Genomic DNA, 115,343 nt, shown 5'->3' on the forward strand with positions numbered 1-115,343 from the left:
TCGCACTAAGATAAATTGCGACCGGCAGTATGCCTGCGGAATTTCTAGGCAATCTGCCGAAAAATCTGACAACGCACCTTACGCACAAGCTTTGTGCGGTGTTGCCTAAAGCGTTTAGAATTCTTTGATCGCTGTTTTTGCTTTGTTGACAATGTTCTTGTCATTCTCATAGGTGAGAATGGTAGAGGCGTATCCGATGTCTACCCAGCGGATCTCTGCAATTTCTTCTTCCTGCGGCACAAAGTCGTAATTCTTTGCCCGTGCGATAAAATAGACCACGGTCTTTTGGGTATCCCGCTTGGGAAAGTAGGAAACCGTTTCCCGAAAGGTGGGATCGATCATGACATTGACAGAGGTTTCTTCTTTGATCTCGCGAATTGCCGTTTCAATTTCCGTTTCGCCGTTTTCCATGTGTCCCTTGGGAAATGACCAGTGCCCGCTGTTGATGTGCTTGATGAGCAGGATCTCCGTGTTCCCGTGGGATTTGCGGTACACAATGGCACCGCAGGATTTTTCATGCTGCATGGGTTTCACCCGACTCCTTTGATAAGATGATTTGTTACATCTAGTATAGCATATTTTTCAGTATTTGTCCATAGGGATTTTGCGAATCGGTGCAGATTCGGTTTTTTGTGTAGGGGACGATGCCTGCATCGTCCCGATACTGTCGGAAAATCTGCCGACACATTTTGGTGATGCGGCAGGTCACTTGTTCCTCCGATACGTCACATACACATACGGGATCTCACCGTCATGGCGTTCTTCTGCGATTCGTGCAAACTGTCCTGCCGGCAGCGGCGGAAAGAACACGTCTCCCTGAAAGAACCCGTCGATCTCCGTGAGATACAGCATTTCCGCCAGCGGCATTGCCTCCGCGTAGAGCCGTGCACCGCCGCCGACAAAGACCCATTCCGTCTTTGCCGCCGCCAGAGCCTCTGCCAGCGTGGGAACGGTTTGCAGATGGGAACCGGAAAACTGCCGGCTGGCGGAAACCACAATGGTTTCCCGACAGGGCAGCGGGTGGCCGATCTCCTCATAGGTACGCCGCCCGAAGATCACCGTCTGTCCGGTGGTAAGCTGCCGGAACCGTTGCTGCTCTCCGGCAATGTTCCACGGGATTTTGCCGTTTTTTCCAATGGCACGGCTCCGGTCGCAGGCGGCGATCAGTGCAATGTGTTTCATGACAGCAGTATCACCAGCATCATAATCAGAGAAAAGATGATAGAGGCTCCCATCTGAATGCCGAGCATTGCCACCAGGAACCAGCCGTTCACGCCGCCCTCCTGCCGCAGTCTGCGGCGTTTCATATCCGGTGAAACATCTTCCTGTACCAGCTTGTGCACTTTTCGCAGCACAAAGCGGTAATAAAGGCGGTTTCCGAAAAGCCCCAGCAGAATGCTGATGATGATCTCCAGATAACTGCTGATCATGGCAGCGTTGTACAGCAGGGTTTCGTGAGCGTCCAGCCTGCTGCTGAATGCCTGAAATGTTTGCAGCAGCTCCGCCGGTGCTCCGGTCTGCCGCAGTGTCGGCAGATAGTCCGGCAGCAGTATCTGCATTTGCTGTAAGGACTGGGGAATTTTCAGCAGGAGCATGATGCCCATGACGATCAGAGCCGCCGCCCACATTTTCCGGTACGCCAGATAATACTGGGGAAAGAGCAGGCAGGGGAAGTTCAGAGAAATTCTGCCGCCCTTGCTGAACCGCAGGAACTTCGGCAGATAGTACAGGTTGTTCTGCTCCACGAAGTTCGCCACATCTTCCAGCCGTTCGCCGTCCAGCTTCTGTTCCTCGTTCAGCCCGCAGGTGGGATCAGCACTGCCCATGCGTTCTGCGGCTTGCTGCAACTGTTCGCGGAGCGTCGGCGTGCCCTCCTGCTGTTCCTCCGGCCGGAGAAACGGCTTGCCGCAGTGGCTGCAGTGGGTGGCATCTTCCGGATTGCCGGTGCCGCAGTCGGGGCAGATCCTGGTGTTCCTGGTTTCTTCTCTGGGCTTGGTGGATTCCCAGCTTTTTCCGGACTCATGAAGCGGCAGGTTGATGCAGGCACCGTTTTTCTGCCAGCAGGCACGGTGATACGGCGTGCCGCATTCCGGACAAACTACAACGTCATCTGCATCTGTGAAGACCTGTCCGCAGACGATGCATTTTTCTCCGGTGTGTATTCCCATAGCGTATCCCTCTTTTCTAAGTGTTTCTTCAACAACTTTTTCCGGTGTGTTGTAACGTTTCAAACTTTAAGTTTCAGCCGTTACAACCCACCAGCAACTTTATTCACGGAAATCAATTTTCAAAAATATGTTGATTTAAATTGTGCCAAATTATGAATTTTGACAAGTGAGGCTCCCCTGAAAGGGGAGCTGGCAGTGCGTAGCACTGACTGAGGGGTTTCCACTTATGCCGAAAACGTCATAAAAAGATTTTACGAAAAAACCTCTCCACCGCCTAACGGCGGTCCCCCTCCCCTTTCAGGGGAGGCTATCATGAAAATTGATTTCCGCGAACTTTACTGGTGTGCGGCAGCACATCTCCTTTATTATAACACAGAAAAAAAATTTTTTCAATATCCGAAGAAAAGATTTGCATCTTTTCCAATTTTGTAGTATAATAAAAGAGATCGTGATTTACCCCATGAAACAAGGAGAGAAGTTATGGTATTATTAGATGAACTGCGTGTCACGATGAGTGATTACCGCAAGGACCTGAAAGAACTGTACGAGGTACTGGGCATTGAAAAGGCACAGGCTCGTTATGATGCACTGCAAAAGCAGGTGGCAGATCCGGATTTCTACAGCGATCTGGAAAATTCCCAGAAGGTATTGCAGGAAGTCAAGTCGCTGGAAAACCGCATTGAAAAGTATCAGAAAATGGAAGAAACGCTGGACGACATTCTCACCCTGATCGAACTCACCATGGAGGAGGGCGAGGAGGAATCCAACGCGGAACTCAACGAGGAAGCGGACAAGTTCGTCAAGGAACTGGAATCCCTGAAACTGGCTTCGCTGCTGACCGGCGAGTATGACAGTTCCAACGCCATTCTGACATTCCACGCCGGAGCAGGCGGCACCGAGGCACAGGACTGGGCAGAGATGCTCTACCGTATGTACAACCGCTGGGCAGAACGCCACAACTTCAAGGCAGAACTGCTGGACTATCTGGACGGCGACGAAGCCGGTCTGAAAAGTGCGTCTATCATGATCTCCGGCGATAACGCCTATGGCTTCCTGAAGTCGGAATCCGGCGTACATCGTCTGGTGCGTGTGTCGCCGTTCGACTCCTCCGGCCGCCGGCATACCTCTTTCGCGGCTCTGGAAGTCATGCCGGAAATCGACGACTCCATGGAAGTGGACATTCGTCCGGAAGACATCAAAATGGACGTGTTCCGTGCCAGCGGTGCCGGCGGACAGCACATCAATAAGACCAGTTCCGCGGTACGTCTGACACACCTGCCCACCGGCATCGTGGTATCCTGCCAGACACAGCGAAGCCAGTACCAGAACAAGGACTACGCGATGAAGATGCTCCGTGCAAAACTGGTGGAGATCAAGGAACGGGAACATCTGGACAAGATCGCCGACATCAAGGGCGTGCAGAAGGAAATCGCATGGGGTGCCCAGATCCGTTCCTACGTGTTCATGCCCTATACATTGGTAAAGGATCACCGCACCGGCTTCGAAAACGGCAACATTCAGGCAGTCATGGACGGCGATCTGGACGGCTTCATCAACGCCTATCTGAAAGCATTGTCCAGCGGCACATTGCAGAAGTGAGGTCTTGCAAACTCTAAGGCAATACCGCACAAAGAGCGTCTGGCGACTTTGCACGCCATCTGCTTGCAAATTTCCCGTCATATTTCACAAAAATGCTCGTGAATACATCAAGTATTCACTCCGCTTTTTGTTTCATCTGACGAAAAATTTGACGACGCATCTGTCGCACAATCTTTGTGCGGTATTGCCCTAAAAAGTCAGGCTTCCCTGAAAGGGCACCCGAAGGGCGTGCCTTGTGCTGAGCTGGCAGCCGCAGGCTGACTGAGGGGTTCTTCCGTGAAACCGAATACACCAAGAAAAAGATTTCGCTCAAAATCCCTTCACCAGCTTTGCTGGTTTCTTTCCCTTTTCGAGGAAAGCTTATCACTACAACTATGTCGCACATCATCAGGCATAAATAACATTCCCCAGCACGGAAATCAATTTTCATGATAGCCTCCCCTGAAAGGGGAGGGGGACCGCCGTTAGGCGGTGGAGAGGTTTTTTCGTAAAATCTTTTTATGACGTTTTCGGCATAAGTGGAAACCCCTCAGTCAGTGCTACGCACTGCCAGCCCCCCTTTCAGGGGAGCCCCATTTGTCAAACTTCATAATTTTGCACAATTTAAATCAACATATTTTTGAAAATTGATTTCTGCGATTCCCCAGCAAATATTCTTGACAAGGCTTCTGATTTTCGCTATAATAATAGTATGGACAGCGGCAACGCTGTGTGCATGGATTAACAGAAAGGAAGAACCAACTGATGACATACAAAGAATCATTCCTGCGTTTTATGGTAGACTGCGGCGTGCTGACGTTCGGGGAATTCACCCTGAAAAGCGGCAGAAAAGCACCGTATTTCATCAACGCCGGCAACTATCACAGCGGTGCCCAGCTGATGGAACTGGGACGCTATTATGCAGCCTGCATTGCCGAGCACAACATTCCGGTGGAAACCGTGTTCGGTCCTGCCTATAAGGGCATTCCGCTGGCAGCAGCTGCGGCAGTGGCTCTGGCGGACAAGTACCAGAAAGATGTCAACTTCTGCTTCGACCGCAAGGAGGTCAAAGACCACGGCGAGGGTGGCATGTTTGTGGGCAAGAAGCTGACAGACGGCGAAAAGGTCGTTATCATCGAGGACGTTATGACTTCCGGCAAGGCAATGGCTGAGGTGTATCCGAAGCTGAAAAGTGCTGCTGATGTGGACATCACCGGCATGGTCATCACTGTAGACCGTATGGAGCGTGCACTGGAGGGCGAAAAGTCCGCAGTACAGGCTGTTTATGAAAAGTACGGCGTTCCGGTATATTCTATCGTCAACATGGAGGACATCATTCAGGGGATCCGCGATGAGGTCATTCCGGGCAAGGAACATCTGGACGCAATGCTGGCATATCGCGAACAGTACGGCGTAAAGGCATAAAGGCAATACCGCACAAAGAGCGTCTGGCGACTTTGTACGCCATCTGCTTGCAAATTTCCCGTCATATTTCACAAAAATGCTCGTGAATACATCAAGTATTCACTCCGCTTTTTGTTTCATCTGACGAAAAATTTGACGACGCATCTGTCGCACAATCTTTGTGCGGTATTGCCTAAACTTTTTTGATCGGAAACGGACACGTTCCAACGAACCGTGCACCGTTTCTGTCATGTTCCAGTAGCTCAGCTGGATAGAGCGACCGCCTCCTAAGCGGTAGGTCGGGTGTTCGAATCACCTCTGGAACGCCAGAAAACGCTGCCGGCGGGGAAAGTCCTGCCGGCAGATTTTTTTCAAAAAAATAGTTGACAAGCCCCGAAAAGTATGGTATAATAAAAAAGCCGCATGCGTGGAGGTTTCGAAACACTTCGGTGTGCCTTCAGCAGCGAGTTTTTGTAAAAGGCAGGTGCCAAGAATTATGTACGCAGTAATTGAAACCGGCGGAAAGCAGTATCAGGTAAAGGCAAACGACACGCTCTTTATCGAAAAGCTGAACGTGGAAGCAGAAGACAGCATTGTTTTTGACAAGGTTGTAGCAGTTGGCGGCGAGGACGGTCTGAAGATCGGTACTCCGTATGTTGACGGTGCTTCTGTACGTGCCAAGGTCATCAAGAATGGCAAGGCAAAGAAGATTACGGTTATGACCTACAAGCCGAAGAAGGGCGAAAAGAAGAAGCAGGGTCACAGACAGCCGTATACACAGGTGCAGATCGAAGCCATCGAGGCATAAATGATTTCCGCACGTTTTTTTCTTGCAGGAGAGCAGTACACCGGCTGTGAGATCAGCGGACACGCCGATTATTCGGAGGAGGGGACAGATGTGATCTGTGCCTATGTTTCCGCGACCGTACAGACTGTGGCAAACCTGATGACGGAAATTTTCCGGCTCCCCGTTTCGGCGGCGGAACAGGAAGAACCGGCATTGGTTTCGATACAGCTGAAAGAACCGGATCCGTCCGGAAATGTTCAGCGGCTGTTTGCCGGTCTGGAACTACAGCTGGGGGAATTGTCCAAGGTCTTTCCTGCGAATATCCAAGTCACACACATGGAGGTGTAAGAAAATGCTGAAGATTAATGTACAGTTTTTTGCACATAAGAAGGGTTCCGGTTCTACCAAGAACGGTCGTGACTCTGAGTCCAAGCGTCTGGGCGTAAAGCGTGCAGATGGTCAGTTCGTAAAGGCTGGCAACATTCTGGTTCGCCAGAGAGGTACTCACATTCATCCGGGTGCAGGTGTTGGCATCGGTTCTGATGACACCCTGTTCGCAACCGTGGATGGTACTGTAAAGTTTGAGCGTGTTGGCCGTGACCGCAAGAAGGTCAGCGTATACGCTGCACAGTAACGAAACGACAATTTTGTCGGATCAGTGAAGAACGACTGGAAATCCCGAGCAGCGTTTGTATGCTTGGGATTTTCTTATTATATGAATGTGCAGAAATGCACCGTGATATGAGAGGAGATGTGAGAGATGTTTGTCGATCAGGCACGGATTTCTATTAAAGCAGGCGACGGCGGCGATGGTGCAGTTTCTTTCCATCGGGAAAAGTACGTGGCGGCAGGCGGACCGGACGGCGGCGACGGCGGAAAAGGCGGCGACGTGGTCTTTCAGGTAGATGACAACTTTTCTACCTTGATCGATTTCCGCTATAAGCGGAAGTATGCGGCACAACGCGGCGAAAACGGCGGTGCCCGCAATTGTACCGGAAAGAGTGCACCGGATCTGGTGATCCGCGTGCCCCGCGGCACCGTGGTGCGGGAAACCAAGACCGGTCGGATCATGGCAGACCTCTCCACCGATGAGCCGCAGATCCTTGCAAAGGGCGGCAGAGGCGGAAAGGGCAATATCCATTTTGCCACATCTACCCGACAGATTCCCCGCTTTGCAAAGCCGGGCTTTCCGGGTGAGGCATTTGATGTCACACTGGAACTGAAGCTGCTGGCAGATGTGGGACTGGTGGGCTTCCCCAATGTGGGCAAGTCTACCCTGATCTCCGTAGTCAGTGCGGCAAAGCCCAAGATCGCCAACTATCACTTCACCACCCTGACACCAGTGCTGGGTATGGTTCGCGTGGCAGAGGAACAGTCCTTTGTCATGGCAGATATTCCGGGACTGATTGAGGGTGCCAGCGACGGTGTCGGTCTGGGACACGACTTCCTGCGGCATGTGGAACGCTGCCGCCTGATTCTCCACGTGGTGGACGTTTCCGGCAGTGAGGGACGTGACCCCATTGCAGATTACGACACCATTCAGGGCGAACTGGAACGGTTCCGCGAAGATCTGGCGGAGCGTCCGCAGATCGTGGTTGCCAATAAGTGCGATATGGCAGAACCGGAACAGATCGCACGGTTCCGGCAGTATATCGAGGAAAAGGGATTGCCGTTCTACGAGATCTCCGCAGCGACCACACAGGGCACTGCGGAACTGGTACAGGCGACAGCAGCCCTGCTGCAAACCCTGCCGCCGATCCTGCAATACGAGGCAGAGGCTCCCTCGCCGGAAGAACTGGCAGAAAATGCCCACGGCAAATTCGAGATCGAAGTGGAAGACGGCGTGTACTATGTCAATGCCCCGTGGCTGGAACCGATTCTGCGGACAGTCAACATGGAGGACTATTCCTCTCTGCAATACTTCCAGCGGGTGCTCCGCAGCAGCGGCATTATCGATGCACTGGAAGAACAGGGCATTCAGGAGGGCGACACCGTAGACATTCTGGGCTTTGCATTCGACTTTGTGCCGTAATGAGGTGAGCAGATGGAACCGTTGACACAGGCACAGGCAAGACAATACAGCCCCATGGCACTGGCATTTCTGGGGGACAGTGTGTACGAGGTCATGGTGCGGGAATACCTGCTGCGGCAGGCGAACCAGCCGGCGGCAAAACTTCACGACCAAAAGGTACAGCTGGTGTGTGCTGCGTTTCAGGCGGCGGCGGCAGAGCGACTGCTGCCCCACCTGACGGAGGACGAAGCTGGTGTCTATAAACGCGGCAGAAATGCCAATAACACTGTTCCCCGCCATACTTCTGCACAGGATTATCATAGGGCGACCGGACTGGAGAGCCTGTTCGGCTATCTGCACCTGACCGGTGCCGGAGAACGGCTGGAAGAACTGTTTGAAATTGTGATGCATACAGGCGAAACGCCTGCGGAAGAATAAGGAGTGTGAATCCAATGTCAGGACATTCGAAGTGGAATAATATCAAGCGGAAAAAAGAAGCAACTGACGCAATCAAGGGCAAAATTTTCACCAAGATCGGCAGAGAAATCACCGTTTGCGTGAAAGAGGGCGGCCCTGATCCCAGCAGCAATGCCAAGCTGCGGGATCTGATCGCAAAGGCAAAGTCCAACAATGTGCCTAACGACAACATCGACCGTGTCATCAAGAAGGCAGCCGGCGAGGGCGACAAGAACAACTACGAATCTATCGTATACGAGGGCTATGGTCCCTGCGGCGTGGCAGTCATTGTGGAGTGCCTGACCGATAACAAGAACCGTACTGCCGGAAACGTCCGCCACTATTTCGATAAGTTCGGCGGCAATCTGGGCACTTCCGGCTGCGTATCCTTTATGTTCAGCGAAAAAGGCGTGCTGGTGCTGGAAAACAACGGTCTGGACGAAGATCAGGTCATGGAGGACTGCTTCGAGTTTGATGCAGACGACTTCTCCATGGACGATGAAGAAGTGATCGAGGTTTCCTGTGCACCGGCGGCTCTGCGTGGTCTGCGGGAAGGTCTGACCGAAAAGGGCTATAACGTGCTGTCCGCAGAAGTCATGCAGATCCCGTCTACCTATACCACACTGGACGACGAAGAAGCAGTCAAGAAGATGAACCTGCTGCTGGAGAATCTGGAAGAAGATGACGACGTGCAGAACGTATTCCACAACTGGAGCATGCCGGAGGAAGACTAAGGCAACGCCGCACAAAGTCCGGCGGATATTTTAAGGCAATACCGCACAAAGAGCGTCTGGCGGCTTTGCACGCCATCTGCTTGCAAATTTCCCGTCATATTTCACAAAAATGCTCGTGAATACATCAAGTATTCACTCCGCTTTTTGTTTCATCTGACGAAAAATTTGACGACGCATCTGTCGCACAATCTTTGTGCGGTATTGCCTTAACAGAAAATTGGCGTATCCGGTTTCGCCTCGGGCGGTGCTGGGTACGCTTTTTTGCGGAAACGAAAAAGAGAGAAAACTGCTGTTCATGGTATGACAGACATCGTATGGGAAAGTTGAATGGTTATTGTGAGTTCGCAGATGCGGCAACAGAGCACAGGCAGGGGAGCAATGCCCTGACAGTACCAGCAGGAACAGCAAAATCGGAAAGGAAAAAGAATGCGATTTGAAGAACTGAATCTATCCACACCGCTGCTGGAAGCTGTGGCACAGCTGGATTTTACCGAAATGACTGAAATTCAGGAAAAGGCGATCCCGCTGCTGCTGGAGGGCAGGGACGTGATCGGCAAGTCCAATACCGGTACCGGAAAAACTGCGGCGTTCAGTATCCCGATTCTGGAGCAAATGGGACAGTTGCCGCAGGAGGAACGCCGCAGTGTCTGTGCCCTGATCCTCTGTCCCACACGGGAACTGGCAATGCAGGCATGCGACGAGATCCGTAAGTTTGCCCGCTTTCAGAAGCAGGTGAAGCCGGTGGCAGTCTACGGCGGTGCCAGCATGGAACGCCAGATCTACCAGCTGAAAAACGGTGCCAATCTGGTGGTCGGCACTCCCGGACGTGTCCTTGACCACCTCCGCCGCCGTACCCTGAAGCTGGACAACCTGAAAACGATCGTGCTGGACGAAGCTGATGAAATGCTGAACATGGGCTTCCGCGAGGACATCGAATCGGTGCTGGCACAGATTCCGGAGGAACGCCAGACTGTGCTGTTCTCCGCCACCATGCCGCCGGCAATTCTGGCAATTACCAAGCAGTATCAAAAAGAGCCGGTGCTGGTGCAGATTCAGAGTGCCCACCGGACAGTAGATGCGATTGCACAGTTTTCTGTCAGCGTGCCCATGGGACGTAAAACCGATGCTCTCCAGCTGCTGCTGCTGTCGAAACAGCCTAAGTCTGCCATGATCTTCTGCAACACCAAGAAAATGGTAGACGAACTGACCGAAGCCCTCTGTCTGCGTGGCTTTTCTGCGGCAGGGCTTCACGGCGACATGAAGCAGCTTCAGCGGACACAGGTGATGAACGGCTTCAAAAGCGGCAGAAGTACCATTCTGATCGCCACCGACGTGGCAGCCCGCGGCATTGATGTCAAGGGCGTGGACGCGGTATTCAACTACGACCTGCCGCAGGATCATGAGTACTATATCCACCGGATCGGCAGAACCGGACGTGCCGGAAAGACCGGTGCGGCGTATAACATTCTCAGCGGCAGAAAGCAGGAAATGGAGATGCGGGAAATCTCCCGCTATACCAAGGCGGACATCACCGAGATTCCGGTGCCCACTTCCAAGGAACTCCGCAGTGCAGCTATAGCGGAAACCCGTGCCAAGCTGCTGGAACTGGCGGCAGCACCGGCTTCGGAAGAAGCACTGGCAGTGGCACAGGAACTGCTGGCACAGACCGAATCACCGGAACAGCTGCTGGCAGCTCTGATTCAGCAGCAGCTGGACGATGCCACCAAGAACCTGCCGGCATTTGACGTGCCGAAGCCCATTCGCAAGGGCAAGCGTGCCGGAGCCAAGACGGTTCGGGTGCACATCAACGCCGGCAGAAAAGACCGCATGGCACCGAATTTCATTCTGGGAGCACTGGTAGAAGCCACCGGCATGGCTGGCAACGAGTTCGGCAAGATCGACATTCACGACCAGTACACCACCGTGGAAGTGCCGGAAACGGAAACCGATTTCGTTATCGACTCCATGCAGAACGAAAAGATCAACGGCAAGTCCGTTGCCGTGCGGCGGTATGAGGAACGGGATAACGACTATCGCGGCGACTCCCGCGGACGCGGCGGCAGAAACGGCGGACAGCACCGCCAGTCCCGCCATGGCTATAACCAGCGTGCCCGCAGCGGCGGCTATAACCGCAAGCGGAGAAAGGGCTAATATCAGTTTTGTCAGTTCCTCTGTAGAACCTGATGTATTTAGAAAAAATCACTCCCTGAACAGACATCGTCACGACGTTTGTTCGGGGATTTTTTTGTCCGAACAGAAAAACACCCTGCTGGAGAAAAGCAGGGTGTCGGGAAGAGTATGCGGACAACACCACGCTTTGCATGGTGCCGCCGATGAAACTGTCAATGGAATGGAATAGTTGTGCCGCCAAATTCAATGGAAACAATGCCTTCTGGGGCGATAGGCTCGTCGAAATCAATGCTATATTCCCAAGGCGTATCACTTTGGTCGGTGAATGATATACTGCTGTTTTTACAATCTGGTGTCATAGTGCTGCCGTCTGCATAGGTGATCGTTACTGGATAAGCGGAATCATAGGAATCAAACAGCTGCATATCTCCTGTGCCGGAAAGCTGCATCGAAAGTGCCTGTATTTCCAGATGTTTCAGATAACCAGTGCCGTTTTTATTGGGAATTGCAATCGGTTCTGTATAGTTCAATGTCACTTCTTGAACAGAGGTATCCAGTGAAACTGTGACATCGATCGTTCCCAGTAGTTCTGTTTGTTCAGATTTTACAAATCCATTTTGTTTTTCTATGAGATCTGTAATATCAGTCAGCCCAATGGTAAAATTAAGATGGTCAAAGGTGATACCGTTTGTAAATTGCAGCTGATAAAATGCGGTGTACGAACCGTCTTCTTCCGGTATGTCTGTCCGTTCGAAAAATTCATATTTCCCCAAGTAATAGGGATCATCTTTATCTGCATCATCGAGTTTGTTTTCCCCGTTGATCATCGGATATACAATGCCTGAACCGGAATTATAGTTTACAATCGCTCTTTTTGCAGGGTTGAAATCAGGATCACTGGGAACAATACGCATCATCAGATAAACATTTTTTGCATCATTGACCACGCCAACAGGGGTAATGTCCAGACCGTCCATGCCGTCTACGGTAAAGGATTCGATCTGTCCGTTGGTGAACACTGCGGTTTCCGGCACGTCTACCGACTCTGCCCACGGGAATAGTTTCTCCAGCAGACTGGTGTTCTGTGCGGCTGCTACAGAAAAGACGCTGACTACTGCCACACAGGCAGCTGCCGCAAGGGCAATGCCGGCTCTTTTTCGCCATGTGATGTGCTTTTTCAGCTGCGGCATTTTCGTCTGGTGCACTGCATTCAGAATCCGCTGCTCGCAGGCATCAGACATCTGAATTTGTTCCATGAGCTGCTTGTATTGCCGTTTGTCCATAGTGAAACCCACCTTTCTGTTCTAAGAGTGCTTTCAGTTTTTTTCGGGCACGTTCCAGTTGTGTCTGTATGGTCGAGGGGTTGCGTTGCAGCATTTCGGAGATCTCTTGCACGGAGTATTCCTCATAGTAGTAGAGCAGGATCACCACCCGATATTTTTCCGGCAGGGAGAACACCGCCGCGTACAGTGCATTGTCCTGCGGCGTTTCAAACGCAGTCGCCAGATTTTCCGGCAGTTCCGCCCGATTCTGAAACCAGACCGACCGCCGGAGGTTGTGGCAGGCGTTCAGCGTCACCCGAATCAGCCACGCCTTTTCGCTGCCGACATCGGGGAACGGTTTTTCCCGCAGATAAAACTTGAGGAATGTTTCCTGTGCGACATCTTCCGCATCTGCCTGATTCCGCAGATAGGTAAAGGCAATGCGGTAAACGGTATCTTTGTATTGTTTCAGCTTGCCGCGGAATACATCTTCGTCCATGTGGTACACCTCCTTGGTTTGTGTTGCCTTTTGAAGTACTTCACCCCTATAACAATCCAGAGGGTCAAAATATCTCACTTTTTGAAAAAAATTTTGCAACAACAAAAGCCGCCCATGTGGACGGCTTCTGGTGAAATCTTTTTCCTATGTTTTCGGTTTTACAGAAAACCCTTTTCAATATGTAGGGGGCGATGCCCACATTTGCCCGAGGGCAGTAATTTTCTGGTGCAGCCATGTCAAAACCGTCCGGCGGAATTCGCTCGTTCCTCGCTGTCCGCCTAGGGCTTGCCAACGCCGATTGTTGCCCTTGCCTGTATTGGTAATGTTGATATTCAGGTGTTTTCTTGTGCAGGTGGGTGACTTTTATTTTTACGGCGTTTGCAAATTTGCACTGTTAAATCAGGCTCCCCTTTAGGGCACCCGAAGGGCGTGCCTTGTGCTGAGCTGGCAAGCCGTAGGCTTGACTGAGGGGTTTCTACATATATCCTCTACAACAGCCAGCCGATTTCACAAGGAGTTACGCTTCTTTTTTTCTTTGCTGAAAAGAAAAAAAGAAGCAAAAAAAGAAAAGAGTTCGCGTTTCACTTGTACTGTAAGATTCAAGTATCACCCGAAGATATAACATTTTTCGACCAACAAAACTCCCCCGGAGGGGCATACAGGCGGCTTGCCCGCCGTAACACTACCCTTTTTACACTTGAAATTGGGGCGTAAGGTCAGCGGCGACTCGCCGCAATCCCCCGGAGGGGCATACAGGCGGCTGCTGCCGCCGTAACATTACCCTTTTCACACTTGAAATTGGGGCGTAAGGTCAGCGGCGACTCGCCGCCCGTCAATCATTACTAGCCATGGATCGCATAATAGATCTAACGGATCACCGCGATAAAGCTGTAAGTCCGCGTCCATGCCTGCGGCAATGCTGCCTACGCGGTTCTCTACACCGAGAATCTCCGCCGCACCGGCAGTAATGGCATATAAGGCATCTTCCCGCTGCATGCCGCCCTTGACTGCCAGAGCCGCCGTGGTGGGCAGATACTGAATGGGAATCACAGGGTGGTCGGTGCACAGTGCCAGCTTGACACCCGCTTTCTGCATTATAGACGGACCGGAAATGGTGAGGTGCTGCATCTCCGGCTTGCATCGGTCGCACAGGATCGGACCGGCAATCACCGGAGCATTCTCCTCCGCCAGAATGTCCGCGATCAGGTGTCCCTCCGTGCCGTGAATGATCACATAGTCCAGATTGAACTCCTTGGCAATGCGAATGGCAGTGCAGATGTCGTCTGCCCGGTGGCAGTGGAAGTGTGCTTTCACATCTCGTTCCAGCAGGGGCAGCAGTGCTTCGGATTTGGCATCGTAGTCCGGCATGTGTTCGTCGGGATCACTCTCCGCAAAGTCCAGTTCCTGCTGATACCGCTGTGCTTTCGCCAGCCCCTCCCGTATCATTGCCGCCGTCGCCATGCGGGTGATCGGCGTTTCGTCCCTGTCGTTGTAGACGCTCTTGGGATTCTCGCCAAGGGCAAATTTCACACCGGTGCCGATCTGCATGCGGTCTGCCATACGTCCTGCTGTTTTCAGGATCGCCATGGTGCCGCCGCAGGCGTTGGCACTGCCGGGAGAAGTCATCACCGTAGTTATGCCGGCTGCACGTGCTTCGGCAAAACAGTGATCCAGCGGGTTTACGCCGTCAATGACACGCAGATGCGGGGTAAAAGGATCGGTGGCTTCGTTGCAGTCGTCCCCCTCGAAAGCAATGCCGTTTTCGATAATGCCGAGGTGGGTGTGTGCATCGATAAAGCCCGGCAGCAGCACCGAACCGCCGGCATCAATATCCTCCGGCGACAGTTCCGCCGGCTTGCCGGACTCCACGGTGGTGATCTTGCCGTTTTCTATGCAGACATAGCCGTTTTCCAGAATGCCGGCATCTGTCATCGTATGTATGGTCGCGTTCCAGATTTTCATGTACGTTCCTCTTTTCGTTTCCGTGGTTTCGGCATGGAAAGACTGTAGCTTTCTTCCAGCAGCCAGAACAGTTCCGGTTCCGGCAGTGTGCCGTCCAGCAGGACTGTGACCCAGTGTGTCTTATTCATGTGGTACGCGGGGAAGATTCCCGCCTTTTGCAGCAGCGAACCGGTTTCCAGCGGACTGCACTTCACATTGAGAATATGCACCGTTCTGCCGGACGGCAGTCCCAGCTTCTCCGCGGGAATATCCGTCAGCAGCCCGTACCATTTGCCGTTTTCTCTGTGCCGCAGAACTGCCGCGTCCGGTGTGCTTTTCCACAGGTATTCCGGCGTGGTGCCGAAATTTTCCGCGGCATAGCGGAGAATGCTTTCCCGTTGATTTGTCATATTGCCGTTACTCCAGTGATACAATGGTCACGCCGTCTTCGCCCTCGCCAAACGTGCCAAGACGGAAATTCTTGACGTATTTCAGCTGTTTCAGCCGCTGGTGAATGGCTTTTCGCAGCAGTCCGGTGCCCTTGCCGTGAATGATCGTCACCGTGGCAATGTGGGACATGACGGCTCTGTCCAGAAAAGCGTCCATCTGATAAACGCCCTCGTCACAGGTACAGCCGCGAATATCCAGTTCCATGGTGCCCCGTCTGGCTGCCTGAGCCGAAACCCGTCCGGCAGTCTGCCGCTGTTTCTGCTGGCTCTTTTTCTTTTCCTCCGCACCGGCAACCAGCCGCAGCTTTTCCTGCGGCACCTTGGTACGCATGGCACCGATCTGCAAAAAGACAGTACCGTTCTTGTCCGGCTTTCCGGCAACTACCGCTTTCTGCTTGGTGTCGGTCAGCATGACGGTGTCGCCTACCTGCAATTCCCGCGGGAGCACATAGTCCTCGTCCGGCACCTCGGTCAGCGGGTTGGCGGTTTCGTACATCTTCCGGAAGCCCCGCTTGACGTTGCCCTTGGCACGGATCACATCGTCCCCGAAAGTCGCCTTTTCCTTGGCTTTCCGCAGCTGATCCAGTTCGGAGATCATCTCGTTGGACTGTGCCTTGGTGGTTTCCACGATTCGCATGGCTTCCAGCCGAGCCTGTTCCATGATGTTTTCGCGGTCGGTGCGGGTACGCTGGACTTCTTCCCGCAGCTTTGCCGCATCTTCTTCCGCCTGCCGCAGGGCTTCCTGCATGGCACTGCGGTCTTGTTCCAGAGCCTTTCGGGTTTCTTCCAGCTTGGAAACCGCTTCTTCAAATCGCAGATTTTCCTGACTGACCAGCGTTTCCGCCGCGGCAATGATCGATTCCGACAGCCCCAGCCCCTTGCAAATGGCAAACGCGTTGGACTTCCCGGGAGAACCCAGAATCAGCCGATAGGTGGGGCGGAGAGTTTCAATGTCAAATTCACAGGAGGCGTTCTGCACGTCCGGCTGCTCGGTGGCATACAGCTTCAGTTCCTGATAGTGGGTAGTGACCATCAGCTTTGCCCCGTTGTCTTTCAGCCGCTGAATGACAGCCTCTGCCAGAGCCGCACCCTCGATGGGGTCTGTACCGGAACCCAATTCGTCCAGCAGCACCAGCGAGTGCCGGTCTGCCTGTTCCAGAATTTCGATGACACTTCGCATGTGTGCAGAGAATGTGGAAAGGTTCTGCTCGATGCTCTGGGTATCGCCGATGTCTGCCAGCACATTGTTGAAAACGGAAATGCGGCTGCCCTCTGCCGCCGGAATCAGCATGCCGCTCATTGCCATTAAGGTCAGCAGTCCGCAGGTCTTCAGAGCAACCGTCTTACCGCCGGTATTCGGACCGGTGATAATGAGAGCCTGATAAGTATCGCCCAGCGTGAAGCTGATCGGTACCGCTTTCTTGTAGGGGATCAGCGGGTGACGTGCCTTTTTCAGCAGAATCACACCATCGTCTGTCAGCGTAGGCGGAAAGGCGTGCATCTGTTCCGCCAGACGTGCCTTGGCGAAATACACGTTCAGATCTGCACAAACGGCAATGTCGCGGATAATGGTATCCGCCCATGTGCCGCACTCGGTACAGAGTTCCTCAATGATGCGTTCGATTTCCTCTGCCTCCTGCAATTCCAGCAGGCGAATGTCGTTGTTGGCATCGACCACAGCAATGGGTTCGATGAAAATGGTCTGACCGGTGGCGGAGGTGTCGTGTACCAGACCGGCAATCTTGCTGCGGTGTTCCGCACGAACCGGCAGTACGAACCGTCCGTCACGGAGCGTGACACGGTTGTCTTGCAGACAGTCCTGCACCTCCTGCCGCCGCATCATGCTGTCCAGTGTGTCCCGCAGCTTCTGGCGGGAGCGTCCGATCTTCCGGCGAATTTCCGCCAGAGCCGGACTGGCTGCATCGGCAATTTCTTCCTCGGAGAGAATGGAACGATCCAGCTTTTCCAGCAAAAAGGGCACCGGTGCCAGCTGGCTGAACAGGTCGTCCAGTGTGGATTCCACACCGGCACAGCGGTCGTACCAGTCACTCAAAGACTGCATCTGCCGCAGGATCGTGGCGATTTCCAGCAGGTCTTTCAGCGAAAGCTTGGCACCGGACTTTGCCCGCCGCAGTCCCATTCGCATATCCTGAAACCGGTGGAACGGCGGGGCACCGAACTGTATGGACAGCTGAAAAGCATCGTTTGTCTTTTCCAGTTCTGCACGGGCTTCCGCGAGGTCGGGATTCGGGGTAATGGCAAGAACTTTTTCCCGTGTGATGTCGTTGGCGGAGAGATTCGCCAGCATGTCTAAGATTTTATGAAATTCCAGAATTTCCAGATTTTTATTCATGGGAGTACTCCTGTGATATTGGTGTTGCAGATGTCAAGGCAATACCGCACAAAGATTGTGCGACAGATGCGTCGTCAAATTTTTCGTCAGATGAAACAAAAAGCGGAGTGAATACTTGATGTATTCACGAGCATTTTTGTGAAATATGACGGGAAATTTGCAAGCAGATGGCGTGCAAAGTCGCCAGACGCTCTTTGTGCGGTATTGCCTATAGGCAAAAATCCGCAGTTACTCTGCGGACGGGTTCACGATCGATCGATAAAAGGTCAGAGCCTTGGGTTTCAGCGACAGGTGATACTGGACGAAACGCTCCGTACAGATGCCCAGCATCTGCAAATTCTCTGCCCCCAGCTGAAAGTGGAACAGCCGGTCATAATCCGCAAAGAGAATGTGCCGCATCGCCTGTAATACCGGTGCACGGAGCAGGAGCGGTTCCTGCGGGGAATCCGGTGCACCGCAGTCGGTACAGAAAAAACAGCCCTTTTCCACGGAGAAATAGAGCCGTTTTGGTAAAAATACCCCACAGCCGCGGCACATGAGCAGGTCGGGCATCATACCCAGCTCTGTCATCAGCCGCAGTTCAAAAATGGGTTTTAATAATGCTTCGCTGCGTTGTCCGCTTTCCAGATAGTGGAGCGTGTTCAGCATCAGCCGCATGACGAAGCAGTTTTCTTCCGGTGTCTGGTGTTCCCGCACACTAAGCCGGATCAACTCGCCGAAATACATGGCGAGGCTCAGACGGGAGAGGGATTCCCGCAGCCGGTAGAAGATGCGGATCGGTTCGGCACTGTCCAGATACCACTGATTCCGGCGTTTCTGTACGCTGAAGGTGGCATAGGAAAACAGCTGTGTCGCAGAAAGTCCCGCAGAACTGTTCTTTTTCGCCCCGCGGACATAGATCTCCTGTACTGTGTTGTGCTCTGTCAGCACATCAATGAACTTCCCCTGTTCTCCGGCACTGCGTTCCGCCAGAACCAGTCCCCGATAGATCTCCATGTGTCTGCTTCTCCTTTGCTGCGGGTGCGTTCTGCGGCTTGGCGTTCATGCCCTGCCGATAGTGCAGATAGTCGTCAATGTGTCCGGTCATGCAAAAAATATCCCATGCGTCCATATCTCAGGTTCCTCCTGTTTCTTCGGATAGAGATAGGATTTCCGGAATCGTGCAATTTATGCGTGAGAGAACGAACAGGCAGGTTACTCCGGATTGTCCAGACCGAAATTGTGGATCAGTCCTTCCTTGTTCCGCCAGTCCTCCTTGACCTTGACCCAGCACTGTAAATTCACCTGAATATAGAAGAACCGTTCCAGATCCTTTCGGGCGAGGGTGGCGATTTTCCGGAGCATGGTGCCGTTTTTGCCGATCAGGATCCCCTTGTGGGATTCTCGTTCGCAGTAGATCGTGGCATCAATGTCCAGCAAGTCCTTGTCGTCCCGTTCCTTCATGCGTTCAATGGAAACCGCAATGCCGTGGGGCACTTCGTCCCGCAGCAGGTTCAGGATCTTTTCCCGAATCATCTCTGCCGCCAGCACCCGTTCCGGCTGGTCGGTGAATTTTTCGTCGGGGAAGTAGTGGGGAGCCGGCTGTGCCAGTGCCATGACTTCCTGTTCCACAAGGTCGATGCCATCGGCTTCTGTGACGCTGACAGGAACAGTCGCCGAAAACGGGTGTGCCGCATTCAGCCTGGCAATGGTGGCCATCAGCTTGGACTTGTCGCTGCAAAGGTCGATCTTGTTCAGCACCAGAATGGTGGGCGTTTTTGCCTTTTCCAGCGAACGGAGCAGTTCCTCCTCCTGCTCGGAGAGAGGCTTGGTGCAGTCCTGTACAAACAGTACCGCGTCAATGTCTGCCACCGCATCTTTCACCGCTTTCAGCATGTGCCCGCTGAGCTTGGTCGTGGGCTTGTGCAGACCGGGGGTGTCCATGAAAACCATTTGCGTTTCCCCGACTGTCTTGATGCCGGTGATGCGGGTGCGTGTCGTCTGGGGCTTCGGGCTGACCGAAGCGATCTTTTCCCCGATAATGGCGTTGAGCAGGGAGGACTTTCCGGCGTTGGTGTGTCCGGCGAGCGTCACAAAAACAGATTTTGTCATGCGTCAGTATCCTCCGGCTGGTTGGTGAAGGTGGCTTCTCTGGAAATGCCCAGTTCGCCCAGTACTTCTTCTTCTTTTTCCCGCATCTTCCGTTCTTCCAGCGGGCTGGTTTCGTGGTCGTATCCCAGCAGGTGCAGCATGGAATGCACTGTCAGGAAGCCAATTTCCCGTTCCAGCGAGTGTCCGTACATGTTTGCCTGCTTGACTGCCATTTCCAGTGAAATGACCACATCGCCCAGCAGTGCACAGCCGGTTTCCTGATTGGTGTCATAGTGCCCGTCCTGTCCCAGCGGGAACGAGAGCACGTCGGTGGCACGGTCTTTTTGCCGATAGATCCGGTTCAGTCTGCGGATCTCTGCATTGCTGACGAAGGAGACACTGACTTCTGCGTCCTGCCCGAAATGTTCTGCCACCAGAACCGCCTGACAGCAGCGACGAATGAGCATACGGATTCCCACAGGCACCCGCACTTCGGTTTGATTATTTTTTACCATGACTTTTACTTTTGGCATGATGAATGATCTCCTTTCGTGAGATTTTATATATAAAATCTTTCTATGCAATGTAAATCAGATCTTTTCTATACGGGCAGGTGTTTCTGCAAAGCAGGGGACAGGCTGTGCCCTGTCCTTTGCCACAGAAGCATACGCTGCCTTAAATTTTCGGCAATACCGCACAAAGATTGTGCGACAGATGCGTCGTCAAATTTTTCGTCAGATGAAACAAAAAGCGGAGTGAATACTGGATGTATTCACGAGCATTTTTGTAAAATATGACGGGAAATTTGCAAGCAGATGGCGTGCAAAGTCGCCAGATGCTCTTTGTGCGGTATTGCCTTTCAAATTCAGTGTTTTCCGGCATCTTTCCGGTCGGTGTGTTCCGGCTTCCGGTGGGCTTGCTTTTGTTCTGCCGCTTCGTAGGCACGGATAATGTCCTGTACCAGCTTGTGGCGGACAACATCGCGGTTGGTGAACTCGCAGATCGCAATGTCATTGACCTTTCGCAGAATGCGGGAGGCAATGACCAGACCGCTTTTCTGCTTGTCCGGCAGGTCGATCTGCGTGGTGTCGCCGGTGATCACCATGCGGCTGCCGTCGCCCAGACGGGTGAGGAACATCTTCATCTGTTCGCCGGTGGTGTTCTGTGCCTCGTCCAGAATGATAAAGGCGTTGTCCAGCGTTCTGCCACGCATGTACGCCAGCGGGGCAACTTCAATAGAGCCCCGTTCCAGATGCCGCTGGAACGCTTCTGCTCCCAGCATTTCAAACAAGCCGTCGTACAGCGGACGCAGATAGGGGTCTACCTTGTCCTGTAGATCGCCGGGGAGAAACCCCAGCTTTTCGCCGGCTTCCACCGCAGGGCGGGTGAGAATGATCCGGTTGACCTCGTGCCGGCGGAATGCCCGCACTGCCATAGCCACTGCCAGATAGGTCTTGCCGGTACCGGCAGGCCCCAGCCCGAATACGATTGTATTTTCGGCAATGGCACGGACATAGCTCCGCTGTCCCACGGTGCGGGTGTGCACCGGTTTTCCGGCGGCAGTCAGACAGACGGTGTCATCATCTGCCAGTTCCGCCAGCTGTCCGGCAGAGCCGGCATCGACCATATCGGAAACATAGTGAATAGACTGGGGCGTGATCGCCTGTCCGTTGGAGATCATTTGCAGCAGAGCCGTGACTGCACCGGCGGCAAGTTCCACCTGTGCACCGTCCCCCTGTACCCGCAGTTCTTCTCCGCGGCAGATCATACGAACGTGATACCGCTGCTCCAGCAGCTTGAGGTTTTCGTCAAAGCTGCCGCATAATGTCTGAAATTGGTTTGTGTCTTGTATTGAGATCAGTCGTTCTGCCATTCCGGAATCCGTTCCTTTCCCCAGTTTGCTACAGCGGCAACATCGCACAAAGCCTGACGGCTTTGCACGCAATCTGCCGACGCATCTTACGCACAAGTTTTGTGCGGTGTTGCCTATCCTTTCCTATTATAGCATAATCTTTGTGAAATGTGAAATGGTATTTTGTTGTTTTAACAAAAAATTCAGGAATCACTGCAAAAAGCAGCAACGCCTGAATTGAAAAGCCTATTTTAGTAGAACCGGTATTCGGAAATATCTGACAAAAAGATCTGGTATAAGGAGAACATTCCGTCGTCCAGTGTGGTGCGGCTGCTCTCCAGGGACAGGAACGATGCATGTTCATACAGTGGAAACCGCAGGGTGTACTGCCACATTTCCTCCGCGGCGGAAAACAGAACGGCGGCATGATACGTGCGGCAGAATTTTTGCACGATCTGTTCCTCCGGAGAGGGAAAGTGTGTGTCATAGAGATGTTCCGTCTGGCTGTGCCGGTGTGCCGGCGGCTCGGTGCCGTCAGAAACTGCCGTGCACCGCAGCACCACCTGATCGCCCTGCTGTTCCGTCTGCCACGTCAGGCGGGAGATCTCCGGACAGTGATCCCGCAGATACAGCACCATGCAGAGCAGACAGATCTGTAACCGCCGCCGATTGGCGAAAATGCAGAGTGGTTTTTCGGCATCGGCTGTCATTTTTAGTGCTTTTCCCAGTACCATACGACACGATTCGACAAAATTCGACAATTCGCGGTCCAGAAAAAGAGCTTCGCCCGAAAGCTCGTTTTTTTGCACATATTTCAGCTGTTCCAGCCAGAGCACAGAAGGACGCATCAGCCGGCAGCAGTTGCCCTGAATGATGTTCAGCTGTTCCATTTGTTCTTCCAGCACCATGCGGGGGATCTGGTCGCCGTTTTCCTCCAGTGTCTGATACAGCCCGCTGACGGCGTTGGAAATGCCGAAGATCTTCTGCCGCATGGCAGCGATCCGGTTTTCCGTTTCATGCTGCTTGTCGGCATCGCTCCAGAAAAGGTCGTCTGCCGGCTGGCTGTGAATCTGCACCAGTATTGCCGGTTTTTCGCCGTACTGCCGCGGCTCCTGCCGGACGCAGTACAGGCTGCCGCCCCGCCGGAGCAGAAACATGCCGTCCTCCGGTGCACCGTTTTTATGATAGCGGGGCAAAGAGCTGTTCTGCGGTTTCTGTCGGACTGCCGCGGCATCGTTCTGCCAGAGCAGCGTGCCGTCCGGGGCATAAAAAAGAATGGCGTCTTCAGACTGCTGACACCATTTCTGGATCTGCTGTAGTTCCTCTTGCTGCATGGGCGTTCTCTCCTCCTCACTGCATGATGCTTTTGTCATTATTCTATGCTATTATTATACTACATATTTCAGAATAGGCAAATAAAAAAAATGATAATTTTGTCCACTTTTTAATTTTTGTGCAGTTTTCACAAAATATGCTTTCCTTTTTTGCGGAAAACGTGGAAAATAAGAGAACTTGCTATCCTTGCCCCTGCTTTTTTTGCGAAAGTGCTTGAATTCTTCTCCGAAATGGTGTAAAATAAGAGTATCAAGGAATCCGCTGGGAGAAAATCGGGCTTCGGTCCGGCAATTCCGCCGGTGTTTTCCTAAAAACTAGGAGGTAATTTCCAATGTCAGTTAAAGTTGCTATTAATGGTTTTGGCCGTATCGGTCGTCTCGCATTCCGCCAGATGTTTGGTGCAGAAGGCTATGAGGTTGTTGCAATCAACGACCTGACTAAGCCGTCCATGCTGGCTCACCTGCTGAAGTATGATACCGCACAGGGCGGTTATGCAGGCAAGATCGGCGAGAACAAGCACACTGTTTCTGCTGATGACGAAGCTGGTACCATCACTGTAGACGGCAAGACCCTGAAGATCTATGCAAAGGCTAACGCTGCAGAGCTGCCGTGGGGCGAGATCGGTGTTGACGTTGTTCTGGAATGCACTGGTTTCTACACTTCTAAGGCTAAGGCACAGGCTCATATCGATGCAGGTGCAAAGAAGGTTGTTATCTCTGCTCCGGCTGGTAACGATCTGCCGACTATCGTTTACAATGTAAACCACAACACTCTGACTGCTGATGACAAGATCATCTCCGCAGCTTCCTGCACCACCAACTGCCTGGCTCCGATGGCTAAGGCTCTGAATGACTATGCTCCGATCCAGAGCGGTATCATGAGCACCATTCACGCTTACACCGGCGACCAGATGATCCTGGACGGTCCGCACAGAAAGGGTGACCTGAGAAGAGCAAGAGCTGGTGCTGCAAACATCGTTCCGAACTCCACCGGTGCTGCTAAGGCAATCGGTCTGGTTATTCCGGAACTGAACGGCAAGCTGATCGGTTCTGCACAGCGTGTGCCGGTTCCGACTGGTTCCACCACTATCCTGACTGCTGTTGTCAAGGGTGCAGACGTAACTGTTGACGGCATCAACGCTGCTATGAAGGCTGCTGCTACTGAGTCCTATGGCTACAACGAAGAACCGATCGTTTCTTCTGACGTTATCGGCATGAAGTACGGTTCTCTGTTCGATGCAACTCAGACCATGGTTTCCAAGATCGCTGATGATCTGTATGAAGTACAGGTTGTTTCTTGGTACGACAACGAGAACAGCTACACCAGCCAGATGGTTCGCACCATCAAGTTCTTCGCTGAACTGGCATAAGTTCGCGTAGCGTTCTGAACGGACAGGTTTCTGTTCGTTACCACATTGCAAAAGAAGCGGCATGGCGGTTTCGTCATGCCGCTTTTTATATGCCCTGTCGGTGTTCCCTGAAAAAATCTGCGAAAAATGGTTGACGTATCTGTTTCCAATATGGTATAATAAAAATGAGAAAATAAAGCTCTGTGCGGTGTTGCCGAAAGCCTGCTGACAGGTTTTTCACAGCGTTGACAAAGCATTGGGACAGAAAGGCAGGTGAGGGATCCTTGCGAAAGATCGGACGGAAAAGTTTGTCCGTTTTGCTGGCGTTGCTGCTGGTGATTGGCTGCTTTTCCGGTATGTGTCCGGTTTCAGCCGCGGGAAGTGCGGATCTGAAGATCTATCAGGACACCATTTATTACACGGTTTCTGCGATGCACGAGGTGACGATCAAAAGTGCCCGTTCAGCAGTGACCGAAGCGGTGATACCGGCGGAACTGGACGGCTGTCCGGTGACAGAGATCGGCGAGTACGCGTTTAAAGACTGCACACGGCTGAAACGGGTGGTTTTGCCGGACACGATTCGCCGGATCGGGGAATTTGCCTTTAAGGACTGTTCCCGCCTGACAGAACTGTCCATTCCGGATACGGTTTCCGAGATCGGCTGGGGTATTGTGCAGGGTACTTCGTGGCTGGAAAACCAGACCAGCGATTTCGTATCAGCCGGACAAGGTATCCTGCTGGCGTACACCGGCACGGAAAAAGATGTGACTGTTCCGGATACCGTGCGTGCGGTCGGCGGCTATGCCTTTGACGGCTGCACCACGGTGGAAACGGTACAGCTGCCGTCTTCGCTGCGTTCGATCGATGCATTTGCATTTTCCAATTGCAGCAACCTGCGGCAGGTGCAAATCGCGGACGGGCTGGAATCCATCGGCGAATATGCATTTCACTGGTGCGTTTCACTGGAACAGATCGAACTGCCGGACAGCGTGAAAAACGTCGGCGGTCATGGATTCAGCTATTGCCGGTCGCTGCGGAAAGTGCGGCTTTCGCAGGCAATGACACAGATCAGCAACACCCTGTTTCAGGGGTGCAGCAGTCTGACGGAGATCGAGCTTCCCGAAAACATCAAAACGATCTACAACTATGCCTTTGACGGCTGTGCCGCATTGCAAAAGATCGTGCTGCCGGCAGCAGTGGAGGAAATCGGAGCCAGTGCCTTTTCCGGCTGCGGCAGTCTGGAACAGCTGGTGATCCTCAATCCGGCGTGCCGTATCTATGACACGGAACAAACGGTAAGTGCAAGCACCTGCATCAATGGCTTTGCGAATTCCACTGCGGAGATCTACGCCCGGAAATACAGCCGGCAGTTCCGGCCGATCGACCGGCAGCGTGGCGATATGGACGGTGACGGCAGTCTGGACACATCGGATCTGTTTTTGCTGCTGTATCTCTGTGCCTGTCGCGGAGCCGGTGTGCAGACGAATCCCACCAGTGTGGAGCTGTACTGTGCGGATTATAATGCAGACGGCAAAATTGACAATCTCGATGTTTACGACCTGATGATGCATCTGGCAAAGGTCGGTGCGGGATTGGCGGAAAAATGATTTTTATGAAAAAGAATGGATCGCCCCTTGCAAGTGTTGGGGGCAAACAGGCTGAAAAGAAAGGAAGTGTTCCGCAATGCGGAAAAATCGTTGGAGAAAGTGGACCGCGTTCCTGCTGGCAATGTGCATGAGTATTTCTCTGGTATTTGGGACAGCACAGGGGATAGGTGCTGCCGCAGAATCCAGCCAATCGCAGGAACAATTATTCAACGGTATCTATTATCAGACAGATGATGCAGGAAACGCTGTGATTACCGGCATGGAAGGGAATTTTTCTGTGTTGGACATTCCGTCCAGTATCGACGGGTATCCGGTGACTGCAATTTCCGAATCGGCATTTCAACAGAAAACCGCCCTGAAAAGCGTGACTATACCGGACAGCGTGACCACCGTAGGCAGCAGTGCGTTTCGCGGCTGTACGGCTTTGAAAACGATAAAGGGTGGCAGCGGAATCACCAGTGCCGGCTCCTACATCATGGAGGGAACCGCATGGTTGCAAGACCAGACAGATGATGTGGCAGTGCTGTCCGGCAGAGTGGCAGTTTCTGTAAAAATCGGACTGAAAACCGCAGTGGTGCCGGACGGTGTGGCAGTGCTCTGCAATACGCTGTTCAGCGATCAGACAGCTCTGACGGAAGTACAGCTTCCCGCCAGTCTGACGCATATCGGCAAAGGTGCATTTATCGGTTGTAACGCTTTGGAAAAGATCTTTTTGCCAAATCAGGTGCAGTCTGTTGGGGCTTCGGCATTTCGCCACTGCACCAGTCTGAAAAGTATCCAGCTGCCGGATGAGCTGCTCTTTGTAGGCTCCAGAGCATTTCAGAGCTGTTCTGCACTGGAAACCGTACAGTTCAACGAAAAATTACAGGTGATCTCCCAGAGTGCCTTTCAGGACTGCACGGCTCTGCGGCTGGCAGTTTTGCCGGAATCGCTGCAGCTGCTGGAAAGCAGTGCGTTTCAGGGCTGTACTTCTTTGAGCATGGCGGTGCTTGCTGGCAGTACGTTGCCGGAGATTCCGGAAAATGCGTTCAGCGGCTGTTCCATGCTGGAATATGTCACAATGAGCAATTCTGTCAAGAAGATCGGGGCAAGTGCGTTCAGCAACTGTATCAATCTGCGGAGCATGACGTTTCCCACTGCACTGACGGAGATCGGGGAATATGCATTTTCCATGTGTACCAATCTGAAAAATCTGACCATACCGGAAACGGTGGAAACTGTGGGAAAAGATGCCTTTTTCAATTCAGGCTGGAGTTTGCAGCAGTCCAGCAGCTGGAAGATCTGTGACGGTGTACTTCTGGAATACTGCGGAGAAGCCAGCGAGATCGTCATTCCGCCTACGGTGCGGCTGATCGCTACAGGATTTTTGTGCAGTGATGCAGCTCCGGTTTCGGTCACACTGCCCTATGGCATGATAAGAGTGGCAGACGGAGCGTTTCAGGGCTGTGAAACCATAGAAAGGGTGACCTTCTCAGACAGCGTGACAGAGATCGGCAATGCCGCCTTTCAGGACTGCACCTCGTTGAAAAACCTAGTGGACATGAACGCCATACAGACGATCGGCGACAATGCCTTTGAGGGCTGCACCAGTCTGGTGAATGTAGTGCTGCCGGATACGCTGACAAAGCTGGGCGTGGCGGCGTTTCGCAGCTGCTCCAGTCTGACTGCTGTGAAATTTCCGGTAAATCTGACGGAACTGCCGGAGGCGGTGTTCTATAAATGCGTTGCACTCAGCACGGAAAACGGCAGCATGGATCTGTCGAATTCGTCCCTGCAAATCGTTGGCGCTGATGCATTCGGCGGCTGTGAGAATCTGGACAATCTGACATTTCCGGCATGCTTCACCACCCTTTCGGCGAATGCGTTTTACGCGTATGTGCACAAGCAGAGAACGGTGACATTCTCCGGCAATGCCTGCACGCTGCCTGACGAAGCAGGTATCTTTCCGCGGGATACGGTTCTGAGAGGGCAGAAGAACTCTCCGGCACAGAACTATGCGGAAAAGTACAGTCTGGAATTTCAGGCACTCCCGGATGAAACTCCCGCTTCGACCACGACAGCCAAGACAACGACAACAATAGTAGAACACACCACCAAGAGAAGCACCAGCAAAATCGTAACAACTACCGAAGCCACCACAAAGACAACGCCTGTGACCACAGTGACCCTGCCGCCGTATATCACGGTGCCCACCACGCTGCCGACCACGACAACGGAAAGCAGCACTACGGAATGGAAAACCATACCGATTCCCACCGGCACGACCGCAGAAGCCTCTGCAAATACGACCACGGAAAATGTTACCACGACAACCACGGTGTCTACTGCTCCGGTACCGGTGCGGTATATCAAGGGTGACGTGGACAGAAACGCCAGCATCGACAGCACCGACCTGTTCCTGATTCTGTACGCCAGTGCCCGCATCGGTGCCGGCTATCCGATCCTGACGGACGGCACGCTGAGCGATTGGGAGATCGAAAGCATGGACGTAAACGGTGACGGTACCATTGCGGCAGACGATGCGTATGCGGTGCTGCTGTACTGCGGACTGGAGTCTGTGGGAAAACACCCCACGTCGCTGGACGATTTCGATTGGGAAAACAACACCATTTATACAGGCTAAAATAGGATATTCCAAAGGAAACAAGAGAAACGCCGCATAAAGTATCAGCTTCATGCGGCATTTTCTCGGAATGGAGAAAAAACATGCAGTATCAAAATCCGATTTTATCCGGATTTCACCCAGACCCCAGCATTTGCCGCGTGGGAAAAGATTTCTATCTGGTGACCAGTTCTTTCGAGTATTTCCCCGGGATTCCGATTTTTCACAGTCGGGATCTGGTGCACTGGGAGCAGATCGGACATTGTCTGACGCGGAACTCGCAGGTGCATCTGGTGACAGGAGCACCCAACTGTCTGAACATCTACGCCCCGACGATCCGGTATCACGAGGGGACGTTCTATGTTGTGGTGACCAATGTCACCGGCGACAATCACGGCAACTTTATCGTTACGGCAACCGATCCCGCAGGCGAATGGTCCGAACCGATTCCGCTGCCCTTTGCCGGAATCGACCCGTCCCTGTTCTTTGACGATGACGGCAAGGTGTACTATCTGGGTACAGACGGCGGCATTTATCTAAGCCAGCTGGACATTGCCACCGGAGAAGCCATTGGCGAAACCCACGCCCTCTGGCAGGGCACCGCCAACAATCCGGAGGGACCGCATTTGTACAAAATCAACGGCATGTATTACTTGCTGCTGGCACAGGGCGGCACGGAACTTTGCCACATGGCAGTTCTGGCACGGAGCAAGTCCATTCTGGGGCCTTATGAGCCGTGCCCGCACAATCCGATCCTGACCAATATCGGCAAAAACCTGCCCATTAAGGCAGCCGGTCACGCCGATCTGGTGGACGATGCCGACGGGAACTGGTGGGCAGTTTGTCTGGGCAATCGTCCGCTGGCGTATCCGTTCCGCCACAATCTGGGACGGGAAACCATGCTGGTGCCGGCTCGTCTGGAAAACGGCTGGTTCTATCTGGGTGAAGATCGTGCGGTGCTGCCGGAATTCACAGTAGAGCACGCCCCCGCAGAGGAGATTTCCGCAGGCTATGCGGCATGCAGTGCGGTGACGGACGATTTCCGCGGTGACAGTCTGCACCTGATGTGGAATTACATTTATAATCCGGTGGAGGGCCTGATACAGCAGACCACATCTGGATTACAGATGCACGGCAACGAGGTTTCCCTCTGGGAAGATGCTCCCAAGGCGTGGCTGGGACGGCGGCAGGAACATTTCTGCTGTACTGTCGAAGCAGACCTGCATTTTATACCGCAGCAGGAGGGGGAAGAAGCCGGTCTGACTGTGTACATGAATCCGGCACATCACTATGAGATTGCCCGCACCATGCGGGACGGCAGGGACTGTGTGATTCTGCGGCGGCGGATCGGCGGACTGTGTGCCGTAGAGCAGGTGCTGCCGTACAGCGATGAAACCATGACCCTGCGGCTGGAATGCGATCGGGATCGTTACCGGTTCTCGTTCCGCACGGCTGACGGCACAGTGCAGCCTGTAGGCTCCGGTGAAACCCAGTACCTGACCACAGAGGCAGGCGGCTGTTTTACCGGCAACTACATTGCCCTGTACGCTTCCGGAAACGGCAAGCCGATGACGACCACTGCGACCTTTACCCGTTTCTCTTACCAGCCGGAAGCAGAATAATCACTTGCTTCTACATCTACAGTACACCATGCAGATATGCTGTATGGTGTATTTTTTTGGCATGAACGCGGCAAAGCGGGGCATACTTTCCTTGGGAGGAAAGTGAGATGCGAAAACTGAAAAATCGTCTGGCAGTGCTGCGGCTGCTGTTGGTGCTGCTGTTTTGTACGGTTGCCGTATACCTGGCGTGGCTGATGCAGAAGCCGGAACTCTTGCAGGCTGCCGCCGGACAGGGCAGCTACACCTGTACCGCCGGAACAGCTGCCGGCACGATCTACGACCGGAACGGTGTGCCGCTGGTCAATACCAAGTCGGTCTGCACCGCAGTCGTCAGCCCTACGCCGGAGGCGGCAGAAGCTCTGTTGCCCCACGTGCTGGACGCAGAAGCGTTTTACGAAAAGCTGGCACAGGGGAAGCCCTTTACCTGCACGGTGGACACAGCGGACATTGCCTGTCCGGACGTGACTGTGCTGGAGATTCCCCAGCGGTACACCACGCCCCAGCCGGCACAGCATGTCATTGGCTATACGCAGGAGGGGAAAGGCGTTGCCGGACTGGAATCCGCCTATGATGCGGTCTTACGCGGCGTGGACTCCCAGTGGAGCGTGACTTTTTCCGTGGACGGCAAAGGAAAGCCGCTTGCCGGCGAAGCAGCTCAGGTTCGCTACGGTGCCAATCCGGTGCAGGGCGTGATGACAACGCTGGACATTCGGATGCAGCGAATCTGTGAAACTGCCGGTGCATCACTGCAAAAGGGCTGTGTGGTAGTCATGGACGTGGAAAGCGGGGACATTCTTGGGCTTGCCAGCTTTCCCGGCTATACGCCCGATGCACTGGGAGAAGCCATGCAGGATCCGGACAGCCCCATGATCCAGCGTGCCCTGTACGCCTATCCGGTGGGGTCGATCTTCAAGCTGGTGACGGCAGCCTGTGCCTATGAAAACGGTGCGGAAACGGCGTTTCAGTGGAACTGCAACGGGGCGATTTCCATTGGCTCCCAGCGGTTTCGCTGCCACGACCCGCAGGGGCACGGACTGCAAAATCTGGCAGATGCCATGCGGAATTCCTGCAATCCCTATTTTATCGCACTGGGGCAGACGTTTTCCGGAAAGGAACTGCTGGAAACGGCAAAGGCTCTGGGCTTCGGAACGGAAACGGTGCTGACCTCCAACATGATCGGCTCCAGCGGGACACTGCCGACATTGCAGCAGCTGAAACTGCCGGCGGAGCAGGCGAACTTTTCGTTCGGACAGGGCATTCTCACGGCGACACCCCTGCAAATCACCCGTATGACCTGTGCCATTGCCGGAAACGGTACCCTGCCGGCTGTGCGGCTGGTGCGTGGCGTAACGGAAAACGGGCGGACAGTGCTGCGGGAGGAAACGGGACTTTCTGAAACCGGCATTTCTGCGGACACGGCACAGTTTCTGCGGCGGCTCATGTGCTACACGGCGGCGGACGAGGACTTTCAGGGCATGCCTGCCCATGTTTCCATGGGAGCGAAAACCTCTACGGCACAGACCGGCAGGGTGGACGAATCCGGCGACGAATACTGCCATGGCTGGGTGACGGCGTTTTTTCCGGCGGACTGCCCACAGTATGCCGTGACGGTGCTGGCAGAGGACGGCGGCTATGGCAACCAGACTGCCGCACCGGTGCTCCGGCAGATCGCGGCGGCGATCATGGGACTTTGAACATTCTCTTGGGCAATACCGCACAAAGATTGTGCGACAGATGCGTGCGGGAAGATACGAAACAGGCTCTGAAGGGAAATTTGCAAGCAGATGGTGTGTAAAGTCGCCAGACGCTCTTTGTGCGGTATTGCCCTGGTGAAATTGTCCGGTTCGTCTATTGACACGCCGTGGAAAATCGTGTATAATAGAAGCAGGGAATTGTTCCCGAAACAAACGCCGCTATGGCAGATTGGAGTTTTACCCATGGCAGATGAAAACATGATGGATATGGATATGCAGGGCATGCTGTATACTCTGGAAGACGAAGAAGGAAACGAGCAGGAATTCGAGGTTCTGGGCGAACTGGAATATGAAGATGCAACATACTGTGCACTGGTTCCATACTATGAGAATGAAGAAGACATGCTGAAAGACGACGGCGAATTTGTCATTCTGAAGCGGGAAACCATTGACGGAGAAGAAATGCTCTGCACCATTGAGGACGATGACGAATATGATGCAGTAGGCAACATGTTCCTCCAGTATCTGAACGACATGTTCGACGAGGAGGACGAAGAGGAAGCGTAAGCACTTCCGGTTGACGGCAGAAAAATTTTCACAAATTTCCTATTGATTTTTGGGAAAGATAGTGCTATAATAAACATAGAACGAAACCGGAAGAAGCATTCCGGTTGGCATTACTGCCCAGTGCGAGACATTGCGGTTTTTATAATCCAACACTCCTTTATAGGGAATCTGACTCCGTCTGTGGATTGCAGACCTCCTGCTTGCGGCAATGACCGTAACGGACGAAGGGAGCGTGAAGCAGAAGGGAAGATACCCACCTTGCTAGATATAGCTTGGTTTTATTCGCTGCAAGACGGCTGGGTGGTTTTTTGAAATCACAAGGCACTCTGTGAGAGATCACGGAGTGCCTTTTCTTTTTCCGCGAGATGTTTCCACATGGAAATCAATTTTCAAAAATATGTTGATTTAAATTGTGCCAAATTATGAGGTTTGACAAGTAAGGCTCCCCTGAAAGGGGAGCTGGCAGTGCGTAGCACTGACTGAGGGGTTTCCATTTATGCCGAAAACGTCATAAAATGATTTTACGAAAAAACCTCTCCACCGCCTAACGGCGGTCCCCCTCCCCTTTCAGGGGAGGCTATCATGAAAATTGATTTCCGCGAGATGTTTCCAAAAAACCAGTTGTAATTTTTCCGGAAATATGCTACAATAAAAAAGATTACGAACTTTTCGGATAAAGGAGAAAACAGTATGCTGCTGCGTATGACAGACATCAATAAATTTTATAACGGCAATCAGGTGCTCTCCCACGTTTCACTGACGGTGGAAGACCACGACCGCATCGGGCTTGTGGGCGTAAATGGCTGCGGCAAGTCCACGCTGCTGCGGATCCTCACGGAACAGGAACTGCCGGATCATCTGGTGGAGGGAGACGGCGAAATTGCCAGATCCGCCAAGACCAGCATCGGCTATCTGGAACAGATGGGCGGACTGGATCGGGAAAGCACCGTCTGGGAGGAAATGCGGAGCGTGTTCCGTCCGCTGCTGGAAACGCAGGAGCGAATGCACCAGCTGGAAGAAGCCATGCAGTCCGGCGACATGACCGGTGCGGAGGAATATCATCGCCTGCAAACATGGTTCGAAAACAACGGCGGCTATCAGATCGACGTGAAGATCCGCACGGTGCTGAACGGTATGGGCTTCACGCAGGAAACCTATTCCCGCATCATCTCCGGTTTCAGCGGCGGCGAAAAAACACGGCTTGCCATTGCACGGCTGCTGCTGGAGGAACCGAATCTGCTGATTCTGGACGAGCCTACCAACCACTTGGATTTCAAGACCGTCATGTGGCTGGAAGATTACCTCAAGGACTATCAGGGAGCACTGCTGCTGGTATCCCATGACCGCTATTTCCTCGACCGGCTGTGCACCAGCGTCTGTGAGATCGAGCGGGGCAGACTGACGCGGTACAAGGGCAACTACACCACTTTCACCCAGCTGAAAGAAGCGGCTGTGGCACGGCAGTGGAAAGAGTACGAGATGCAGCAAAAGGAAATCGCCAAGCTGGAGGACTACGTTGCCCGCAACCTCACCCGTGCTTCGACGGCAAAGTCCGCCCAGAGCCGTGTGAAGCAGCTGGAAAAAATGGAACGCATTGAAAAGCCGCTGGTTTCCCGCAAGCAGGCACGGGTGGAATTTACGTATGAAATGGATCCGCCGCAGGAAGTGCTGAAAGTGCAGGACGTTGATATTTCCGTGGGTGAGGGGACAGAACGGAAAACGCTGCTGCCGGACGTGTCCTTTGAAGTTCGCCGCGGCGAAAAGTGGGGCATTATCGGAGATAACGGCATTGGCAAGTCCACGCTGCTGAAAATCTTGCAGAACAAGCTGCCGCATCAGGGGAAAGTCCGCTGGACCAGCAATGTCAAGATCTCCTACTTCGAACAGGAGAGCACCAACCTGCACCCCACAAAATCGGTGATGCAGGAAATTCATGACCGCGTGCCGTCATGGACAGATCTGGAAGTGCGGAATCTGCTGGGGCAGGTACGCCTGACAGGGGAAAACGTGTTCAAGCCGGTGGGCGTACTCTCCGGCGGCGAGCGTGCAAAGGTCTGCTTCGCGGTGATGATGCTGGAGCATGGCAATGTGCTGATTCTGGACGAACCCACCAACCACCTGGACATTGCCATGAAAGAAGTCATCGAGGAAGCCATGCAGTCCTTTGCGGGGACGCTGCTGTTTGTGTCCCATGACCGGTACCTGCTGGACAAGGTGGCAGACCACATTCTGGAACTGAAAGCCGACGGGGCAACGACCTATCAGGGTGGCTTCAGCAAGTGGCTGGAGGCACAGCAGAAACAGCCGGAACCGGAGGAAATCCCTGCGGAAAGATCGGCTGCTGACAAGGAAAAACCGGCGGAGAAGCCGGCGTACCGTTCCAAGAAACAGCGTGCCCAGCAGGCGAAAATGCGTGCCGACCTGCGGAGTCTGGAACAGCAGCTGGACAAGATGCAGGAGGAACTGGACACCCTGACAGCGGAACTGACCGACGAAGCCGTTTGCAGCGACTATCAGCTGATGCAGGAAAAGTGCCAGCGTATGGAGGAACTGCGGGTGCAGATGGACGAAACCATGGAGCAGATGATCTTGCTGGAGGACGAACTGGGATAACCGAAAGGAACAGAATATAGGAAACACTGCAAGCAGATTGCGTGCAAAGCTGTCAGGCGGGCTTTATGCAGTGTTTCCTATACAAAAAAACGGAGAGAGCATTTCGCCCTCTCCGTTTTCTTTTCGATGATGCTGTAACTGATTACAGCTTTTTCTTTTCGTCTTCGATCATTGCCAGCAGTTCGTCTACAGAAGCACTTGCAATGCGGTCTTCCTTGTTCTTGGAAACAGACGGTGCAGCAGGCTTCGGTGCAGGAGCCGGTGCAGATGCACGGCTGCTGCGGAACGGGGTATCGCCCAGATTCCGTGCTTCCTCCGGAGAGCTTGCTTCGTGGCTGCCGCGGTAAGTGGAAACCGGAGCTTCCGGCTGTGCCGGTGCGACAGGTGTTTCGTCTGTGATCGGCGGTGTGCTGTAGGTGTTGCTGCTGTAGCTGCCGAATGTTGCAGTGTTGGAAGCGCTTGCAGCATGTGTACCCTCATAAGTGGTAGTGTTGCTGCCGGCTGCCGGTGCAGAACCGTCCAGCGGGAGCTGATCTGCCGGATTGGTGTAGATCGGCACATCATGCTGTGCCTTGAACTGCATGGTACGAGCCTTCTGGTACGGCGAGTTGGGGTTTACCTGTTTTCGTTCGAAGTTCTCCGCAATGGAAGAACGCTTCTTCTCAAAGGAACGGCTCTGGGTCGCTTCGGACGGACGGTACAGCGGAGAGCGTCCGCCCAGTTCTTCGTCATCATAAGCAGAATCGCCGTCATCGTAGGAATCTTCACTGTAAACTTCGTCATAGTTTTCTTCAAAAGTGTATTCGTCATCGTGTCCCATGCTTGCCCGTACAATGGTGACGATCAGCATGATGACCAGAATGATGCTGGGGAGAACCATCAGGATCAGGATTCCCGGAACGCCGGTGGCGAATTTTACATATGTATACAGTTCGCCGCTTTCGTAGGAGCACTTGCCGAGAATGCTGTCTACAGTTACAGGCGGCTCAGTTCCCACATCACTTGCTTTCATGGTAGTGGGATAGTACTTCAGAACGCCGGTTTCGTCCTGTTCGATGTTGTAGATGCGGCGGACAGCAACGCGGTCGGAGTCGATGTCCTTGGAAGCGTCGTCCGGAGCCAGTACGCACAGAACAGCGTTGTTCTTGGCAATCGGATCAGTTTCTTTATAGGCGGAAGCGATCACGGCAGTGTGCTGGTGGATCGAAGCCGCAGCACTGGTGTCATCGACTGAGCCGGCAGCCTGTCCGGAAGTGCCGGTGGCAACGGCAGCCCCTGCTGCTGCTTCCATAGTATCATATTCCATCAGATAGATGTAGTGCCCGAAAATCTTCGGTGTGTCTTTTCGGGAAAAAAGAATGTTCGTGGTCAGAGAGATTGCCACCACGATCACGAGGAGGATCGCCAGTACAATGGCAAGAATGGATTTGGATTTCTTTTTCATAATGCTACCTACCTTTTTACGAAGTCATGGGATTTAACCCTATTATAACACATCTTTTCTGCGATTTCAATCGCTTTTTTGCATTTTTGCAGAAAAAGTGCAAAAGTCTGAACCGGAAATTTTTTCCGCCGCATCATTTGTCAGCGAGCACTTTTACAGTACCTCATTATTATAGCACATCTTTTCTGCGATTTCAATCGTTTTTTTGATTTTTCAGAGAATTTTTTTGAAACCTCTTGACAAATCAAGAATTTGTGGTATAATAAATAGGTAATCCTGCGTGAGAGATCTCACGGTATAACCGGTGCTGGAATAGCTCAGTTGGTAGAGCAGTGCATTCGTAATGCACAGGTCGCGTGTTCAAGTCACGTTTCCAGCTCCATTTTTCTGCTCCGCGAAAGTACAGGCACTGCCGCCTGTCGGAACTGCCGAAAGGCAGATGCGAGCGTAGTTTAGTGGCAAAACATCAGCTTCCCAAGCTGAGGTTGCGAGTTCGATTCTCGTCGCTCGCTCCAGAACCAACAGCATGTGTGCACAACACGTGCTGTTTTTTTTGTGTCCGCAGGGATACCTTTTATATAGGGGAAACGCTGTATAAAGCGGATCTGTTTGCAGAATGTCTGGAAATTTGCACAAATTGTGGGGTCTTTTATCAGGCGAAATTTGTGTAAAAAGCATCTTGCATCTTGGTGAAAAATCTAGTATCATAATACTGTGCAGACCTCTGCTTTTGCAGGATCTGTCTGTATTTTGAAGAACATTCGAAAGTGTCTGTGCACTTTCCGACTGAAGGAAATGAGGAAAATTATGATGTTCAAGACCAAAAAGATCCTGGCATTCCTGCTGGCATCTGCAATGATGACTGCTGCGTTCACCGCCTGCGGCGGTTCTTCCGACAGCTCCAAGGACTCCAGCAGCGAAGCAGAGTCCAGTGCTGAAGAATCCAGCGAAGCAGAGGAATCCAGTGAAGAAGCTTCCGCAGACGAAAGCTCTGCTCCGCAGCAGGTACAGACCGGCGACTTCGAAGAAGCTGTCGTTCCGCAGGCTGGCGAGGCTTATCTGAGCATGGCAGACGGTCAGTGGTGGCTCCAGTACACCGGCAGCGATACGGACTATCTGTGCTATGATGCAGGTGTTGCTCCGATCACCGGCAACGGCGAATACACTGTCAGCGTTACCGTAGATACCAACGCGATCCGTTACGATGCGACCGGCGACGTAAACGGCGACCTGATCGCAAACGGCACTGCATTCATGGCTGTACAGATCATGGACGGTGCAACTGCTACCCCGAACGCAGTGATCGATGTAACTGCTGTCAAGGTAGACGGTACTGAAATCCCGCTGACCAAGAAAAGCTTCACCAATACAGAAGAAACCGAGATCAACGGCGTAAAGCACAACAATATTCGTTCCAACATTTTCAACGAGTGGGTACCGGACGACGGCATGCCGGGCGATGCAAGAAGTGCAGAGGGCAACATTGCTGATCTGGCAAACAAGTCCGACTATTCTGCAACCATTCTGGATCCGTCTGCTATTGGCGACTGGACAACCATTGAAGTAACTTTCAATGTAACTGGTATGTAATTGCGGCTTCGCGATTTCATGGAATGATAGACTGCCTGTGCCGGCTCGGTGCAGGCAGTTTTTATTTGTCAGTTTCGAAATGTGAATTTTTTGAAAACCCTGCGAAATCAGCTTGCATGATGCCGAAAGATATGGTATAATAAATTTCGTCGCTGAATCATGGAAGCTTAGCTCAGCTGGGAGAGCATCTGCCTTACAAGCAGAGGGTCATAGGTTCGAGCCCTATAGTTTCCACCAGAGAAAAACCGCCTGTACTTTTTGGAGTGCAGGCGGTTTTGTTGTATTGGTTTCCGTGCTTGAAAAATGGAACAGCATATGCATGTGGGTGTGGTTTTCACGTCTGTGGGTGTTGTTCAAGGCAGGGGAAAACGGGCTGTCCGGCAGCAAATTTTTCTGCAAATCACATATTAACTTTTTGTAAACGATTCAATGAAACAGGAAAAGCGACGCATTTTCGGTGCTTTTTCTGTTTTAAAAACCTCGAAAAAATTTTCGAAAAACCCTTGACAAATCGCTCAGAATGGTGTATAATAATATACGTCGCTGAGAGATGCGACGCTGAGAAAAAAATGATGGAAGCTTAGCTCAGCTGGGAGAGCATCTGCCTTACAAGCAGAGGGTCATAGGTTCGAGCCCTATAGTTTCCACCACATGGTCTGGTAGTTCAGTTGGTTAGAACGCTGCCCTGTCACGGCAGAGGTCGTGGGTTCGAATCCCATCCAGATCGCCAGTGCGGATTTAGCTCATCTGGTAGAGCGCCACCTTGCCAAGGTGGAGGTAGCGAGTTCGAGCCTCGTAATCCGCTCCAATGGCGCTATAGCCAAGTGGTAAGGCAAGGGTCTGCAACACCCTGATTCTCCAGTTCAAATCTGGATGGCGCCTCCAAGAGATGAGAACGCAAGCGGGCGTTCTCTTTTTTTGTATCTCTTGAAGGTCAAGGGCAATACCGCACAAAGATTGTGCGGTATTGCCCAAGCTTTGCGGCTGGAGGATACGTATACCTTAGAGCCTGTCCTGTACCTGTTTTGCAGCGTGCAGGACAGGCTCTTGTAGCACCTGAACCAATCGAAAGGAAAGGAGGAAATGCAATGGCAACGTATCTGATCGACTATGAAAATGTCTATATCGAGGGACTGACCGGTTTGGAGTATCTGACAAAGCGGGACGAGGTAGTGATTTTCTACACACAGAACCGCTGCGGGCTGACGTTTGAACTGCACCAGCGGCTGATCTCCTGTGATGCAAAGCTGCGGCTGATGGAAGTGACAGCACTGTCCACCAGAAAAAATACGGTGAAAAATGCACTGGACTTGCAGCTTTCCATGTATATCGGCTATCTGATCGGCAGCCGTCCGAAAGAACGTCTGTATATCATCAGCAAGGACACCGACTTCGACCTGAACCAGCAGTTCTACGACCGGTACCTGCAAGAGGATGTGCACGCTCTGTCGATTTATTCTACCATTGAGAATGCAATGAAAGGCATTCCCACGAGAGATGTAGTACAGGCTCTGGAAGAAACTGCTGCGGCTGCATCTGCGGATACGACTTCAACAGAAGAAGAAAACGTACCGGCAGCACCGAAAAAGGCAAAGAGCAGTGCGGCAATGCTGTTCCCGAAAGAGTTACAGTCGGAAGTGCGGGAACTGCTGGACACAGACGACAAGCAGGCGGTGAACCGGATCTGTGCGATCATCACCGCTTCGGAAGACCTGCTGACACTGAACAACCTGCTGTCCCGCTATTACCACGACGGCAAGCAGGTGAAAGACATGTATCACAAACTGAAGCCGTCCTATAAGGCACTCCGTAAGCTGGCAAACGGCACGAAGTGACAGACTTTCAAAACCCAAAAGAGCACCCTCCGGTGGAACTGGCCGGAGAGTGCTCTTTTTGTTGTATAAATTGCTACATAAAAAATGAAAAACCGAAAACAAGCGGCAATTGCCTTTGCTTTCGGTCACTTTTCATATTCAACTGTCAAAAACAGAGCTTACGCACGCTCGATCTTGCCGGAGCGCAGGCATCTGGAGCAAACGTACATATGACAAGGAGTTCCCTTCACAATCGCTTTTACACGCTTTACGTTCGGCTTCCATGTTCTGTTCGACCGTCTGTGGGAGTGAGAAACCTTGATACCGAAGGTAACACCCTTTCCGCAAACTTCACATTTAGCCATTCTACTGCACCTCCTTATCCTAACATTGCATGCCGACCGCCGGAAAATAGACTTCTGCGGCAGTCTGCAAACTAACATATCTATTTTATCAAATTTCCCGAAAAAAAGCAACCCTTTTCCTCGGATTCTTTTGAATATTTTTTTTACATTCGAAATACCTTTCGAAAAATACAATTATTTGCGAAAACAGACTGTAAAATCAAATGCAGACTTATTTTCAAAAAGCAATCGAAAAAGAAATCGGCACATTTCCAGCATTCTGTCCTGCGGAAATCTTGTAAATTTTATGTCAAACGGCAAAATAGGCTTGAATTTTTCCGGAAAACCATGTATAATAAAAAGAACACATTATAGGGTATCTGGGCAGAACATTTTCATTTGGAAAGGACTGGAGCAATGGGAATTCTGAGCAATTTTATGAACTTGAACCGTTATGAGATTCTGGCAAGAATCGTGATTATATTGTTGGTGTTGCCGCTGCATGAGTTTGCTCATGGCTGGGTGGCACGGAAATGCGGTGATGACACCGCCGAAGCCGCCGGACGGCTGACGCTGAATCCGCTGGCACACGTAGACCCTTTCGGTGCAGTGCTGCTGCTGTTGACCGGATTCGGCTGGGCAAAGCCGGTGCCGATCAATCCGGCACGAATGAACCACCCCCGCAAGGGCATCATCTGGACATCACTGGCGGGGCCGCTGTCCAATCTGCTGGCGGCACTGGTAGGCGTGGTGCTGATGCAGATCGTCTTTCCGTTTTACTATGCCGACCCCAACGCCGTTTTGACAGGCATCTATACGCTGCTGTACTGGTTCGTGGCGATCAACATTTCGCTGGCAGTGTTCAACCTGATTCCTGTGCCGCCGCTGGACGGCTCCAAGGTGCTGATGATGCTGCTGCCGTACCGCCAGTCCGCGTGGCTTGAGCGAAACCAGCGGTATTTGTCGCTGGCACTGTGGATCCTGATTCTGGTGGGCGTACTGAGCACGCCGCTGAGTTATCTGTCCAACTGGATCATGCACTTCTTCGTCTGGGCGACCCAGTGGATCGGCACGCTGGTGCAGATGGTGATGTGAGTTCATGCAGACGATTTCGTTTAAGCTGGAAGTCTTTGAAGGCCCCATGGATCTGCTGCTGAACCTGATTTCCAAGCACAAGCTGAACATCTATGACATTGAGATCTCCAGCCTGCTGGAACAGTATCTGGCGTATCTGGATCAGTGTCGGGAACAGGACCTGGAGCTGGCAGGGGAATTTCTGGAAATGGCGGCACGGCTGATCTACATCAAAACGGCTTCGCTGCTGCCCCGTCCGGAAGATGCCCAAAAGGAAAAGCAGGCATTACAGGGGGCACTGATCGAGTATGCCCTCTGTAAGCAGGCGGCACAGGCTCTGGCACAGCGTTTTGTGGGCGGACAGATCTTTACCCGTCCGCCGATGCAGGTGGAAGTTTCTCCGGCATACGCCAGAACCCACCTGCCCTGTGTGCTGCTGGAAACATGGAACACCATGGGGCAGAAACGCTTTGCCCCGCAGGAAAACGCCCGCGAACGGTTACAGCGTGTAGTGACGCGTCCGGTGGTGTCGGTGATGTCCAAGGTGGTCTACGTGATGCGAAAGGTGTATCACGATGAACACGTGTATTTCGGGGCACTGTACGCCGATGTGCGGGAGCGTTCTGCACGGGTGGCACTGTTTCTGGCGGTGCTGGAACTGACCAAGCATGGCAGGATCGGCATCAGCGAGGACAGCACTTATCTCTATCGCCGGACAGACTATGTGAAACATTCTGCAAAGGGTTGAGAGAACTTCATTTATGCAGCCGTTCAAGTATGAATCCGAAGAATCGGGGAATGATAATGGAAAGAAACACCAGATCGCCGCTTTGCCTGATGCTGGAGGCGGTGCTGTTTGCCAGCGGAGAGCCGGTGCCGGTGTCCCGTCTGGCACAGGCATGTGAAGTATCAGAATCCGCGGTGCAGACTGCCTTACAGCAGCTGTCGGCGTGGTATGAAAAACAAAAAAGTGCGATCTGCGTGCAGCAGCTGGGGGACAGCTGGCAGATGTGCACCCACCCTGCCTATGCGACTGTGATCCAGCGGGCAGTGGAAACCAAAAAGGCGGCTCCGCTGTCAGCGGCTGCCATGGAGGTGCTGACGATCGTGGCATATAACCAGCCGGTCAGCAAAAGCTTTGTGGAGCATGTCCGCGGCGTGGACAGCAGTTCCGTGGTGAACACCCTTGTGGAAAAGGAACTGCTCACAGAAGCCGGACGGCTGGACGTGCCGGGCAAGCCGGTCGCCTATGCGACAACGCCCCATTTTCTCCGGTGCTTCGGCTTGCAGTCGCTGGACGAGCTGCCGCCGCTGCCGGTGTCGGCTGTGCCGCAGGAAATGGTACCGGAGTCGGAGGAATCTGACGATCTGGCAGAATGATGCAGAGGAGGCGAGTGGTCTATGGTTGGCTGGCTGATCGTGCTGGGGCTTCTGGCACTGCTGCTGGGACTGCTGTTGTCGCCGTTCTCCTTTGCGTGGGACTACGATGCCCCGAAAGACCGCTTCTTCTGGAAGCTTTCGTGGCTGGGGATCTCCTTTGCTGACAGTGCCGGAAAGGGATTGTTTCAGCGGGAAAAAGAGGAATCCCAGAAGCCGGAAAAAGAACCGGAAAAGCAGAAGAAAAAGAAGCGGAAGAAGCCGAAAAAGTCCCGCCGACCGGCAAAAAAGAAGTCGCCGGAATCTTCGGAAAAGACCGAAAAGCAAAAGCTGGAACACGGCTGGGCTCTCATCAAGGGCAGCCTGTCCGTGCTTCCGAAACCGCTGCGGCTGCTGTGGAAAGGCATCTCTCTGAAGCAGCTGACAGTGGGCGTGCAGGTGGGACGGTTCGATGCACAGGAATGTGCCCTCGCCTACGGAGCAGCCAATGCGGCAGTGTACACCGCCGTGGGGCTGCTGGGCAGTGCCATGCGGGTACAGGTGCAGCAGATACAGGTGCAGTGTGCGTTCGGGCAGGAGTGCTCCCGCTGGGTCGTCCGCGGAAAGCTGCACCTTTGTTTCCTGGCAGCTCTGGCGGCACTGTGCAGCTTTGCCGTAGGCTATGCGATGCAGAAAAACCGGCAGGAAACTGACGGGAAAGAGAAAGAAGATACCGCAGAAAAAGAACACGCTGCGGTGAGATAACAGGAGGTAAATGTAATGGCAGAAAAGCGTCCGATTCAGGATCTCATGGGAGTTACAATGGAAAAAATGCGGGAAATGGTAGATGTGCAGACCATTATCGGAGATCCGATCGTGGTTTCTGACAAGGTGACTATTGTGCCCGTGTCAAAAGTGTCATACGGATTTGCCTCCGGCGGCTCTGACCTGCCGGTGAAAACCAATCCGAAAGACCTGTTCGGCGGCGGTGCCGGTGCCGGCGTGTCCATTCAGCCGGTCGCCTTTCTGGTGGTACAGGAGGACGGCGTGCGGCTGCTGCAAATGGACGAGGGCAGCGATGCTCTGTCCAGTGCCATTCGCTCGGTGCCGGAAGTGGTAGACCGTCTGGGCAGCATGTTCAAGAAGGGCGACAAGAAAAACGACAAAAAGACTGAAAATCCGGAAAAACCCGCGGAAACGGATTCCGGCGAAGCAGAATAAACTGCCGCTTCTTTCGCATACATTGTGGTAATTTTACAAGTATGCGGAGGAATCTGAAATGCGAAAACAACATTTTCTGCGGTGGCTCAGCGGGATATGGGCGGTGTGTCTGGCGGTGACTGGTCTGCCGGTGCTGCATGTACAGGGCGAGGCTCTGTCGGTTTCGGCGGAGTCCTGCATTCTGATGGAAGCGGTGACCGGTGAGGTGCTCTATGAAAAGGCGGCAGATCAGCAGCGACCTATGGCAAGCACGACCAAGATCATGACCACGCTGCTCTGTCTGGAAAGCGGCGATCTGGATACGCCCTTTTCGGTGGACAACGATGCGATCCATGTAGAGGGCTCTTCCATGGGGCTGGTAGACGGGGACATTGTGACCAAGCGTGCCCTCTGCTATGGCATGCTGCTGCCCTCCGGCAATGATGCTGCCGGAGCAACTGCTGTGAAGCTTGCCGGCAGCTATGCCGCTTTTGCAGAGCAGATGAACCGGAAGGCTCAGGAACTGGGCATGACCCAGAGTCATTTTGTCACGCCCTCCGGTCTGCACGATGCGGAGCATTACTCAACTGCCCGTGATATGGCACTGCTGACAGCGGCGGCTTTGCAGAACGAAACCTTTCGGGAGATTTGTGGGCAGGCTTCTGCCAAGGTGTGCTTCGGCAATCCGCCCTATGAACGGTGGCTGACCAATTCCAACAAGCTGCTGACCATGGACGAAACGGTGATCGGTGTCAAGACCGGTTTCACAGACGAAGCCGGCCGCTGTCTGGTGTCCGCCAGTGTGCGGAACGGCATCACGCTGATTTGCGTGACCTTGAACGACCGGAACGACTGGCAGGATCATGAAGTCCTGTACGATTACGGCTTCGGGCAGCTTTCCCCGCAGGAGGTGACATTTCCCGCCGACTGGATGCTGCCCGTGACCGGCGGCACCACAGGAACTGCTGCGGTGGCTCCTGCGGAAACGCTGACAGTAGGCGTGAAAGACGGGAACATGCCGGCGTGGTCGTATCAGCTGAACACGCCGCCGTTCCTCTATGCCCCGCTGACCGCCGGACAGGAAGCCGGCACGTGGAAGCTTCTGCTGGACGGCAGAGTTGCCGCACAGGGCAGGCTGCTGGTGCAGTCTGCGGTAACTTATCAGGAAAAAACGACAGAGCCGGAACCCCAAAGCTGGTGGAAACGGCTACTGCAAAAATAGAGCAAAAAAGGAGTCAAACAGGAAGTGGAAAAAATACGAATTCAAAAACTGCTGGCAGATGCCGGATATTGTTCCAGACGACAGGCGGAAAAGCTGATCTCTGACGGAAAAGTCAAGGTGAACGGACACCCTGTCAAGCTGGGCGATAAGGCAACACTGGCAGATCTGATTACCGTAGGCGGCGAACGGGTATATCTGCCGCGAAAGAAACAGTACCGTTATCTGATGCTGTATAAGCCGTGGGGCTATGTGACCACCACCTCTGACGAGCTGAACCGCCGCTGTGTCATGGATCTGCTGGAGGACGTGGAGGAACGCGTTTACCCCGTGGGCAGACTGGACAAGGATTCCGAGGGCTTGCTGCTGCTGACCAATGACGGCAGCTTCGCCAACGGCATCATGCACCCCAGCCGCCATATCAGCAAGACCTATCGTGTTACCGTTCGTCCGGACGTGACCGAGGAACAGCTGATCGCCCTGTCCGGCAGCATGGAACTGGACGGCAAAATGACTCAGCCGGCAACCGTGGTTGTCAAGACCAAGGAACCGGGGCGTGTCGTCCTGCTGATGACCATTCATGAGGGCAAGAACCGACAGATCCGCCGTATGTGCGAATCCGTCGGGCTGGAAGTTGCCCGTCTGCGGCGAATCAGCATCGGACCGCTGAAGCTGGGTATGCTGAAGCCGGGTACTTACCGTGACCTCACCGCTGAGGAACTCCGTGCCATTCGAAATGCCATGGGGACCGGCGAAACCGCTGCTCCGGCAAAGAACAAGGGCAGACGGAGATAATCGGAGTATTCATAGTTCTATCAAAAAACGTTCTGGGAGGAGGAACAGGCAATGCCAATTTGTATTTCACCGGAGCTGCCGGCGTATCACATTCTGTCCGAGGAGAATATTTTTGTCATGGACAGCGACCGTGCGGCTCATCAGGACATTCGCCCGCTGCGAGTGCTGGTGCTGAATCTGATGCCAAAAAAAATTGAAACGGAATGTCAGTTCCTGCGGCTGCTCAGCAACACGCCGTTGCAGGTGAATGTTGAATTTCTGCATGTGTCCAGTCATATCAGCAAGAACACGTCGCAGAATCACCTTGCCACATTTTATCGGACTTTTTCCGAAATTCAGGATCAGTATTACGATGGCTGCATTATTACAGGTGCTCCTGTAGAGCATCTGGCATTTGAAGATGTGGACTACTGGCAGGAGATTTGCACGATCATGGAGTGGACAAAGTCCCACGTCTTTTCCACGCTGCACATCTGCTGGGCGGCTCTTGCGGGGCTGTATTATCATTTTGATGTGCCCAAGTATGACCTGCCGCAGAAGATGTTCGGCGTTTTCCCGCAGCATGTGCTGGAGCCTCACTGTCAGCTGCTCCGCGGCTTCAACGACGTGTTCCACGCACCCCATTCCCGCCACGCGGAAGTGCATCGGGAGGACATTGAAAAGGTGCCGCAGCTGAAAATTCTGACGGAGTCGGAACTCTCCGGCGTGCACATCGTCGCCAACAAAAACGGCAGACAGTACTTCATCACCGGTCATTCCGAGTATGATCGGGACACGCTGAAAGGGGAGTATTTTCGGGACAAGGAAAAGGGAGCGGAGATCGCGGTTCCCTATGGCTATTTTCCAGATGATGATCCCACCAAGGAACCCCATTTCAGCTGGGGGTGCAGTGCGAACCTGCTGTTCTCCAACTGGCTGAATTACTGCGTCTACCAGCAGACGCCTTACGACCTGACTGCACTGGAACTGTACAACTGGGACTGGCAGGCAGGACTGTAAGGCATCATATTGTACAAGCTGTGAAATCATAAAAACCCGTCCGCACCGGAGAGCCATGGTGCGGACGGGTTTTTAGTTTCAAATAAATTTAGATAGTAAAAACAAATTTAGAGATATGTGAGGAACTGCGATGCCAGAACCACCAGTACCAGTGCGATCGGATAGGTTGCAGCGTAAGCACTTGCAACGTTCGGTGTGCCGCTGGTATTGATGAGAGCACCCAGAGCCGGTGTGCTGGTCATACCGCCGGTGATAGAACCGAGGTTGTTGAACAGGCTCAGCTTCAGCACCTTCTTCGCGAGGAAGAAGCCGATAAACAGCGGAATGATCGTCATCAGTGCACCCCACAGGAACAGCAGCGGACCGTACTTTTCCAGTGTCTGTACGAATCCGGCACCGCCGTCTACGCCGGCACCGATGAGGAACAGAACCAGTCCCCATTCCTGAAAGACTTCCAGCAGATGTTTGTTGACTTTCATGCTCAGCTTGCCGATTCTGCCGAAGTGTCCGAAAATCAGACCCATGATCAGCGGGCCGCCGGTGGTGCCCAGATTGAAGGAACCTGCACCCAGCGGAATGTTGATGCAGCCCAGAATGGCACCAGTCAGAACGGTCAGGGCAAATGCACCCAGACCGAATTTGTCCATTTCAAACAGTTTTTTCTGCTTCAGCGGGCTTTCTTCGCCAGTGTCTACAGAAGTCAGCTTGGCACGTTCTTCGTCCATGTTGGCTTTCAGTACCTTCGGTACGATCTGCACGAACAGAACAACGCCGATAACGCCGAACGGATATGCCACGGCATGCCCTACGGCGATTTCCTTGAACACCGGAGAACTTTCCCCGATCGCTTCCTGTGCTGCGGCAAATGCCGGCGTACTGGTCAGTGCACCGGACAGCAGACCAACGCTCATGGCAGAATTCATATCCGGCACCAGCAGTGTGATCAGAGCACAGACACCTGCACCGGCAGCAATGATGATCGCACCCAGCAGAACGTAGGACTTGGCGTTTTTCTTCAGATTCTTGAAGAATGTCGGACCGGCGATCAGACCAACGGAAGTGACGAACAGGATCAGACCAAAGCTCTGGATCAACTTGAAGTAAAAGTTGACAGCGTCCTGTGCCTCTACGTCAGCGATCCATGCGGCAATGCCGTTGTCGCCGAATGCCACGCCCTTGAAGTGGCCAACGGCCAGAGCCACCAGAAAGATGGCAGCGGTTCCCAGCGAAACGCCCTTGATGTTGATCTTGCCCAGCAGATAGCCTACGACGATGATCGCAAAGACAAAGAACAGGACCATGACAATGGCGGACATGCTGAAAATATGCGTGCCTGCCACTTCGAACAGTTTTAGACTCATGAAAAAACCTCTCTCCTTATACATGAAGCTGGGAGAAACCGACAGGCTCTCGTTGGGATGCCGGTTTCTCCGCGATAAACACCTGTGTGCCGTATAAAAACAAGCGGAACACAACATACTTTACTATTATAACTGATTTCAGTTTTTTTGTCAATAATGCCGAACGATTTTCTGAAAATTGTACGTTTCCAATGATTTTCCAACCTAAAAGTGTCGATTGACTGGGAAAAAGCACAAAACCAGATGTAACAGTTTGAAAAAATTAGTGGATTTCCAATTGCACAGCACGAATTCCTCACCGAATTTTTGGAATCGGAGGAAATTTTTGTGAGTGATGTAAATTTGCACAAAGATGCATCTCTGAATTGACAGAAAACTATAAATATGATATAATAAAAGCAGTTGAAAATTCTGCAATTGCAGAAAAAGGAGGTGTCGGCAAATGCGGCACAATTGGATCACCCCCAGGATGGGGCTTTTTTTGGCGGCGGCAATGCTGATGCCATCGCTTTCGGCATTGCCGCCGGTGTCTGCGGCGGAAACTGCCATGACGGATGATCTGCTTTCGGTGCAGGGAATTCCGGTGGAACACACGCCGGAAATTGCCCTTTACGGGGCAGGGAACACGTCCCCGGACGAACAGGCAGCGTATCCGGAGGACATTTACAGTTCCACAATGGGCTATGACGTTCTGAACGATGCACAAAAAAGTCTATACCGCAAGATCAAGGCGGCGGCACATGCATTTTATACCGGAACTGCGGCGGCAGAAGGAGTGTCTTACGGTTCTGATGAGGAAAAGTTACCCTGCTTTGCCATAGTCAGCAATACGGATTCTTCTCTCTCCAACGAGGATACCGTCAAGGTCATTTCCATGTTCCGCAATGACAATCCCATGTATTTTTTTGTGGGGAACAACTACTTGTACAGCATGGACTACGATTTTGAAACGGAAGAAAACTATGTTGGTGCGGTTTATATCGCCTGCGTCGAGGAATACACCAGCGGGACGGCACGACAGGCGGAACGCCGTGCACTGGAAACACAGATCACTGCGGCACGGGAACAGGTGGAAGCACAGGATACTGCATGGGCAAAAGCCAGAGCCGCCAATGACTGGCTCTGCAACAGCCTGACTTACGCCTATGATGCCAACGGTAATCCGGACGATTCTATGGCATCACACAGCATTGTAGGGGCGTTTGATGAACGCTATTGTGCGGCAGTGTGCGAGGGCTATGCCAAGGCGTTCCAGCTGCTGATGAACGCTGCCGGCGTGGCGAATGCCTACATTATCGGGCTGGGAAACGGCGGCGGGCATGCGTGGAACATGGCTCAAATGGACGACGGCTACTATTATTATTTTGATGTGACGTGGAACGACTCCACCAGTTCAGACAAATATTTTGCCGCGGGAGAAACGAGTTTTTCCAAGAATCACACGCCCAACACGGCAGACGGCGAGAGATGGGACTATCTCTATGACCTGCCGGACGTGTCGGAGGACGACGGCACTGATGAAACGGGTACTGTTCTGACAGAGGAAGATTTCACTTACCAGCTGTACACAGACCACGCGGTTCTGACGGCGTACACTGGCGAGGACGTATTTGTTTCCGTGCCGGAGGAGGCAGACGGGCTGCCGGTTACAGCGATCAAAGGAGCATTTGCCGGAAACACTGCCGTACAACTGGTGGACCTGCCGAAAACCGTGACTGCGGTTTCCTACGGCACCGGCGGCATCGGGGCGTTTGAAAACTGTACCGCTTTGCAGGCGGTTTCCATGATTTTGACTTCCCGCGTGGAATACCACTCGTTCCGGAACTGTTCTGCGTTGCAGACTGCCACGCTGCCGCAGACAGTTACCCTTGTGGGAGCAGGTGCTTTTGCGGCGTGTACCAGTTTGAACACGCTGCGTGTTTATTCCAGTGACTGCACCTTTGGGGCAGCATCGGTAGTTCCTGCGGAAACGGTGCTTTACGGCTATGCGGGTTCTACCGCACAGGCTTACGCGAAAAAGTATGACCGGACATTTCTGTCGTTCGGGACTGTGACGACTGCCGCAACCACAGCTGCAACTGAAACGACAACGACCACCACACAGACGACAACCACGACCCGAGCGACAACACAGACTACTTCTGACAGCACCACTGCAACCACGACAGCAACAACTGTCACTGCCGGAGAGATTCTGCTGCCGGAGGTGGGGGACTGTAACAATGACGGCGTGTGCAGGGTAGATGATCTGGTGCTGCTGAATCAGTACCTGTTGGGCAGCGTACAGGGCAGCGAAGTGCAGCGACCCGCGATGGACTGTAACGCAGACGGCACAGTGGACAGCAGGGACAGCCAGCTGCTGGCGATGTTCCTCATGCAGCTGATCCCACGGCTGCCGGCATAACAACGGATATAATGAAAAGGCACAGCTTCCGAAAAAGCTGTGCCTTTTGTCATATCATGAAATGGTTTGCAAATGATTGTGAAGACAGGTTCTGAGATCAGCCGTTGTACGGCAGCGTCTTGACGAGGTTTACAATGAACTGCATCAGAACAGTTGCGTCATCAGAGCTGATTTCGCCGTTGCCGTTGCAGTCTGCATTCTTGTTCGCTGCGGTGTCCAGCTGTACCGAACCGGCAACTGCCTTGTTCAGCAGAACACAGTCGGTAACATCTACACGGCCGTCCAGATTGACATCGCCGTACAGAACGACACCGGCAGGAACCGTTTCAGTTGTACCGCTGTTGCTGCCTTCTGTCGTCTTGGTGGTATCCGTTGCTACCGGAACGGTGGTGTCTGTTGCTACCGGAACGGTGGTATTTGTAGTCGTGATCGGATCCAGCGAATCAAATGTGATGTCGTTTGCGTTTGCGTAGTCCTTTGCGGCAGTGCTCTCATTGCCGGTAATGGTCATATCATTGCCCTTTACAAGCGTATCCTTTTCCACTTTGTAGCCGAATGCATTGCTGCCGATAGAGGAAACGTTTTTCGGAATGGTGATATTTGTGAGAGAATCGCAGTCTACGAATGCACACTTGTCGATCGATTCCAGAGAATCCGGAAGCTGAATGTTGCTCATAGAAGTGCAGCCGCCGAAGGCGTACTGTCCCACCTTTTTAACGCTTTCCGGAACGGTAACATTGTCCAGTTTATTGCAGCGGTAGAACAGGTAGTTATCCAGATTGGTAACGCCGTTGCCGATGGTGACATCGGTCAGGTTGGCATTGTTGTAGAATGTCCACTTGCCGAGATCGGTCACAGAGTCCGGAACAGTGATTTTGGTAACATTGGTGCACTCTGCAAAGGCACTCTGTCCCAGCTTGGTGACGGTATCCGGAATGTTGACTTCTGTCAGACTGGTGCAGCCGTAGAATGCAGAAGCACCGATCGAGTTAACATTTGCCCCGAACTTGACATCATTCAGGCTGGTGCAGCGATAGAACAGGTTGTCACTGATCTTGGTCAGAGAATCCGGCAGGACAATGCTTTCCAGAGAACCGCAGCTGTAGAATACGATCTCGTCCACCTGCTTCAGTGTCTGCGGCAGTGTTACGGATTTCAAGTTGCTGCAATAAGCGAATACGCCGGATTTGATCGTGGTGATGCTGTCCGGAATTTCAATGCTTTCCAGACCGCTGTATGCAAAGGTGTCCTTCCGCAGGGAAGTCATGCCGGAGGACAGCTTGACAGTTTTCAGATTCTGGCAGTGGCTGAATGCTGCTGTTGCAACATTAGTCACACTGTCCGGCAGTTCGATAGAAGACAGACCGGAATAAGTAAAGGCATTTGCGTTGATTCTGGTGCAGGAGCTTTCGGGGAACTGCACAGTGTCCAGACTTGAACAGCCATAGAATGCATTGGAACCGATGCTCTGTACGCCTTCTTCCAGAACGACAGTTTTCAGCTTTGCACAGTTTGCAAACATGGTAGAGCCGATGGAAGTCAGATTTCCGGGGATCGTGATGGATTCCAGAGATGCACAGTAGGAGAATGCATCGTCACCGACAAAGTACAGGCTTGCCGGCAGCTTGATGTCTGTCAGGTTGGAGCAGGAGCAGAACGCACCGCCGTTAATGGAAGCCACGCTGTCCGGCATGCTGACGCTGGTCAGATTGGTACAGCCCAGAAATGCGTTTGCACCGATGCCCACCATACCGTCCGGCATGGTGACGGTCTGCAATTCCTTGTTGCCGTAGAATGCAGCCGCAGCAATAAAGGTTACCGGATAATCTTCTTCGTCCTCTTCGTCATAAATGGTATCCGGAATCACCAGATCAGTGGTGCCCGGCGCACAGCCGGTGATCTGTGCCTTTTTCGATACGATCTTGTAGTACAGCTTGCCGTCCTGTGTCGGTTTGCCGTCCGGAATCACAACGTCGGGATCTTCCGCATAATTCGGTGTGGGAATGGTTTCCAGACCGCCGGCAGTGCCGCTGATCGCTGCTTTCACATCTGCTGCGATCTGTGCATCGACCTGACTGGACGGCATCGGTTCTTCCAGTTCCGGCATCACTGCCGAGATCACCGTGTCGGCGGCACTCTGAGGTGCTGCATAAGCGGTCGTGCCCAGACAGCAGGGAATCAGTGCCGCAATGGCAACGATGCCTGCAATAGTTTTTCTCCAATTTGATCTCATAAGAATAAGCCCCTTTCAGTGCATGAGTATACATACGATATTTCTTACATTATAATCGATTTTATCCCTTTTGTCAATAGCTTTTTTGTAGAATTTGACAACGCTGTTTTTGTGAGGAATGACGGAAACACCGGCTGCCTTACAGAATTTTTCCACAAGTTCTTGCTTCTTTGGCAATTTTGCAACGAAATAGAAATTAGATTTGAAAACCGAAAAATGGAAAAATATGTTTGACTTTTTGTGGCATTTGTGCTATAATATTAATGTATGACTTTAGGGCAATACCGCACAAAGATTGTGCGACAGATGCGTCGTCAAATTTCTCGTCAGATGAAACAAAAAGCGGAGTGAATACTGGATGTATTCACGAGCATTTTTGTGACATATGACGGGAAATTTGCAAGCAGATGGCGTGCAAAGTCGCCAGACGCTCTTTGTGCGGTATTGCCTTAGATAAAAAACGCCTCCGGAAGTGCTTTCCGGAGGCTCTGAAAGCAGCGTCATGTCAGTCTGTCAGGTAGGTTCGGCGTGAGGCTGCCTGCATAGAGAGGAAGCGATGTTTGTGCAGAACCCAAACACGAATCGATACCGTTGCCTTAGCTTTTTACTGGCGGGCATGATGGCTGTGACCAGCCTGCCGCTGCCGGCATTTGCAGCAGATGCGGCGGCGGGGGAGGAGATCGCCATTTCGGCAGAACGATTTCCGGACGAGCAGTTCCGGAACTACATTTCCGAACAGCTGGACAGCGACGGTGACAACATGCTGTCCGCGGCGGAATGCAGCGAAGTCGTTGACCTGAATGTATCCCAGCAGGGCATTGCCGATCTGACGGGGATCGATGTCTTTTCCAAATTGCAGCAGCTGGATTGTTCCGGAAACACGTTGTCGGCATTGGATATTTCCGGTGCTGCACAACTGTTGCAGCTGAATTGCTCTGCGAATCCGGATTTGTCTGCACTGAAACTGCCGGAGAAAAACGGTGCGTTTTCCTTTTTGGTGATGTTGGACTGTAGTGACTGTGCTCTGACAGAGTTGTCGCTGGATTCCTACGCCCTTTTGGGAACGCTGGACTGCTCCGGCAACCAGCTGGCAGCACTGGACGTTTCTGCGAATTCCAATTTGCAGACTGTAAACTGTTCCAATAATCAGCTGGCAGCACTGGACGTTTCTGCAAATTCCAATTTGCAGACTGTAAACTGTTCCAACAACCAGCTGGCAGCACTGGACGTTTCTGCGAATTCCAATTTGCAGACTGTGGACTGCTCCGGCAATCAGCTGGCAGCACTGGACGTTTCTGCGAATTCCAATTTGCAGACTGTAAACTGTTCCAACAATCAGCTGACTACGCTGAACTTTTCCCAGAATGCCAAGCTGGAGGAAGTGGACTGCTCCGGCAACCAGCTGACAGAACTGGACGTATACAATGCCCTTCTTCAGAAACTGGACTGCTCGGAAAATGCCCTGTCGTCCCTGTTCCTGTCGGAGTGTTCTGCTCTCCGCGAACTGGACTGTTCCCAGAACCAGCTGGTGGAACTGGACACCACCGGACTGACGCTGGAAATACTGGAAACTGCCGGCAATCAGCGTGCCATTGTGCCGCAGCCGGAACGGGCGGGAGCGTACAGCTATGACCTGAACAATCTGCCGGAACTGGAACAAGACCGCATCACCGGCTGGGAGAACGCTTCTGTGAAGGAAGATGCCGCCAATGTACTGCAAATTCCGGCAGACACCGAACATGTGGCTTATGGCTACCGGCTGGACAGCCAGCAGGCAGTGCCGGTGGCAACGTTCACCCTGACATTGCAGCCGGACGAAGCGTGTTATTTGCAGCTGAACGAGGAGCATTTTCCGGACGCAGCATTCCGGAGCCTTGTTCGCGACAGCTTTGACACTGACGGAAACAGCTGGCTCTCGCTGGCGGAACTACAGGCAGCCAAAATCCTGACGATTTCCGCAGACAGCGGCATCACAGACCTTACCGGAATGGAACAGCTGTGCTGGCTGGAGAATTTGCAGTGCAGCGGAATTTCTTTAGAACGACTGGACGTTTCCGGATTTTCCGCTTTGAAGATGCTGTCCTGTGACGGCTGCGGGCTGAAAGAACTGCTGCTGCCGGAAGAATCCTCGCTGGAGGTGCTCTCCTGCAAACAAAACCAGCTGACCTCTCTGGAACTGAGCAGGCAGAGCAACCTGCAAGAGCTGTTCTGTGCGGACAACCAACTCTGTGCCCTGCAAATCGACGGCACGAAACTGGCAGACGGCACAGTGTCTGCTGATGGAAACGTGGCTGCGATCTCGCCGGATATTCTGGGACAGCTGGACTTGTCCCAACTGTCCGGCTTCTCCGCAGAGCAGGCAGAGAACTGGACAAACGGCACGGTGCAGGACGGTGTTCTGACGGTGGCAGACCTTAGCCAGCCGGTGACCTATACCTATTATCTCGATGCCGCCAGAACCCAGACGGTGCAGTTTACCTTACAGCCAGAGGAACTGCTGCTGCCTGTTGATGCAGTACATTTTCCGGACAGTGCATTCCGCAGCTATGTACAGGGACTGGACACCAATGCCGACGGCAGCCTTTCCCGCGGGGAACTGTTTGCCGTAACAGAAATGCTCATCGGCGGGAAGTCTATCTGGGATCTGACCGGAATCCAGTATTTTGTCCGGCTGGAAACGCTGGACTGCTCCGCCAACAATCTGCGGAAGCTGGATCTGACAACGCTTTCTCAACTGAAAACGCTGAACTGTTCCAGTAATAATCTCTCCTCGCTGGTACTGCCGGAGAACAGCCTTCTGGAGGAACTCCGCTGCTCCAGCAACAGCACATTGCAGGAACTCTCTGTTGCTTCTCTTTCTCATCTGCAAGTGCTCTACTGTGCCCAGTGCCGCCTAAAAACGCTGGATCTGACGAATTCGCCGGAACTGACGACATTGAACTGTTCGCTGAATCAGCTGACTTCGCTGGAACTGGGCGGACTGTCCCAACTGACCACGCTGAATTGTTCCATGAATAAGCTGACTGCTTTAGACTTATCAGCTCTTTCCGTACTGAGATCCCTGAACTGTGCCAGCAACCAGATTCCGGCACTGGCGGTGGAACAGTGTCCGGAACTGGCTACACTGAATTGTTCCAACAACCAGCTGACCGTGCTGAAAACCGAGTCGCTGCCGAATCTGGAATCGCTGGTGTGCATCAACAATCAGCTGACTGCATTGCAAGCAGCTGATTGCGTGACACTGCAAAAGCTGAGTGCGGCACGCAACAAATGTACTGTTGCAATGGACAGCCTGAACCGGATCCGCTTTGCAGATCTGGCGGAGAACTTTCAGCCGTCCCGCGTGGTACAGGGCAGCATTACCAATGGTGAGGCAGGTGCAGGCGGTATCTATGTCACAGACCCCGGCTGGAGTGTGTCATATCAGTATCAGGCGCAGGCAGATGATCCGGACAGTGTGATCACATTTACACTGGTGCCGCAGGCAGCAGAGGAAACGGGTGTGCCCATTGATGCAGAGCATTTTCCGGACGAAAATTTCCGCCGTATCGTTGTCCGGTATGACACCGACAGTGACGGACTGCTTTCCCGGTCGGAACTGAAACAAGTCACAGAACTGGACGTTTCGGTCAACGAGATCGCCGACCTGACCGGCGTGGAATACTTTACAGCACTGCAAACGCTGAACTGCTCCAATAATAAGCTGACAACAATTCCCCTGCGGACGCTGGGGCAGCTGGAAAAGCTGAACTGCAACAATAACCAGCTGACCACGCTGGATTGCTCTGCCAATACATTGCTGAAGGAACTCAGCTGTGCATCGAACCAGCTGACGGCGTTGGAACTCTCCAAATTGACGGAACTGACGAAACTGGCGTGCGAGGGCAATCAGCTGACTGTGCTGGAACTGGGCACACTGACACAGCTGCAAACGCTGGACTGCTCCGGCAACCAGCTGACCACACTGGACGTTTCGGCACAGAAACAGCTGGAAACACTGCGGTGCACGGAGAATCACCTGATCGCACTGGACGTGACTGGTCTGTCAAAATTACAGCGGGTGGAAGTGATCGATAACACCCGAAGCATACCGTTCAACGCCATGGGACAGGTAGATCTGTCTGCCCTTGCAGACGGTTTCCAGCCGTCAAAGGTGCAGCCGGATATGTGGCAGAATGCCACCTGTACGGAGAATGTGCTGACAGTGAACGACCGTTCGCAGGAGGTACGCTATGCGTACCAGATCGATGCCGGTGATGCCAGCCGGACGGTATCGTTCACATGGATCCCCACAGTCATGGAAGAAGATGCCGTTGCTATTGATACAGAGCATTTTCCGGACGATGTGCTTCGTTCCTATGTGCTGCAATCTCTGGACAAAAACGGGGACGGCATGCTGCAAATTTCCGAGCAGAAAGCGGTAACACAGCTGGACATTTCGAACTGCGGCATTGCCGACCTGACGGGGATTTCTTACTTCCCGAATCTGGTGCAGCTGAACTGTGCAGGGAATTCGATCTCCGATCTGTCCGGAATTTCCGAGAAATTGGAGGTGCTGGACTGTAGCAATACCGCACTGCGGGAACTGAACCTGACGGACTTCTATCGGCTGACAGAGCTGCACTGCCGCGGCTTGCATCTGCAAAGCCTGAGCGTCAATGTTCTGCCGGAACTGCAATTGCTGGACTGCGGGGAGAACGAGCTGACTTCTCTGTATCTGTCCAACCTACAGCTGGAAAAGCTGATTTGTGACAACAACCAGCTGACAACCTTGGATCTGTCCCGCTGTACGGCACTGAAAGAAGTGGACTGCCGCAAGAATCAGCTGACAGGCTTCACGTGGGGAACGGTTTCACTGCGGGTGCTGAACTGTGCGGAAAATCAGCTGAATTCTCTGAACATCAACAATCAGCAGGCTCTGGAAGAACTGGATTGCAGCGGCAACCAGCTGGGCTGGCTGATGCTGACCAATCTGCATCAGCTGGATATGCTTTACGCCGGCAGCAATCCGCTGCTGGCACTGAACCTGTCGGAGCAGGCACCGATGACTGTCTGCGATCTGCAAAATTGTGTGGTTCTGAAAAAGCCGTCCTGCAACAGAAAAGATCTGTATCTGGAACCGACGCAGTGGAGCGGGTTCCGGTTAGACCTTGTACAGACGTGGAACAACGCCGAATGCAGCGGCACAAAGGTTTATATAACAGATCCGCTGCAAAATATCACTTATACTTATAACACAGGAAATCCCAATGTGACTGCATCTTTCACTGTGCAGCTGCAAGACATTCCCATGAACATCGTCGATGTGACGCTGGAAAATGAGAAGAACATTTTCTATACCGGCGAACCGCTGACACCGGACGTGATCGTAGTTGCAGGAGGCAACGAGCTGAAACAGGGCACGGATTACACGCTTTCCTATGAGAACAATCTCAACGCCGGCAGAGGAACGATTGTGGTCAGCGGGGCAGAGGGCTCTCTCTGGTCGGGCAGCGTATCGCTGGAATTTGTCATTGAAAAAGCGGTGCCCAAGGTGACTGTGATATGGGACGATTCCGCGGAATATACCGAAGGTGATGACGTGCCGCCGATACGGCTGGACACTGCCAATACCGAGGGCATTCTGATGTGGACGGCAGACACACCGAGCACTTTCAAAGCCGGCAGAAACCAGCTGCAATGGAAGTTCGTTCCCGCGGACAGTTCCAACTATGAAACCGCGATCGGCACCATTGTCGTTTCTGCCAAGGAAAAGCCGGTCACAACAACGGAAACCACAACGACGACGACTACGACAACAACAACCACCACTACAACGGAAACCACCACCGAAACTACTACCACAGAAACGACCACGACAGAAACCACTGCGACTACCACAGAAACAACCACCGAAACTACGACGGAAATGACAACCACCACCGCAGAAACGACTGTAACTACTACCACTACTACTACAGAAACGACTACCTCGCTGACGACTACAGAAAGCACCACTGCGAAAACCACGGAGTCGACTACGGCAACGACAACCACCGATGAAACGTTTACGAAAAAGCCGATCACCACGACAACGACTATGACGACTACTACCGAAGAAACGTTCACCAAGAAGCCGGTCACGACTACCACGACTGCGACAACTACCACAGAGGAAGCATTCACTAAAAAGACAACGACAACCACGACAACAACAACGACGACGACTACTACCACTACCACCACAACAACCACTACGACTTCTGCCACAACGACAACGACAACTACCACAACGACTACTACGACAACGACGACGACTACTACAACCACGACAGAAACCACGACAACGACGACCACCACAACTACGACTTTTACAACTACGGAAGAAACGACCACCACGACCACCACAACAACTACTACGACAGAAACAACCACGACGACTACAACAGAGAGCAGTACCACGGAAACTACCGCAACGTCTACGATTCCCATTCTGACGACGGAAGCAACGACGACTGCGGAAACCACGTCGGAAACCAGTACTGCCACCAGTTCCGGAACTACCACCAACACCACCGCAGCCACCACGACAACTGCCACTGCGACGACGACCAAGCCAATTATTTTGCCGCGTACCCGTGGTGATGCCAACATGGACGGCGAGGTGGATTCGCAGGACGTTTTCGAACTGCTGCTGTATATTGCGAGAACAGCTGTGGGCGAAAAGGACGTGGTTTTCCACGAGGATTCGACTGTCAACCGCTGGCTGATCCTGATGATGGACATCAACAATGACAACAAACTGGATTCGCAGGATCTCTACTATTTGCTGCTGTACATCGCAATGCATGGAGCCGGAATCAAGGCAACATGGAGCGATGTTCTGAAAAACTGACCGAAGCATTGCCCTATATAAAAAAATCCGCCTGAAGTGTTTTCTTCAGGCGGATTTTTGTTGTTTTAAGGAAACACTGAATAAAGCTTGTGCGTAAGATGCGTAGTCAGATTTTTCGGCAGATTGCACAGAAATTCCGCAGGCAGACTTGGTGTCTGGCAAGGGATTTCTGTGCAATATGACGGAAAATCTGCAAGCAGATTGCGTGCAAAGCCGTCAGGCGGGCTTTATTCAGTGTTTCCTTAATAAGCGGCGGTTGTAGTGCCGGTTTCAGATGCCGGTTCTGTAGAACTGCTGTCCGGCGTGACAGCTCCGTTTGTCAGGGTGATGATAAAGCCGCTGCTGTTGTCACCGGAAACAGTGTAGACCGCATTTTCCGGCAGGGAAACCGTTGTGGTGCCGCTGGCATCTGCGGGAACGTAGTAGATCGTGTAAGACTGTACGCCGTCAGAATATGCCAGCCCGCCGGATTCCATGGTGTAATTCCGGAGATAGTCCAGGTATTCCTCCAGACAGAAGTTGTTTTCGTGCATGATCGCCGCATGGATTTTGCCCACATACCGGAAGTGGTGCGGGGCGTAGGGTGTGCCGGTGGTTTCTGTCTTGTCGCTGGGATACCGCAGAATAAAGCCGTATTCCCACGAGTTCGTCACCATCCACTCATTGCGTTTGGTGATGTAGGGAACAACTTCGCCGGTGCTGGTGATCAGACCAATGTCAAAGCCGTAGCCGCTGCTGCGGTCAGGGAGAACATTGGTATAAATGGAGGTGCTGCTCAGCGTGGTGTCCAGCGTGCTGTAAACCTGTAGATTGGCATAGCCGTTTGCAGCGGCGTATGCATCGAACAGACTGCACAGCGGCTCCGTGATTTCCGACTGCATTTGCAGGGAAGTATCTCTGGGCTTGACGTTGGTATCTGTCACGGCGGAAAAGTCCGTCCATGCCTGTGCACCGGCATAGGGATGTGCGGCATCTACCAGAATCAGAGAGCCGTTTGCCTCATCGGCTGCGGTCAGCTGTAGTACCGTTCCGCTGGGTTGTGTTGCTTCGGTGGTATCAGCGTTTTCCTCTCCTGCGGAAGAAGTGTCAGAGGCGGACGGCGTAGAAGCAAATCCGCCTACGCCCACAATATTTTCGGGAACATTCTGCAAGAAAACGCGGTAAAATGCGTCTAGTGCGAAGATCCCGACAATCAGGAGCACTAACGCAAGGAGAAAGCCGGCGGGACTCATGTGTCTTTGTTTCCGTTTGCTCATAGCGTGGAACCAGCCTCCTTTCCTGTGAAAGCTGCTGTTTCGGTTATGCAGCCGGCACAGCAGTATCAGTAGTATCGGTGAACGTGTCTGTAGGGTCCACGGCAGAACCGTTTTCATCGGTTTCCACTGGGCTTAGGTCTGTCGGCATAGGATAGCCGTTGTGGATCAGACCATAGATCGCAAAGGTATCGAATACGGCTCTCCAATAAGTAGGGCCTTTGGCGGTGACAGCGATAAAATGCTTGCCCTCGGTGTCAGTGGCATAGCTGACCAGACAGTTGCCTGCCTCGTCGGTGTAGCCGGTCTTTCCGGCATCAATGGAAATGCCGGTGACTTCGTTGCCGTACATGCGGCTGTACATGGTGCTCTCCAGCAGAATGCCTTCCGGGTGCTGCTCTGTGGCAGTGGTGGTGTACTGATAAGTGCCCAGAATTTCGCGGCAGGTATCATTTTCCATGACCGCAGACATCAGCATGGCAATGTCCGTGGCAGTGCTGTAGTGGTTGGGGTCGTAAAGTCCGCTGGCGTTGGTGAAGTGGGTATTTTTCAGCCCCAGTTCCTCCACCTTTTCGTTCATCAGCTTGACGAATTCGTCCTCAGAGCCGCAGAGATAAATGGCGATCGCGGTGGTAGCATCTGCACCGGAGGGCAATGCGATCCCGTACATCAGATCTTTCAGGGAAACGGTTTCACCCTCTTCAAAGCCGGCACGGGAAGCTTCCGCTTCGATCAGCGGGGCAATGATCTCGTAAGTCATGGTAAATGTATCGTCCATGTTTTCGATATGTTCCGCCGCCACTAAAAGCGTCATGATCTTTGTCATCGATGCCGGATAAATGCGTGCGTCCGGATCCCGCTGTGCCAGAACGGTGTTGTTTTCCACGTCCAGCAGCACAGCATGTTCGCTGGAGATATTCGAAGCGGTCAGTTCTGTGAGGTTGTCTGCCGGTGTGGGATATGTCAGCAGGGCAGGCGGTTCGGTGGGAGCCTCTGTGGGGGCTTCCGTCTGTGTAGCAACTGGAGCCTGTGCATTTGCCGCCGGAGAAAGCTGCTGCTCCACCTTGGGCTTGCCGGTCTGTGTCAGAAGTACGATGATAAATACTACCACGATAAATCCGCAAAGGACACCGATCATGATATTAATCCAGAGTTTTGTATTGTGGGGATTTTTCTTTCTGCGAACTTTCATTGCTGCACCTCATACCAAAATTCGATCTTTTCAGGGCGTGTCCTTGTCCAAACACGGAAACACGTCCGCAGATTTTGTGCGGCAGTTCTACGGCAAGGAAGCAGAAAACCTGTTTTTTGTCGGACTGCCTTTACAATTATAATCCATTTTTACCGTTTTGTCAATGGATTTAGAGGATTCTTCATGAAAATCTGCAACATTGCCCCGCAGGCTTGACTGAGAACAGCAATTTTCTAGTGCAGCCATGTCGAAACTGTCCGGCGGAATTCGCTCGTTCCTCGCTGTCCGCCTGTGGCTTGCCAACGCCGGTGGTTGCCCTTGCCTGTATCGGTAATGTTGATATTCAGGCGTTTTCCTGTGCAGACGGTAAACCTTATTTTTTACGGCGTTTTGCAAGCTGGTGGAGGGGTTCCTCCGCAAAGTGTAACTTCTAGTGCAGCCATGTCGAAACCGTCCGGCGGAATTCGCTCGTTTCCCTCGCTGTCCGCCTGGGGCTTGCCGACGCCGGTTGTTGTCCTTGCCTGTACGTGTAGTGTTGTTTTTCTAAGATTTTACTCGTACAGGCGATTAACTTTAATGAATTCGGCGTTTGCAAGCTTGTATATAAGGCTCCCCTTTAGGGCACCCGAAGGGCGTGCCTTGTGCTGAGCTGGCAAGCCGTAGGCTTGACTGAGGGGTATTCGCTACAGCAGCCAACCGATTTCACAAAGAGTTACGCTTCTTTTTTTCTTTACTGAAAAGAAAAAAGAAGCAAAAAAAGAAAAGAGTTCGCATTCCACCTGTACTGTAAGATTCCAGTATCACCCGAAGATTATACAAGAGATTTTCACCAACAAAGCTCCCCCGGCGGGGCATACAGGAGGCTGCTGCCGCCGTAACACTACCCTTTTCACTTTTGAAATTGGGGCGTAGGGTCAGCGGCGACTCGCCGCAAAAAACGGAGATGCCACAAAACTGTAGCATCTCCGCAGAGAAATATACAATGATTCAATGCAGCGTTTACGCCGCAGCAGATTCCAGAAGCTTCTGGAATGCAGTGTAGGTTTCCAGCACCTTGTCTTCACCACTCAAGGCACGCTGCCGCACAACGGCGTGGGTGAATTCTCCGTCAATGAATGTCCAATAGGTGGTGTCGTCCTTTTTCACAAGGTTTACCACATGGGTGCTGCCGTCCAGCATGGTATACTCCAAGTGGAGAGCCGGCTCGGTATCTGTCGGAACCTGTGCAGAAGTGTCCAGCGATTCGTAGGAGATCTCGGACAGTGCGGTGTAGAAGGTCTTGAACGCCTCGGTCAGTTCCGTGTCGTCGCTGTTGAAGCTTTTTCCGTTGCAGCTGTAGGTGGTGCTGGCATCGTCAAATGTGAAGCTGTCGTCGATGTCTATGGTCTTGTCATTGAAAGAACCGTGATACTGCATGGTCAGTGCGGAAACCTCACTGATGCTGAAATAGCAGACGGTGTCGTCCATGTAATCTGAAGCATTTTTTTGCAGAAATCCCAGATAGCTGGAGTCCAGCTTCAGGATCTCGTTGGTTTCCTTGTGCAGACAGTCTACATAAGAAGATGTCAGCGGATCGAAATCCTGCACCAGAAGGGTGGTGACTTCTCCGGTCGCCTGTGTAAACTGGAACATGTATGCCGGCTTGTCGAATCCGTACTCGGCATACTTGTCCTCGGTCACATCGCTGTCACCGAAATCATCAGCTTCCAGTTCGGTAAGCTGGGTGAACAGGGTAGAGAGGTTGGCGTTGTTGACCGCAATCGGCGTTTCCAGCGGTTCTGTCAGTTTGTAGTCAGAGTTTCCGGAAGTGTCCTCAAAGGTATAGACCGTTTCGCCGTTCCGCTGTAAGGTCAGCTTGAGAATGTCAGAACTCTTGTCGTCCATGAGATAGCGGTAACGCATCTGCGTTTTGGTGACATAGAGATAACCGGCGGTGTTGACATCTGCCAGATACACATGGTCGTCATCGTCCTGCATCACATAGAAGCTGGACTTGGTGGGGTTCTGACCGCCGATGTACAGGGTCTTTTCCGGCTTGTCCGCATCACTGGTGTAGTAGGTGATCGAAATCGGATCGGACAGCCCGTAGGTTTTCAGCTTGTCGCTGTCCGCAGTTCCCAGATCCTTGGTCGCTGTCAGAGAACAGCCGTAGGTGCAGAGGGCATCAATATAATAGGTATTGATGTGCATCGCATCCCCCTCGGCAACCTGCCACTGGCTGTTGTCGTCCTTGTCAATGGTGTAATCCAGTTCCGGTGTGTGGATCACCAGCTTTGTTACTGCATCGGAATCAAAGGAACTCAGCTGGAGAGCTGCCGCTTCTTCCGCAGCCTTTTCCTCTTTTTGAGTCTGATAGTAGTCCACGCCGAAATAGGCACCGAAGCACACACCGATCAGCAGAACCAGAATCAGCCCGATAATGAGTTGTCGTTTCATATTGTAAAATTGCCTCCTTGGGGCAGAAACGGATTACGAATTCCGGCGTTTGATCCAGATGCCAATGCCGGCAGCCATGATCGCTACCGGAATGACGGTGAGCACTACCATCAGCCCCTTGGCGAATCCGGCATCCTGCAGGGAAATGTAGTCGTTCGTGGTGGACTTTGTGGAAATTTCCATGTCGATGTCGCTGTCATACATCCAGCTGATCGTGCTCAGGAACAGGTATACCGGAACGATAACGGTATCATCGCTGACATGTTCGTCATCAATGAATTCCGCGTTGCCGAAAACGACCATTTTGGAATCGTTTCTGGCGATGCTGGTGGAGTCTGCCGCCAGAAGCATCTGTCCGCTTTGTTTTTCCGGATCGTCGCTGATGCCGCCGTAAGGTTCGCCCTCTGCACTGTCATAGGTGGTGATCAGGGGAGCGATGGTGTACTTGCCGCCCTCGTCGTTGTAGCGGAAGCTGCGGGATTCCGGCATAAAGGTGTACAGTCCCTGATTGAGCAGAGAGGAAGTCAGGTCGGTGGCTTCACTGTCGTCGTCCAGTTCGTTCAGTTCACACTGAATGGTGTACTTGTCGCCGGAAATGTGATAGTTGGAGTTGGTTTCCGAAACGCGGTCATAGTCCATGTAGAACCCGTAGTCCTTCATGATCGCTTCCAGATTGGTATAGGCGAATGCACCGCCGTTGGGGGACATCAGCAGGCTGATGTTGCCGCCGTTGTCCAGATATGCATTCAGCTTTTCCGCTTCTGCATCGGTAATATCCTTGGAGGGTGCTGCCACCAGTACCAGAGCCGCATCGTCCGGCACACTGTCAGTTTCCGACAGGTTCAGTTCCTTGGCGGTGTAGTTGTAGTTGGTCAGGTTGGTGGTGAACTTGGTGTAGCTGTCCAGCGACTTTTCGCCGTGACCGGACAGGAAATACACAGTCGGTGTGCGGTTTTCCGCCACGCCCTTGATCGTACCGGTGATCAGGTTTTCGCCCTTGAAGTCCTCGCCGGTGGTGTTGCCGTCATCATCAGTATAGACGGTATACATGGAAGAACCGGGGACACGTTTTTTCACGTTGTCGCAGATAAAGACCATGTCACCGGTGGACAGGGTGAATGCGTTATCGGAGTTGATCTTCTCCATGGTGTCGTTGTCGGTGTCCGGATCTACCCAGATCAGGTTGATCGACTTGTGGGCATCATAAGCTTCCAGTGCCCGATAGAGGGTGAGGGAACTCATATCGTTTTCCAGACTGTCCTTGGTGGTCAGAATGTAGAAGTCTACAGTTTTTCCCTCGCTGTCCAGCTGATCCAGATATTTTTCCGTGGTGGAGCTCAGGCTGTACTGCTTGTTGGGAGAGATGTCCCAGCTGAAGTCCAGACGGGAAACGATCATGTTCAGAACCACAGCAATGACCAGCACCAGAATGGCAAGCGTCACTGCCATGCCGGCGAATTTGGTGTTTTTCCAGTTGTGGAAACGGTTTGTTTGTTTGTTTTGACTCATAGCAGCTTACCTCCGGCTCCAGCGTCTTTTTTCAATGGAAATGATAGTCCAGATCAGGAATACCGCGATTTCCGTTACATATCCCAGCAAGTCGGAGAACTGCATCAGACCTTGGGAGAATACATAGAATTTGGTTTGGTTCGAGAACCAGCTCAATACATCAGAGAGCACCGGAATGCCGGAGAGGAAAGAGTTGACACTCAGGTTGTCCATCAGGATCAGCATCAGCATGGCAAGTTCGCTCAGCAGGATCGCCAGCAGGGGCATTTCTGTCAGAGAGGAGATGAAGATGCCCAGGGCGATGCACACCAGACCAAACAGGAAGAAGCCGATATAGGTACAGATCAGGCTGGACCAGATAACACGGCCATAAATGGAGGTGATGATCGGATAGAACAGGGAAGCCGCCAGCATGATCAGCAGAATGGTCGCCGTGGCGAGAAACTTTGCCATAACGATCTGCGTGACGTTCAGCGGGCTGGAGAGCAGCAAGGTTTCCGTGCCGTTTTTGCGTTCCTCGGAGAATGTCCGCATGGTCAGCAGCGGCAGCAGGAAGATGAAATAGAAGATGTTGACGTAAAAAATCGAGGAGAACGAAAACGTATAGGTAGATGAAGAAACATTACCGATCTCCTGAATGAACGTCAGGGAGAATGTCGCCATAAAGAACGCGATGACAAAGTACGCGATCGGCGACAGAAAGTAACTCTGTAATTCCTTTTTATATAGTGAAAACATGGGTGGTTAGTCCTCCTTCTTGCCGTCTGTTCCGGCAGCATCTTCCGCCGGAGCATTTGCGGCAGGCTTGTCCTCTGCCGGCTGGGCTGCGGGTTCCTGTGCGGCTTCGTCGTCCATTTCCTGCAACAGATCCTCCAGACTGGAGTGCTTGGTCTTCTGATTGACCAGCTTGACAAATACCTGTTCCAGATTTTTCTTTTCGGTGGAAATTTCCAGTACTTCCAGACCGTGCTGGAGCAGTGCAGAGAGCAGAGCGTTCCGCACACCGTCATTTTCCAGTTCCACATCGTATGTATAGACACCAGTTTGGACAAACTGAATATTGTCCACGCGGACAACGCCGTCCACACTTCTGGCGACCTTCGGCACTTCTCTGGAACTGCCCTGTACTTTCAGCTTTACCACCAGACCGGAATCGTCAGCTTCTTCCAGCCGTTCAATGGTGTCGTCTGCCTTGATCTCGCCGTGGTTGATGATGACGATGCGGTCGCAGACAGCACTGATCTCGCCCAGAATGTGGGAACTCAGGATAATGGCGTGGTTCCGCCGCAGATCCAGGATCAGGTTGCGGACTTCCATCAGCTGTGTCGGGTCCAGACCAACAGTAGGTTCGTCGAGGATCAGCACCGGCGGGTCGCCGAGGATCGCCATGGCAAATCCCACACGCTGCTTATAGCCCTTGGAGAGGTTCCGGATCAGCCGCTTCTGCACGTCAGTGATCTTGAGGCGTTCCATGACACGTTCCACTTCGCCTTTGCGTTTTGCCGCCGGAATGCCTTTCAGACCGGCAGCGAAGTTCAGATATTCCCGCACCTTCATATCCGGATAGACCGGCGGGATCTCCGGCAGAAAGCCAATGCATCGCTTTGCTTTGACAGGCTGCTGGGCGATGTCATAGCCCTGGATCTTGACGCTGCCGCCGGTGGCGGGAATGACACCTGCCATAATATTTAATGTAGTGGACTTGCCGGCACCGTTCGGCCCCAGAAAGCCCAGTACCTCGTTTTCCTTTATGGTAAAGCTGATGCCTTTGAGAGCAGCTTTATTTCCATAGTATTTGGTCAGGTTTTGAATTTCAACCATATCATGCTCCTTTCTGCAAAAAGCCATTTTGTAGGCAGTTTGCACCTTCCTCTTATTATCGCAAAATAATATGTTGTTGTCATATATAGAATGTAACCATATCATGAAATATAGAAAAAATGGATAAAAGGGCTTCTGCAACTGGCAGAAAAGCTTGTGCGTATCGCAAAAAGCAGTATGCCATATTTGTGTGATAGGGCTGTGAAAAACAGACGGAAAACCGGCGAAAGTACAAAAAACTACGGAAAAGATATGTGATGCCATAAAAATATAGGTCAACTTGCACAAAACACCGGTGGAGAATCTGTACATTGCTACAAAAATGCGTTTTTCAACAGCAGGAATTTGTGCAAAGGGTTGACATCGATTGCAAAGGGGTGTATAATTTTTGGTATGAAAGAGGGTATCCTTGTGTGCGTTCTGTGAAAATGGACAAAGGATACGCTCAAAATTATGTGTCGCCTGTTCGCCGGGTCCTGCCATGAAGAAAGGATGCGAGCCTGCGGCATTCCACCATTTCCTACATTTATCTTTCAGAGAGGGGAATTTCTAAACATGCAATTCAAGAAAAGCAAAACATTTCTGGCTGCTGTACTGGCTGCTGCAATGACATGCTCGGCAATCCTGCCGACTGCTGCATCTGCTGCCGGCTCCAGAACTAAGGACGAAGCTTACGGTGATGACTCTTATGCAGCACGCTTTATGTCGCTGTATGATGACGTTGTAACCAACGGTGTGGAAAACGGTTATATGTCCAGCACAAACACCGTTTCCGGTGGTCTGGGTATCCCGTTCCACTCGGTAGAAGAACTGTGTATCGAAGCTCCGGACTACGGTCACGAAACTACTTCTGAAGCACTGTCCTACCTGGTATGGGCTGCTGCAATGCGTGATAACATCGTAAACGATGCAAGCAAGGGCGAAGTAACCGTAAAGAACACCAAGGATGCTTCTACCGAATCCATCGGCGATCTGGCTAAGGCTTGGAAGACCATGGAAGCAACTATGATCCCGGATCAGCAGGGCGGCAACTTCATGCAGAAGGGCGGTCAGCTGAGTGCTACTTACAGCGACGAGTGGGGTCAGATTGAACAGTATCCGACCGATATGGCACAGGGCAACACCGCACAGAACCCGATTCACCAGAGCTTCTGCTCCGCATACGGCAGCGATAAGGGTCTGTACCTGATGCACTGGCTGGCTGACGTTGATGACTGGTATGGCTTCGGCGGCAAGAACGGCTCTAAGGGTGCACAGAGCGGCGTTACCACTTCCGGCAGCAGACAGTTCACACTGATCAACACCTTCCAGCGTGGTGAACAGGAATCCTGCTGGGAAACCATTCCGCACGCTTGTACCGACCTGCACGATGTAGGCTATGGTCTGAACGGCAACGGCGGTATGAAGGGCTTCTTCAACACCGAAGAGAAGCCGGCTGAGCAGTGGTCTTACACCAACGCACCGGACGCAGAAGACCGTGCAATTCAGGCTGTTTACGATGCAAACAGATGGGGTGTCGGCGATCAGACTGTTGACTCCAAGTGGGGCGGCGGTCAGTCCATCTCTGCACTGGCTGGTAAGATGGGTGACGAAACCCGTAACAATATGTACGATAAGTACTACAAGGCAATTGGCTGCCAGGACAAGTGGGCTAAGGGCGGCAGTGATAATGGTAAGCATTATCTGATGAACTGGTACACCTCCTGGGGCGGTGCAATGGACGGCTCCTGGGCATGGCAGATCGGTGCATCTCACTGCCACGAATTCTATCAGAACCCGCTGGCTGCATATGCACTGGTAAATGACTCTGCACTGAACGCAGGCATGAGAGCACAGGGTGCTACAGAGGACTTCGAAGCTTCTCTGAGCAGACAGATGGAACTGTACCTGTGGCTGATGTCTAAGGACGGCCCGATCGCCGGCGGCTGCACCAACTCCTGGAACGGCCGTTATGAGCAGTATCCGTCCGGTCAGGCTACTTTCTATAATATGGCTTATCTGGAACACCCTGTATACGCTGACCCGGGTTCCAACCACTGGATCGGTAACCAGGTATGGGCTGTACAGCGTCTGGCTGAACTGTATTATGTTGTAAAGAGCGACAATGCAAATGATCCGCAGGTCGGCAAGACTGGTCTGAAGCTGAGCGAAGCTCTGGAAAAGATCCTGGATCGCTGGGTAGGCTGGTTCATGGACAACACCATTTTGGGTAAGGCAAACGGCGAAAAGACATTCTCTGCAAAGTATGAGCCGTATGATACTACTGAAACAGAGTTTACAATTCCGGATCTGTCTAAGGGTATAACTGATGACGGCGAATCCTTCTCGATCCCGTCCAGCCTGATCTGGTCTGGTCAGCCGAACGATTGGAAGGGCACATATCAGGATAACAACAACCTGACCTGCACCATCGTTGGCTACGGCGACGGTGACCTGGGTTGTGTATCTTCTCTGGCAAACACTCTGATCTACTATGCAAAGGCAAAGGGCGTTGCAACAAGCGACATGGCTGCTGCAAAGACTTCTTATGAGAACAAGACCACTGCATCTGCTGCTTCTGCTACAGAACTGGCACAGCAGTCCCTGTACCTCGGCAAGCAGCTCCTCGACAGAGAGTGGAACAAGTATCGTGATGATATTGGTCTGGGCGTTTCCGACCACAACACCAACCTGAAGAGACTGTGGGAAACCAAGCTGGCTCTGCCGGACGGCACTCGTGCAAACGGTGAAAACAAGGTTCTGTCCGCTAGCCGTTACACCGGTACTATGCCGAACGGTGATACCGTTAAGGACGGCGTAGCATTCGTAGACATTCGTTCCAACTATAAGGATACCACTGGCGAGTACATGAGCAAGGACGCTAACGGCAAGACCATGTACGATTATGCTAAGGAATGCTATGATGCAAAGGGCAACACCGATGATTACTACTTCACTCTGCACAGATTCTGGCATGCAGGTGACATCATGATGGCTCTGGGTACTATGCATGAACTGTATCCGGATATGCCGGTTGATGGTGACGATACTCCGTCTGAAGATCTGGTTGTAACACCGTCTGATATTGAGATCACTGTTGGCGAAAGCGAAACCCTGAAGCCGAATCAGACTGGCTGCACTTTCGAGTCTGCTGATTCTACCATTGCTTCTGTAGATGCTGATGGTAACGTAACTGGTGTTTCCGAAGGCGAAACCACAATCAAGGTTTCCAAGGACGGCAAGACTGCTGAAGTAAAGGTAACTGTTAAGGCTGCTGCTACTACTGATACAACTGCTACCACTGATGTAACTACTGAAACTACAGATTCTGATGTAACTACTGCATCTACTTCTGTTTCTTCTGTATCTATCACTCCGGGTCAGCTGCTGCTGGGCGACACCAATCTGGACGGCTCTGTAGATGTTACAGACGCAGTTCTGCTGAACAAGAAGGCTGCAAATGTTGTATCCTTCAATGAACAGCAGACTCTGAACGGCGACTGCTACGATCAGAACGGCGAAATCGACGGCAACGATGCAACGGCTCTGCTGAAGTTCCTGGTTCACATTCTGAAGGGTCTGCCGGAAAACTCCAGCATGAACGCATAAGAGAATCACGAATCTCAACGATTTTCATCTAATACAAAAGGCACTATAGCTGTAAAGGCTGTAGTGCCTTTTTGTATTGTCGGTGTCTGCTGTCTGGGTGGCACGGAAAAAGTTTCACAATATGACTTGATTTTTCTGTGCCAAAATGCTATAATAAGATACTATGGAATATTATTGCATGGAAACTCTGGCGGTTTCCGGAGGAGTGTGACATTTTTGAAAAGTATGACGGGATACGGTCGTGCGACGGCACGGACGGAACGCTATGAGATCACCGCAGAGGTGCATTCCGTGAACCACCGGTTTCTGGAAACCTCTGTGCGGCTGCCCCGCAGCTTCAGCTATCTGGAAGAAAAACTGAAAGAACAGGTGCAGCAGAAAATTTCCCGCGGCAAGGTCGAGGTAACGCTCACCATGCAGACGATCGGTGCAAAATCCACTGTGGTGGAAATCAATCACGACGTGGTGACGGCATATCTGCAAGCCGTTGCGGCGGAAAATGCACTGCTTCGGGAGTCCGGCTTCCGCAGGAACCAGATCATGCTGGGCACTGCGGCGGACGAAAACGGCAATGCGACAGATGCCCTGCCGCTTTCCACACTGCTGCGGATTCCCGATGCCTTTCAGGTGCAGCAGGTGGCAGATGATCCCGATGTGATCTGGAACGAAGTCCAGCCAGTCATGGCAGAAGCGTTGCAGCAGTTCGTGGCAATGCGGGAAACCGAGGGCAAGCGTCTGGCAGATGATGTGGCATTTCATCTGGATCGTCTGGCGGAAATGACCGATGCCGTGGAAAAGCTGGTGCCGGAAACCGTGCAGCAGTACTATGAAAAGCTGTACCGGAAAATCACAGAATTGCTGGGCGACCGGACTGTGGACGAATCCCGTCTGGTGACAGAAGCTGCCGTGGTTGCGGAAAAAATCGCGGTAGACGAAGAACTGGTGCGGCTGCGGAGCCACATTGCACAGTTCCGTGTATTCCTGACCAGTACGGAACCGGTAGGCAGAAAAATGGATTTTCTGGTGCAGGAACTGAATCGGGAAGTCAACACCACCGGCTCAAAATCGCAGCATTTGGAAATCACCAAATTGGTGGTAGATATGAAGTCTGAAATCGAAAAAATTCGGGAACAGATTCAAAATATCGAATGAGAAAGGAAGTATGCAGCATGAAAAAAGGAACATTGTTTGTCATCTCCGGTCCGTCGGGCTGCGGAAAAGGCACCGTGCTGAAAGAGGTGCTGAAAAATCCTGACCTGTATTTTTCTGTTTCGGCAACCACGCGTGATCCCCGCCCCGGCGAAGTGGACGGTGTCAACTATCGCTTTATGACCAACGAAGCCTTTGAAGCCCTGATCGAACAGGACGGTTTCTTGGAATATGCCGGCTACTGTGACCACTATTACGGTTCGCCGAAACAGCCGGTGGAAGAACAGCTGGCAATGGGAAAAAGTGTCATTCTGGAAATCGAAGTCGAAGGTGCTATGAAAGTTCGTGCGGCTCGTCCGGACGCAGTGTTCGTGTTTATCCTGCCGCCGTCTATGACAGAACTGGAAAACCGGCTTCGCGGTCGTGGCACTGAGGCAGAAGAAGTGGTGCAGAAGCGTGTGGCACAGGCAAAACGGGAAATCGGTTTTGCGGAAAAATACGATTACGTTGTGATTAACGATGACTTGTCTGCGGCGATTGCTGATGTCAACGCAATCTTGTGTGCAGAATCTCATAAAACAAAGAAAAATTTGGAAGAAATCAAAGAGGTGCTTGGAAAATGAATATGTTAAGACCGTCTGTCAATCAGCTGATTACAAAAAATGAAAGCAGTTATTCTCTGGTAATCGGCGTGGCGAAACGTGCCCGCGAGATTGCCGATGAACTGTATGAAAATGGAAAAACATTAGAGGAAAAGCCGGTGAAAACAGCTATTCGCGAACTGGCTGCCGGAAAATATCGTATCGTAGACAACTTCGAAGAACCGGCTCAGAACCACTAAGTAAATGGAAAAACAAGCGGAATTGCCGAAAATCTGGTGCGTAGGCGTGGCAGTCTGTGCGGCTTCTTATACGTTTGACCGGCTGTTTTCCTACATTGCCATGCAGGAGATCCCTGCCGGCTGCCGTGTAGTCGTGCCGTTCGGCAAGGGAAATGCCAAACGTGTGGGAATCGTGCTGTCCTGTGCAGAACAGGCTGCCCAGCCCGAACAGCAGCTGAAGCCAGTGCTTGCGGTGGTGGACAAACAGCCGATCTTGTCGCCGGAAATGCTGGATCTGGTGTTCTGGCTCAAGGAAATGACGTTCTGTACATATTACGATGCAGTGCGAACCATTTTGCCTGCCGGCATGCAGGTGCAGCTGGTGGAAACCATTTCGCTGGCAGAGCCGCAGCCGGACGGCCCGCTGACAGATGCCGAAGCACACCTGCTGTTTTTCCTGCGGGGAGCAAAGACCAAGCAGGAATTCCGGCGGATTCTGGCGGACGCAGATACACAGGGCAAAAAAATCGTGGATACGCTGGTGCAGAAAGGCTTTCTGCTCCGGCAGGAAACGGTAAAGGAAAAGACCCACGGACAGACCGGCATCAAGATGCTGCGAATGGCAGCCCCGCCGGACGAAGTGCCGCCTGTGACCAAAACCCAGCAGAAGCTGGTGCGGATCTTACAGGAAACCGGTGCCGTTTCGGAAAAAGAGGCGTGCTATCTCAGCGGCGTGACTACAGCGGTGGCGAAAAAGCTGGTGCAGAACGGCGTGGTGGAATCCTATACGGTGAAGCCGCCGCTGCACACATATGCCGCCAGCGGTCAGACCCGCCAGCCCGCAGACATCGTGCTGTCCGCGGAACAGCAGGCAGTATATGACCGCATGGTCGCTGCACTGGGCGAGGGCATGCACTGCTTTTTACTGCACGGTGTCACCGGCAGCGGCAAGACCAGCGTGTTTATCCGGTTGATCGACACCGTGGTGCAGCGTGGAAAGCAGGTGATCCTGCTGGTGCCGGAAATCGCTCTTACGCCCCAGATCGTGGAACAGTTCTATCAGCTGTTCGGCAATATCGTGGCGGTGATCCACAGTGAGCTGTCCTTGGGGCAGCGGAGCGAAACGTGGCGGAGCATCGCTTCCGGTGCGGTGAAGATCATCATCGGCACCAGAAGTGCCGTTTTTGCACCGGTGCAGAATCTGGGGCTGATCGTCGTGGACGAGGAGGGCGAGCGTACCTATAAGTCGGACAGTGCCCCGCGGTATCATGCGATCTCCGTGGCAAAAAAACGCTGCCAGACCCATCACTGCCCGCTGCTGCTGGCTTCGGCAACCCCTTCGGTAGAAAGCTACTACTTTGCCAAACGGGGAATCTATACCCTGCTGGAGATGCACCAGCGGTATAATCAGACACCGCTGCCCCACGTGGAAGTGGTGGATATGCAGGAGGAGAGAACTCTCGGCAAAGAGGGCATGTTCTCCGAAACGCTTGCACAGGCACTGCGGGACAACTTAGAATCGGGCAGCCAGTCGCTGCTGCTGCTGAACCGCCGCGGGTATCATACCATTATCAGCTGTGCGTCCTGCAATCAGCCGGTGTACTGCCCCAATTGCAGTATCCCCATGACCTATCACAAAGTCAACAACAGCCTGATGTGCCACTACTGCGGACATACGCAGGACATGGTGGAAACCTGTCCCTCCTGCGGTGGAAAGCACCTGCGGAAAATGGGCTTTGGCACCCAGCGGCTGGAAGAAGAACTCCGGCTGATCGTGCCGGAAGCACGGATCCTCCGCATGGACGCGGACACCACCATGTCCCGCTATGCCTACGAGGAACGGTTTCAGGAATTCCGGCAGGGCAAGTATGACATCATGCTGGGAACGCAGATGATCGGCAAGGGGCTGGATTTCCCCAACGTCACGCTGGTAGGTGTGCTGTCGGTGGACAAGGCTCTGTACGCCGGCGATTTCCGCAGCTATGAGCGAACCTTTTCCCTGATCACACAGGTCGTGGGACGGGGCGGCAGAGGTGAAAAAGCCGGCCGTGCCATTTTGCAGACCAGCATGCCGGAGCATTATGTGCTGCGGCTGGCGGCACAGCAGGCGTATCCGGCGTTTTATGAACAGGAGATCGCCCTGCGGCGGCAGCTGATCTTCCCGCCGATCTGTGATATTTGTGTGGTCGGCTTTACCGGCATGCGGGAACCGGACGTGCGGACAGCGGCAATGCACACCGCAGACGTGCTCAAAGATCAGATCCGGAAAACCGGCTTTTCCTATCCGATCTGGGTGCTGGAACCGGTGCCCTGTGTTTACGGCAGGATCAACGGAAAATACCGGTACCAGCTGGTGATCAAATGTAAGAATACCAAGCCCTATCGTGATCTGATTCATGCGGTGCTGACCGAAGCCGGTGCAGACCGCAGCTTTGCCCGCGTGCATCTGTATGCGGACATGAACGGAGATGTGGGCATATAAGGCTGTCCTGAAGTTGCGGGGCAATAGGAGGAATATCTATGGCAATTCGACGTATCGTAAAAGAGGGCGACCCGATTTTACGCATGAAGTGCCGTCCGGTGACCGAGTTCGGGGAAAAGCTGAACCAGCTGCTGGACGATATGCACGAAACATTGGAACAGGCGAACGGTGTTGGTCTGGCTGCACCGCAGGTGGGCTACTGCCGCCGTTTTTTCATTATGCATCTGGGTGATGTGAAAATCGAAGCGATCAATCCGGAGATCAAAAAAACCAGCGGCAAACAGTACGTGCTGGAGGGCTGCCTTTCCGTGCCCAACAAGTGGGGCTATGTGACACGCCCGAACAAGTGCAAGTTCCGTGCCCAGAACCGTAAAGGCGAGTGGTACGAAATGACACTGTCCGGACTGGGAGCACAGTGCGTCTGCCATGAAAACGCTCATCTGGACGGACAGCTGTTCATTGATGTGGTAGAAGAATTTGTAGATCCGGAGGATTTGGAAGAAGCATGAGAATCGTTTATATGGGAACGCCGGACATCGCAGTGCCGACGCTGCGGTTTCTGGCAGAGAGCAAGCATGAAGTCGTGGGCGTTTTGACCCAGCCGGATCGTCCCAAGGGGCGGGGACACCACACCATTCCCACGCCGGTGAAAGCGGCTGCTCTGGAATATGACATTCCGGTATACCAGCCCCTGTCCCTGCGAAAAGGGGAAGATGCAGCGGCGGCTCTGGAAACGCTGCGGCAGCTGGCACCGGATCTGATCGTGGTGCTGGCATACGGACAGCTTTTGCCGAAAGAGGTGCTGGAACTGCCGAAGTATCGCTGCATCAATCTCCATGCTTCTTTGCTGCCGGCATACCGCGGAGCAGCCCCGATCCAGTGGGTGATTCTGAACGGCGAAACCAAAACCGGTGTCACTGCCCAGCAAATGGCAGAGGGACTGGACACCGGCGATATGCTGGTAAAAAAGGAGATCGCCATTGGAGCAGAGGAAACCGCAGAGGAACTGTATGAACGGCTGTCGGAACTCTGCGTGGAAACCCTGAGCGAAACGCTGGAACAGCTGGAAGCCGGCACCTTGCAGGGCACTCCGCAGGACGATGCACAGTCCTCTTATGCATCGCGTATCACAAAGGAAATGTCTGCACTGGACTTCACCCGTCCGGCGGCAGAACTGCATAACCTGATTCGCGGCATCACCGGATTTACCATGCTGGAGGGCAAACGCCTGAAGGTGTATGGTTCCCGTGTGGTAGAGGGTGTTTCCGGAGAAGCCGGAACGATTGCAGAGCCGGAAAATTTCGTCGTCGCATGCGGTGACGGAAACGGGCTGCGGTTCACGGAGATTCAGCCGGAGGGCAAACGCCGCATGGCAGCGGCAGATTTTCTCCGCGGCAAGAAGCTGAAAAAAGGTGAAAAACTGGGGAACGCAGAATAAGATGTGTAAACGAAAGTGAGGGAAGCCTATGCAGTTTTACGATGGTTGGTTTGATGTGGGATATGGACTGGTGATTGTTGGCTTGATCATCAGCCTTTGGGCATCGTGGAATGTGAAGTCCACATTCCGGCGGTATCAGAATGACCGCAACAGCCGCGGGCTGACGGCGGCACAGGTGGCACGGCAGATTCTGGATGACAACGGTCTGTATCAGATTCGCATTGAACAGATCGCCGGCAATCTGACTGACCACTATGACCCCAGCGGCAACGTGATCCGGCTGTCTGAGAGTGTGTACAATTCCACTTCTGTGGCAGCTATCGGCGTAGCCGCCCATGAATGCGGGCATGCCGTACAGCATGAGGTGAACTACGTCCCCATGCAGGTACGCAGTGCGATTATCCCCATTACCCAGATCGGTTCCCGCTTCTGGTATATCATTTTTGTGCTGGGCATGGTATTCAGCAATTCTTATATCGGTGCCCCGCTGCAAATGATCGGCATTCTGCTGTTCACCCTGATCGTGGTGTTCCAGCTGGTGACACTGCCGGTGGAATTCAACGCCAGCCGCCGTGCCATGCAGACGCTGGAGAGCCGGTATATTCTCTCCGGTGACGAACTGACCAAGGCAAGAAAAGTGCTGACCGCGGCAGCCCTCACCTACGTGGCAGCCCTGCTCAACGGCATCTTACAGCTGCTGCGTCTGCTGTCAATTTCAAAGAGGAACAATCGAAGATGAGTGCAAGAAAACTGGCAGTACAGCTGCTGAACCGAACCGAACAGGAACAGAGTTATTCCAATTTGCTGCTGGACAGTGCCCTGTCCCAGTCCCAGCTGGACGAACGGGACAAGCGACTCTGTGCCTCTCTGTACTACGGCGTGATCGAACGGCGTATTACATTAGATGCGGTGCTTTCGCACTACAGCAAGCAGCCCCTGCGGAAGCTGGACAGCACCGTGCGGAACATTCTCCGTCTGGGCATTTACCAGCTTCTCTACTGCGACCAGATCCCCAGCCGTGCAGCAGTCAATGAAAGCGTCAAGCTGACCAGAAGCTGCCGGAAAGCCAGTGCGTCCGGCTTTGTCAATGCGGTGCTCCGCGGATTCCTGCGGGACGACTGCAAGATTCCGTACCCGAAAGATCCCAGGGCGGCAATGGCTGTGGAATATGCCGTTCCCCAGTGGCTGCTGGAAAAGCTGGTGGACGCTTATGGTATGGATACCACAAAGGCATTTCTGGCGGACGCTCTCCAGCCGGCTCCGCGGTTTATCCGGCAGAATCCGGCGGCATGCACCTGTGCAGAACTGGAACAGGCATTGGGAGATGCCATTCGTCCCACAAATCTGACAGGTGCCTATGAACTGCACGCTGGCGATATTCGCAAACTGCCGGAATTCCGCAAAGGCTGGTTCTATGTGCAGGATCTCTCCTCCCAGATCTGTGCTCTGGCACTGGGGGCAGCGTCCGGCGAAACAGTACTGGACTTGTGTGCTGCACCGGGCGGAAAAACCTGTACCATTGCGGCAGGCATGGAGCAGACCGGCTGCGTACATGCCTTTGATCTGGCGGAGCATCGGGTGAAGCTGATACAGGACAACGTGAAGCGGCTGGGGCTGCGGAACGTGCAGGCGGCACAGGGCGACGCCACCCGGTTTCAGGAAGCTTACGCCGGTGCAGACCGTGTGCTCTGTGATGTGCCCTGCTCCGGTATCGGTGTGCTGCGGCACAAGCCGGAGGTCAAGGAAAAATCACCGGAGGCACTGGCAGAACTGCCGGCACTACAGCTGGCAATTCTGGAAAACGGTGCCCGCTATGTGAAAGCCGGCGGAATCCTTCAGTACTCCACCTGCACCATTCTCAAAGAGGAAAACGAGGGCGTGGCAGAAGCCTTTTTGCAGGCACACCCAGAGTTTGAACCGGTACCGGTGTATCCGGCTCTGGGCGGCGTACTGGAACAGCCTATGGCAACCATTCTGCCGGAGATGTTCGGCAGCGACGGCTTTTTTGTGGCGAAGTTCCGGAGAAAAGGATAGGATCATTGTATTCTGAAAGGAGGAAGCCAATGGAAAAAATCGACATTCTGTCCCTGACACCGGAAGTGCTGGGGCAGCATCTGGCGGAGATGGGGGAACCGAAATTCCGTGCCAAACAGCTTTTTTCATGGCTTCACCAGAAGCAGGTCACGGAATTCGACCAAATGACTACACTTTCTCTCCAACTCCGGCAGAAGCTGAACGAAAAATTTTGTATAAATAGACTAAATATTGCAAGAAGGCTTGCATCTTCTACCGATGATACGGTAAAATACTTGTATGAGCTGCCGGACGGCAACTTTGTGGAAACGGTTCTCATGGATTATCACCACGGAAAAAGCCTTTGTATTTCCACACAGGTGGGCTGCCGTATGGGCTGCCAGTTCTGTGCATCGACCATTGCCGGCTATGTGCGGGATCTGATGCCGTCGGAACTGCTGCTGCAAATTTACGAAACCCAGCGGGATGCCGGCTGCCGCATTGACAGCATTGTGCTGATGGGAATCGGCGAGCCGCTGGACAACTTTGAAAATGTGGTGCAGTTTTTCCGCATTCTCTCACACCCCGACGGCATGCAGATGAGCCTGCGGCACGTGGCACTTTCCACCTGCGGACTGGTGCCGCGGATCCGGCAGCTGGCAGACCTGCGGCTGGGAGTGACTCTTTCGGTATCTCTCCACAGCCCCGAGAACCGGCACCGCAGTGAGATCATGCCCATAAACCGGCGGTATCCGGTGGAGGAACTGCTGGACGCATGCCGCTACTACTTCGACACCACCGGCAGACGGGTGACCATTGAATATGCAGTCATCAACGGTGTGAATAATACCAGGGCAGATGCCCTGCAGCTTGCCAGGCGGCTCCGCGGCATGCAGTGCCATGTGAATCTGATTCCGGTGAATCCGATCAGGGAACGTTCATTCCGGTCGTTCCGGAAAGATGTGGAACGGTTCCAGAGAGAACTGACCGGACTGGGCATCAACGCTACGATCCGGCGGACACTGGGCAGCGACATACAGGCGGCATGCGGACAGCTGCGGCGTGACGCAGACCAACAGAAACAAACCGCCGCACAAACTGTGAAAAATGAATCCGGCAACACGCTCTTTGGAGGTGGTAAAAATTGACGAGTGCATCGCAAACACATATTGGCTATATTCGAGATGAAAATCAGGACCGCGTGGGAACGCGGCAGTTCGGAGAGAATCTGCTGCTGGTCGTCTGTGACGGCATGGGCGGCGAACGCTCCGGCAGCAAGGCAAGTTCTATGGCGATAGACGTCTTTTTTGAACATTTTGAAGAAGGCTACACCGAGGACATGGACGCATACAGCGTGCGTTCGCTTCTGCTTTCCTCCGTGTCTGCGGCGAATTCCGTAGTATATACGACCGCCCGCATGGACTACCAGAACTTTGGCATGGGGACGACCTGTGTAGCCGCTTTTGTGACAGCGGAATACATCGCCGTGGCGAACGTCGGCGACAGTCGGGCGTATCTGCTGACCAGGGAAACCATGGAGCAGGTGACCACTGACCACACCGTGGTGCATATGCTCATGGAAACCGGACAGATCACAGAAGAAGAAATGGAAACCCACCCCAAGCGGCATATGCTGATGAAAGCGGTGGGGGTAGAACGGACAGTGTGTCCGGATTTCTTCCGCATTGATCTGGAGGAGGGGCAGACCTATCGGCTGCTGCTCTGTTCTGACGGTCTTTCCGGATTCTGCTCCGATGCAGAAATACAGGAGGTCTTGCAGGAAGATGTTTCCGATACCGAAACTGCTCAGAAGCTGATCGACGCTGCATTGGAAAAGGGTGGACGAGATAATATTTCAGTTGCCATTGCAACTGTGTCACATAATACGGAGGAATGAGAAGCATGGATAAGGATAAACTGATAGGAACACGGCTGGACGGTCGCTATGAACTGACAGATCTGGTCGGCGAAGGCGGCATGGCGAATGTTTATCGTGCATCAGATGTGCTGGATAATCGTGTTGTTGCCGTGAAGATTCTCAAAAATGAATACTCCGAGAGTGAAGAATTCCAGCGGCGGTTCCGCGACGAGTCCAAGGCAATCGCCATGATGTCCCACCCGAATATTGTAAAAATTTACGATATGGGCTTTTCGGACAAGATGCAGTATATCGTCATGGAGTACATTGACGGCATTACGCTGAAAGACTACATCGACAGCGAACACGTGCTCAACTGGAAAGATGCGGTGCACTTTGTCGTGCAGATCCTGCGGGCACTACAGCACGCCCACAACCGCGGTATCGTACACCGTGACATCAAGCCGCAGAACATCATGCTGCTGACAGACGGCACCATCAAGGTCATGGACTTTGGTATTGCCAAGTTCGCCCGCGAGGAAAGCCGTACCGCGACCGATCAGGCGATCGGCACGGTGCACTATATCAGTCCGGAACAGGCACGGGGTGACGTGACCGATGCCAAGAGCGACCTGTATTCCGTGGGTGTCATGTTCTACGAGATGCTCACCGGCAGAAAGCCCTTTGACACGGACAATCCGGTTTCCATTGCCGTGATGCATATGCAGAATGTGGCAGTGCGTCCCCGTGACATCAACCCGAATATTCCCTCCGGTCTGGAGGAGATCATCATGCACGCCATGGAGAAAGACGCTTCCAAGCGGTACCAGACGGCGGCAGAAATGATTCGGGACATTGAAGCGTTCAAGGCGAACAATCAGATCATTTTCGGCTATTATAACGCTCCGGAGCCGACCCAGTATTTCACCCCGCCGGAAACCGGAAACAGACGGGCACCCCAGCGGGAACGGGTGGCTTATGAGCAGAACGGCGGCGGTGGCCGCGGCGATTACTACGAGGACTATCCGCCGGAAAACGAGCCGGAACCGGAGCAGTCCAAGTCGCTGGTCATTCCGATTCTGACGGCAGTCACCATTGTTGTGCTGGTCGTTGCCGCAATCGTGATTTTCCTGATCGTGGGACAGGGTACCAACGGTTCCAACAGCTCCACCGATGAAGTGCCGAAGGTGATCGGCATGAACTACGATGATGCAGTGCTGAACTACCCCAACATCGATTTTGAAGTGGCGGAGCAGGACTACACCGACAAGTATGAAGAAAACATCATCTATAAGCAGAGCATCGAAGCCGGACAGTTCGTCAAGAAGAACAAGGACGGCAAGATCGAACTGGCAGTTGCCGTCAGCAAGGGTGTGCAGAAGGTACAGATCCCTGACCTGACCAACTATACAGCACAGGAAGCAGAAGATGCCCTCAAGGCACTGGGACTGACTGCGGAGCAGAAGAAAACCCAGAGCACCTCCGAGGAGAACATCGAAGCCGACCACGTTATTCGTACCGATCCGGCAATGAATGAGGAAGTTGCCGTTGGCTCCAACGTAGTGATCTACGTCAGTCAGGGTGTTGCCGTAGACGAAACCGACGTGCCGAAGTTTGTGGGCATGACACAGGAAGATGCCCAGAAAGAGGCGGACAGCCGCAAGCTGAAGCTGGAGATCACCGAAGTGCCCTCTACGGAAGAAAAGGGTATCGTCACCGAGCAGGATCCGGAACCGGGCAAGGTCGTGGTTTCCGGTTCCACCATTAAGCTGAATGTCAGCAACGGCGAACAGCCGGAGGGTGAAGTCACCTATGGTCTGGAGAACCTGCCGGTTTCCAACATGAGCGGCATGTACACCTTGAGCTTCACCACCGATGAGGACGGTGTCATTGCCTCCCGCCAGTTCGTTGCCGAGAGCCTGACCAATGCTTCTGTCAGCGTGAAAGTCAAGGGCAAGGGCAGCAAGGTGGTAAAGGTTTCGATTACCAGTGCACAAAGCGGCAAGACCGAGGTGCTGGGAACGTACACGTTTGACTTTGCCAATAAGAAGTTCACTGCGTCCAGCGAGAACATCGAGGGTGCTCTCAGCGGAGTTGCAGTGCAGACTGTTCCGGCAGTGACTGCGGCACCGGCAGAAACTGCCGCACCGGACGGTGCACCATCGGAGGTGGAATGATCTGATGAAAAATCTCCCTGTTGCCATTCCCGAAACCGCACAGGGCAGAATTATCACATCGGTAGGAGGTCTCTATACAGTAGAGACCTTTTCCGGTATCTGCACCTGTAAAGCAAGAGGCATCTTTCGAAAACGCGGCATCACGCCCTATGTGGGGGACTATGTGCAGCTGTCCGAGGACGGCGTGATCCAGGAGATCCTGCCGCGGAAAAACAGCATTTTAAGACCACCGGTGTCCAATCTGGATCAGATCTTCTTTGTGGTGTCTACCTGTCACCCTGCTCCGAATCTGCTGCTGCTGGATTCCTTCCTGACGGTTGCCATTTATCAGGATATTCAGCCGGCAGTGGTGCTCACCAAAATGGATCTGCACCGCGGAGAACAGCTGGAAAAGCTGTACACCGATGCCGGCATTCCGGTGTATCCGGTGGAATACGACAAGCCGGAAACGGTCGCCGCCGTGTCGGAACGCCTTGCCGGAAAAATCAGCATGATGACCGGCAATTCCGGCGTGGGGAAGTCCACGCTGCTCAACGCCATTGACCCGTCCCTGCAAATCGCCACCGGAGAGATCAGCGAGAAGCTGGGACGCGGCAAGCACACCACCCGACAGGTACAGCTGTATCCCTGTGCCGGCGGCTATCTGGCGGACACGCCCGGATTTTCCACCTTTGAGGTGGAGCAGTATCTGCAAATGGACAAGGAACGCATTGCAGACTGCTTTCCGGAGTTCCAGCCCTATCTGGGACAGTGCCGGTTCAGCGACTGTGCACACGTCTGTGAAAAGGGCTGTGCCGTGGTAGAAGCTGTGCAGGCGGGAAAAATTTCCAAGAGCCGTCATGATGCCTACGTTTCTCTGTATCAGACGGCAAAGCAGCGAAAGGCGTGGGAATCATGAAGCAGGCAGTGATTTTTGCAGGAGCACCGGTACAGCCGGAGTTACAGCCGCCGGTGCCGCAGGCAGACTTGTATCTCTGTGCCGATGCCGGCGTGCGTCTGGCACAGGCTCTGGGAATCGTTCCCGACCGCATCATGGGCGATTTCGATTCGCTGGGCAGTGTTCCCGCCGGGGAGAATGTGGAAGCGTTTTCGCCGGAAAAGGACGACACGGATATTTTGCTGGCGGCAAAATATGCCTTGTCTGCGGGGTGCAGCCGTCTGATTTTTTACGGTGCACTGGGCGGCAGACTGGATCACATGGTGGCAAATCTTCAGATGCTGCGGTTTCTGGCAGACCGGAACGCACAGGGCATACTGGTAGACCATGCCCATTGGATCACGCTGCAGCGTGGCGGAACGGCATCGTATCCCAGACGGGAGGGCATGTACTTTTCTCTGTTTGCCATGACGGAACGGTGCGAAGATGTCACGCTGGAGGGTGTGGCGTACCCGCTGTGTCACGGGGTATTTTCCAACGCGTTTCCGCTGGGTGTCAGCAACGAGATCCTCGCAAAAACGGCAAAGGTGACTGTGGGCAAGGGCGATTTGCTGGTGATGTATGCGAAAGACTGATGCGGCAAATCAGATTTGTGGCAGTGTCTGGGAAAACCTGCTGGGAGAAAACTTTCTGAGGAAAGTTTTCCCCCAGACCCCTTTTCAAAGACTTTTATTCCATTTTTGTGGATAGGGGCTATAGCCCCTATCCACAAAAATAAAGTGAAGTTTTCGGAAGGGAGTTTGAGGGAGAACCCTTTTTCAAAAGGGTTTCCCTCAACAAGCTTTCCCAGACATCGCCATAAAATCTGATTTGGCAGGAGGAACGAATGAGCGAAAAACGAGAACTAAAAGAAACGCTTCTTTTCGAGAAGAATCATCGAATCCACGGTGGGATCTATCATAAAATGCAGGTGGATTTTGCCTATAATTCCAATCATATAGAGGGCAGCAGGCTGACTCATGAACAGACCTGTTATATTTTCGAAACCCAAAGCGTGGACGGTGCTGTGTTCGTCAACGATGTTTTTGAAACGGCGAATCATTTCAGGTGTCTGGACTGGGTGCTGGACACCATTTCCGAACCGCTGTCGGAGGAATACGTGAAGCAGATGCACCGCATTCTGAAAGCCGGACTGATGACACAACAGAATCCGGAAGTCGTGATCGGTGATTATAAGAAATACGCCAATGTGGTGTGCGGCATCGAAACGGCGAAGCCCAGTGAGGTATCCGCACAAATGGCACAGCTGCTGCAAACTTATCAGAATTTACAGCAGCCGGACTTCTATGAAATTGCGTGGTTTCATATGGCGTTCGAAAAGATACACCCATTTTATGACGGCAACGGCAGAGTCGGCAGACTTCTGCTTCTGAAAATGTGTCTGGAAAACGACATTGTGCCGTTCTACATCAACAGCGAAAGCAAGATGTTCTATTACGCTGGTCTGAAAGAATGGCAGACACAGGGCAAGCCCAACCGTTTGCTGGACGTGTTCCTGTCTATGCAGGACGACATGAAAGCTGTGCTGGACTATTTCGAAATCGACTACGATCACACTGAAACCATTTCCAGTGCACTGGTAGAGCAACATAAAAACTGGAAGCTGTAACAGCATTGGGGCAGTCTGTTGAGGGAAACCCTTTTGAAAAAGGGTTCTCCCTCAAACTCCCTTCCGAAAACTTCACTTTATTTTTGTGGATAGGGGCTATAGCCCCTATCCACAAAAATGGAATAAAAGTCTTTGAAAAGGGGTCTGGGGAAAAACTTTCCTCAGAAAGTTTTCCCCCAGTAGGCTTCCCGAAACACAGCCGGCAGCTTCAATATTCTATGACCTCCGTGTACCTGAATTGGTGCACGGAGGTTTTTTGCATACTCGTCCGATGATGTGCATAGAATGGGACAAACACAGGGACAGCCCATGACCGACAGGAGGACGTATGGAACAGAATGGAATACAGGCTGTGCTGCACTGTCTGCCGCCGCAGATCCGCAGCCGGATACAGCAGCTTTCGGCGGCAGAACTGGCACAGGTACAGGAGATTCGGCTGCGGGCAGAACGCCCCGTCTGCATACAGATTCACGGCAGGGAACAGTTATTGCAGCCGGAGAGTGTCCTCTCCCAGAAAGCCGTGGAACAGGTGTTTCAGGCGGTGTGTGAATACTCCGTCTACCGCTATGCAAAGGAGATCGCAGAGGGCTTCGTCACCATTGCCGGCGGCAATCGGGTGGGCATTGCCGGCTCGGCAGTCTATCAGGAAGGCAAACTGGTGCAGATGCGGCATATCAGCGGACTGAACTTCCGCGTTTCCCACGCCGTGACCGGCTGTGCCGAATCGCTGTACCGCCGGACTTGTGCCAGGCAGCCTGCCAGCCTGCTGCTGGTCGGGGCAGTCGGCTCCGGAAAGACCACCATGCTGCGGGATCTGTGCCGGCTTCTGGGGGCTTCTCACCGGCTGACACTGGTGGACGAACGCAGCGAAATTGCCGCTGTGCACCACGGTGTGCCCCAGTATGATGTGGGACTGCACACCGATGTGCTGGACGGTTTTCCCCGTGCAGAGGGACTTCTGACGGCACTGCGGGTGATGACACCGGAGGTGCTGGTCTGTGACGAGATCGGCACAGAGGCAGATGCACAAGCCATTCTGAGGATACACGGGTGCGGCGTGCCGGTGATCGCCTCTGCCCACGGAACATCATGGGAGGACTTGGAACGCCGTCCGGTGCTGCGGCAGCTGCTGGAACAGGGCGTGTTCCGCTATGCGGCGATTCTGTCCGTGCAGGAACAGGGCGTTGTCCGGACGCTGCGGCAGGTGACAGCATGATGAAGTGGCTGGGACTGCTGCTGGTAGTTTGCAGCGGCGGCGGTATCGGATTCCTGTATGCCATGCGGCTGCGGCAGGAACGCACCAATCTGGAACGGCTCTGTCAGATGCTGCGGGAAATCGCGGTGCAGATCGCGTTCCGCAGTCTGACGGTGCAGGAACTGCTGGAACAGCTTTGTCGGGAAACCGCTTATGCAGCGTTTCAGTTTCCGGTGACAGTGCTTTCCGGCATGGAACAGGGGCTGCCGCTGGCGGAGGCGTGGGCGGCAGGGATCCGGCAGGACAAGGCAGTGCCGGATCCGGCAAAGAAACTGCTGCTGCCGCTGGGGGAAGAACTGGGAGCCAGCGACTTGGACGGACAGGCGGCAACGCTGGCACAGTATCGCATGCAGCTGGAGCCCTATGCGGCGGAAGCCGGAGAAAAATGTGTGCAGCGGCAGCGGCTGTATTGCAGTCTGGGGCTGCTGGGAGGACTGCTGGCGGCGATACTGCTTTGTTGAAAGGGAAAGTGGCAATGGAGATCGATCTCATTTTTAAGATTGCCGGTACAGGCATTATTGTGGCAGTGCTGAATCTGGTGCTGAAACGGGCGGAACGGGAGGAACAGGCGATGATGACAACACTTGCCGGATTGGTGGTGGTGCTGATGCTGCTGGTAGACCAGATCGGCACCTTGTTCGAACGGGTGAAGTCGGTGTTCGGGCTATGATCGATGAAACCGTAACTGCGGCGGCAGTCTGCATCACGGCGGCGATCTTTTCCACATTGTTGAAACAGTACTGTCGGGAGCACGCCCTGTTTTGTGTCCTCGGAGCCTGTGCGGCAGTGGGCATTGCAGCGGCGGCGTACCTCACGCCTATCGTCAGCCAGATGCAGGAACTCTTTGCAAAAACCAGTCTGCCGGCGGCATATCTGGAAATCCTGTGGAAAGCACTGGGCATCTGCTATATTACCGGTATCGCCGGCGACCTGTGTCAGGACTGCGGCGAGTCGGCACTGGCAAAGACGGTGGAACTCTGGGGCAGGCTGTCGCTGGTGCTGCTGTCCCTGCCTCTGCTGGAAACGCTGCTGCGGACTGTGACGGAGGTGTTGTCATGAAATTGTGGAAAGTCCTCTTGCCGCTGCTGGTGCTGGGGTGCAGCCTGTGGTGCTCCTGTCCGGTTCTGGCGGCGGAATCTCCTGCGGAAACACTGGCAGAGGAAAGCGGCTCTGCGGAACTCACGGAGCAGCTGGACTGGGACATACAGTCGGTGCTGGAACAGCTGGGGCTGTCCTTTACCGATGTTGGCGGGGCAGGAGAATCCTTTACCCTCTCCCGCATCTGGCAGGTGTTTTCCGCGTATCTGTCGGGACGTATCAGCCGTCCGTTTGCCATGCTGGGAGGGCTGCTGACAGTAATTTTATTTGCGGCGTTATTGCAGAGCGTACAGGACAACGCCAGGCACCGCGGCACCGGACAGGTCTATGAGTTTGTCTGTGCATTGGCGGCGGTAGGCGTACTGACCGAGCCGCTGTGCCGCAGCTTTGCCGCTGTGGAAAGTGCTCTCACCCAAGGGGCGGAATTCATGATGCTGTTTGTGCCGGTGTTTGCCGGAATTCTCGCGGCAAGCGGCACGCTTAGCGGAGCCGTGGCATACCAGACTGCCGTGGTTCTGCTGGCGGACAGCGTGATGCAGTTGATCACCCGTGTGCTGCTGCCGCTGTGCACCATGGGATTTTCCCTTGCCATTGTCGATGCCGTCAGTCCGTCGGTGTCGGTAGGCGGTTTGCTGCGGCTCTCCCGCAAGTGTACCACGTGGATTCTGGGACTGCTGATGACCGTATTTCTGGGGGTACTCTCCATGCAGAACTGGTTGGGGAGCAGTGTAGACACCGCGGCATCCAAAACCACCAAGTATGTCATTGCCAATTTTGTGCCGGTGGTGGGCAGTGCTGTTTCTGATGCCTACACCACCGTGCGGAGCAGTCTGCAAATGCTGCGGAGTACCACCGGCGTAGTGGGAATGGTTTCCCTGTGCGTGCTGTTTCTGCCGCCGCTGGTGCAGCTGCTGTTGTATCGGGGCGTGGTGGCGATCGGAGCCGCTGCCGCAGAACTGTTCGGCACCAGGAGCCTGCTCCGGCTGCTCCGCGGCACCCAGCAGGCTCTGGCGATCGCCTTTGCCCTGCTGGTCTGTTTTGGCGTGATGTTCGTGGTTTCCACTGCCATTGCCATGACCATTGGAAAGGGGGCGGTATAAGCCATGGAAGCCATGCGTGCAGTGGTGCTGGTGACCTGCGTCATCAGCATTCTTAGCGGCGTGTTAGATGCCCTGAAACCCAACGCCCGATTTGACCGGCAGCTGCGGCTGCTGCTGTCGGCAGTGTTTGTGCTGGGAATTTTAACGCCGTTGAGCCAAGGGGCAGCAGCCTTTCAGCCGGACTGGGAACCGGACACAGAAACCGCCGCGGTGGAACTGGAAGCCGCCGCCGCACAGGCAACCCAAAAACAGGCGGTGGCGAATCTGGAAGAATCGCTGGAGGCAATGCTGTGGCAGCACGGCATTGCCGATGCACAGGCAGAAGCGGAGATGTATATCTCCGGGGACAACTGCATAGAGATAGAACAAGTCACAGTGTACTGCACGGATCCTGCTGCCGCAGAACCGCTGCTGACAGACTGTCTGGGAAAAGAGGTGAAGATACATGTGGAAACAGCTTCTTGAATTCCTGCGGCAGAAACTGAAAGGGGAAAACGGTGTCCGGCTGGTGGTTTTTCTGGGCATTGCAGGACTGGTGCTGATCCTGCTGTCCGGATTTCTGCCGGACAAAGCGAAACCGTCCTCCAGGACGGAAACCAGCCGGACAGAAACCACCGCTTCCGACCTCTCCATGGAGCAGTACTGCCGGCAGACCGAACAACAGCTGGTGTCGATTCTGGAGCAGGTCGAAGGGGTGGGCACCTGTCAGGTCATGCTCACCGCAGACGGCACCTCCGAAACGATCTACGCACAGGATCAGGAACAGGAGCAGGGAGAATCCCGCACCAAGATCCAGAAGAAATGCGTGATCGTTTCCGACAGCGGCAGCCAGCAGCCTCTGGTGCAGCAGGTAGTTGCACCGGAGATCAGCGGCGTGATCGTGGTGTGCAGCGGAGCTTCCAGTGCAGTGGTACAGGAGCGTGTGACAAAGGCAGTGCAGGCAGTGCTGCATCTCGCCGCCAGCCGCATCTGTGTGGTTCCGGCGGCGTAGTGAACACGCTCAAAGGCAACACCGCAGTGTTGCCTGAAACCAGAAAGGAATACATTATGAAAAAGCCATCTCTCATCATCGGAAAAAAACAGATCATTCTCTCGTGCCTGACCCTGATGCTTGCCATTGCGGTCTATGTCAACTACGCCATGTCCGACGGCAAGCTGGAAACGGCACAGGTGCAGTCCAAGGACAGCGTGACCTACGGGGACACCGCCTTTGTCAACGCCGAAGCGGAACAGAGCGAACCTGCGGCAGAGGACAGCACACCGGCAGAGGAATCCGCAGCAGACGGGGCATACTCCACCAACGGGGAAGCCCCTGCTGAAGAAACTGCCGCAGAGGTCGAAGCCGACTACGCCGCCGCCGGCAGTGCGGAGAATTATTTCGCACAGGCAAGACTGGAACGGACTTCCAGCCGTGACGAAAGCGTGGCGGCGTTGCAGTCCATGCTGGGGGCAGGAGATCGGACAGAGGACGAACTGGTGACCGATGCCATTGCCGCTGTGGAAACTTCGAAGCTGATCGAAAGCGAAAGCACGATCGAATCCCTGATTCAGGCACAGGGTTATTCCAACTGTATCGTCTATCTGGACGGGGACAGTGCCAAGGTCGTTGTCCAGACCGAGGGGCTGGACGCAGCTCAGGCGGCGGCGATCAAAGACGTGATTTTGGGCGAAGTTTCGGTTCCGGCAGAAAATATTCGAATTTTTGAGGTAAAATAGTTGTATCTGGCGTTGTTTTTTGGTATAATAGAAGAAAGAACTTGTTCGGACTGGCATGGAACGGGCAGCATACCAAATGCGGTTTCTTTCGATTCTATGGAATTCTATAGAGATACCAAAGGAAACAAAAGCAATACATGGGAAAAGCTGCTGTAAAATGTCTACAGCAGCTTTCTTTTTTGCGAAAGTGCAGAAAGCGTTGCAGGCGGACAAGAATTTCAGAAAATGTCAGAATATGAATATGGAGGTAGTTATGACAAAACACGAAACCAGAGAATACGCATTTTTGCTGCTGTACGAGGCAATGGTAAGAGCCGAGGAACTGACCACCATTGAGGATCTGTACGCTTCCACAGAGGAAATGCTGGAACTGCCGGTTCCGGAAAAGGTGAAGCAGTACGTTTCCGGCGTGATGTCCCAGACAGAGGAACTGGACAACATCATTTCCGAATACAGTAAACAGCGGAGCCTGAACCGTGTGCCGGCGGTGAACCGTTCGATTCTGCGGCTGGCACTGTACGAACTGAAAAATCTCCCCCAGACACCGGTGAACGTAGTCATCAGCGAAGCCGTGCACCTGTCGCAGGCGTATGCCTATGCAGAAGATACCGCCTTTATCAACGGCGTACTGGGTGCCTATGCCCGTTCGAAGCCGGCGGTAAAGGAGGACACTGCCGATGGCACAAATTCTGGGGATTGATACCAGCAACTATACCACGTCCGCGGCACTGTTGGACTTGGAAACCGGCGAGGTACATCAGGAAAAACAGCTGCTGCCGGTGAAAGCCGGAGAAGCCGGACTGCGGCAGAGTGATGCGGTATTTCATCACACCCGCCAGCTGCCGGAACTGCTGGAACGGCTCCGTCCGTTTCTGGCGGAAAATCCGGTCTGCGGTGTCAGCGTTTCCACCCGTCCCCGCAATGTGGACGGCTCTTATATGCCCTGTTTTCTCACCGGCGTAGGCACAGCCCGTGCCGTTGCCGCAGTTACCGGCGTACCCCTGTATGAAACCTCACATCAGGTGGGACATGTGCTGGCGGCACTGTACTCTGCCGGCAGGCTGGGAGCCTGTGAAAAACCGTTTCTGGCGTTCCACGTCAGCGGCGGCACGACAGATTCCCTGTACTGCGAACCGGACGAGCAGGCTGCCTTGAAGATCACCCCCTGCGGCACCTCTCTAGATCTGAAAGCCGGACAGGCGATCGATCGGGTGGGGCTGATGCTGGGATTGCAGTTTCCATGCGGCAAGGCACTGGAACAGCTTGCCCGGCAAAGCCGGAAACCGTTCCGGATCAAACCGGTGATACGGGGCGTAGACTGCTGCCTGTCCGGACTGGAAAACCAGTGCCGGAAAAAGCTGGAGCAGGGTGAACCGCCGGCAGATATTGCCCGTTTCTGTCTGATGACTGTGGCGGAAACTGTGATCGCTATGACAAAGGCGGCACAGGAACGGCACGGCAAGCTGCCGGTGCTCTATGCCGGCGGCGTGATGTCGAACCAGCTGATTCGTCCGCTGCTGGCGGCGAATGCGGAATGCTGGTTTGCTGCACCGGAGTTCGCCTGTGACAATGCCGCAGGTGTGGCAGTCTATGGTGCATGGCGGAAGCAAGGAGGAAAACTGTGGCAATTTTAAGCGTGACCCAGCTGAACCGCTATGTGGGGTTCAAGCTGAAAGAGGACCGTGCCCTGCAAAGCGTTCTGGTGCGGGGAGAGATCACCAATTTCACCAATCACTATCGTTCCGGACACCTGTATTTCACGCTGCGTGACGCGGAAAGCTGCGTGAAGGCAGTGATGTTCCGGAGCCATGCTCAGCGGCTGAAATTTCTGCCGCAGGAGGGCATGAACGTCATTGCCGCCGCCTCCGCTGCCCTCTATGAACGGGACGGTGCCTTTCAGATCTATGTGACAGATCTCCAGCCGGACGGCACCGGCGGAAAGGCTCTGGCACTGGAACAACTCAAGAAAAAGCTGACGGCAATGGGCGTGTTCGATGCGGCATCAAAGCGACCGCTGCCGGCAATGCCCAAAAAAATCGGTGTCATTACCTCCGATACCGGAGCCGCCCTACAGGACGTGAAAAATGTTATCGGCAGGCGGTATCCGATCGGACACCTGCTGGTCTATCCGGCACAGGTGCAGGGCGATGCGGCGGCGGCTTCTGTCTGCCGTGCCATTGCGGCGGCGGAACGGGACAGCTGCGATGTCCTCATCGTCGGACGGGGCGGCGGTGCTTCGGAAACGCTGGAGGCGTTCAATACGGAGCAGGTGGTCATGGCGATTTACAACTGTACCGTGCCGGTGGTTTCTGCCGTGGGGCATGAAACCGACTGGACACTGGCAGATGCGGCGGCAGACCTGCGGGCACCGACTCCGTCGGCAGCGGCAGAACTGGCAGTCCCTGATGTGCGGCAGATGCTGCAGCAGGTACAGGACTGCTCCCGCCGGCTGGAAAACGCCATGCAGCAGCAGTTCCGGCAGAAAGCACAGGAACTGGAACGGCTGCAAGACCGGCTGAAATTACAGTCACCGGCACACCGGCAGGAACTGGCACAGCAGGAACTCTGCCATTTGCAGAAGCGGCTGGAAGCGGGTATCCGGCAGATCTGGCAGCAATGTCAGGAACAGCTGGTGCAGCAGACCAACCGTCTGGACATGCTCAGCCCCATGAAGATTCTGGGGCGTGGCTATGCACTGGCGTACCACGGCGAAGAACTGGTACGCAGTGCCGCACAGGTGCAGTCCGGCGATGTGCTGCGGGTGCAGCTGGCAGAGGGTGAGATCACGGCAAAGGTACAATAACAGAAAGATAAGATAACACTACGTGTTTTTGGGAAAGGAGAGCAGACGTATGGCATTTGAAACACACATGAAGGAATTGCGGGAACTGACACAGAAGCTGGAACAGGGCAACCTGCCGCTGGAAGAAGCGGTGCAGCTGTATCACAAGGGCATGGAACTGGCGGTATCCTGTCAGGAAGAATTGCAGACAGCCAAGCTGCAAATTTCCAAACAGACGGTGCCGGCACAGGAACAGGAGGTTCATGATGGAAGCGAAGCATAAGGCGTATCTGGAAGAACTGGCGGCAAAGGTAGATGCAAAACTGTTGGAATATGTGCAGGTGACACCGGAAACCCGGTGGCAGGCACAGGTGGTGGAAGCCATGCGGTATTCTCTGGAAGCCGGCGGCAAGCGGATCCGTCCGGTGCTGGTGCTGGAATTCTGCCGGATTTTCGGCGGCTCGGAGGAGCAGGCAATAGCGGCGGCGTGTGCCATTGAAATGGTGCACACCTTTTCCTTGATCCATGATGACTTGCCGGAAATGGACAACGACGACTACCGCCGCGGCAAGCCGTCCTGTCATAAGGCATTCGGACATGCTGTGGCGTTGCAGGCAGGCGATGCCCTGCTGACAGAAGCATTTGCCGTAATTCTGCGTGATCCGATACTGGAACCGGAAATGAAAGTGGAACTGCTGCAAATCCTTACTTCGGCAACCGGTGCAGCCGGTATGGTCGGCGGTCAGATCATGGATATGGCAAACGAGAAACGCAGCGATGTCACACTGGAAGAACAGGAAGCCATGTGTGCCGCCAAGACCGGTGCCCTGATTCGCGGAGCATGCCGACTGGGCTGTACAGCGGGATTTGCTCCGAAAGAACAGGTCGCACTGGCAGATCAGTATGGGGCAAAGCTGGGGCTGGCATTCCAGATCGTGGACGATATTCTGGACGTGACCAGTACCTCCGAAGTGCTGGGCAAGCCGGTGGGCAGCGATGCCGCAGAGGGCAAGACCACGTTTGTCACCCTGCTGGGGCTGGAAGCTGCCAAGACACGTGCAGCAGCACTGACGGCAGAGGCAGAACAGATCCTGTCCCAGTTCCCGCAGCATGAATTCCTGCTGGATCTGACACGGGAACTGCTGTGCCGTGAAAAATAATCGAAGGAGTGAATCCTGCGGAACTGCCGCGGAATGTGCCGCCGGCAAAGGAGCCGCAGAAAACAAAACCATGGAATATATGAAAATTTCGGAAACAGAGGAGCACCTGTTGGAGCGTCTGCACTCGCCGGACGATCTGAAGGCACTTTCGCCGGAACAGTGTACCGCACTCTGTGCGGAGATTCGAAGTCTTCTCATAGAAACTGTTTCCAAAACCGGCGGGCATCTCGCTTCCAATCTGGGGTCGGTGGAACTGACGGTGGCGATGCACCGTGTGTTTGATTCGCCGGAAGATAAATTCGTCTGGGACGTGGGGCATCAGTGCTATACCCATAAAATTTTGACCGGACGGCTGGAACGATTTTCGACCCTGCGGCAGGAAAACGGCATCTCCGGTTTCCCGAAGCCAAACGAATCAGAACACGACAGCTTCATCAGCGGGCACAGCAGCACTGCGATCTCCGTGGCATGCGGCATTGCAGAGGGCATGCGGCTGCACGGGGACAAGGAGCATTTTGCCGTTGCCGTTGTAGGGGACGGAGCCATGACCGGCGGGCTGTCCTATGAAGGATTGAACAATGCCGGAAAATCGAGGAATAATCTCATTGTGATCCTCAATGACAATGAGATGTCCATTTCCAAAAACGTGGGGGCACTGGCACGCTACCTGTCCTCCATGCGGAGCAGTGAAGGATACGTCCGCACCAAAAAGGCGGTGGAACGCCGCCTGAACCGCACCGCGGTGATCGGTCCGTCTGTGGCGAAAGTCATCAAGAATTCCAAGAGCGTTGTACGGGACGTATTGTTGCAGTCGGCAACGATCTTCGAGGATTTCGGCTTCGTCTATCTGGGACCGGTGGACGGCCACAATCTGGTGGAACTGGAAGAAGTGCTGCTGGCGGCAAAGGAATATCACCGTCCGGTGTTTATCCATGTACATACCGTCAAGGGCAAGGGCTACGCACCGGCAGAGGCAAAGCCGTCGGAGTATCATGGAATCTCCAAGTTTGACATTGAAACCGGCAATCCGGAGGTTTCCGCCGCGGATTCCTATTCGGAGATGTTCGGCAAAGAGCTGGTGCAGCTGGCGAAACACGACCCCCGCATTTGTGCCGTAACGGCAGCAATGGGCGGGGGCACAGGACTGCACCATTTTGCACGGGAGTTCCCGAACCGGTACTATGATGTGGGCATTGCCGAACAGCACGCCGTGACATTTTCCGCGGCACTGGCTTCTATGGGAGAACTGCCGGTATTTGCGGTGTATTCTTCCTTTTTGCAGAGAGCCTATGACCAGCTGATGCACGATGTTGCCATTGGCGGCATGCATGTGGTGCTGGGGATCGACCGTGCCGGCGTTGTCGGCGAGGACGGCGAAACCCATCACGGACTGTACGATGTGTCGTTCCTCTGCACGGTGCCCAATACGGTGATTTATGCACCGGCATGCTACGAGGAGATGCGGCTCTGTCTGCGGCGGGCACTCTATCGGGATAAGGGGCTGGCATGCATCCGGTATCCCAGAGGCAGCGAAAAGGTTTCCTTTGACAAGACTGCCCTGAACACCGAATACACTCACGTTTCCGGCAGAAAAACAGATACCCTGTATATTTCCTACGGCAGGGTGTACGATCATCTGTACCGTGCCAGCCGCCGCATGGCGGAGGAAGGCGTGTTCTGTGACCTGCTGAAGCTGACACGCATTTTCCCGCTGGCAGAGGGCGTGGTGGAAATTGCCATGTCCTATGCCCATGTGGTATTTTTGGAGGAGGCATACTATTACGGCGGGATCTCTCAGCTGCTGGGAGATCTGCTGCTGGAACGCGGCTTCCGCGGCACTTACCGGCGGGTAGCACCCAAGGCATATCTGCCGCAGGCTTCTACGGATTCTCAAATGGAAACTATGGGGCTGTCGGAGCATGCCATTTATCAGGATATGCAGCAGGAGGCAAAACATGGCAAGGCTTGATGCGGTAATGGTACAGCAGGGTATGGTGCCCAGCCGCCAGCGTGCCAAAACGCTGATTCAGAACGGGCAGATCTCTGTGAACGGCAAGGTCTGTACCAAGCCGGCGTTTGCCGTTTCGGAAACCGACCGGATCGCCATGGAGGGCAGTGACATTCCCTTTGTGGGACGGGGCGGTCTGAAACTGGAACATGCGGTACAGCAGATGCGGCTCTCTCTGGAGGGAATGGTCTGTCTGGACATCGGAGCATCTACCGGCGGTTTTACCGACTGCATGCTCCAGCACGGAGCCGCAAAGGTATACGCCATTGACGTGGGACACGGACAGCTGGTGCAGTCCCTGCGGGAGGATCCCCGCGTGGTAAACTGGGAGGGAACAGACGTTCGCAGCATTGCACCGGAACAGCTGAAACAGCCGGCGGATTTCTTCTCGGCGGATGTGTCTTTCATCTCGCTGCACCATGTACTGCCCTACGTGCTGCCGCTGCTGCGGACAGGGGCACAGGGCGTGGTGCTCATCAAGCCCCAGTTTGAAGCGGGACGGGAGAACATCGGGAAAAACGGACTGGTGCAGTCCTCCCGCGTGCACATGCAGGTGCTGAACAACATCTTGCAGCTGTTTTCCGCACAGGGGCTGACTGTACAGCTGCTGTGCCCTTCGCCCATTCAGGGCGGCTCCGGCAATATTGAGTATCTCGCCGTTGTACAAAAAGGCGGCGAAGCGGCGTATCTGCCGGAAATTGCCGCAGTGGTACAGCAGGCATTCGCACAGGCAAAGAAGGAGAAGACGAAATGAAAGTTGTGTTATTTCATCATCTGCAAAAAGGCAACGCACCGGAAGTTGCCCGAAAGGTCTGTCTGGCACTGCACCGGAACGGCATGGAAGTCTGGGCAGATCCCCGCTGTCTGGGACTGCTGGGGGATATGTCCTTTATCTGTTACGCTCCGTTTCTGGAGGCAGTGCAGGACGCAGACGTGGCAGTGGCGATCGGCGGGGACGGCACCATTCTGCACTGTGCCCGTCACGTGGTGGGCACAAAGGCAAAGCTGCTGGGCATCAACACTGGACGGCTGGGCTTTCTGGCATCTATGGAGCCGGATCAGATCGGTGAAATTGCACGGCTGCAAACGGGGGACTATCGGGTTTCCAAACGCATGCTGCTGCGTGGCAAGGTGCTGGACAAAACCGGCACCTGCCTGCGGGAACTGACGGCGTTGAATGACATCGTGATCTCCCGCAACTTTTCCCGTGTCATTGAGTTTACCGTTTCCCGCAACAACGTGGTGCTGGGCGAATATCGGGCAGACGGCGTGATCTTTAGCACGCCTACCGGTTCGACTGCCTACGCCCTCTCCGCCGGAGGTCCCATTATCGAACCGGAATTTTCCTGCATTGAGATGAACCTGATCTGTCCCCACTCGCTTTCTGCCAGACCGATCCTGTTTTCTCCCCACAACGATTTGCAGGTGAGCCTGCGGGTGCGGGAGGAATATGATGCCTATTTCTGTGCAGACGGCGAAAAACCGGAGCCGTTTCCGGAGGGACGAGTCATGGAAATTTCCGGCTCTGACCAGACGCTGGAAATACTGGATCTTAGCGGCAATACCTTTTTTGATTCGCTGAGCCGGAAGATGATGCAGTCTTTGAAAGCGGGAAGGACGTGAGGAACACATGAAGAAAAAGCGGCAGGATACCATTCTTTCGCTCATTGCAGCAGAGGAGATCCCCACGCAGGAAGTGCTGCGGGAACGCATGGAGGAACACGGGTTTGCGGTGACGCAGGCAACGCTTTCCAGAGATATTCGGGAACTGAAGCTGACTAAGGAACGGCGTGGCAGCGGCAGGGCATGCTATACAGCACCGGTGCGGCAGGAAGTCAACGGCGGTATTTTGCAGAACGCCGCCCTGCGTACCGACTTTGCCGGAAATGTGGCAGTGATCCACTGCCGTACCGGCACGGCACAGGCAGTGGCGGCGGCGTTAGATGCCATGCATCGGGAAGATGTGGTGGGAACCATTGCCGGAGATGATACCATTTTTGTATTGCTGCGGACAGAAATACAGGCAAAAGAATTTGCCGGCAGCTTCGCAAAGCTGATGGAAACAGGAGGGTTTTAATGCTAGCTGAACTGGAGATCGAGAATCTGGCGGTGATCGCCCATGCACGGATTCCCTTTTCACCGCATCTGAATGTGTTTACCGGTGAAACCGGTGCCGGAAAATCGATTCTGCTGCACGGGATCCATGCGGTTCTGGGACAGCGTGTCACGCGGGATATTGTGCGGACAGGCTGCAAAAAGGCAGTGGTGACGGCACTTTTCACGCATCTGGATCCGCTGGTCTGTGCCAGACTGGACGCACTTTCCATTTCCCACACCGACGATGAACTGCTGCTCACCAGAGAGATCGCCGCAGACGGCGGCAGTGCGGCACGGGTGAACGGCCATACCACAACAGTTTCGGTGCTGCGGGAGATCGGTGACGCTCTCATCAACATTCACGGGCAGCACGACAATCAGGTGCTGCTGGCACCGGAGTGCCACTTGCAGATTCTGGACGCTTTCGGCGGAGATGACACATTGCTGCACCAGTATCAGGACACATTCCGGCAGTTACAGCAGACGGCGAAGCGGCTGAATCATCTGGCAAAACAGGAACAGGACAAGGCACACCGCCGGCAGCAGCTGAAAGCACTGGTGGCAGAAGTGGACGAACTGGGACTGGAACAGGGCGAAGAAGAGGCACTGGAAGAAGAACTGAACCTGCTGCAGCACGCCGAGAGCATTGCCGCGGCGTTGCAGGCGGCAGCGGAGGCGATCGACGGCGAAGATGCCGACGGTTCCGCGGTACTGCTGACAGAGGCGGCGGCAGAAGAACTGTCGCCGTTTTCCGACATGCGGGCGGAGTTTGCCGTGCTGGGAGAACGGCTGGCGGCGGCAGGCATTGAACTGGCAGACATTGCTTCGGAGTGCCGCAGTCTGCGGGACGGCATGGACTTAGACCCCCAGCGGTATGCGATGGTGCAGAAGCGTATGCTGGAGATCCGGCGGCTAAGTCGGGAGTATCAGTGTACCGGTGACGAACTGGTGGAACGCCGTGACCGTGCAGAGGAAGAACTGGCACAGATGCAGGGCGACACCGCAGAGATCGTTGCCCTGCGGGAGCAGAAGGCACAGCTGCTGGAAACGGTTTCCGCACAGGCGAAGGCTCTGTCGGAATACCGTGCCCAGACGCTGGAACGCTTTATCACTGCCGTGACGGAACAGCTGGCATTTCTGAATATGCCCAACGTGATCCTGGTGGGGAAACATACCACCGGCAAGCTGACCATTCACGGCATGGACAGTCTGGAATTTCTGATTTCTGCCAACCGCGGGGAAGAACCCCGTCCGCTGGCGAGAATCGCTTCCGGCGGTGAACTGTCCCGCATCATGCTGGCTCTGAAGTGTGTCATTGCCGATCGGGACAGCATTCCCACGCTGATCTTCGACGAGATCGACACCGGTGTCAGCGGCAAGGCTGCCCAGAAAATCGGCATGAAGCTGCGGGAAGTGGGACAGCTGCGGCAGGTGCTCTGTGTGACGCATCTGTCCCAGATTGCCGTAATGGCAGATCAGCACCTCATGATCGAGAAGCAGACCGAGGGCACGCGGACGGAAACCCATGTCATGGTACTGGAACCGGAGGGACGTGTCCATGAGATCGCCCGCATCATGGGCGGTGAAAATCCCAGCGTGCTGCTGCTGGAAACTGCACGGGAAGAATTGAAACGCTGGCAGAAAGATCTGCTGGCAGAGGGAGAGGACGGTCAGGAAACATGAACCAGCCGGAAAAGCTGTTACAGCAATATTTTGGGCATGCGTCATTCCGCACCGGACAGAAGCAGGCAATCGATGCGATCTTGTCCGGACGGGACGTGCTGGCAGTCATGCCTACCGGAGCCGGCAAGTCGGTCTGCTATCAGATCTCTGCCCTGCTGCTCCGCGGGGTGACCATTGTCATTTCTCCGCTGATCTCGCTGATGAAAGATCAGGTGGAGGCTCTCCGGCAGGTGGGTATCCCTGCGGCGTATGTGAACAGCAGCATTACGCAGGAAGAATTCTATCACACGGTGCAAATGGTACAGCAGGGGCAGTGCCGGATTCTGTACGTTGCACCGGAACGGCTGATGACGGACAGCTTTTTCCGTCTGACACAGCAGGTGCCGGTGAGCATGATCGCCGTTGATGAGGCACATTGCGTTTCCCAGTGGGGACAGGATTTCCGGCAGAGTTATCTGGATATTCCGGTGTTTATGGAACAGCTGCCGGCACGTCCGATCTGTACCGCCTTTACCGCTACGGCAACAAAGCAGGTAGAGGCGGATATTGCACGGATTCTGAAATTGCAGGAGCCGGAAATCATACATACCGGATTCGACCGGAAAAACCTGTTTTTCGGGGTACGCCGTCCCAATAATAAGACGCGGGAACTGTTTCAGCTGCTGCGGGAAAACGACGGCAAAAGCGGCATTGTGTACTGCTCCACCCGAAAAGCGGTGGAGGAAGTCTGTGATGCTCTGCGGGAAAACGGCTTTCCAGCCACGCGGTATCACGCAGGTCTGTCCGACACGGAACGGGCACAGAATCAGGACGATTTCCTGTACGACCGCCAGCCGATCATGGTGGCGACGAACGCGTTCGGCATGGGTATTGACAAGTCCAACGTGTCGTTTGTCATTCACTATAACATGCCCATGGATCTGGAGAGCTACTATCAGGAGGCAGGTCGTGCCGGACGGGACGGCTCACCGGCACAGTGCATTCTGCTGTACAGCGGAAAAGATGTCCGTACCAACGATTTCCTGCTGCAACGCAGTCGGGAAACCACAGAGGTGGATGACGAGGAAACACGGCAGTTCCTGCTGGAGCAGGGAAAGGAACGGCTGAAACAGATGACGTTCTATGCCACCTCTACCACCTGTCTGCGGCACCGCATGCTGCAATATTTCGGCGACCATTCACCGGACAGCTGCGGGAATTGTTCCTGCTGTCTGACCAATTATCGGGAAGAAGATGCCACCATGGCGGCGAAAAAGATCATCTCCTGCGTGTATCGTGCCCAGAAAGGCGGCTATCACCTGAGCCGCACCATGACTGCCGATGTGCTGATGGGCAGCAAAAAGGAATCGCTTCTCCGCATGCGGCTGGATCAGCTTTCCACCTACGGCATTATCGAAAAGCTGTCGCGGCGGGAAGTGATGCAGCTGATCGATGAACTGATCCAGCGGGAAGATCTGGCATTGCGGCAGTTTCAGGAGTATCAGGAATTGGTGCTGACTGCCGGCTCGGTGGAGATCATTCGCGACCAGAAAACGGTCATGCGGCGTGTGCCGGTGGTGCGGGAGAAGCTGGCGGCTCCGGTGGGAACAAAAGATCCTACGCTGTCCGCGGCGGACAACGACCTGTTCCAGAAGCTGCGGCAGCTGCGGGCGGCACAGGCAAAGCACGAGGGGATACCGCCGTATTTCATCTTTTCCGATGCCACGCTGCGGGACATGTGCCGGAAAAAGCCCCAGGACCTCAGCGAGATGCGGCAGGTTTCCGGTGTGGGTGTCATCAAGGCACAGAAGTACGGGAAAATGTTTCTGGAGGAGTTGCAGCAGTTTCTGGCTGGGGTACAGCAGTGAGTGAGCAGATTTGTGTAAGCATTGATTCTAGCGTACAAATAAAAAAACGCATGCCCCGCACGGGAAACCAATCCGTGCGGGGCATGTTCTTTTTGTCCGGTGCATATGTTTCCTTAGGGCATCTTACGCACATGCTTTGTGCGGTGTTGCCTTGAAGGAGGCATACAGATGCGAAAACGCAGTGTAATTCGGGATACCATTCAGATGACCGTGATACAATTTTTTCTGGAGTGTCTGGCGTTGTGGTTCAACGCGTGGATGACGCGGCGTGTGGGGGCGGCAACGGTGGGAACGCTGGCACTGGCAGGTTCTTTTTTCAACCTTGCCGCAATGATCGCCGGCGGAAATGCTATGCTCTGTGCCAGCCGTTTTGTGTCCGAGGAACTGGGAAAGCCCTGCGGCTGTCCGGCACGTGTCCTGCGGCATGGTATCAGCTTTTGCATGATGCTGTCCCTGCCGGTGACAGCAGGAGTCTGCATATTTGCCCAACCTCTAAGTCAGCAGTTTTTGCAGAGCGATTCCATGGCACATGCGGTGCGGCTCATGGCACTGCTTCTGCCGCTGGGCAGTCTGAGTGCCTGCTTGAAAGGCTACTTCAATGCAGTGTGCCGCGTGACAGTGACAGCCGCCTGCGATGTGGCGGAATTTCTGCTCCGTGCGGGAATCCTCACCGGACTGCTCCTGTGGCGTGGGGACACCAGACCGGAACAGGTCTGCACGGATCTGGTGTGCAGCATGGCGTGCGGCACACTGTTTACGGCGGTCACGCTGACAGTGCTGTACTTTCAGAAGCGGGAACCCTGCGGCGGAACGTGCAGCCTGTCCCTGTGGCGGTATATCCGGCTGGCAGTTCCTGTGGCAGTGGGCGGCTGTCTGACTGCCGGACTCAGCACTGCCAATGATGCCCTGATTCCCGTGACACTGCGGCAGTTCGGGGACAGTGCCAGCAATGCCCTCCGGCAGTTCGGCACTTTTGAGGGCATTGTGATTCCGGTGCTGTTTTTTCCGTCCACCATTCTCTGTGCCCTGTCCGGAATCCTGATTCCGGAAGTCGCCCGTGCCAATGCCGCCGGCAATCGGGAACGTGTCTGTCGGCTGACGGAACAGGTGATCGCACTGACACTGATTTTTGCGGTGCTGATCAGTGCAGTCCTGCTGAAATTCGGCGGCGTGATCGGGCGGTGCATGGACGGCGGAGAACTGTCGGGGAAGATGATTCGGATTCTGGCACCGGTGGTGCCGTTTATCTATCTGGAAATCGTGCTGGAAGCACTGATTAAAGGCATGGGCAGGCAGAATTTTTCTTCCTTGAACTATCTGGCGGAGTACGTGATCCGCATCTGTGTGGTGCTGGTCTGCATTCCGCTGTTCGGATTTTACGGCATTGTGGCATCGTACTATACCAGCAACGTGTTCGGAAACTGCAATCGTCTGCGTATGGCAGTAAAAACGGCAAACCTCCGGTTCCGATTCGGAAAGCTTATCGGAAAGCCGGTGTTTGCCGCGGGATTTTCGTTTACGGCAGCTTCTCTGCCGGAATGGTTCTGCCCGACTTTGCGGGAAACGCCGCAGGGAATCGTGCTGTTTTTGGGAATCGCTCTGGGGCTGTACGGGCTGGTGTTCTGGCTGCTGCGGGAAAAAGACGAACAGGTGTTACCGGTGCTGCAATGAGTTGTGTGAACGCAGCAGCGTGTGCATGGTGTGGCGGTGCTGGTGACTTTCCCCGTGCATGCCGTGAAGGTGCGGGTGGCTGTGGGTAATGGTGTGAGTGTGTGTCACGCCGTCGTGGGTGTGTGTGAACGTGTGAGTGTGGGAATGGGTGTGTTCCATTTGCAGCGTGTCCAGAACCACCAGAACGGAACCCAGCAGCATTACCGCCAGTGCCAGAAAATACTGTACTGTCAGGGCATCGTGCCAGATGATGCAGGAAAGAGCCGTGCCGATAAAGGGGGCGATGGCATAGTAGGCACTGGTCTTGGCGGCTCCGAGGGTGTTCTGGGAACGGACGTAGCAGAAAATGCTCAGCCCGTAGGCAACAAATCCCAGAAGCAGTGCCGCAGCAGCAGCGTGCAGTCCGGGGAACGGCTCGCCGATGCACAGAGCAATGAGAAACGAACCCAGTCCGGAAAAGATGCCCTTGAGAAAGACGATCTCGAAAGTACTTTTGTCGGAAATATTGCGGGTGCAGTTGTTCTCCAGTCCCCAGCAGGCTGCCGCCGCCAGCACCAGCAGGGAGCCTCTGGAAAAGTGCAGGCTGGACATATCCTCGAAAGACAAAATGCCGCTGGACAGAGTGATCAGCAGAATGGCAGCCCACAGCCGCTTGGAAACTTTTTCCCGAAAGAGCAGCAGGGCGATCAGCGTAGTGGCAGCGATTTCAAAGTTTCCCAGCAGAGAGGCATTGGCGGAAGATGCACTTTTCAGCCCCAGCATCAGCAGAATCGGTGCGGCAATATCCAGAAAGATCATGCCGAGGGTATAGGGCAGGTCTTTGCGTGTCAGTTTTTTCTCGCCGCGGTGGCTTTTGGGGTTGATGCAGTACAGCAGTCCGATGCCGATGCCGGCACCGAAATACAGCAGTGATGCCAGAAATGTAGGGCTGATTTCCTTCAGCAGCAGCTTCGAAACCGGAACGTTTACCGCGTAAAATGCCGCCGCCAGAACGGCAAGCAGAATGGCTGTGGTCTTTTTGTATTGCATGATCGGTTTCCCCTCTCAAATCCCCAAAATTGTAAACACCGCGTGATCCCGAAACGTATCCTCTGCCCATTCATTCACTTCTAGTGCGACCAGCTCCGCACCGCCGCCCTGTGCCAGGGCATGCTGCAAGATGCACTGCCACTGTGTCCAGTTGACAACGGTGATGCCGTACTGATTATACGCGGGCAGTGTTTCCTGCAAGATTTTTCCGAAACCGGAACGCTGTAGAATGTTGTCGTGCAGCAAAAGAGAATCGGAACTCCAGTGGCTGGAGCCTTGCCGGAAGCTGCCCTTCCGGAATTCGTGATAGCAGGTTCCCACCCGCTGGAACACGGTACAGCAGTATCTCATTGTGCTTTCTCCGCGATGATGTCCGCCAGCTGAAAGGGCACGACCTGCTGCAAACTGTCCAGTGACAGTTCCAGCTGGTGTCCGATCTTGCCGGCACTGCACAAGATCGTGGGGAAATTCTGTGCGGACTCATGAATGGTAGTGCGGAACAGTTTTTTCATGCCGATAGGGGAACAGCCGCCGTGAATGTATCCGGTCAGGGCAAGCAGATCCTTGGATTTGCACATGGAGATCGCCTTTTCTCCCACTGCGGCAGCCGCCTTTTTCAAGTCCAGTTCTTCCGCCACCGGCACCAGAAAAACGTAGTGTTCGCCGGACTTTGCCACGGTGACCAGCGTTTTGAATACCTGTTCCGGATTCTGTCCCAGTGCCGCCGCCAGTTCTACGCCGGTGTGCTGTCCGGTTGCCTGTTCCCAGCTGCGGTGTACATAGGGGACTTTCGCCTTGTCCAGCATGCGGATCGCATTGGTTTTGATGACTTTTTCTTTTGCCATAACCGTTATTCTCCTTTGAGTGTTACAATGGTGTAGGGGTGATGCAGGGCAGTTGTCAGCTTGTCAAAGACGTCGCCGGTCTGCATGCGGATCGTAGAAGTATTTATGCAGGGGTGACAGCCGAAAGTGGCTTCCTCCAACAGGTCGCGGTCTACGAGAAGCTGAACGCGGTTTTCGGTGTCATGCATCAGCCCGAAGATCGTGGCAGAGCCGGGAGTCAGTTGCAGCAGCTGTTCCATGGCATCTTCTGATGCAAAGGAAAGTCTGGCACAGCCCAGCTGGCTGGTGATCTCCTTGGTGCGAAACGGCTTGTCGGCGGGCATGAGCAGCAGATAGAAGTTCGTTTTCTGCCGGTTGCAGAGAAACAAATTCTTGCAGACAGGCGTTTGCAGTGCCGCAGAAATACTTTCGCAGGCTTCCATGGTAAAGGCTGCCGCATGGTCAGCCCGTGCAAAGGGAATGTCGAGCCGTTCCAGTAAGTCGTATACGGCGATCTCTTTTGGCAGTCTGCCGCTTTCGTCTGCGGGTCTGCCGTTTTGGATTTCCATTCAGAATTACCCTCCTGTCAAAAAAGCACATTGACTATGCCTGATGCCGTCAATGTGCTTTTGTTTCGTTTCAGCAGCGATGCTGCCTCGATATATTTGTGGAATTACAGGCTGAACATGATCTCGTTCATGATTGCTTCCAGCATTTCCTGACGGCCGCTGGTCAGAGAAGCGGTCACTTCGCCCTTTTCCAGAGCGTACTTTTCCAGATCTGCCATGGTTGCCTTGCCGGAGATGATGTCTGCACCGATGCCGGTATTCCAGCTTGCATAGCGATCTTCTACGAACTTGTCGATTCTGCCGTCGGTGATCAGCTTGTCCGCGATACGCAGACCCAGTGCAAAGGTATCCATACCTGCAATGTAGCTGTGGAAGATGTCCTCCAGTTCGAAGGAGCCGCGTCTTGCCTTGGCGTCGAAGTTCAGACCGCCGTTGGTGAAGCCGCCTGCCTTCAGTACTTCGTACATGCACAGTGCTGCATCATAGACGTTGGTCGGGAACTGGTCGGTATCCCAGCCCAGCAGCGGGTCGCCCTGATTGGCATCGATGGAACCGAACATGCCGTTGGTTCTTGCCACACGCAGTTCGTGCTGGAAGGTGTGCTGTGCCAGTGTTGCGTGGTTTGCTTCAATGTTCAGCTTGAAGTCCTTGTCCAGACCGTACTTCTGTAAGAAGCCGATAACGGTTGCAGAGTCGAAGTCGTACTGGTGCTTGGTGGGTTCCTTCGGCTTCGGTTCTACATAGAAGTCGCCGGTGAAGCCAATGCTTCTTGCATAGTCTACAGCCAGATGCATCAGGCGAGCCATGTTGTCCAGTTCCAGACCCATGTTGGTGTTCAGCAGGGTTTCATAGCCCTCACGGCCGCCCCAGAATACATAGCCCTGACCGCCCAGCTTTACAGTGGCATCAATGGCACTCTTGATCTGTGCAGCAGCATATGCGAAAACGTCCGCACTGGGAGAAGTGCCTGCACCGTGCATATAACGCGGGTGATCGAAGCACTTTGCGGTGCCCCACAGCAGCTTCTTGCCGGTAGCGTCCTGCTTTTCCTTGCACAGGTCAACGATGGCTCTCAGCTTTTCGTTGGTTTCGCCCAGACTGCCGTATTCCGGAGAGAGATCTCTGTCGTGGAAGCAGTAGTAGTCAATGCTCAGCTTGTCCATGATCTCGAAAGCAGCTTCTACCTTTGCTTTTGCACGTGCAGTGACATCATCACAGCCCCATGTCTTGTTGGTGGTGCCGCAGCCGAACATATCTGTGCCGTCGCCGCCCATAGTGTGCCACCAGGACAGTGCGAACTTCAGCTGTTCCCGCATGGTCTTGCCGGCGATAACCTCGTCCGGATTATAAAACTTGAATGCCAGCGGATTTTTGGAATCCTTGCCTTCATAAGCAATCTTCGGAATGTTGTTGAAAAATTCACTCATCAGTAGTTCCTCCTGATTAATAATAAGGTGTGGTATATGGAAAGCGGATTCCGCTTTGCGCAACTTAATTGAATAATGAAATTTCGCGGTTGTCCTTTGCGAAATAATCCTCCAGCACGGCAATATAAGACCGGAAGCAGACCTTTCCGGAGAACGTCAGAACGTCATTTTCTGCCGGCACACCCAGCTGCTCCAGCTGTGCATCGGTCAGGTCTTTCAGATAGACGGTTTCCGTATCTGCCGGAATACCGACCACGGACTTCTGTGCCTTGGTCAGATCCAGTGTTACATCATTGGAGATCTCCAGCAGCTGTGCAGTGATGTCTGCACGGGAAGCTGTCGTCCACTCTGCACTGCCGACTTCAGAGGGAACGGGGCGTTCTTCATAAACGGTACGGTCATAGCCGTTGGAGATAAATGTCAGGAACGGCAGGTGAATGTCCCGATCATTTGGCTCTACGTGTACTGCCACATTACCGCCGGAGCTGTCGTCCGTCTGAATGATCTCATACCGGTATGCTCCGGAGGGAGAAGTGCCGTTTTCCAGCACAGTCTGCTGTGTACTCGGCGTGAAAAAAGACATGAGCATGAAAAATGCCAGTGACCCCAGAATATACAGCAACAGGTATATGACACCGAATACGGTCTTGGCAGTTTCCCCTGCACCGGACAGGAAAAAGATGATCAGGGAAGTCACTGCAATTGGCAGGATCAGTTCCCATTGCCCGAAACAAAGCAAAATCTGGGGCAATATCGCCGGCAGCAGCAGGATCCCCGTCAGGCGTGTCAGGATCTGAAACCGGCTGTACAGCATGGCACTGAGTGCCGCAAAAGATACCACACAGAGGGTCAGACAAAACAACACGGAGTTGGTGACGGAAAATTCGTAAAAGATCGCCAGATAAGAAAACCAGCACATCAGAGCCAGATACCCGACGCTGATCAGGGAAAGGAAGCGTTTCCGCCAGATCGAACCGGCAGAAGTCGTTTCCGCAGAAGCAGTAGTTGCACGCATGTATATTCACTCGCCTGCCCTCAGGCGGCAGACGTTTTCCTTTCTTTGCCCGAAGTGATTCCGGCAGAAATGTTCTGCACACGGCAACAAGGAAAAGGGAATTCTTCTGCTTTGTTTCACGCGTGCTTTGCAATCCTATTATAGCATTTTTTTTGCGTTGTGGCAAGTACTATTGCAAAAAAAATTACAACAATCGTATATAATCCTACCGGTTTCAGAGAAATCTCCTGTCATTTTCCATTTTCCGCATTTTTTGACTGCACTTTTGCAAATACAGTACTGCCTGCCGGATTTACGCGGTATAGCCTTTTCACTTTTACAATTTATCAATATAAAAAAGTGGAAACCAGCTTGCAAGTCTGGAAAATTTATGGTACAATTGTTTTAATTGTGCATTAGAGCCTTGTCGTATGGCAAGGACTTTTGACGTAGTTCTGCCGAAAAGACGTGTGGAAAAAGATACTGAAGTCAATACCGCACAAAGAGCGTCTGGCGACTTTGCACGCCATCTGCTTGCAAATTTTCCTTCAGAGCCTGTTTCGTATCTTCCCGCACGCATCTTGCGTGCATATTTTCCGAGATATTTCGGGAAAATACTCGAAAATCCACAAAGGATTTTCTCCGTTTTTCCCTTCATCTCTCAAAAAATCTGACGACGCAATCTGCATACGTCAGATACGAAACAGACTCTCATATTTCACAAAAATGCTCGTGAATACATCAAGTATTCACTCCGCTTTTTGTTTCATCTGACGAAAAATTTGACGACGCATCTGTCGCACAATCTTTGTGCGGTATTGCCTGAACAGGCTCTTACGCCAAATTGAAAGGAGATATGATTTGTGACAAAATCCGTAGTATGTATTCTGATTGCCATTCTTGTCTATATGGGCATGATGGTCGTGATCGGTGCTGTGTATTCCAAAAAGAACAGCAGCGTCGGCGATTTTTATCTGGGCGGCCGGCGGCTCGGACCGGTGGTTTCTGCCATGAGTGCAGAGGCTTCGGACATGAGCAGCTATCTGCTCATGGGTCTTCCGGGGCTGGCGTATCTGAACGGTTGTGCAGAGGTAGGCTGGACTGCCATTGGTCTGGCGATCGGCACCTATCTGAACTGGCTGCTGGTGGCGAAACGCCTCCGCGTGTATTCTCAGCGTTGCCGGAACTCCATTACCATTCCTGACTTCTTTTCCAACCGGTATCGGGACGATAAGCACGTGCTGATGGGCATTGCGGCAGTCATCATTCTGATATTTTTCGTGCCGTATACCGCTTCGGGTTTCTCCGCCTGCGGCAAGCTGTTCAATCAGCTGTTCGGCTGGAACTATCACATGGCAATGATCATCAGTGCGGTCATCATCATTTCCTACACCTGTCTGGGCGGCTTTCTGGCGGCAAGCTTTACCGACCTGATCCAGAGCATCGTTATGACTTCGGCTCTGGTGGTGCTGGTGATCTATGGCGTACATACTGCCGGCGGACTGGACAACGTATTGGAAAATGCCAAGGGTATTGAAAATTACCTTAGCTTTACCAGCACCCGCACCGCAGAGGGCGAAGCCGTTTCGTTCGGCGGACTGAGCATCATTTCCACGCTGGCGTGGGGACTGGGTTACTTTGGCATGCCGCATATTCTCCTGCGGTTCATGGCGATCGATGACAAGAACAAGGTCAAGATCTCCCGCCGCATTGCTTCTGTCTGGGTAGTGCTGGCAATGGGCGTGGCAGTATTCATTGGTATCATCGGCAACGCCCTGACGGTAAACGGCACGGTTGCTCCGCTTGAAACCTCTTCCAAGGCGGAAACCATTGTGCTGGAAATGGCAACGGTATTGAGCAAACACAGCGTGGGAGCTGCCCTGATCGCCGGACTGATCTTCGCAGGCATTCTGGCGTGCACCATGTCTACTTCCGACTCGCAGCTGCTGGCGGCTTCGTCCAGTATGTCGGAAAACCTGCTGAAAGGCGTGTTCCATATTAAGCTGTCGGAAAAGCAGTCCATGATCGCAGCACGTGCCGTCCTGCTGATTATTGCTGTGCTGGGCATTGTGCTGGCTTGGGACCAGAACAGTTCTGTATTCCGTGTGGTTTCCTTTGCATGGGCAGGTTTCGGTGCGACTTTCGGACCGGTAATGCTGACCTCGCTGTTCTGGAAGCGTTCCAACAAGTATGGTGCACTGGCGGGGCTGATTACCGGCGGTGTGATGATTTTCGTATGGAAATTTGCCATCAGTAAGCTGGGCGGCATGTTTGCCATTTATGAGCTGCTGCCGGCATTCCTGTGTGCACTGATCGCGATTGTTGTGGTTTCGCTGCTGACCAAGGCTCCGGAACAGGAGATCGTAGACGAGTTTGAAGCAGTTTCTGCGGAGATGAAGCAGAAGTAAAACAGAATTGTTGGTTTTGTACGTTCAGATATGAATTAAAACCGGTTCCTGTACCGTGCAGGAGCCGGTTTTTCTGCTTTTTGTGCGGCGGCATGGTTTTGTACAAACTGTCCCTTGCAATTTCTCCAAAAGTTTGTTATACTATTATAACAGTCCGATTGAAATCACAGAAACGGAGGAACTCTATTTGAATATTCCACAGAAACTGGCTGCCGAATTTCAACTGCGGCAGGAACAGATCGACAATACCATTGCCTTGCTGGACGACGGCAAGACGATCCCGTTTATTGCACGGTACCGGAAAGAGCGTACCGGCTCGCTGGACGATCAGGTGCTTCGTGCCATTGACAACCGGCTGCAATACCTGCGGAAGCTGGAACAGCGGAAAGAAGAAATCTGCACGGCGATTGAAGCACAGGGCAAGCTGACACCGGAACTGGAAGAAAAGATCCGCGGTGCAGAAACACTGGTGGAAACCGAGGACTTGTACCTGCCCTATCGTCCCAAGCGGAAAACACGGGCATCTATGGCGATTGCCCGCGGACTGGAACCGCTGGCACGAATCCTCATGGCACAGAATCCCCGGACGAATCCGGCTCAGGAGGCAGAAGCTTTTTTGCAGGAGGAAGTGCCGGACACTGAAGCGGCATTGCAGGGGGCAATGGACATTCTGGCGGAGGAAATGGCAAATGATGCCGACCTGCGAAAGCAGATGCGTCGGCTGGTGATGTCTGCCGGAACGATACAGTCCCGTGCCACAGAGAAAGATGCGGATACGCCGTACCAGAACTACTACGACTATGCAGAGCCGGTGAAACGCATTGTGGGGCACCGGATCCTTGCCATTGACCGCGGCGAACGGGAGGGTGCTCTGAAAGTGGCAGTTACGCTGCCGGAAGGACACGGGGCTTCGCTGCTGATTCAGAAGTTCGTGAAGAACCAGAGCCCCTGCGGCAAACTGGTGCAGACTGCCGCAGAAGATGCATTCCAGCGGCTGCTGTTTCCGGCGGTGGAACGGGAAACCCGCAAGGCTCTGACAGAGCAGGCGGCAACGGCGGCAATCGGCGTGTTCTCGTCCAATCTGCGGCAGCTGCTCATGGCGGCACCGCTGAAAAACCGCATCGTTCTGGGCGTAGACCCCGGCTATCGTACTGGCTGCAAGCTGGCAGTGGTGGACGAAACCGGCAAGGTACTGGACACCGGCGTGGCACATATCACCGTCAGCAAGGGGGCTTCGCTGGAACGGGAAAAGGACGTGATCCGAAAGATGCTGCGGAAGCACCACGTGACCGCGGTGGCAATCGGCAATGGCACGGCTTCCAGAGAGTCGGAAGCGGTCGTGGCGGAACTGCTGAAGGAACTGCCTTATTCCGCGGCGTACATGGTGGTTTCCGAGGCAGGGGCTTCGGTATATTCTGCGTCCAAGCTGGCGGCGGAGGAATTTCCGGAGTATGACGTTTCCCTCCGGAGTGCCGTTTCCATTGCCAGACGGTTACAGGATCCGCTGGCGGAACTGGTGAAGATCGATCCGCAGGCGATCGGCGTGGGACAGTATCAGCATGACATGCCCAAGGCGGAACTGTCTGCCGCACTGGACGGCGTGGTGGAGGACTGCGTGAACCATGTGGGCGTAGACCTGAACACGGCTTCGTTTTCTCTGCTGTCCCACATTGCCGGCATCAACCAGACCATTGCCAAGAACATCGTGACATACCGGACGGAAAACGGGGCGTTCACCGACCGGAAGCAGCTGAAAAAGGTGGCAAAACTGGGCCCGAAGGCATTCGAGCAGTGTGCCGGATTCCTGCGGGTGTCCGGAGCCAAGAACCCGCTGGACAATACAGCAGTGCATCCGGAAAGCTACGGGGCAGCAGAGCAGATCTTGCAGGAGTGCGGTTTCCGGCTGGCAGACATTGCCGGACAGGACCGCAGCGAGATCGGTGCCATTGCCAAGCAGCACGGCATTTCTGCCATTGCGAAAAAGGCAGGCGTAGGCGAACCCACTGTGCGGGACATTCTCAAGGAACTGGAAAAGCCGGGGCGTGACCCCCGTGACGAACTGCCGCCGCCGCTGCTCCGGAGTGGGGACATCATGGAACTGAAAGACCTGAAACCGGGCATGGAACTGGTGGGCACTGTGCGGAATGTCATTGACTTTGGCTGTTTCGTAGACGTGGGCGTTCATGAGGACGGACTGGTGCACATCTCCCAGATCTGTGACCGGTTCATCAAGCACCCGCTGGAGGCTGTCAAGGTCGGCGAGGTGGTGAAAGTCTGGGTGCTGGACGTGGACTTGAAGCGGAAACGCATCGCCCTCACCATGAAGCCGCCGAAAAAGGGATAAGAGGTGTTACATGCGAAACGGAAAAAAAGTCGTTTCTCTGCTGCTGGCAGGGGTGCTGGCGGTGTTGTCGTGCAGCTGCGGCAATTCCTCTAAAGAGGAGAACAGCAAGAAGGAAGCCGACAGCAACCCCCGCACTGAAATGCGGGACGACATGACTACCAGCCAGATCGTGGAAGAAATGGGGCTGGGCATCAATCTGGGCAACACACTGGAAGCCTGCGGCGACTGGATCGACAGCAGCGGCGGGGTAAACAGCTACGAAACTGCATGGGGCAGCCCGACAATTACAGAGGATATGATTGCCGGCTACGCTGCCGCCGGTTTTGATTCGGTGCGGATTCCTGTGGCGTGGTCGAATCTCATGGCAGAGGACTACACCATTGCACCGGAACTGTTAGACCGTGTGGAAACGGTGGCACAGTATGTGCTGGACAACGGCATGTATGCGGTGGTGAATCTCCACTGGGACAACGGCTGGATCGCAGGATTTTCCACGGACTATGACACCTGTATGGAAAAATATACCCGTATCTGGGAGCAGGTGACAGACCGGTTTGCAGATTACGGCGACCACCTGATTCTGGAGTCTATGAATGAAGAAGGCTGTTTTGACGATCTGTGGAACCGCTACAGCGGCTCTGATGACGGCAAGGCGGAGGCATACGGCATTGTCAACCGCATCAACCAGCAGTTTGTGGATCTGGTACGCGGTTCCAGGGGAAACAACCCCAAGCGGCATCTGCTGATCGCCGGTTATGCCACTGACGTAGACCTGACCTGTGATGAAGCCTTTCAGATGCCGCAGGACGAAGCCGGACGATGTGCGGTTTCGGTACATTATTATACGCCGCCTACGTTCTGCATTCTGGAAGAAGATGCCGACTGGGGAAAAGCCAAGACCACATGGGGCTCACCCAGAGATCAGAGGATTCTGGAAAACGACATGGACAAGCTGAAAAGCCGGTTTCTGGATAACGGCGTGCCGGTGATCATCGGGGAGTACGGCTGTTCCACCAAGAACAAGACGGAAGAAATTGTCCGGACATTCCTCACCGCGGTGGCACAGGCGGCGTATACCAAAGGTATGTGTCCCATGCTGTGGGATGTTACCGGTGTGTTCTATGACCGGAACAACTGCCGTATGCTGGACAGTCAGCTGGAACAGGATTTGCAGGAGATCGCCGCCGCACCCCGTGACGGCGTTCACAATGCTTCCGGAAATTGACATTTGAAAAATGCAAAATTCACCGGCGTGTCGTA

Annotated in this window: 99 protein-coding genes, 8 tRNA genes and 1 other RNA gene; 76 read left to right on the plus strand and 32 right to left on the minus strand. The window is 53.6% G+C overall.

Going from position 1 to position 115,343, the window contains the following annotated elements:
* Positions 1-114: 114 nt before the first annotated feature.
* From DXB92_RS05100 to DXB92_RS05110, 3 genes are all read right to left on the minus strand, one after another.
* A complete protein-coding gene (locus tag DXB92_RS05100; protein WP_117732890.1) occupies positions 115-525 on the minus strand; it encodes an NUDIX domain-containing protein in 411 nt (136 codons plus the stop codon).
* A gap of 180 nt (positions 526-705) precedes the next feature.
* Positions 706-1,182 (minus strand): dihydrofolate reductase, encoded by a 477-nt coding sequence (locus DXB92_RS05105; protein WP_117732891.1) that lies wholly within the window; start codon positions 1,180-1,182, stop codon positions 706-708.
* On the minus strand, positions 1,179-2,168 hold the full coding sequence (locus tag DXB92_RS05110; protein ID WP_117732893.1) for an RING finger protein: 990 nt from the start codon (positions 2,166-2,168) through the stop codon (positions 1,179-1,181). Before DXB92_RS05110 ends, DXB92_RS05105 begins: the two co-directional genes overlap by 4 nt.
* 480 nt (positions 2,169-2,648) lie before the next feature.
* On the opposite strand from DXB92_RS05110, the gene prfB reads away from it, so the two are divergent.
* Positions 2,649-3,767, plus strand: a complete 1,119-nt coding sequence (gene prfB / locus DXB92_RS05115; protein WP_021680464.1) for a peptide chain release factor 2 — start codon at positions 2,649-2,651, stop codon at positions 3,765-3,767.
* Positions 3,768-3,882: 115 nt separating this feature from the next.
* On the opposite strand, the gene DXB92_RS05120 is transcribed toward prfB, so the two are convergent.
* Positions 3,883-4,197 carry a hypothetical protein gene (locus tag DXB92_RS05120; RefSeq protein ID WP_117732895.1) on the minus strand — a complete coding sequence of 105 codons (315 nt, stop codon included), beginning with the start codon at positions 4,195-4,197 and terminating at the stop codon, positions 3,883-3,885.
* Between the two features lie 314 nt (positions 4,198-4,511).
* Between DXB92_RS05120 and pyrE the strand changes: the two genes are divergently transcribed.
* The 9 genes from pyrE (at position 4,512) to DXB92_RS05165 (ending at position 11,289) form a co-directional block, all read left to right on the plus strand.
* The gene (pyrE, locus tag DXB92_RS05125; protein ID WP_021680466.1) at positions 4,512-5,171 is read left to right on the plus strand and encodes an orotate phosphoribosyltransferase; all 660 of its coding nucleotides are present in this window, start codon (positions 4,512-4,514) and stop codon (positions 5,169-5,171) included.
* A gap of 231 nt (positions 5,172-5,402) precedes the next feature.
* Positions 5,403-5,479 (plus strand) — tRNA-Arg (locus DXB92_RS05130).
* 167 nt (positions 5,480-5,646) lie between these two features.
* Positions 5,647-5,958 carry a 50S ribosomal protein L21 gene (gene rplU, locus DXB92_RS05135; RefSeq protein ID WP_046436067.1) on the plus strand — a complete coding sequence of 104 codons (312 nt, stop codon included), beginning with the start codon at positions 5,647-5,649 and terminating at the stop codon, positions 5,956-5,958.
* Positions 5,959-6,285, plus strand: a complete 327-nt coding sequence (locus tag DXB92_RS05140; RefSeq protein WP_117732896.1) for a ribosomal-processing cysteine protease Prp — start codon at positions 5,959-5,961, stop codon at positions 6,283-6,285. It abuts the gene before it with no gap.
* A 4-nt stretch (positions 6,286-6,289) separates the two neighbouring features.
* Positions 6,290-6,571, plus strand: a complete 282-nt coding sequence (rpmA, locus tag DXB92_RS05145) for a 50S ribosomal protein L27 (RefSeq protein WP_021680470.1) — start codon at positions 6,290-6,292, stop codon at positions 6,569-6,571.
* A gap of 126 nt (positions 6,572-6,697) precedes the next feature.
* Positions 6,698-7,969, plus strand: a complete 1,272-nt coding sequence (obgE, locus tag DXB92_RS05150) for a GTPase ObgE (RefSeq protein ID WP_117732898.1) — start codon at positions 6,698-6,700, stop codon at positions 7,967-7,969.
* A 12-nt stretch (positions 7,970-7,981) separates the two neighbouring features.
* Positions 7,982-8,386: a ribonuclease III domain-containing protein gene (locus DXB92_RS05155; protein ID WP_021680472.1), complete on the plus strand. Its 405-nt coding sequence runs from the start codon at positions 7,982-7,984 to the stop codon at positions 8,384-8,386.
* Positions 8,387-8,400: 14 nt separating this feature from the next.
* On the plus strand, positions 8,401-9,138 hold the full coding sequence (locus DXB92_RS05160; RefSeq protein WP_021680473.1) for a YebC/PmpR family DNA-binding transcriptional regulator: 738 nt from the start codon (positions 8,401-8,403) through the stop codon (positions 9,136-9,138).
* A gap of 426 nt (positions 9,139-9,564) precedes the next feature.
* Positions 9,565-11,289, plus strand: coding sequence for a DEAD/DEAH box helicase (locus DXB92_RS05165; protein WP_117732900.1), 1,725 nt, complete (start codon positions 9,565-9,567; stop codon positions 11,287-11,289).
* A 191-nt stretch (positions 11,290-11,480) separates the two neighbouring features.
* On the opposite strand, the gene DXB92_RS05170 is transcribed toward DXB92_RS05165, so the two are convergent.
* The 12 genes from DXB92_RS05170 to DXB92_RS05220 all read right to left on the minus strand — a co-directional run bounded on the left by DXB92_RS05170 (position 11,481) and on the right by DXB92_RS05220 (position 23,028).
* Entirely contained in the window at positions 11,481-12,551 is a 1,071-nt protein-coding gene (locus tag DXB92_RS05170) for a hypothetical protein (protein WP_147330021.1), read from the minus strand.
* Entirely contained in the window at positions 12,502-13,029 is a 528-nt protein-coding gene (locus tag DXB92_RS05175; RefSeq protein WP_051343564.1) for a sigma-70 family RNA polymerase sigma factor, read from the minus strand. The genes DXB92_RS05170 and DXB92_RS05175 overlap by 50 nt, the downstream gene beginning before the upstream one ends.
* Before the next feature lie 64 nt (positions 13,030-13,093).
* Positions 13,094-13,264 carry a hypothetical protein gene (locus DXB92_RS13550; protein WP_181976920.1) on the minus strand — a complete coding sequence of 57 codons (171 nt, stop codon included), beginning with the start codon at positions 13,262-13,264 and terminating at the stop codon, positions 13,094-13,096.
* Positions 13,265-13,815: 551 nt separating this feature from the next.
* A complete protein-coding gene (locus tag DXB92_RS05180) occupies positions 13,816-14,991 on the minus strand; it encodes an amidohydrolase (RefSeq protein WP_117732904.1) in 1,176 nt (391 codons plus the stop codon).
* Positions 14,988-15,380 (minus strand): MmcQ/YjbR family DNA-binding protein, encoded by a 393-nt coding sequence (locus DXB92_RS05185; protein WP_117732906.1) that lies wholly within the window; start codon positions 15,378-15,380, stop codon positions 14,988-14,990. The genes DXB92_RS05180 and DXB92_RS05185 overlap by 4 nt, the downstream gene beginning before the upstream one ends.
* A gap of 7 nt (positions 15,381-15,387) precedes the next feature.
* The gene (locus DXB92_RS05190) at positions 15,388-17,772 is read right to left on the minus strand and encodes an endonuclease MutS2 (RefSeq protein WP_021683237.1); all 2,385 of its coding nucleotides are present in this window, start codon (positions 17,770-17,772) and stop codon (positions 15,388-15,390) included.
* A gap of 228 nt (positions 17,773-18,000) precedes the next feature.
* Positions 18,001-18,768, minus strand: a complete 768-nt coding sequence (gene recO / locus DXB92_RS05195) for a DNA repair protein RecO (RefSeq protein ID WP_117732907.1) — start codon at positions 18,766-18,768, stop codon at positions 18,001-18,003.
* Complete coding sequence (locus tag DXB92_RS13555; protein WP_169726012.1) at positions 18,704-18,883, minus strand: hypothetical protein; 180 nt, start codon at positions 18,881-18,883, stop codon at positions 18,704-18,706. The genes recO and DXB92_RS13555 overlap by 65 nt, the downstream gene beginning before the upstream one ends.
* An 83-nt stretch (positions 18,884-18,966) precedes the next feature.
* Positions 18,967-19,863 carry a GTPase Era gene (gene era / locus DXB92_RS05200; protein ID WP_021683239.1) on the minus strand — a complete coding sequence of 299 codons (897 nt, stop codon included), beginning with the start codon at positions 19,861-19,863 and terminating at the stop codon, positions 18,967-18,969.
* The gene (gene ybeY / locus DXB92_RS05205; RefSeq protein ID WP_021683240.1) at positions 19,860-20,375 is read right to left on the minus strand and encodes an rRNA maturation RNase YbeY; all 516 of its coding nucleotides are present in this window, start codon (positions 20,373-20,375) and stop codon (positions 19,860-19,862) included. Before ybeY ends, era begins: the two co-directional genes overlap by 4 nt.
* Before the next feature lie 332 nt (positions 20,376-20,707).
* Positions 20,708-21,715, minus strand: coding sequence for a PhoH family protein (locus DXB92_RS05215; protein WP_117732912.1), 1,008 nt, complete (start codon positions 21,713-21,715; stop codon positions 20,708-20,710).
* 230 nt (positions 21,716-21,945) lie between these two features.
* A complete protein-coding gene (locus tag DXB92_RS05220; protein WP_117732914.1) occupies positions 21,946-23,028 on the minus strand; it encodes a hypothetical protein in 1,083 nt (360 codons plus the stop codon).
* A gap of 332 nt (positions 23,029-23,360) precedes the next feature.
* On the opposite strand from DXB92_RS05220, the gene gap reads away from it, so the two are divergent.
* The 8 genes from gap to abc-f all read left to right on the plus strand — a co-directional run bounded on the left by gap (position 23,361) and on the right by abc-f (position 35,082).
* Entirely contained in the window at positions 23,361-24,398 is a 1,038-nt protein-coding gene (gene gap / locus DXB92_RS05225) for a type I glyceraldehyde-3-phosphate dehydrogenase (RefSeq protein ID WP_021683244.1), read from the plus strand.
* Between the two features lie 263 nt (positions 24,399-24,661).
* Entirely contained in the window at positions 24,662-25,984 is a 1,323-nt protein-coding gene (locus tag DXB92_RS05230; protein ID WP_117732916.1) for a leucine-rich repeat protein, read from the plus strand.
* Positions 25,985-26,060: 76 nt separating this feature from the next.
* Positions 26,061-28,607, plus strand: coding sequence for a leucine-rich repeat protein (locus tag DXB92_RS05235; protein WP_117732918.1), 2,547 nt, complete (start codon positions 26,061-26,063; stop codon positions 28,605-28,607).
* Between the two features lie 83 nt (positions 28,608-28,690).
* Positions 28,691-30,208 carry a glycoside hydrolase family 43 protein gene (locus tag DXB92_RS05240; protein ID WP_117732920.1) on the plus strand — a complete coding sequence of 506 codons (1,518 nt, stop codon included), beginning with the start codon at positions 28,691-28,693 and terminating at the stop codon, positions 30,206-30,208.
* A 107-nt stretch (positions 30,209-30,315) separates the two neighbouring features.
* A complete protein-coding gene (locus DXB92_RS05245) occupies positions 30,316-31,902 on the plus strand; it encodes a penicillin-binding transpeptidase domain-containing protein (protein WP_117732922.1) in 1,587 nt (528 codons plus the stop codon).
* Between the two features lie 243 nt (positions 31,903-32,145).
* The gene (locus DXB92_RS05250) at positions 32,146-32,469 is read left to right on the plus strand and encodes a DUF1292 domain-containing protein (protein ID WP_117732924.1); all 324 of its coding nucleotides are present in this window, start codon (positions 32,146-32,148) and stop codon (positions 32,467-32,469) included.
* Positions 32,470-32,576: 107 nt separating this feature from the next.
* A non-coding RNA gene (gene ssrS / locus DXB92_RS05255) (6S RNA) lies at positions 32,577-32,780 on the plus strand.
* Between the two features lie 379 nt (positions 32,781-33,159).
* Positions 33,160-35,082, plus strand: coding sequence for a ribosomal protection-like ABC-F family protein (abc-f, locus tag DXB92_RS05260; protein ID WP_117732926.1), 1,923 nt, complete (start codon positions 33,160-33,162; stop codon positions 35,080-35,082).
* A 142-nt stretch (positions 35,083-35,224) separates the two neighbouring features.
* Here abc-f and DXB92_RS05265 read toward each other — a convergent pair whose 3' ends face one another.
* Positions 35,225-36,526, minus strand: a complete 1,302-nt coding sequence (locus tag DXB92_RS05265; protein ID WP_117732928.1) for a hypothetical protein — start codon at positions 36,524-36,526, stop codon at positions 35,225-35,227.
* Positions 36,527-36,832: 306 nt separating this feature from the next.
* Here DXB92_RS05265 and DXB92_RS05270 point away from each other — a divergent pair.
* The 9 genes from DXB92_RS05270 to DXB92_RS05310 all read left to right on the plus strand — a co-directional run bounded on the left by DXB92_RS05270 (position 36,833) and on the right by DXB92_RS05310 (position 39,951).
* Positions 36,833-36,908: transfer RNA gene (locus DXB92_RS05270), tRNA-Thr, on the plus strand.
* A 59-nt stretch (positions 36,909-36,967) separates the two neighbouring features.
* Positions 36,968-37,041: transfer RNA gene (locus tag DXB92_RS05275), tRNA-Gly, on the plus strand.
* Between the two features lie 292 nt (positions 37,042-37,333).
* The gene (locus DXB92_RS05280; protein WP_147330022.1) at positions 37,334-38,116 is read left to right on the plus strand and encodes a hypothetical protein; all 783 of its coding nucleotides are present in this window, start codon (positions 37,334-37,336) and stop codon (positions 38,114-38,116) included.
* Positions 38,117-38,277: 161 nt separating this feature from the next.
* A tRNA-Val gene (locus DXB92_RS05285) sits at positions 38,278-38,353 on the plus strand.
* 337 nt (positions 38,354-38,690) lie between these two features.
* Positions 38,691-38,766 (plus strand) — tRNA-Val (locus tag DXB92_RS05290).
* A 3-nt stretch (positions 38,767-38,769) separates the two neighbouring features.
* Positions 38,770-38,846 (plus strand) — tRNA-Asp (locus DXB92_RS05295).
* Positions 38,847-38,848: 2 nt separating this feature from the next.
* Positions 38,849-38,924: transfer RNA gene (locus tag DXB92_RS05300), tRNA-Gly, on the plus strand.
* Positions 38,925-38,926: 2 nt separating this feature from the next.
* Positions 38,927-39,001 (plus strand) — tRNA-Cys (locus tag DXB92_RS05305).
* Positions 39,002-39,204: 203 nt separating this feature from the next.
* The gene (locus DXB92_RS05310; RefSeq protein WP_117732932.1) at positions 39,205-39,951 is read left to right on the plus strand and encodes a PIN domain-containing protein; all 747 of its coding nucleotides are present in this window, start codon (positions 39,205-39,207) and stop codon (positions 39,949-39,951) included.
* A 158-nt stretch (positions 39,952-40,109) separates the two neighbouring features.
* Here the strand turns inward: DXB92_RS05310 and rpmB are convergent, their stop codons facing one another.
* Entirely contained in the window at positions 40,110-40,295 is a 186-nt protein-coding gene (rpmB, locus tag DXB92_RS05315; protein WP_084194405.1) for a 50S ribosomal protein L28, read from the minus strand.
* A gap of 396 nt (positions 40,296-40,691) precedes the next feature.
* On the opposite strand from rpmB, the gene DXB92_RS05320 reads away from it, so the two are divergent.
* The 8 genes from DXB92_RS05320 to metA are packed head-to-tail and all read left to right on the plus strand — an operon-like array spanning position 40,692 to position 46,917.
* Positions 40,692-41,369: a site-2 protease family protein gene (locus tag DXB92_RS05320; protein ID WP_021682750.1), complete on the plus strand. Its 678-nt coding sequence runs from the start codon at positions 40,692-40,694 to the stop codon at positions 41,367-41,369.
* 4 nt (positions 41,370-41,373) lie between these two features.
* A complete protein-coding gene (locus DXB92_RS05325; protein WP_021682751.1) occupies positions 41,374-42,096 on the plus strand; it encodes a segregation/condensation protein A in 723 nt (240 codons plus the stop codon).
* 50 nt (positions 42,097-42,146) lie between these two features.
* The gene (gene scpB / locus DXB92_RS05330) at positions 42,147-42,728 is read left to right on the plus strand and encodes an SMC-Scp complex subunit ScpB (protein WP_242823506.1); all 582 of its coding nucleotides are present in this window, start codon (positions 42,147-42,149) and stop codon (positions 42,726-42,728) included.
* A 21-nt stretch (positions 42,729-42,749) separates the two neighbouring features.
* On the plus strand, positions 42,750-43,469 hold the full coding sequence (locus DXB92_RS05335; protein ID WP_021682753.1) for a hypothetical protein: 720 nt from the start codon (positions 42,750-42,752) through the stop codon (positions 43,467-43,469).
* 15 nt (positions 43,470-43,484) lie between these two features.
* Positions 43,485-43,925: a GerW family sporulation protein gene (gene ytfJ / locus DXB92_RS05340; protein WP_021682754.1), complete on the plus strand. Its 441-nt coding sequence runs from the start codon at positions 43,485-43,487 to the stop codon at positions 43,923-43,925.
* 58 nt (positions 43,926-43,983) lie between these two features.
* On the plus strand, positions 43,984-45,126 hold the full coding sequence (locus DXB92_RS05345; protein ID WP_117732934.1) for a D-alanyl-D-alanine carboxypeptidase family protein: 1,143 nt from the start codon (positions 43,984-43,986) through the stop codon (positions 45,124-45,126).
* A gap of 24 nt (positions 45,127-45,150) precedes the next feature.
* On the plus strand, positions 45,151-45,918 hold the full coding sequence (locus DXB92_RS05350) for a pseudouridine synthase (protein ID WP_117732936.1): 768 nt from the start codon (positions 45,151-45,153) through the stop codon (positions 45,916-45,918).
* A 51-nt stretch (positions 45,919-45,969) separates the two neighbouring features.
* A complete protein-coding gene (gene metA / locus DXB92_RS05355) occupies positions 45,970-46,917 on the plus strand; it encodes a homoserine O-succinyltransferase (RefSeq protein ID WP_117732937.1) in 948 nt (315 codons plus the stop codon).
* A 107-nt stretch (positions 46,918-47,024) separates the two neighbouring features.
* On the opposite strand, the gene DXB92_RS05360 is transcribed toward metA, so the two are convergent.
* Positions 47,025-48,278 (minus strand): permease, encoded by a 1,254-nt coding sequence (locus DXB92_RS05360; RefSeq protein WP_117732940.1) that lies wholly within the window; start codon positions 48,276-48,278, stop codon positions 47,025-47,027.
* A 442-nt stretch (positions 48,279-48,720) separates the two neighbouring features.
* On the opposite strand from DXB92_RS05360, the gene DXB92_RS05365 reads away from it, so the two are divergent.
* On the plus strand, positions 48,721-50,682 hold the full coding sequence (locus DXB92_RS05365; protein WP_117732942.1) for a dockerin type I domain-containing protein: 1,962 nt from the start codon (positions 48,721-48,723) through the stop codon (positions 50,680-50,682).
* Positions 50,683-50,779: 97 nt separating this feature from the next.
* Here DXB92_RS05365 and DXB92_RS05370 read toward each other — a convergent pair whose 3' ends face one another.
* Positions 50,780-52,915: a leucine-rich repeat protein gene (locus DXB92_RS05370; protein WP_117732944.1), complete on the minus strand. Its 2,136-nt coding sequence runs from the start codon at positions 52,913-52,915 to the stop codon at positions 50,780-50,782.
* 562 nt (positions 52,916-53,477) lie between these two features.
* Between DXB92_RS05370 and DXB92_RS05380 the strand changes: the two genes are divergently transcribed.
* Positions 53,478-59,789: a leucine-rich repeat domain-containing protein gene (locus DXB92_RS05380; RefSeq protein WP_181976921.1), complete on the plus strand. Its 6,312-nt coding sequence runs from the start codon at positions 53,478-53,480 to the stop codon at positions 59,787-59,789.
* Positions 59,790-60,031: 242 nt separating this feature from the next.
* On the opposite strand, the gene DXB92_RS14275 is transcribed toward DXB92_RS05380, so the two are convergent.
* The 6 genes from DXB92_RS14275 to DXB92_RS05410 form a co-directional block, all read right to left on the minus strand.
* Positions 60,032-61,045 carry a D-alanyl-D-alanine carboxypeptidase family protein gene (locus DXB92_RS14275; RefSeq protein ID WP_276713894.1) on the minus strand — a complete coding sequence of 338 codons (1,014 nt, stop codon included), beginning with the start codon at positions 61,043-61,045 and terminating at the stop codon, positions 60,032-60,034.
* Positions 61,046-61,088: 43 nt separating this feature from the next.
* On the minus strand, positions 61,089-62,234 hold the full coding sequence (locus DXB92_RS05390; RefSeq protein WP_117732952.1) for a serine hydrolase: 1,146 nt from the start codon (positions 62,232-62,234) through the stop codon (positions 61,089-61,091).
* Between the two features lie 999 nt (positions 62,235-63,233).
* Entirely contained in the window at positions 63,234-64,670 is a 1,437-nt protein-coding gene (locus DXB92_RS05395; RefSeq protein ID WP_117732954.1) for a DUF4340 domain-containing protein, read from the minus strand.
* 33 nt (positions 64,671-64,703) lie between these two features.
* On the minus strand, positions 64,704-66,179 hold the full coding sequence (locus DXB92_RS05400) for a GldG family protein (RefSeq protein ID WP_117732956.1): 1,476 nt from the start codon (positions 66,177-66,179) through the stop codon (positions 64,704-64,706).
* A gap of 6 nt (positions 66,180-66,185) precedes the next feature.
* Entirely contained in the window at positions 66,186-66,917 is a 732-nt protein-coding gene (locus DXB92_RS05405; protein WP_117732959.1) for an ABC transporter permease, read from the minus strand.
* Positions 66,918-66,923: 6 nt separating this feature from the next.
* Positions 66,924-68,000, minus strand: coding sequence for an ABC transporter ATP-binding protein (locus tag DXB92_RS05410; protein ID WP_117733072.1), 1,077 nt, complete (start codon positions 67,998-68,000; stop codon positions 66,924-66,926).
* Positions 68,001-68,555: 555 nt separating this feature from the next.
* On the opposite strand from DXB92_RS05410, the gene DXB92_RS05415 reads away from it, so the two are divergent.
* The 35 genes from DXB92_RS05415 (at position 68,556) to DXB92_RS05585 (ending at position 104,488) form a co-directional block, all read left to right on the plus strand.
* On the plus strand, positions 68,556-71,588 hold the full coding sequence (locus DXB92_RS05415; protein ID WP_181976922.1) for a glycoside hydrolase family 48 protein: 3,033 nt from the start codon (positions 68,556-68,558) through the stop codon (positions 71,586-71,588).
* 225 nt (positions 71,589-71,813) lie between these two features.
* Positions 71,814-72,740: a YicC/YloC family endoribonuclease gene (locus DXB92_RS05420; protein WP_117732961.1), complete on the plus strand. Its 927-nt coding sequence runs from the start codon at positions 71,814-71,816 to the stop codon at positions 72,738-72,740.
* A 17-nt stretch (positions 72,741-72,757) separates the two neighbouring features.
* On the plus strand, positions 72,758-73,360 hold the full coding sequence (gene gmk / locus DXB92_RS05425) for a guanylate kinase (RefSeq protein ID WP_084194343.1): 603 nt from the start codon (positions 72,758-72,760) through the stop codon (positions 73,358-73,360).
* Positions 73,357-73,578 (plus strand): DNA-directed RNA polymerase subunit omega, encoded by a 222-nt coding sequence (gene rpoZ / locus DXB92_RS05430; protein WP_021681453.1) that lies wholly within the window; start codon positions 73,357-73,359, stop codon positions 73,576-73,578. Before gmk ends, rpoZ begins: the two co-directional genes overlap by 4 nt.
* 4 nt (positions 73,579-73,582) lie before the next feature.
* Positions 73,583-76,039 carry a primosomal protein N' gene (gene priA / locus DXB92_RS05435; RefSeq protein ID WP_117732964.1) on the plus strand — a complete coding sequence of 819 codons (2,457 nt, stop codon included), beginning with the start codon at positions 73,583-73,585 and terminating at the stop codon, positions 76,037-76,039.
* Positions 76,040-76,077: 38 nt separating this feature from the next.
* Entirely contained in the window at positions 76,078-76,548 is a 471-nt protein-coding gene (gene def, locus DXB92_RS05440) for a peptide deformylase (protein WP_021681455.1), read from the plus strand.
* Positions 76,545-77,477 carry a methionyl-tRNA formyltransferase gene (fmt, locus tag DXB92_RS05445; protein WP_117732966.1) on the plus strand — a complete coding sequence of 311 codons (933 nt, stop codon included), beginning with the start codon at positions 76,545-76,547 and terminating at the stop codon, positions 77,475-77,477. Before def ends, fmt begins: the two co-directional genes overlap by 4 nt.
* Positions 77,478-77,505: 28 nt before the next feature.
* On the plus strand, positions 77,506-78,216 hold the full coding sequence (locus DXB92_RS05450; protein ID WP_117732968.1) for a zinc metallopeptidase: 711 nt from the start codon (positions 77,506-77,508) through the stop codon (positions 78,214-78,216).
* A complete protein-coding gene (rsmB, locus tag DXB92_RS05455; RefSeq protein WP_117732970.1) occupies positions 78,213-79,511 on the plus strand; it encodes a 16S rRNA (cytosine(967)-C(5))-methyltransferase RsmB in 1,299 nt (432 codons plus the stop codon). The genes DXB92_RS05450 and rsmB overlap by 4 nt, the downstream gene beginning before the upstream one ends.
* Before the next feature lie 29 nt (positions 79,512-79,540).
* Complete coding sequence (rlmN, locus tag DXB92_RS05460; RefSeq protein WP_021683221.1) at positions 79,541-80,638, plus strand: 23S rRNA (adenine(2503)-C(2))-methyltransferase RlmN; 1,098 nt, start codon at positions 79,541-79,543, stop codon at positions 80,636-80,638.
* Positions 80,635-81,387 carry a Stp1/IreP family PP2C-type Ser/Thr phosphatase gene (locus tag DXB92_RS05465; RefSeq protein WP_117732972.1) on the plus strand — a complete coding sequence of 251 codons (753 nt, stop codon included), beginning with the start codon at positions 80,635-80,637 and terminating at the stop codon, positions 81,385-81,387. The genes rlmN and DXB92_RS05465 overlap by 4 nt, the downstream gene beginning before the upstream one ends.
* A 5-nt stretch (positions 81,388-81,392) precedes the next feature.
* A complete protein-coding gene (gene pknB, locus DXB92_RS05470; RefSeq protein WP_181976923.1) occupies positions 81,393-83,525 on the plus strand; it encodes a Stk1 family PASTA domain-containing Ser/Thr kinase in 2,133 nt (710 codons plus the stop codon).
* A 4-nt stretch (positions 83,526-83,529) separates the two neighbouring features.
* Positions 83,530-84,423: a ribosome small subunit-dependent GTPase A gene (gene rsgA / locus DXB92_RS05475; RefSeq protein WP_117732976.1), complete on the plus strand. Its 894-nt coding sequence runs from the start codon at positions 83,530-83,532 to the stop codon at positions 84,421-84,423.
* Positions 84,420-85,037 carry a thiamine diphosphokinase gene (locus DXB92_RS05480; RefSeq protein ID WP_117732978.1) on the plus strand — a complete coding sequence of 206 codons (618 nt, stop codon included), beginning with the start codon at positions 84,420-84,422 and terminating at the stop codon, positions 85,035-85,037. The genes rsgA and DXB92_RS05480 overlap by 4 nt, the downstream gene beginning before the upstream one ends.
* Positions 85,038-85,288: 251 nt before the next feature.
* Positions 85,289-86,071 carry a Fic family protein gene (locus DXB92_RS05485; protein WP_117732980.1) on the plus strand — a complete coding sequence of 261 codons (783 nt, stop codon included), beginning with the start codon at positions 85,289-85,291 and terminating at the stop codon, positions 86,069-86,071.
* Between the two features lie 328 nt (positions 86,072-86,399).
* On the plus strand, positions 86,400-87,287 hold the full coding sequence (locus tag DXB92_RS05490; protein ID WP_117732982.1) for an ATPase, T2SS/T4P/T4SS family: 888 nt from the start codon (positions 86,400-86,402) through the stop codon (positions 87,285-87,287).
* Positions 87,284-87,787: a stage III sporulation protein AB gene (locus DXB92_RS05495; protein ID WP_181976924.1), complete on the plus strand. Its 504-nt coding sequence runs from the start codon at positions 87,284-87,286 to the stop codon at positions 87,785-87,787. Before DXB92_RS05490 ends, DXB92_RS05495 begins: the two co-directional genes overlap by 4 nt.
* Before the next feature lie 14 nt (positions 87,788-87,801).
* Positions 87,802-87,996 (plus strand): stage III sporulation protein AC, encoded by a 195-nt coding sequence (gene spoIIIAC, locus DXB92_RS05500; protein WP_040648151.1) that lies wholly within the window; start codon positions 87,802-87,804, stop codon positions 87,994-87,996.
* Entirely contained in the window at positions 87,993-88,385 is a 393-nt protein-coding gene (locus DXB92_RS05505; RefSeq protein ID WP_021683210.1) for a SpoIIIAC/SpoIIIAD family protein, read from the plus strand. Before spoIIIAC ends, DXB92_RS05505 begins: the two co-directional genes overlap by 4 nt.
* Positions 88,382-89,524, plus strand: a complete 1,143-nt coding sequence (locus tag DXB92_RS05510) for a stage III sporulation protein AE (protein WP_021683209.1) — start codon at positions 88,382-88,384, stop codon at positions 89,522-89,524. The genes DXB92_RS05505 and DXB92_RS05510 overlap by 4 nt, the downstream gene beginning before the upstream one ends.
* A gap of 3 nt (positions 89,525-89,527) precedes the next feature.
* Positions 89,528-89,989: a stage III sporulation protein AF gene (locus DXB92_RS05515; protein WP_117732986.1), complete on the plus strand. Its 462-nt coding sequence runs from the start codon at positions 89,528-89,530 to the stop codon at positions 89,987-89,989.
* On the plus strand, positions 89,970-90,515 hold the full coding sequence (locus tag DXB92_RS05520; RefSeq protein ID WP_021683207.1) for a stage III sporulation protein AG: 546 nt from the start codon (positions 89,970-89,972) through the stop codon (positions 90,513-90,515). The genes DXB92_RS05515 and DXB92_RS05520 overlap by 20 nt, the downstream gene beginning before the upstream one ends.
* A 56-nt stretch (positions 90,516-90,571) precedes the next feature.
* Positions 90,572-91,240: a SpoIIIAH-like family protein gene (locus DXB92_RS05525; protein WP_117733074.1), complete on the plus strand. Its 669-nt coding sequence runs from the start codon at positions 90,572-90,574 to the stop codon at positions 91,238-91,240.
* Positions 91,241-91,493: 253 nt separating this feature from the next.
* Entirely contained in the window at positions 91,494-91,940 is a 447-nt protein-coding gene (gene nusB, locus DXB92_RS05530; protein WP_117733076.1) for a transcription antitermination factor NusB, read from the plus strand.
* Positions 91,918-92,874 carry a metallohydrolase glycoprotease/Kae1 family gene (locus DXB92_RS05535; protein WP_021683204.1) on the plus strand — a complete coding sequence of 319 codons (957 nt, stop codon included), beginning with the start codon at positions 91,918-91,920 and terminating at the stop codon, positions 92,872-92,874. The genes nusB and DXB92_RS05535 overlap by 23 nt, the downstream gene beginning before the upstream one ends.
* Positions 92,862-94,043, plus strand: a complete 1,182-nt coding sequence (gene xseA, locus DXB92_RS05540) for an exodeoxyribonuclease VII large subunit (protein WP_207658585.1) — start codon at positions 92,862-92,864, stop codon at positions 94,041-94,043. Before DXB92_RS05535 ends, xseA begins: the two co-directional genes overlap by 13 nt.
* Before the next feature lie 49 nt (positions 94,044-94,092).
* On the plus strand, positions 94,093-94,305 hold the full coding sequence (gene xseB / locus DXB92_RS05545; protein WP_021683202.1) for an exodeoxyribonuclease VII small subunit: 213 nt from the start codon (positions 94,093-94,095) through the stop codon (positions 94,303-94,305).
* Complete coding sequence (locus tag DXB92_RS05550) at positions 94,286-95,182, plus strand: polyprenyl synthetase family protein (protein ID WP_117732990.1); 897 nt, start codon at positions 94,286-94,288, stop codon at positions 95,180-95,182. Before xseB ends, DXB92_RS05550 begins: the two co-directional genes overlap by 20 nt.
* A complete protein-coding gene (dxs, locus tag DXB92_RS05555) occupies positions 95,172-97,151 on the plus strand; it encodes a 1-deoxy-D-xylulose-5-phosphate synthase (RefSeq protein WP_021683200.1) in 1,980 nt (659 codons plus the stop codon). Before DXB92_RS05550 ends, dxs begins: the two co-directional genes overlap by 11 nt.
* Positions 97,138-97,944, plus strand: coding sequence for a TlyA family RNA methyltransferase (locus DXB92_RS05560; RefSeq protein ID WP_117732992.1), 807 nt, complete (start codon positions 97,138-97,140; stop codon positions 97,942-97,944). The genes dxs and DXB92_RS05560 overlap by 14 nt, the downstream gene beginning before the upstream one ends.
* On the plus strand, positions 97,941-98,813 hold the full coding sequence (locus DXB92_RS05565) for an NAD(+)/NADH kinase (protein WP_117732994.1): 873 nt from the start codon (positions 97,941-97,943) through the stop codon (positions 98,811-98,813). Before DXB92_RS05560 ends, DXB92_RS05565 begins: the two co-directional genes overlap by 4 nt.
* 7 nt (positions 98,814-98,820) lie before the next feature.
* Complete coding sequence (locus tag DXB92_RS05570) at positions 98,821-99,267, plus strand: arginine repressor (RefSeq protein WP_021683197.1); 447 nt, start codon at positions 98,821-98,823, stop codon at positions 99,265-99,267.
* Positions 99,267-100,970 (plus strand): DNA repair protein RecN, encoded by a 1,704-nt coding sequence (recN, locus tag DXB92_RS05575; RefSeq protein ID WP_117732996.1) that lies wholly within the window; start codon positions 99,267-99,269, stop codon positions 100,968-100,970. Before DXB92_RS05570 ends, recN begins: the two co-directional genes overlap by 1 nt.
* Positions 100,967-102,817 carry a DNA helicase RecQ gene (recQ, locus tag DXB92_RS05580; protein ID WP_117732998.1) on the plus strand — a complete coding sequence of 617 codons (1,851 nt, stop codon included), beginning with the start codon at positions 100,967-100,969 and terminating at the stop codon, positions 102,815-102,817. Before recN ends, recQ begins: the two co-directional genes overlap by 4 nt.
* A gap of 168 nt (positions 102,818-102,985) precedes the next feature.
* Positions 102,986-104,488, plus strand: a complete 1,503-nt coding sequence (locus DXB92_RS05585; protein WP_117733000.1) for an oligosaccharide flippase family protein — start codon at positions 102,986-102,988, stop codon at positions 104,486-104,488.
* Here DXB92_RS05585 and DXB92_RS05590 read toward each other — a convergent pair.
* From DXB92_RS05590 to DXB92_RS05615, 6 genes are all read right to left on the minus strand, one after another.
* Positions 104,471-105,517, minus strand: coding sequence for a DMT family transporter (locus DXB92_RS05590; protein ID WP_117733002.1), 1,047 nt, complete (start codon positions 105,515-105,517; stop codon positions 104,471-104,473). The two genes, DXB92_RS05585 and DXB92_RS05590, sit on opposite strands and share 18 nt — an antisense overlap.
* A 15-nt stretch (positions 105,518-105,532) precedes the next feature.
* Positions 105,533-105,868, minus strand: a complete 336-nt coding sequence (locus DXB92_RS05595) for a hypothetical protein (RefSeq protein WP_021683191.1) — start codon at positions 105,866-105,868, stop codon at positions 105,533-105,535.
* Positions 105,865-106,362, minus strand: a complete 498-nt coding sequence (ybaK, locus tag DXB92_RS05600) for a Cys-tRNA(Pro) deacylase (RefSeq protein ID WP_021683190.1) — start codon at positions 106,360-106,362, stop codon at positions 105,865-105,867. The genes DXB92_RS05595 and ybaK overlap by 4 nt, the downstream gene beginning before the upstream one ends.
* 5 nt (positions 106,363-106,367) lie before the next feature.
* A complete protein-coding gene (locus DXB92_RS05605; protein WP_117733004.1) occupies positions 106,368-106,910 on the minus strand; it encodes a prolyl-tRNA synthetase associated domain-containing protein in 543 nt (180 codons plus the stop codon).
* A gap of 104 nt (positions 106,911-107,014) precedes the next feature.
* The gene (xylA, locus tag DXB92_RS05610) at positions 107,015-108,337 is read right to left on the minus strand and encodes a xylose isomerase (protein WP_040648148.1); all 1,323 of its coding nucleotides are present in this window, start codon (positions 108,335-108,337) and stop codon (positions 107,015-107,017) included.
* A gap of 64 nt (positions 108,338-108,401) precedes the next feature.
* Positions 108,402-109,352, minus strand: a complete 951-nt coding sequence (locus tag DXB92_RS05615; RefSeq protein ID WP_117733006.1) for a hypothetical protein — start codon at positions 109,350-109,352, stop codon at positions 108,402-108,404.
* Between the two features lie 410 nt (positions 109,353-109,762).
* Between DXB92_RS05615 and DXB92_RS13335 the strand changes: the two genes are divergently transcribed.
* The 4 genes from DXB92_RS13335 (at position 109,763) to DXB92_RS05630 (ending at position 115,308) form a co-directional block, all read left to right on the plus strand.
* Positions 109,763-110,005 (plus strand): hypothetical protein, encoded by a 243-nt coding sequence (locus tag DXB92_RS13335; protein WP_147330023.1) that lies wholly within the window; start codon positions 109,763-109,765, stop codon positions 110,003-110,005.
* A gap of 189 nt (positions 110,006-110,194) precedes the next feature.
* Complete coding sequence (locus DXB92_RS05620; RefSeq protein ID WP_040646318.1) at positions 110,195-111,739, plus strand: sodium/proline symporter; 1,545 nt, start codon at positions 110,195-110,197, stop codon at positions 111,737-111,739.
* Between the two features lie 187 nt (positions 111,740-111,926).
* Positions 111,927-114,083, plus strand: coding sequence for a Tex family protein (locus DXB92_RS05625; RefSeq protein WP_117733008.1), 2,157 nt, complete (start codon positions 111,927-111,929; stop codon positions 114,081-114,083).
* 10 nt (positions 114,084-114,093) lie between these two features.
* The gene (locus DXB92_RS05630) at positions 114,094-115,308 is read left to right on the plus strand and encodes a glycoside hydrolase family 5 protein (protein WP_117733010.1); all 1,215 of its coding nucleotides are present in this window, start codon (positions 114,094-114,096) and stop codon (positions 115,306-115,308) included.
* Positions 115,309-115,343 lie beyond the last annotated feature (35 nt).

It is taken from the genome of Ruminococcus sp. OM06-36AC (assembly GCF_003438725.1).
Classification (GTDB): Bacteria; Bacillota; Clostridia; order Oscillospirales; family Ruminococcaceae; genus Ruminococcus_C; species Ruminococcus_C callidus.

Excerpts from the sequence above, each read along its gene's own strand:
- DXB92_RS05365 (WP_117732942.1), top strand. The coding sequence starts at position 48,721 with ATGCGGCACAATTGGATCACCCCCAGGATGGGGCTTTTTTTGGCGGCG.
- DXB92_RS05525 (WP_117733074.1), top strand. The coding sequence starts at position 90,572 with ATGAAAAAGCCATCTCTCATCATCGGAAAAAAACAGATCATTCTCTCG.
- DXB92_RS05105 (WP_117732891.1), bottom strand. The coding sequence starts at position 1,182 with ATGAAACACATTGCACTGATCGCCGCCTGCGACCGGAGCCGTGCCATT.
- DXB92_RS05320 (WP_021682750.1), top strand. The coding sequence starts at position 40,692 with ATGGGAATTCTGAGCAATTTTATGAACTTGAACCGTTATGAGATTCTG.
- rlmN (WP_021683221.1), top strand. The coding sequence starts at position 79,541 with ATGGAAAAAATCGACATTCTGTCCCTGACACCGGAAGTGCTGGGGCAG.
- DXB92_RS05140 (WP_117732896.1), top strand. The coding sequence starts at position 5,959 with ATGATTTCCGCACGTTTTTTTCTTGCAGGAGAGCAGTACACCGGCTGT.
- DXB92_RS05360 (WP_117732940.1), bottom strand. The coding sequence starts at position 48,278 with ATGAGTCTAAAACTGTTCGAAGTGGCAGGCACGCATATTTTCAGCATG.
- recN (WP_117732996.1), top strand. The coding sequence starts at position 99,267 with ATGCTAGCTGAACTGGAGATCGAGAATCTGGCGGTGATCGCCCATGCA.
- DXB92_RS13550 (WP_181976920.1), bottom strand. The coding sequence starts at position 13,264 with ATGGCTGCACCAGAAAATTACTGCCCTCGGGCAAATGTGGGCATCGCC.
- DXB92_RS05265 (WP_117732928.1), bottom strand. The coding sequence starts at position 36,526 with ATGAAAAAGAAATCCAAATCCATTCTTGCCATTGTACTGGCGATCCTC.
- abc-f (WP_117732926.1), top strand. The coding sequence starts at position 33,160 with ATGCTGCTGCGTATGACAGACATCAATAAATTTTATAACGGCAATCAG.
- DXB92_RS05485 (WP_117732980.1), top strand. The coding sequence starts at position 85,289 with ATGAGCGAAAAACGAGAACTAAAAGAAACGCTTCTTTTCGAGAAGAAT.
- DXB92_RS05405 (WP_117732959.1), bottom strand. The coding sequence starts at position 66,917 with ATGTTTTCACTATATAAAAAGGAATTACAGAGTTACTTTCTGTCGCCG.
- xylA (WP_040648148.1), bottom strand. The coding sequence starts at position 108,337 with ATGAGTGAATTTTTCAACAACATTCCGAAGATTGCTTATGAAGGCAAG.
- DXB92_RS05235 (WP_117732918.1), top strand. The coding sequence starts at position 26,061 with ATGCGGAAAAATCGTTGGAGAAAGTGGACCGCGTTCCTGCTGGCAATG.
- DXB92_RS05395 (WP_117732954.1), bottom strand. The coding sequence starts at position 64,670 with ATGAAACGACAACTCATTATCGGGCTGATTCTGGTTCTGCTGATCGGT.
- DXB92_RS05520 (WP_021683207.1), top strand. The coding sequence starts at position 89,970 with ATGTGGAAACAGCTTCTTGAATTCCTGCGGCAGAAACTGAAAGGGGAA.
- DXB92_RS05220 (WP_117732914.1), bottom strand. The coding sequence starts at position 23,028 with ATGCAGCAAGAGGAACTACAGCAGATCCAGAAATGGTGTCAGCAGTCT.
- DXB92_RS05630 (WP_117733010.1), top strand. The coding sequence starts at position 114,094 with ATGCGAAACGGAAAAAAAGTCGTTTCTCTGCTGCTGGCAGGGGTGCTG.
- DXB92_RS14275 (WP_276713894.1), bottom strand. The coding sequence starts at position 61,045 with ATGAGCAAACGGAAACAAAGACACATGAGTCCCGCCGGCTTTCTCCTT.
- DXB92_RS05335 (WP_021682753.1), top strand. The coding sequence starts at position 42,750 with ATGGTTGGCTGGCTGATCGTGCTGGGGCTTCTGGCACTGCTGCTGGGA.
- DXB92_RS05565 (WP_117732994.1), top strand. The coding sequence starts at position 97,941 with ATGAAAGTTGTGTTATTTCATCATCTGCAAAAAGGCAACGCACCGGAA.
- DXB92_RS13555 (WP_169726012.1), bottom strand. The coding sequence starts at position 18,883 with ATGGACGCATGGGATATTTTTTGCATGACCGGACACATTGACGACTAT.
- xseB (WP_021683202.1), top strand. The coding sequence starts at position 94,093 with ATGGCATTTGAAACACACATGAAGGAATTGCGGGAACTGACACAGAAG.
- DXB92_RS05410 (WP_117733072.1), bottom strand. The coding sequence starts at position 68,000 with ATGGTTGAAATTCAAAACCTGACCAAATACTATGGAAATAAAGCTGCT.
- rpmA (WP_021680470.1), top strand. The coding sequence starts at position 6,290 with ATGCTGAAGATTAATGTACAGTTTTTTGCACATAAGAAGGGTTCCGGT.
- DXB92_RS05595 (WP_021683191.1), bottom strand. The coding sequence starts at position 105,868 with ATGAGATACTGCTGTACCGTGTTCCAGCGGGTGGGAACCTGCTATCAC.
- scpB (WP_242823506.1), top strand. The coding sequence starts at position 42,147 with ATGATAATGGAAAGAAACACCAGATCGCCGCTTTGCCTGATGCTGGAG.
- ybeY (WP_021683240.1), bottom strand. The coding sequence starts at position 20,375 with ATGCCAAAAGTAAAAGTCATGGTAAAAAATAATCAAACCGAAGTGCGG.
- DXB92_RS05400 (WP_117732956.1), bottom strand. The coding sequence starts at position 66,179 with ATGAGTCAAAACAAACAAACAAACCGTTTCCACAACTGGAAAAACACC.
- prfB (WP_021680464.1), top strand. The coding sequence starts at position 2,649 with ATGGTATTATTAGATGAACTGCGTGTCACGATGAGTGATTACCGCAAG.
- recO (WP_117732907.1), bottom strand. The coding sequence starts at position 18,768 with ATGGAGATCTATCGGGGACTGGTTCTGGCGGAACGCAGTGCCGGAGAA.
- DXB92_RS05615 (WP_117733006.1), bottom strand. The coding sequence starts at position 109,352 with ATGCGTGCAACTACTGCTTCTGCGGAAACGACTTCTGCCGGTTCGATC.
- priA (WP_117732964.1), top strand. The coding sequence starts at position 73,583 with ATGGAAAAACAAGCGGAATTGCCGAAAATCTGGTGCGTAGGCGTGGCA.
- DXB92_RS05560 (WP_117732992.1), top strand. The coding sequence starts at position 97,138 with ATGGCAAGGCTTGATGCGGTAATGGTACAGCAGGGTATGGTGCCCAGC.
- DXB92_RS05505 (WP_021683210.1), top strand. The coding sequence starts at position 87,993 with ATGATCGATGAAACCGTAACTGCGGCGGCAGTCTGCATCACGGCGGCG.
- gap (WP_021683244.1), top strand. The coding sequence starts at position 23,361 with ATGTCAGTTAAAGTTGCTATTAATGGTTTTGGCCGTATCGGTCGTCTC.
- def (WP_021681455.1), top strand. The coding sequence starts at position 76,078 with ATGGCAATTCGACGTATCGTAAAAGAGGGCGACCCGATTTTACGCATG.
- DXB92_RS05550 (WP_117732990.1), top strand. The coding sequence starts at position 94,286 with ATGATGGAAGCGAAGCATAAGGCGTATCTGGAAGAACTGGCGGCAAAG.
- fmt (WP_117732966.1), top strand. The coding sequence starts at position 76,545 with ATGAGAATCGTTTATATGGGAACGCCGGACATCGCAGTGCCGACGCTG.
- DXB92_RS05605 (WP_117733004.1), bottom strand. The coding sequence starts at position 106,910 with ATGGAAATCCAAAACGGCAGACCCGCAGACGAAAGCGGCAGACTGCCA.
- DXB92_RS05185 (WP_117732906.1), bottom strand. The coding sequence starts at position 15,380 with ATGACAAATCAACGGGAAAGCATTCTCCGCTATGCCGCGGAAAATTTC.
- pyrE (WP_021680466.1), top strand. The coding sequence starts at position 4,512 with ATGACATACAAAGAATCATTCCTGCGTTTTATGGTAGACTGCGGCGTG.
- DXB92_RS05240 (WP_117732920.1), top strand. The coding sequence starts at position 28,691 with ATGCAGTATCAAAATCCGATTTTATCCGGATTTCACCCAGACCCCAGC.
- obgE (WP_117732898.1), top strand. The coding sequence starts at position 6,698 with ATGTTTGTCGATCAGGCACGGATTTCTATTAAAGCAGGCGACGGCGGC.
- ybaK (WP_021683190.1), bottom strand. The coding sequence starts at position 106,362 with ATGGCAAAAGAAAAAGTCATCAAAACCAATGCGATCCGCATGCTGGAC.
- DXB92_RS05370 (WP_117732944.1), bottom strand. The coding sequence starts at position 52,915 with ATGAGATCAAATTGGAGAAAAACTATTGCAGGCATCGTTGCCATTGCG.
- rsmB (WP_117732970.1), top strand. The coding sequence starts at position 78,213 with ATGAGTGCAAGAAAACTGGCAGTACAGCTGCTGAACCGAACCGAACAG.
- DXB92_RS05415 (WP_181976922.1), top strand. The coding sequence starts at position 68,556 with ATGCAATTCAAGAAAAGCAAAACATTTCTGGCTGCTGTACTGGCTGCT.
- DXB92_RS05490 (WP_117732982.1), top strand. The coding sequence starts at position 86,400 with ATGGAACAGAATGGAATACAGGCTGTGCTGCACTGTCTGCCGCCGCAG.
- DXB92_RS05170 (WP_147330021.1), bottom strand. The coding sequence starts at position 12,551 with ATGGACAAACGGCAATACAAGCAGCTCATGGAACAAATTCAGATGTCT.
- DXB92_RS05420 (WP_117732961.1), top strand. The coding sequence starts at position 71,814 with ATGACGGGATACGGTCGTGCGACGGCACGGACGGAACGCTATGAGATC.
- DXB92_RS05325 (WP_021682751.1), top strand. The coding sequence starts at position 41,374 with ATGCAGACGATTTCGTTTAAGCTGGAAGTCTTTGAAGGCCCCATGGAT.
- DXB92_RS05165 (WP_117732900.1), top strand. The coding sequence starts at position 9,565 with ATGCGATTTGAAGAACTGAATCTATCCACACCGCTGCTGGAAGCTGTG.
- DXB92_RS05180 (WP_117732904.1), bottom strand. The coding sequence starts at position 14,991 with ATGAAAATCTGGAACGCGACCATACATACGATGACAGATGCCGGCATT.
- DXB92_RS05480 (WP_117732978.1), top strand. The coding sequence starts at position 84,420 with ATGAAGCAGGCAGTGATTTTTGCAGGAGCACCGGTACAGCCGGAGTTA.
- DXB92_RS05570 (WP_021683197.1), top strand. The coding sequence starts at position 98,821 with ATGAAGAAAAAGCGGCAGGATACCATTCTTTCGCTCATTGCAGCAGAG.
- DXB92_RS05190 (WP_021683237.1), bottom strand. The coding sequence starts at position 17,772 with ATGAATAAAAATCTGGAAATTCTGGAATTTCATAAAATCTTAGACATG.
- DXB92_RS05535 (WP_021683204.1), top strand. The coding sequence starts at position 91,918 with ATGGCACAAATTCTGGGGATTGATACCAGCAACTATACCACGTCCGCG.
- pknB (WP_181976923.1), top strand. The coding sequence starts at position 81,393 with ATGGATAAGGATAAACTGATAGGAACACGGCTGGACGGTCGCTATGAA.
- DXB92_RS05155 (WP_021680472.1), top strand. The coding sequence starts at position 7,982 with ATGGAACCGTTGACACAGGCACAGGCAAGACAATACAGCCCCATGGCA.
- gmk (WP_084194343.1), top strand. The coding sequence starts at position 72,758 with ATGAAAAAAGGAACATTGTTTGTCATCTCCGGTCCGTCGGGCTGCGGA.
- ytfJ (WP_021682754.1), top strand. The coding sequence starts at position 43,485 with ATGGCAGAAAAGCGTCCGATTCAGGATCTCATGGGAGTTACAATGGAA.
- DXB92_RS13335 (WP_147330023.1), top strand. The coding sequence starts at position 109,763 with ATGGCAAGGACTTTTGACGTAGTTCTGCCGAAAAGACGTGTGGAAAAA.
- rpoZ (WP_021681453.1), top strand. The coding sequence starts at position 73,357 with ATGAATATGTTAAGACCGTCTGTCAATCAGCTGATTACAAAAAATGAA.
- nusB (WP_117733076.1), top strand. The coding sequence starts at position 91,494 with ATGACAAAACACGAAACCAGAGAATACGCATTTTTGCTGCTGTACGAG.
- DXB92_RS05495 (WP_181976924.1), top strand. The coding sequence starts at position 87,284 with ATGATGAAGTGGCTGGGACTGCTGCTGGTAGTTTGCAGCGGCGGCGGT.
- DXB92_RS05585 (WP_117733000.1), top strand. The coding sequence starts at position 102,986 with ATGCGAAAACGCAGTGTAATTCGGGATACCATTCAGATGACCGTGATA.
- metA (WP_117732937.1), top strand. The coding sequence starts at position 45,970 with ATGCCAATTTGTATTTCACCGGAGCTGCCGGCGTATCACATTCTGTCC.
- DXB92_RS05510 (WP_021683209.1), top strand. The coding sequence starts at position 88,382 with ATGAAATTGTGGAAAGTCCTCTTGCCGCTGCTGGTGCTGGGGTGCAGC.
- recQ (WP_117732998.1), top strand. The coding sequence starts at position 100,967 with ATGAACCAGCCGGAAAAGCTGTTACAGCAATATTTTGGGCATGCGTCA.
- DXB92_RS05345 (WP_117732934.1), top strand. The coding sequence starts at position 43,984 with ATGCGAAAACAACATTTTCTGCGGTGGCTCAGCGGGATATGGGCGGTG.
- DXB92_RS05175 (WP_051343564.1), bottom strand. The coding sequence starts at position 13,029 with ATGGACGAAGATGTATTCCGCGGCAAGCTGAAACAATACAAAGATACC.
- DXB92_RS05100 (WP_117732890.1), bottom strand. The coding sequence starts at position 525 with ATGCAGCATGAAAAATCCTGCGGTGCCATTGTGTACCGCAAATCCCAC.
- spoIIIAC (WP_040648151.1), top strand. The coding sequence starts at position 87,802 with ATGGAGATCGATCTCATTTTTAAGATTGCCGGTACAGGCATTATTGTG.
- DXB92_RS05310 (WP_117732932.1), top strand. The coding sequence starts at position 39,205 with ATGGCAACGTATCTGATCGACTATGAAAATGTCTATATCGAGGGACTG.
- DXB92_RS05590 (WP_117733002.1), bottom strand. The coding sequence starts at position 105,517 with ATGCAATACAAAAAGACCACAGCCATTCTGCTTGCCGTTCTGGCGGCG.
- DXB92_RS05280 (WP_147330022.1), top strand. The coding sequence starts at position 37,334 with ATGATGTTCAAGACCAAAAAGATCCTGGCATTCCTGCTGGCATCTGCA.
- era (WP_021683239.1), bottom strand. The coding sequence starts at position 19,863 with ATGACAAAATCTGTTTTTGTGACGCTCGCCGGACACACCAACGCCGGA.
- rpmB (WP_084194405.1), bottom strand. The coding sequence starts at position 40,295 with ATGGCTAAATGTGAAGTTTGCGGAAAGGGTGTTACCTTCGGTATCAAG.
- DXB92_RS05450 (WP_117732968.1), top strand. The coding sequence starts at position 77,506 with ATGCAGTTTTACGATGGTTGGTTTGATGTGGGATATGGACTGGTGATT.
- DXB92_RS05110 (WP_117732893.1), bottom strand. The coding sequence starts at position 2,168 with ATGGGAATACACACCGGAGAAAAATGCATCGTCTGCGGACAGGTCTTC.
- DXB92_RS05515 (WP_117732986.1), top strand. The coding sequence starts at position 89,528 with ATGGAAGCCATGCGTGCAGTGGTGCTGGTGACCTGCGTCATCAGCATT.
- rsgA (WP_117732976.1), top strand. The coding sequence starts at position 83,530 with ATGAAAAATCTCCCTGTTGCCATTCCCGAAACCGCACAGGGCAGAATT.
- DXB92_RS05120 (WP_117732895.1), bottom strand. The coding sequence starts at position 4,197 with ATGAAAATTGATTTCCGTGCTGGGGAATGTTATTTATGCCTGATGATG.
- DXB92_RS05250 (WP_117732924.1), top strand. The coding sequence starts at position 32,146 with ATGGCAGATGAAAACATGATGGATATGGATATGCAGGGCATGCTGTAT.
- DXB92_RS05215 (WP_117732912.1), bottom strand. The coding sequence starts at position 21,715 with ATGGCAGAACGACTGATCTCAATACAAGACACAAACCAATTTCAGACA.
- DXB92_RS05160 (WP_021680473.1), top strand. The coding sequence starts at position 8,401 with ATGTCAGGACATTCGAAGTGGAATAATATCAAGCGGAAAAAAGAAGCA.
- DXB92_RS05245 (WP_117732922.1), top strand. The coding sequence starts at position 30,316 with ATGCGAAAACTGAAAAATCGTCTGGCAGTGCTGCGGCTGCTGTTGGTG.
- DXB92_RS05390 (WP_117732952.1), bottom strand. The coding sequence starts at position 62,234 with ATGAAAGTTCGCAGAAAGAAAAATCCCCACAATACAAAACTCTGGATT.
- rplU (WP_046436067.1), top strand. The coding sequence starts at position 5,647 with ATGTACGCAGTAATTGAAACCGGCGGAAAGCAGTATCAGGTAAAGGCA.